This window comes from Streptomyces silaceus (assembly GCF_001419745.1).
GTDB classification, from domain to species: domain Bacteria; phylum Actinomycetota; class Actinomycetes; order Streptomycetales; family Streptomycetaceae; genus Streptomyces; species Streptomyces silaceus.
The window spans coordinates 1-85135 of the sequence record NZ_LIRJ01000025.1; the positions used below are offsets into that span (position 1 = coordinate 1).

The following is an 85135-nucleotide window of genomic DNA, read 5'->3' on the forward strand; positions in this document are numbered from 1 at the left end:
CGCGGGGACGAGCCGGGCCGCCCCGGCCCGCAGCGCCCGGTCCAGCGCCCGCATCCCCTCCGCTCCCGTGAACTCCCGCATGCCGGTGCGCCGTTGGTATCCGGCACGCTCGTCCTCGCCCATCAGGGCGTCCACGCCGCCGACCCGCCACAGCGGCCAGGCCAGCGAGAGGGTGCGGCCGAAGGCCCGGCCGTCCCGCACGCGGGCGTCACGCCACTGCGCGTAGGAGTCGAGGAAGCGGTTGGCCGCCGCGTACGCGCAGGCGCCGAAGTCGCCGACGACCGAGGCGATGGAGGAGAACACGACGAACAGGTCCAGCGGCTCGTCGGCCGTCAGGGCGTCCAGGAGCCGCACGCCGTGCGCCTTCGCCGACAGGAGTTCCGTGAAGCGCGCGAGGTCCGTGTCGAGCAGGGTGCCCTGGTCGGCGGCGCCCGCGAGGTGGAAGACGCCGTCGAGGCCGCCGAAGCGCTCCTTCGCCCGGGTCACCGCCGCGCGCAGGGCCACGGCGTCCGCGGTGTCGGCGGTGACGAGCAGCACCTCCGCTCCGGACTCGGCGAGTTCGTCGGCGGCCGTCCGCGCCTCGGGAGCCCCGGCCGAGCGGCTGACCAGCACGAGGCGGGCCTGGTACGCCGACGCGAGGTGACGGGCCAGCTCCAGGCCGATGCCGCCGGTTCCCCCGGTCACGAGGTACGTGCCGTGCGGCTTCAGCGGGTCGGAGCCGCCGTCGGCCGGAGCGAGGACCTCCGCACCGCGCAGGGCGCGGACCTGGCGGCCCGCCGCCGAGTGGCGCACCTCCGCGCCGGCGAGCCTGCCGCCCTGGGCCAGTTCGGCGGCGAGCAGACCGGGCAGCTCGCGCCCGTCGGCCAGGCCGTCCGCACAGGTCACGGTGAACACTTCGAGGTGCGGCAGCACGCCGGTGGTGGAGAGCGCGAAGCCCGCCGCGGCCTCCTGGTCGGGGCGCGGCCCGTCCGCCGTCTCGGACAGGACGTAGGCGCAGCGCACCCGCCCGGCGGGCCGGACCGCGTCGACGGCGCGGGCCAGCGCCCGCAGCGAGCCGAGGCCGCGCGCGAAGGCCGCGTCCAGCGCCTGCCCCGCCGCGTCGGCCGCGCCCTCGCGGCCGTAGGGGACGGGCGCGGTCGTCAGACCCCACAGGTGGACGACGTCGAGGGAGCGGACGCCGTCACGCGTCAGTTCCGTCAGGAGCCGCTCGAAGTCGGCGGTACGTGTCGGGTCGACGGTGTACCGGTCGGTTCCGGTGCGGGCGAAGGACGTCGCGGCCCGCACCTCGACGACACGCCGTCCGCCGGGCAACGCGGCAAGGCCACGGGCCACGGAGTCGGCGCCCGCGTCGGTACCGGTCGTGGCGTCGCCCAGGACCAGGAGCGCGTCCGTGTGGGCGGGTGCGGCCGGGGCGAGGTCCCGGTCCTGCCAGGCCTGCCGGTAGAAGAACGGTTCGGTGGCACCGCCCGCGGAGACGGCACCCTCCCGCGGCTGTGCCGGGGCGGCGTCCAGGCGACGGCCACCGAAGTCGTCGATGCGGACGAGTTCGGCACCTGACTCGTCGAGGATGCGGACGTCGAAGCGCCGCAGGTCGGACGGGGACGACGCATCGCCGCGCGCCGGGGTGGCGTACGCGTAGCAGGTACGGGGCAGCCGTGCGGCGGGCGTACGGATCTCCAGGGCGCCGAGGCTGAACGGCACGGCGAGGCCGCGGCTCTCCTCCGGTGAGGGCAGGTCCGCCCAGTGGCAGGCGCGCAGGGCGCCGTCGAGCAGGGCCGGGGGCAGCAGCTCCGCCGCGCCGGCCGGGCCCGCGTCCCGGTCCATGCCCGGGTCCGTGTCCGGCAGGGCGAGGGCGACGAGTGCGCCGCCGTCGCCGTAGTGGACCTCTTCGATGACGTCGAAGGCCGGTCCATAGCCGAAGTGGGCGGCACGGTAGGCACGTTGGACGTCGGCGTCGTCACGGTGGTGCGGGCGGGCCGCGCGCAGCGCGTCGAGGTCGACGGGCGCCGCGGATTCGGCGCGCCGTCCGGCTGTCGGCGCGGACACCGTGCCCCGCACGTGCACGGTGCGTTCGGTGCCGTCCGACGTCCAGACGGTGAAGGCCAGTTCGGCGGGGTCACCGGCGCGCGCGAGGCTCACGTGGACGTCGCGCGGCGCGTCCCCGATGACCACCGGGCGTCCCCAGAGGACGTCCCGCAGGGCGGAGGCGCCGTCGAGTCCGGCGAGCCGGGCCGCGCCGCGCGCCATCTCCAGGCAGACCGTGCCGGCCAGCAGCCCGCGCCCCTCGATGACGTGGTCGCGCACCAGGGGCTCGTCGGGCCGGAAGGTCCTGCGGAAACGGATCTCGTCGACGGTGGATTCGTTGGCGTCGACCAGCGGGTGGAGGCGGGCCGCCACCGCCGCGCCGAGCCCGTCCGCGCCCGACCGGTCACCGGCGGGCACCCAGTGGCGCTCGCGGGCGAACGGGTACAGCGGCGCGGAGACGCGGCGCGCGGGCGTTCCCTCGGCGGGGACGAACGTGTCCCAGTCCGCCGTGCCGTTCCGCGTCCAGCGCGCGGCGAGCGCGAAGGCCGGACCGTCCTGCTCCGGCCGCGCGGTCCCGGCCGTGTCGGCCGAGAGGAGCAGGCCGGGGCACGGCGCGCCGTTCTCGTGGGCGCGCAGGGCGCGGACGAGCGCGGCGCCGTCCTCGGCGACCACGGCGAGGCGTTCCTCCATCACCTCACGCCCGCGCTGGAGCGTGTGGGCGAGGTCCAGGGCGCGGACGTGGTCGCGTTCGGCGAAGTCGGCGAGGCGGCCCGCGTACACGCGCAGCCGTTCCGCGTCGCGTGCCGAGAGCGGGAAGACGAGCGGCTGTCCGAAGCGCTGCCCGGCGACGGGCTCGGCGGCACGCTCGGGGCCGCCCAGGTGCTCCTCGATCACCAGGTGGGCGTTGGAGCCGCCCGCGCCGAAGGAGCTGAGCCCGGCGCGGCGGGGCTCTGGGCCGAACGCGCCCTGGGGCCGGGGCCATGCGGCCGCCTCCCGCTGCACCCGGAAGGGGGCTCGGCCGAAGTCGATGTTGGGGTTGAGCTCCTCGGAGTGCAACGAGGGCACCAGGCGCCCGTGCTTGAACTGGAGCAGCACCTTGGTGAGCCCGGCGATCCCGGCGGCCGATTCGAGGTGCCCGATGTTCGACTTGACCGAGCCGATGGGCCGGCGCTCCTCCCGCCCCGCGGCGGTGCCGAAGACCTTGGCGAGTCCGGCGATCTCGATCGGGTCGCCCAGGGAGGTGCCGGTGCCGTGGGCCTCCACGTAACCGATGTCGGCCGGGCCGAGGCCCGCGCCGTCCAGTGCGCGGCGCACGGTGTCGGCCTGCGCGTGCGGGCTGGGCACGGTGTAACCGTTCGTACGGCCGCCGTGGTTGACCGCGTGGCCGCGGATCACGCCGTAGATGTGGTCGCCGTCGCGCTCGGCGGCGGCCAGCGGCTTCAGCAGCACCGCGCCGACGCCCTCGCCCGGCACGTACCCGGTTCCTCCGGCGCCGAAGGCACGGCACCGGCCGTCGGCGGAGACGAAGCGGCCCTGGCTGAGGAAGACGTACTTGTACGGGTGCACGGAGAGGTTCACGCCGCCCGCGACGGCCATCTCGCTCTCCCCCGCGCGCAGGCTCTCGCAGGCCAGGTGGATCGCCGTCAGGGACGACGAGCACATGGTGTCGAGCGCGAGGCTCGGCCCGGTCAGGCCCAGGGTGTAGGAGACGCGGTTGGCGATCGAGGCGAACGACGAGCCGGTGACGCGGATGCCGCCGCGCTCCGCGTCGGCGGCGCCGTACAGCTGGTACTCGCCGTACATCACGCCGACGAAGACGCCGACGCCGCGCCCGGACAGCTCGTCCCTGCGGTATCCGGCGTCCTCCAGGACGTGCCAGGAGTTCTGGAGGAAGAGGCGCTCCTGCGGGTCCATCAGCTCGGCCTCGCGGGGCGAGATGCCGAAGAAGAGCGGGTCGAAGCGGTCGACGTCGTTCAGGAAACCGCCCCACTTGGACGAGGCGCGGCCCGGCGCCGCGGGGTCCGGGTCGAAGTAGCGGTCGTGGTCCCAGCGGTCCGCGGGGATCTCCGTGACGCAGTCGCGGCCCGCGGCGAGGTTCTCCCAGAACGCTTCGAGGTCGTCGGCCATGGGGTAGCGCCCGGTGAGCCCGATGACGGCCACGGCACCGTCGTCGCCGGGAGCCGGGGCGGGCGACGAGGTGTCCGCGGGCGTCGGCCGGGGCGCCCGCACCACGGTGGTGGTGGCACGCGGGGCCACGGGTGCGGCAGCGGCCTCCCGCGCGCCCGCCAGTTCGCCGAGGCGTGCGGCGTGCTCCGCCGTGAAGTAGCCCGCGAGCTCCGCCAGCGTCGCGTACTCGAAGAACAGCGTCTTGGGCAGGTCGTCGAAGTGCCGTTCCAGCTCGGCGTTGAGCTGGGTGATGACCAGCGAGTCGATGCCGTAGCGGTCGAAGGGCGCCTTCAGGTCGATCTCGGCCGGGTCGAGCTTGGTGCGCCCGGCGAGCAGTTCACGCAGGAAGGTGCTCGTCCATTCCGTCAGGTCCGCGTCGGACGGCTCCGCGCCGGCCGCTCCCCCGGCCGCGGCGGGCCGCGGGTCCCTCGGCACGGGAGCGGGTGCGAGCGCCGCGGCCACGCGGTCGGGGTCGCCGTGGCCGACGAGGACCGCGCCGTCGTGCCGGCTCAGTGCCTCGTCGAGGGCGGCGAGGCCCGTGGCGGTGGGCATGGGGGCCAGGCCGAGGCGGTGCCGCATGGCCCGTACGGCGTTCTCGTCCTGGCGCATCCCGCCGTCCCGCCACAGCGGCCAGGCCAGGGACAGGGTGCGGCCGGAGCGCAGGCCCGCGTCGGCCAGGGACCGGCGGCGCTCGGCGAAGGCGTCGAGGAAGGCGTTGGCGTACGCGTAGTCGCTCTGTCCGGCGTTGCCGAAGACACCGGCGATGGACGAGAAGCAGACGAAGAAGTCCAGCGGGTCGTCGGCGGTGAGCCGGTCCAGGTGGACGGTTCCCCGCGTCTTGGCGGCGACGACCTCGGTGAACTCCTGCCAGGTCTTGTGGAGGAGGTAGGAGTCGCGCAAGGTGCCCGCCGCGTGGACCACCCCGCGCAGCGCCCCGTGGTCGGCGCGGACGGCGTCGAGCAGGGCGCGCAGCTCGTCCTCGTCGGCCACGTCCGCGCGCCGGAAGGTGACGTCGTGTCCGGCCGCGCGGAGCGCCTCGACGCGCCGCTCGGCCTCGGGCCCCGGGTCGGTCCTGCCGGTCAGGACGAGGGTCGCGGCCTCGGTGCCGCTCGCGAGGTGCTCGGCGACGGACAGCCCGAGACGCCCGGCGCCACCGGTGATCAGGCAGGCGCCGCGCCCGATGGGCACGGTGCCGCGCTCTCCGTCGGCGGGCGCGTCCAGGCGCCGGAACCGGCGTACGTGGCGGACGCCGCCGGTGTGCCGCGTCTCGGACTCGCCGTCGCCCGGCGCGGCCAGTTCGGCCACGAGGGCGCCCGGCGTCGGGGTCGCGGCGTCCAGGCCGACGAGGCGGAGGGTCAGGCGCGGGTTCTCCAGCGCGGTGGTGCGGGCGAAGCCCGCGAGGGCGGCCGTGGTGGGGTTCGCGCCGTGCGCGTCGGTGCGGTGGGCGATCAGCAGGGCCGTGCGCGGGCCGCCCCGGCGCGCGAGGAGGGCCTTGGTCAGCGCGAAGACGCCGTGCGGGCCGTGGTCGAGCAGGGTGGGCGCGAGCGCGTCCGCGGGGTCGCTCGCGGAGCACCAGGTGTGGAGCACGGCGGCGGGTGTGCGGTCCGTCGCGGCGAGGCGGTCGAGGAGCGCGGCGAAGTCGGCCTGGCTGCCCGGGTCCACGGTGAAGTGCCCGCCGTCGGCCTCGGTGAACTCCGTGCCGGGGGTGACCAGGACGACCTCGGGGTCCGTGTCACCGGCGGTGCGCAGGGCGTCGACGAGTTCGGCGCGGGACGCGGGGCCGTGCGCGAGCAGGAGGTACGGGCCGGGGGTGGCCGCGGGAGGCTCCCCTGTCGCGGCCACGGGCTGCCACTCGCTGCCGAACAGCGCGGTCCCGGGCTGTCCGTGTTCGGCTCGCAGCGTACGTACGGACAGGTCACGCAGCCGGACGAGCGGCGTTCCCCCGGGGTCGAGGACGTCGACGTCGGCCTTGGTCTGCTTCTCCCCCGCGCCGTGCGCGGGCAGCGTGACGTGGACGAGGCAGCGCGGGGTCAGCGGCCCGAACACCTCCACCTGGCCGACCGCCAGCGGCAGATACGTGGTGCCGTCGTCCTCACGGGCGGCGAGCAGACCGACCACGGCGTGCAGGGCTCCGTCGAGCAGCGCGGGGTGCAGGGTGAAGCCCCCGATGGCGTCGTCCGGGCCAGGCCCTTCACAGGACTCGGCGTGCGCGTCGGGGAGTTCGAGGACGCCGAAGGCCTCCGCGTCGCCTCGGCGCAGCTCGCGCAGGGCCCGCATCGCCGGGCCGTAGTCGAGCCCGCGCTCCCGCAGCAGGGCGTACAGCTCGGGCGCGTCGAGCAGGTCCGGACAGCGCCCGGCGAGTACGGCCGGGTCGACGGGGGCAGGGCTGTCGCCCTGGCCGCGCGGCGCGAGTTCGCCTCGCGCGAAGACGTCGGGTCCGCCCGTGCCGTCGCCCGCGCCACCGGTGACGGCGAACCGCGCGCCGTCGCCGTGCGGGGTGAGCCGGATGTCGACCGTGCGCGGCCCGCCCGCGAAGGACAGGGGCCGCTCGAAGGAGACCCTGCTCAGCGAGACACCGCCCGCGCCCACCCGTGAGAGCGCGAGGTGAGCGGCGGCGCGGGCCATCTCCAGGTGGCCGACGGCGGGCATGATGGGCTCGCCGTTGACGCGGTGGTCGGCCAGGTAGAACTCGTCGCCGGTCAGCGAGGTCGTGTAGCGGTGCTCGGCAAGGGTGGAGACGTTGGCGCCCAGCAGCGGGTGCAGCGCCCGCGGTGCGCGCTCGGCGGCCTGCACGGACGCCGGTCCGTCCGGGGAGGGGGTCTCGGGGTCGAGCCAGATCCGCCGGCCCTCGAAGGGGTAGGTGGGCAGCGGGACACGACGGCGGCGCTCGTCGCCGTAGAAGGCCGGCCAGTCGACGTCCGCGCCGCGCAGCCAGGCGGTGCGCACGGCGTCCAGGAGCGCCCGCCCCGCGAGCTCCGCGCCGGGCGTGAACGTCCGCTGTTCTCCCGGGACTTCGCCGTCGCCGGTCATGCAGCCGGGTGCGGAGCGCTCGCGCAGGGCGCGTACGGCGTCGGCGCGGTCGGCGCACACGACGGCCCGGCGGTAGCGGTGGGCCTGACGGCCGAGGGCAAGGGTGTACGCGGTGTCGGCGAGGTCCGTGTCGGGGTGCCGGTCGAGGTGGTCGGCGAGGGCGTCGGTCAGGGTCTCCAGGGCCGTCGCGGTCTTCGCGGACAGCACGAGCAGCTGCTCGTCGCGCGGCGAGGGGTCGGTGGGCAGCGGTCGCGGGGCCTCTTCGAGGACGGCGTGCGCGTTGGTGCCGCCGATGCCGAAAGAGCTGACGCCCGCCCGCAGGGGTCCCTCGGCGGTCCAGGGCGCGGTCTCGGTGCTGACGTAGAACGGGGTCGCCGCGAAGTCGATGGCGGGGTTGGGACGTTCGAAGTTCAGGGTCGGCACCAGGGAGCGGTGGCGCAGCATGAGCGCGGTCTTGATCACGCCGGCCACGCCGGCGGCGGCGTCGAGGTGGCCGACGTTCGACTTGAGCGAGCCGATGGCGCAGAAGCCGGTGTCCGGGGTGCCGCGGCGGAAGGCGTCGGTGAGCGCGGAGACCTCCACCGGGTCGCCGAGGCGGGTGGCGGTGCCGTGCGCCTCTACGTAGGAGATGCTGTCCGGGTCGGTGCCGGAGACGGCGTGTGCCTCGGCGACGACGGCCGCCTGTCCCTCCTTGCCGGGGGCGGCGTAACTCACCTTCAGGGAGCCGTCGTTGTTGGTCGCGGTGCCCTTGATGACGGCGTGGATCGTGTCCCCGGCGTCGAGGGCGTCCTCCAGGAGCTTGAGGACGACGATGCCGACGCCGTTGCCGAGCACGGTGCCGCTCGCGTCCGCGTCGAAGGTGCGGACGCGGCCGTCGGCGGAGAGGATCGCCCCCTCCTCGTACAGATAACCGCGCGTCTGCGGGAACTTGACGGTCACGCCGCCCGCGAGCGCCATGTCGCACTCGCCGTTGATGAGCCCCTGGCAGGCGAGGTGGATGGCGACCAGGGAGGTCGAGCAGGCCGTCTGGACGCTGTAGCTCGGGCCGCGCAGGTCGAGCTTGTAGCTGACGCGGGTGGCCAGGAAGTCCTTGTCGTTGCCGACCATGACCTTGAAGTGGTCGGAGGTCGTGGTCTGGTCGATGCGGGGCAGGACGTTCTGCTGGAGGTAGGTGTTGATGGCCGCGCCGCCGTAGACGCTGATGAGTCCGTCGTAGCGGCGCGGGTCGTAGCCCGCGTCCTCCAGCGCCGTGTGGCAGCTCTGCAGGAACAGGCGCTGCTGCGGATCGACGACCTCCGCCTCGGCGGGGGTGAACTCGAAGAACCCGGTGTCGAAGAGGTCGGCGCCGGGCAGGACGCCGTGCGCCCGGACGTAGGCGGGGTCCCGGCGCAGCGCCGCGGGGATGCCGGCCGCGGCGAGCTCGTCGTCGTCGAACCGCGAGATGCCCTCGCGGCCCTCGCTGAGCAGCTCCCAGAACTCCCCCACGCTGTCGGCGCCCGGGAAGCGCCCGGCCATGCCGACGATGGCGATGTCGTTCCCGGACACTTCGGTGCCGTCGTGCGAACTCACGGTCGTTCCCTCTTCCCTTGCTGCTCGGCTCCGGGGGCGGTGGTCGGTCGGCTCAGAGCGCGGCGAACCGGGCCGCGCGCTCGCGCAGCAGCGCGGTGGTCTCGGACATCAGCTGTTCGGCGATCGCGTCGACGTGGCGCGACTGCCAGGACTCCAGGACGGTGCCGCGCACCCAGGAGTTGAAGGCGCCCAAGGCGGGCCCGCAGTAGATCAGGTAGTCGACGGTCCGGCCCTCCTCGCCGCGCAGCGCCAGCTCGAAGCCGCGGTCGAGGTAGGTGCGGAAGGCGTCGGCCATGTGCCGCTTGGGGTCTCCCCCGGTGGCGGCGGGCGCCTCGGGGAGCGGTCCGCGCAGGAACTTCTCCTCGATCTGCCGCCGGGTGGGCCCGTCGATGTCGTCGAGGCGGTCGTGGCGGCGCCACAGCTCGTGCAGCTTCCCGGCGCGCGCGGGCAGGAAGACGCCGCGCTTGACGACCTGGGCGCGTACGCCGAGTTCGAACATCTCGGCGGCGGGGGCGAGGGCCACGTCGTGGACGTCGAGTTCCTGGAGCAGGTCCTTGACGGCCGGGCTGGTGGCCGCCTCGGGCGTGCACTGGTTGATGGAGCCGGTGAGCAGGAAGTCGGCGCCGAGCAGGAACGCGGCGGCGGCGGCCTCGGGGGTGCCGATGCCGCCGGCCGCGCCGACGTGCACCCGCGGGCCGGTGCCGGCGGCGGCGTCGCGCAGCCGGACGACGGCGGGCAGCAGCGTGGCGAGGCTCCCGGCGGCGTCGTACCAGCCGGAGCCCACCTCGACGCACAGGTCGTCGGCCAGCGGCACGTCCGCGTACCGGGCGGCGTCGTCCTCGGACACCTGCCCCGCGTCGACCAGGCCCCGGACGAGGGGGCGCGGGGCGGGCGCGAGGAAGGCGGCCGCCATGTCGGTGCTGGACACCTTGGCGAGCACCCGGCCGCCGCGCAGCCGGTACTTGACGAGGGCGGGCGTGATCCGCAGGAAGCCGGACGCCTCGACGGTGCGGACGCCCTTGCGCAGCAGGAGGTCGACCAGCGCCGACTCGCGCTCCGGGGCGGCGTGCTGGTGCGACAGGTTGGCACCGTGGGCACCGTCGGCGCCGAGGCGGGCGCGCACCGCGTCGAGGCCCGCCTCGATCTCCGGCTGGGAGAGTCCGCCGGTTCCGAAGAAGCCCATGCCGCCGGCCTTGGCGAGGCGTACGAGGAGGTCGGCGCCGGAGATCCCTCCGTACATGGAGCCCGCCAGGTAGGCGTACCGCAGGCCGTAGCGCTCGCGGAAGGAGGCGGCGCCCAGTGCGGAGGGGCCGGACTCCGTGGGGCCCATCGGGGCGGCGGGCACCACGGGTTCGGTCTTGACGGCGGGCGCGGGCTGCTCCGTGGCGGGCGCGGGCTGCTCCGTCACCGGTGCGGTCACGGTGACATCCGCGTCGTCCCCGGTCAGCGGCTCCGCCTCCGCCTTGATCTTCGTGACGAGCTTGCGCAGCACCGCGCCGGGTCCGAGCTCCCGGAACTCGAAGTCGCCGTGGGCCATGAGCCGGCGGACGGTGTCGGTCCACCGGACCGGCGAGGCGATCTGCCGGGCGAGGAGTTCCTTGACCTGGCCCGGTCCGTACGGCCGGGCGTGCGCGTTGGCGATGACGGGGATCGCCGGGTCGCGCAGCGCGAAGCCGTCGAGGTAGCGGCCGAACTCCTCGGCCGTGTCCCGCAAATAGCGGGAGTGGAAGGGCGCGCTGACGTTGAGGGTGACGTAGTGCGCGCCGATCCCCTCGAACGCGGGCTTGGCCCGGTCGATCTCGTCGGCGGGTCCGGCGAGGACGAACTGGGCGGGGGCGTTGTGGTTGGCGATGTCCAGGCCGGTCAGGCCGTGCTCCGCCAGCGTCCGCTCCACGGTGGCGAGATCGCGGCCGAGGACGGCGGCCATCCGGCCGCCCGCGGCCCGGCTCATCAGCTCGCCGCGGCGCGCGACGAGCCGCAGCCCGGTCCCGAAGTCGAAGGCACCGGCGGCGAACAGGGCGACGTACTCGCCGAGGCTGTGCCCGACCAGGTAGTCCGGCGGGGTGGGGTCCTCGCGTCGCGTGCGCAGCCAGGTGAGCGCGCTGACCACGTACAGCGCGGGCTGGGTGAACTGCGTGAGCTTCAGCTCGCGGCGCGGGTCCTCGACGCACAGCTCACGGATCGAGTACCCGAGTACCGCGTCCGCGAGCGCGGTCTCCTCGGGGAACTCGTCGAAGAGGTCCTTGCCCATGCCCTTGGCCTGGCTGCCCTGGCCCGGGAATCCGTACACCTTCATGACGCCGTCCTTGGGCTCGGGGGATGCGGGGGGCGTGGCAGGTCCGGAGGGCCGCGCGCGCGGCGGCAGTGCGGCGCGCACCGCGGCCAACGACCGCACGTCGTCGCCCAGCGGGCCGAGCAGCGGCAGCGACCGTGAACCGGAGCCCGCCGGCAGGCCGTTCCTGGTGAAGTTGTGCAGGGTGCCGGACGGCCCGAGGTCCACGTACTGGAAGGGTCCGCGCCGTTCGAGTCCGGCGAGGGTCTCCTGGTACGCGATGGGTTCCCTGGTCGCCCGCCACAGGTGGTCGACCGTCATCCGGTCGACCTGGCCCGCGGTGGCGCAGGACACGACGGGGATCCGCGGCGGCCGCAGCTCCGTCCCCGCCATGACGGAGCGCAGCAGCGGCTCGCCGGCGTCCATGTGGCGCGAGTGGAACGCGTACCCCACCGGGACGCGATGACACACGACCTTGCGGGCCCGCAGGAGGTCCTCGGCCGCGACCAGGTCGTCGTGGGTGCCCGAGAGCACGAAGTGCCCGGGGTAGTTGCGGGCGGCGACCTCGGTGCGTGCGCCCAGGAGCGGGATCTCGTGGTGCAGCGCCACGTCGTCGAGGACGGCGAGCATGCCGCCGCGCGGCGCGTCGCGCAGCACGGCGGCCTGGCGGACCAGGAGCCGTACGCACTCCTCGGCGTCGAGGACACCGGCGACGACGGCCGCGGTGAACTCGCCGAGGCTCGCGCCGAGCAGCAGGTCGGGGTGGATGCCGTGGTGGGCGAGGGTGTCGGCGAGGGCGAGTTCGACCATGACGATCGCCGGGTGGGTGAACCGGATGTCGTCGAACGGTTCGGCGCGGCCCCGCCCGGGTGCGTACAGCGTCGCGAGGACCGACTCGCCGAGCTCGGCGGCGGCCGCCGCGTCGAGCCGGTCCAGGGCGTCGCGGAACACCGGCTCCGCCTGGTACAGGGACCAGCCCATCCGGCTGTACTGGGAGCCCTGGCCGGAGAACTGGAAGACGACGGGCCGGTTCAAGCGCGTTCACCGCTCTGCTGTTCGCGTATCTCCTCGACGCGGAACTCGCCCTCGTGGAAGACCCCGAGACCGGCCGGGAGCGGCCTCTCCGGGAGCGCCGCGTCGGCGAGTTCGCCGACCGGCTGGTCGAGGCCGGCGAGCATGGCCTCCAGGACGGACTGGAGGCCGAGCAGGAGCCGGGTCGCGCCGGCGTCGGTGACCTGGTCGCGGTGGTAGGAGAGGTGGACGGTGACGACGTTGGTGGGGAAGACGTCCAGGCGCAGCGGGAAGCCCATCTTGGAGACGAAGAACGCGGTGCCCGAGCGCTCCATGGTGTCCACGCCGACGTTCTGGAACACGATGTAGCTCTCGCACGGCAGCGTGCCCTCGGGCAGGTCGCTCCAGCCGAGCACGGCGTCCAGAGGTGTCGTCTCGTGGGTGCCCATCTCGACGAGGGCGCCGAAGACGTCCTTGAGGAACTCCCCCGCGTCGCGGTCCCGGTCGAGGCGGGTGCGCAGCGGCAGGATGTTGAAGGCGGGGCCCACCATGGTGGAGAGCGCCTCGGGGTCGGCGACCGGCGAGGACCGTCCGGCGAGGAGCACGCCGTGCACCACGTCGTCGGTGTCGGTGTAGGCGGCGTTCACCAGCGCCCAGGCGCCCTGGAAGAGTGCGTTGAGCGGGAGGTGGCCGCGCTGGGAGAGGCGGCGCAGGCCGAGAGTGGTGTCCCGGTCGAGGGTGATGATCTGGCGGGCGCAGCCCTCCTCGGCCGGGGCGGCGGGCAGCTTCCGGCGGAGCCCCTCGGAGAGGGCGGTGGGGCGGGTGAGGCCCGCGAGGGCACGCCGCCAGTACGTCTGGGCGGGCGCGTCCGGCAGGGCGCGGACGCCTTCGACGAACTCCTTGAACGGCAGCCGGTCGAGGGCGGGGCTCGGGGCACGGCCCGTGGCCGCCGCGTCGAGGAGTTCCTGGAGCCGGTCGGTGACGATCTCGAAGCTCCAGCCGTCCAGGCAGAAGTAGTTGAGGCTGACCACGACCAGCGCGGTGTCCGCGTCGAGGAGGGCGACCAGGTAGCGGAGCCCGGAGGCGGTGCCGAGGTCGACGCCGCGTTCCCGGTCCGTGGCGAGGTAGGCCTCCAGGTGCGCGTCCTGTGCGGCGCCGGGCAGCCCGCGCCAGTCGGCGAACGTCGTCTCGGGGGCGGCCTCCTCGTGCACCACCTGCACCGGCTCGGCGAGGCCGTCCCAGGCGAAGGTGGTGCGCAGCAGCGGGTGCTCGGCGATCAGCCGGCGGAAGCAGTCGACGAAGACGTCCTCGCTGAACTCGGAGACGCGCAGCAGCTGCATGCGGTGCACGAGGAACAGGCCGGGCTCGGGGTGCTCTCGCCATTCCTTGAGGGCCCACCGCTGGAACGGCGAGAGCGGATAGACGTCGACGACGCCCGGCGCCCGGGACAGCTCGCGCAGTGCGGCGTCGGCGTCCTCGCCGGCGACCGCGGCCGGTGCGGGCGTGGCGGTGGTGGCCGCAACGGCGGCGGCCTGTTCGTCCAGGGCGGCGGCCAGCGCGGCGACCGTGCTGTGCCGGAAGATCAGCTGCGGTGCGAACTCCAGGTCGTGCAGCCGGGCCTTGGCGACGACGTGGATGGTGTGGATCGAGTCGCCGCCGAGCTCGAAGAAGTTGGTGTGCACGCCGACCTCGTCCAGGCCGAGCACCTCCGCCCACAGCTCGGCGAGGACGCGTTCGGTGGGCGTGGTGGGCTCGGCGGGTGCGCCGTCGGCGACGCCCTGGTCGAGGACCGGCGGCAGCGCGTCGCGGTCGAGCTTGCCGTTGACGCCGACGGGCAGGGCACGCAGCGGCAGGAACGCGGACGGGATCATGTAGTCCGGCACGCGGTCCTTGAGGAAGCGGTGCAGTGCGCGCACCAGTTCGGCGCCCGCGCGGTTGAAGGCGGGGTCGTTCGTCAGGGCGTCGGCGCCGCGCGGTCCCTGGGGCAGGGTGTGCGCCAGGTCCAGGCGGTGGGTGCCGGTGCGGCTGAGCAGGACGGCGTAACTGCCGTCGGCCGCGTCCGGCATCCAGGTGACGGTGACCGTGCGGCCGGTGTCCTCGCCGAGCAGCCACCACTGCTCGGGGTCGACGTGGCCCGCCGGGTCGGGCGCGGTGTCGCGGACGAGCTCGCCGACGATCTCCTCGCCGTCCCGCTCGCGGAGCCGGTCGAGTTTGTCGTTGACGTCGGCGAGGCGGGCGTTGGGCACGCCGAGCACCGCGAGCGCCTCGGGCCCCTCGTCGGCGAGGCGGCGGCGCACCGCTTCGATGCCTCCGCTGTCCGTCCAGTCGAGCGTGACCACCTCGGTGCCGTGGTCCGCCGCGGGCTCGTCGACGTGGAGGACGGCGTCGTAGCGGTAGCGGGTCATCTCGTTGTCGTGAGTGCCCCGACGCAGCTGTACGTCGACGCCGGTCAGCGTCGGATGCTCCGCGCGCAGCGCCGTGAACAGGGCGGGGTGGACGAGGAGTTCCTGCTCCTGGCGGGTCTGGCGAGCGATCCGTGCGCGCAGGCGCTCGACGGGGAGCTTCGCGGTCGCGCGGCTCAGTTCGACGTCGGTGTGGAAGGTGTCGAGCAGGGCGAGGTTGCGCACGTCGCCGACGAAGACCGCGCCGCCGGGGGCCACGCTCTCCAGGGCCTGGCCCAGGACGGTGCGCAGATAGGCGGCGTCGGGGAAGTACTGCACGACGGAGTTCAGGATCACGACGTCGAAGGGCCCGTCACCGGCGCCCGCGACCTCGTCGGCGGCGTGGTGCGAGAGGGTGACGCCGGCGAGTTCGGGGCGCTCGTCGATCAGCCGGGTGCGGACGAAGTCCAGGGCCGCTCGGGAGATGTCGGTGCCGTGGTAGCTCTCGCAGTGCGGGGCGATGCGGGAGAGCAGCAGCCCGGTGCCGCAGCCGATCTCCAGGACGCGCCGGGGCTTGAGGGCGAGGATGCGGGCGACGGTGCCGTCGACCCACTCCTTCATCTCCTCGGGAGCCAGCGCCTCGCCGGTGTAGCTGCTGTTCCAGCTGATGATGTTGAAGTCCGCGTCGCGCGGGTCGGTGCCCTCGGCGTAGGCCTGGTCGAAGACCTCAGCCCACTGGCCGACCCGCTCGGTCATCGGGTCCTCGTCGGTGGTCTCCGCGGCGGGTGCGGCGGCGGGCACGACGTAGGCGACGAGCTGCTTGTGGTCGGGGTCGCGGCTGTCGTCGCGGGTGACGACGGCCGCCTCCAGGACGTCCGGGTGCTGGGTGAGCGCGGCCTCGACCTCGCCGGGCTCGATGCGGATGCCGCGGACCTTGACCTGGAAGTCGGCGCGGCCGCGGTACTCGACCGCGCCGTCGGGCAGCAGCCTGGCCAGGTCGCCCGTCTTGTAGAGCCGCTCGCCCTCGGCGCCGAACGGGTCGGGGATGAACCGTTCCTCGGTGAGGTCGGGCCGGTTGTGGTAGCCGCGGGCGACCTGCACGCCGCCGATGTGCAGTTCGCCGACGACGCCGACGGGCACGGGGTCGAGCCGCTCGTCGAGGACGAGGACGCGGGTGTTGGCGATGGGGCGGCCGATGGGGACGATGCCGCGCTCGTCGCCGGGCACGCACTGCCAGGCGGTGACGTCGACGGCCGCCTCGGTCGGGCCGTAGAGGTTGTGCAGTTCGGTCCGCGGCAGCCGGGCGAAGAACCGCTCCTGCAGGGCGAAGGGCAGGGCCTCGCCGCTGCACACGACGCGGCGCAGGTCCGCGCAGTGCTCGGCGAGGCCGTCCTGGGCGAGGAAGACCTGGAGCATCGACGGCACGAAGTGGCAGGTGGTGACACGCTCCTTGTGGATCACTTCGGCGAGCCGCGCCGGGTCCTTGTGCTCGTCGGGGCCCGCGACGACCAGCGTGGCGCCGGTCAGCAGCGGCCAGAAGAACTCCCAGACGGAGACGTCGAAGCTGAACGGCGTCTTCTGGAGCACCCGGTCGGTGCCGTCCAGCCGGTACCGGTCCTGCATCCACAGCAGCCGGTTGACGATGCCCCGGTGGGTGTTGAGGACTCCCTTGGGCTGCCCGGTGGAACCGGAGGTGTAGATCATGTACGCGAGGTCGTCCGGGCCCGCTCCGTGCGCGACAGGCCCCTCGGGCCCCTCGGTGATCTCCGCCCAGCGCGTGTCGAGGGCGACCACCTCCGCGTCCGTCGGCGGCAGGTCGGCGACCAGCCGCTCCTGGGTGAGGACGATTCCCGGGGCGGTGTCGGCGAGCATGAACGCGCGGCGGCGGGCCGGGTAGTCCGGGTCGACGGGCACGTAGGCGGCGCCCGACTTGAGGACGCCGAGCAGCGCGACGACCAGCTCGACGGAGCGTTCCGCGCAGACGGCGACGAAGGTGCCGGGGCCCGCGCCGCGCCGGCGCAGCCAGTGGGCGAGCAGGTCGGCGCGGCGGTCCAGTTCGGCGTAGTCGACGCTCTCGCCGTCGAAGACGAGCGCGGGCGCGTGGGGCGTGCGGCGCGCCTGGTCGGCGATCAGGTCGTGCAGCGGGCGGTCCGCGCCGTCGAAGTCGACGGCGGTGTCGTTCCACTCCTCGACGATCCGGTGGCGCTCGGCCTCCGGAAGCACCGGGAGCCGCGAGACGGCGAGCTCCGGCCGGGCGGCCGCGGCCTCGGCCACCGCGCGGAAGGCGTCCATGAAGCGGCGTACGGTGTCCGGATCGAAGACGTCCCGGTTGTACTCCACCTCGACCAGGAGTTCGTCGGCGCAGTCGACGACGCTGATCCACAGGTCGAACTTGGACGTGTCGATGCGTACGCCCTCGATCGCCTCGATGACCAGCTCGTCGCCGGGCTTGAGCTCCCGTGCGGGCAGGAAGCTGAAGCAGACCTGGAAGAGCGGGTTCTGCGAGAGGTAGCGCTCGGGCTGGAGCGCGTCGACGAGGACCTCGAAGGGCACCTCCTGGTGCTGCTGGGCGCCGTTGACGACCTCCTGCACCCGGCGCAGCACCTCGCGGAAGTCCGGGTCCCCGGACATGTCCGTCTTATAGACGAGGGTGTTGACGAACATGCCGATGAGCGGCTCGATGTCGACGTGCGTGCGGTTGGTGACCGGGGAGCCGACCGGGATGCCGCTCTGCCCGGTGTAGCGGTGCAGCAGGACGTTGAGCGCGCCGAGCAGGACGACGAACAGGCTGACGCCCTCGCGGCGGCAGAGCGCCTGGAGGTCGTCGCGCAGGGAGCCGGGGTAGATGTCCCTGAGGTCCCCGCCCTCGAAGGTCTGGACGGGCGGCCGGGGCCGGTCCAGGGGCAGTTCCAGGTTCTCCGTGCCCTCGCCCAGCTGGTTGCGCCAGTAGTCGAGCTGGGTCTCCAGGTGGTCGCCCGAGAGGCGCTCCCGCTGCCATGCGGCGAAGTCCGCGTACTGCACGCGCAGGTCGGGCAGCGGGGAGGGCCGGTCGGCCGCGAACGCCTCGTACAGGGTGAAGAGTTCCTGCCAGAACAGGCCGAGCGACCAGCCGTCGACCACGACGTGGTGGGCGTTGAGCAGCACCACGTGCAGTTCGGGTTCCAGCCGGTAGAGGGTGATGCGCAGCAGCGGTCCGGTGGCCAGGTCGAACGGCCTGCGCCCCTCGTCGAAGACCAGCGCGTCCAGGCGGGCCGGGTCGTCGGCGACGTCGACCAGGTCGACGGGCACGCGGACGTCGTCCAGGACCTCCTGCCACGGCTCGCCGTTCTCGCTGGGCAGCCGGGTGCGGAGCGACTCGTGCCGGCGCACCACCTCCTCGGCGGCGCGCTCCAGGACCTCGCGGCGCAGCGGCCCGCGGAGCCGGAAGCTCATCGGGACGTTGTACGCGGGGCTGTCCGGCACCATCTGGTCGAGGAACCAGAGGCGGCGCTGGGCGAAGGAGAGCGCGGGCCGGTCACCGGCCGGACGGCGCGGGATGCCGGTGGTCCCCGACAACCGGGCGGCGCCGCTCAGCTTCTCGAGGAGCGCCCGCTTCTGCGGGGACAGTTGCGACTTGCGTGAAGTGGCGAGGTCTTCGGGGGACATGGGGCGGGGAACTCCTCTGTGTCGACGGCGGCGTCCTGGCCTGGCCGGTTCACGCGAGCAGGGTGCTGACGGTCTCTTCGGGCAGCTCGTCGATGCGCTCGATCAGCTCGGCTTCGAGCAGCTGCACCATGTCGCCCAGGGTGCGGGCCTGGAACAGCTCGCCGAGGTCGAGCTCGAAGGGGAAGCCGCTCTTGAGCCGCGAGATGATCTGGGTCGCCAGGATCGAGTCGCCGCCGACCTCCTGGAAGTCGTCGTCGGGGCGGGCCGAGGTGACCCCGAGGACTTCCCGCCAGGCGTCGACGACCAGCGCCTCCAGGGGGCTCCCGGCGGTCTCGCCGGCCCCTGCGGCCGCCTCGGCGGCGGGGGCCGCCACGGCCGCGACGGCGGCCGTCTTGACCTGGGTCTTCGCGGCGGCCGCGACCGACGCCGGGCGCGTGGCGTCGACCGGGCCCTCCAGCGCGCCCTCCTTCTCCGCGAGGACGACGGCCTGGTACGCCTGGTCCTCGCGCACGGGCGCCGGGGACAGCCCGCGCACGGCCCGGAACCCGCCGCGCTCCAGGGCCTGGCGCCACAGGGAGACGCTGAGCAGCGGGGATCCGGGCAGCCTGCAGTCGTCCTCGAAGGACCACCAGCCGCCCATCAGGCCGAACGTGAGCGTGAAGAAGTCCTGGGCGCGGGTGGTCTCCAGGAGGATCAGCACACCGCCGGGGCGCAGGAGTTGCCGGGCGTGGGCGAGGGTGGCGTCGATGTTGCGGGTGGCGTGCAGGACGTTGCAGGCGAGGACGAGGTCCTGGCTGCCCGGCTCGAAGCCCTGCTCGGTGGGCGGGGCCTCGATGTCCAGCGGCGCGAAGGTGACGAAGGGGTGGTCCTTGCCGTACTGGTTGCGCCCGTACTGGGTGAAGCCGCGGGAGATGTCGGTGTACACATAGCTCAGCGGGCCGTCCGTGTCGTCGAGCGCGGGCAGCACCTTCGCGGAGGTGCCGCCGGTGCCCGCGCCGATCTCCAGGACGGAGACCGCGGCCCCGGGGTCGCGCTCGCGGCGTGCCGTCACGTACCGCGCGACGAGCCCGGCCACCAGGCCGTTGGTGTCGCCGTCGCTGTGGTAGACGGCCTCCACCGCGTCGAACGAGCCGCCGGGGAAGAGTACTTCGTGTGCCTTCCTGCTGCCGGTGAGGACCTCGGGGAACTCCTGGAGGCAGATCGTCAGGAGGTGGAAGTACCCGTCCATCTCCGGGTAGTCGGCGGTCACCTCGCGCTTGAGGGCGGCGAGTTCGTCCTCGTTCCAGGTCAACGCCTCGGGGTCGGTGACGAGTTCGGTGGTGACCAGCTCCTCGCCCTCGGCGCGCAGATAGCCGCCCTCGGTGAGGACGCCGAGCAGTCCGTGGAAGAGCGGCGCGTGCTCGTCGACGACGCCCAGTCGGCGTACGAGGTCGGCCTCGGTGTGGCGTTCGTCCGCCTGCGCGAAGACGTCCATGCGGCGCAGCGAGGCGAACAGCATGCGGCGGCAGACCTGGGTCAGCTCGCGCACCATCACGTCGGAGCGCAGCGCGGCCTCCAGGTCGCCGGCCGCCGGGTCGGAGCGCAGGTGCGCGTCGGCGGCGGCGTCGAGGTCGGCGAGGACGGACGGCACGGCGCCGGCCTGCGCCTCCTCGCGGGGCGCGCCGGGCGCGGTGCCCTCGGCCCAGACGTGCGGGAACACCTCGCGCACGAAGGGGTGGCCCGGCAGGCCGATGCGGCGCGGGGCACCGCCGGTGTGCAGGCGGGGCCAGTCGACCGTGGAGCCCGCCGTCCAGGCCGCCGCCAGTTCGTCGGCGTCACGGCCGGTGGCCGTACCGGCCGCCTGGCGGCGCTCGGCGACCTGCCCGTGGTGGACGCCGGTCACGTCGGTGACGCCGCCCGCGAACGCGTCGAGGCGCTCCAGGAGTTCGGCGACGGAGTCGGCGGTGACGGCGAGCCGCTCGGCGAACGCCTCACGGCCGACCTGGAGCGTGTACGCCACGTCGGCGAGCGCGTCGTCACCGAGCCCGGCGGTCCGCAGATGCGCGGCCAACTCGCCCGCCTTCTGGCGCAGTTGCTCCTCCGACTTGGCGGAGAGCGGTACGAGCTGACGGCGCCGGGGCCCCTTGCGGGCGGCGGCCGGGGCCGCGTACTCCTCGATGATCACGTGGGCGTTGGTGCCGCTGTAGCCGAAGGAGCTGACGCCGCCGACGCGCGGGGCGTCGCCGTCGGCGGTCCAGTCGGCCAGCTCGCGGCTGACGTAGACCGGGCTGTCCTCGAAGTCGGCGTGCTTGTTCTCCGTACGGAAGTTCGCGGCCGGGGGGAGCTTCCCGTGCCGCAGGCACAGCAGCACCTTGATGGCGCCGAGGACGCCCGCGGCGCCCATCGTGTGCCCGATGTTGGCCTTGACCGAGCCGATCGCGCAGAACTGCCTGCGGTCGGTGAACTCGGCGAACGCCTCGGTCAGGCCGAGCACCTCGATCGGGTCGCCGAGGCTGGTGCCGGTGCCGTGCGCCTCGACGTACCGCAGCCGGGACATGTCGACGCCGCCGCGGCGGTAGACGTCCCGCAGCAGGGTGCTCTGCGCGGTGGAACTGGGCGAGGTGATGCCGGAGGTGCGGCCGTCCTGGTTGGTGGCGCTGCCCCGGATGACGCCGAGGATCCGGTCGCGGTCGCGGACCGCGTCGGACAGCCGCTTGAGGACGAGAACGCCGACGCCCTCGCCGACCAGCATGCCGTCGGCGTCCGCGTCGAAGGGGCGGCAGGCACGGCCCGGCGAGACGGTGCCCAGGGCCTCCATCGTGACGAACGTGCCGGGGTGGTTGGCCACGTACACACCGGCGGCCAGCGCGAGGTCCGACTCGCCGTCCAGCAGCAGGCGGCGCGCGACGTCGACGGCGACGAGCGAGGACGAGCAGGCGGTGTCGACGGTCATCGCCGGGCCCGCGAGGTCGAGCTGGTAGGCGAGGCGGGCCGCCATGATGCTGGTGTCGGAGCCCATCAGCGCGTGCGCCGAGTACTCCGCCTGGGGCGCGAGGCCGGTGCTGCCGACGATCGTGGCGACGGCGCGCCCGCGCAGCGCCGAGGCGTCCTGGCCCGCGTCCTCCAGGGCGTGGTAGCAGGATTCGAGCAGGACGCGCTGGGCGGCGTCCATCGCGGCGGCCTCGCGCGGGGCGATGCGGAAGAAGGCCGGGTCGAACTCCTCGCTGCCGGCCATGGCGCCGTAGCGGGGCGGCGCGACGTCCGGGAAGTGCTCGGCGAGCAGCGAGAGCGCGACCGGGTCGTCGACCTCGGTGGTGCGGTCCTCGCCCGAGCTGATCACCTCCCACAGCTCGTCGGGGTTGCGCGCGCCCGCGGTGCGGCAGTGCATGCCGATGACCGCGATCGCCTCGGGCGGCGCCGCCCGGTCGAGGAGGGCGGCGACGCGCTCGGCGAGCGTGTCGAGGTCACCCGCCTCGGACACCGCGCCGGTCGGGAGGGCCGTGCCGAAGCGGGCGTTGACCTCTTCGGTCAGCGCGACGGCCGTGGTCAGGTTCAGGCCGAGGTCCTGGAAGGAGGCCTCGGCGGCTCGCTCGGGAGTGACGTCGAGGACCCGGGCCGCGAGCTCCGACAGCGCCTGCTTGACGTGGGGCGACATTGACTCTGCTTCTCCTTCAGCTCCGCGGGGCGCGCGGCTGCGCGGTGGTCTCGGCCAGGTGTGCCCGGTTGGTCCGCAGGCGGTCCTCCTCGGTGGCGGAGGCGAGCTTGCGCAGCCGGAACAGGCGGTGCGTGATCCAGCCGTGCCGCAGCGGCTCGGCCAGGGCGGGATCGATGTCGGTCCCGGTGTCGGTGCCCGCGTCCGTCGCGTCGTACGGGCGCAGTTCCTCGATCACGAACCGGTTCCGCGCGAACACCTGTGCCCAGGTACGTGCGGTGGGCACGTCGACCCCGGCGGCGGGGTCGACCAGATCGCCGCTGAGCGTGCACAGGTAGTCGGCGAGGTGCACCTCGCCCCCGTCCACGACCGCCGCGTCCAGGTGGGCGAAGAGGGCCTGCTTGTCCTCGACGCGCCAGCAGGCGTCGACGCCGTACGCGAGGTCGTACAGCCCCGGGAACGGTTCGAGCGGGCCGCCCCGGTGGACCAGGGCGACGCGGTCGTCCAGACCGCGCTCGGCGATGCGCCGCCCGGCCGACTCGGCCAGCTCCTTGTCGCCGGTCGCGCCATGCACGACCAGCGCCGGGTGCCCGTCCGCGAGGTCGGCCAGGGCGTCACCGTCACGGCAGCCGAACTCCAGTACGGCACCGAGCTGTTCGAGGCCGGCGTCGGCGAGAAGGCGACGATGTGCGGGCTCGGCGGGGGCGGCGGCCTGAGCCGTCGCCTTCACCGGTGGGGCCTCACCATGCGGGGTGGACCGCACCGCCACCGCCGGGGCGTCCTGCGCGGTCGCCCCCTGGACGGTCTGCGCGGTCTCCGCCGAGGCAGTCCGCGTCTTCGCCGTGGGCCTGCCTCCCTTGCCCCGGCGTGCCGTGGCCATCCGTCGGAGCAGATAGTCCGCCAGCGGCCCCGGCGCCGGGTGGTCGAAGACCAGGGTGACGGGGAGCCGCAGCGCGGTGGCGCGGCTCAGCCGGTTGCGGAGTTCGACCGCGGTCAGGGAGTCCAGGCCCAGCTCCACGAACCCGGTGTCGGCGCCGATGGTCGACGGATCGGTGACCAGGACCGATCCGACCTGCGCGCAGACCAGCTCCAGGAGCGCGGCCCGCTGTTCGGGCTCGGGGAGATCGGCGAGGTCGTCGGGCAGCGCGGCGCCGGACGGCGCGGCGACCGCCGTCGACGACCGCGCCACGGCCCGGATCAGCCCCCGGTGCAGGGGGTGCCCGGCGCCCGCCTCGGCCTGGGTGCGCAGCGCGTCGAGGTCGAGGCGCATGGGCACCTGGAGCGGCTCGTCGGCGCCGCGCGCCACGTCGAACAGCGCGAGCCCGTCCGCGGAGGGCAGCGGCAGCAGCCCGCCGCGCGCCATCCGGCCGGTGTCGCCCTCGCTGAGGTGCTGGGTGAGGCCGGTGGCCTGCTCCCAGTAGCCCCAGGCGAGGGAGGTGCCCGGCAGCCCCAGCGCCCTGCGGTGCTGGGCGAGCGCGTCCAGGAAGGAGCTGGCGGCCGCGTAGTTGGACTGGCCGGGGTTGCCGAGGACGCCGGCTGCGCCGGAGAACAGCACGAACTCGGCGAGGTCCGTGTCCCGCGTCAGCTCGTGCAGGTTCCAGGCGCCCTCGGCCTTGGGCCGCAGCACGCGGGCGAGGCGCTCGGGGGTCAGCGCGTCGAACACGCCGTCGTCGAGGTCGCCCGCCGTGTGCACGACGGTGCCGAGCGGGTGCGCGGCGGGCACGGCGTCGAGGACCTCGGCGAGCCGCGCGCGGTCGGCGACGTCGCAGGCGGCCACGGTCACCCGGGCGCCGGCGGCGGTGAGTTCGGCGGTCAGCTCGGCCGCGCCGGGGGCGTCCGGACCGCGCCGGCTGAGCAGCAGCAGGTGCCGGGCGCCGCGTGCGGTCACCAGGTGGCGGGCGAGCAGGCCGCCGAGGATGCCGGTGCCGCCGGTGATCAGGACGGTGTGCTCGGGGTCGGGCCGCCGCGGCACGGTCAGGACGATCTTCCCGACGTGCCGGGCCTGGCTCATGAAGCGGAAGGCATCCGGCGCGCGCCGCAGGTCCCAGGTGCGCCGCGGCAGATGGCTGAGGACACCGCGCGCGAAGAGGTCCACGATCTCGTGGAGGATCTCGCCGATGCGCCGCGGTCCGGCGTCCACGATGTCGAACGCGCGGTAGCGCACGGCGAAGTGCTCGGTCGCGACCTGTCCGGCGTCGCGGATGTCGGTCTTGCCCATCTCCACGAACCGGCCGCCGCGGGGCAACAGGCGCAGCGAGGCGTCGACGAACTCGCGGGCGAGCGAGTCGAGCACGACGTCGACGCCCTGCCCGCCGGTGACGGTGCGGAACTTCTCCTCGAAGTCGAGGTCGCGCGAGGAGGCGAGGTGGTCGTCGGGCACGCCGAGGTCGCGCACCGCGTCCCACTTGCCCTCGCTCGCCGTGGCGAAGACCTCGGCGCCCAGGTGCCGGGCGAGCTGGACGGCGGCCATGCCGACGCCACCCGCCGCGGCGTGCACGAGGACGGACTCGCCGGAGCTCAGGCCGCCCATGTCGACGAGGCCGTAGTAGGCGGTGGCGAAGGCGACCGGGACGGCGGCGGCCTGTTCATAGGACCAGCCGTCGGGCATCCGGACGACCGTGTGCGCGTCGGCCACGCAGACGGGGCCGAGCCCGCTCGGGAACAGGCCCATCACGCGGTCGCCGACGGCGAGGTGGGCCACGTCGGTGCCGACCTCGGTGACCACGCCCGCGCCCTCGGCGCCGAGGGTCAGCTCGCCCGGGTACATGCCGAGCGCGCCCAGCACGTCACGGAAGTTGAGCCCCGCGGCGCGCACCTCGACGCGGACCTGGCCGGGGGTGAGCGGCGCCTCGGCGGCGGGCCAGGGCAGCAGGGCGAGGTTCTCCAGGGTGCCCGCGCCGCTGGTGTCCAGGCGCCAGGCGGCACCGTCGCCCGGCGGCACGAGCGCGCCGTCCGAGGCGAGCGGGGCGAGCCGGGCCACAGTGGGCTCTCCCCCACGCAGCGCGACCTGCGACTCGCCGGCGGCGGTGGCGGCCGTGACGGCGGCGGGCAGCGCGGCGGCCGACGCCGGGTCCTCGTCGACGTCGACGAGGAGCAGCCGGTCGGGGTTCTCCGCCTGCGCGGCCCGCAGCAGGCCCCACACGGGGGCGTGCGTCAGGTCCTCGATGTCGTCGCCGACGCGCGTGGAGACGGCGCGGCGGGTCACGACGACCAGACGGGCGGCGCCGCGCGTCTCGTCGGCGAGCAGGCCGCGCACCAGGTCGAGGGCCCGCGCGGTGGCGGCCCTGACGGCGGCGGGCAGGTCGTCGGGCCGTTCGGCGTGCAGGGACAGGAGCGCGAGGTCGGCGGTGCCGTCGTCGGACACGTCGGTGCCCGCGCGGCGCAGGGCGTCGGCGAGGCCGAGGTCGTCGGGGCCCGCCGCGCTCCAGGTCCCACCAGGTGCCTCGGCCGGGGTCAGCGGGACCCAGTCGAGGCGCAGGAGTTCGTCGGGCAGAGCGGCCGTCGGCGCGGCGCCGGGCCGGGCGCCGCCGAACGGGCGCAGGACGAGCGAGTCCAGGGCGGCCACGGCCTGTCCCGTGGCGTCGGCGACCAGGGCGGAGACCGCGTCGGTGCCCGCGCCGGCGAGGCGCACCCGCACCGTGGCGGCTCCCCCGCCGAACAGCCGCATGCCCGACCAGGAGAACGGCAGCAGTCCGCCGCCGTCGCGGACGAACCCGCCGAAGCCCATGGCGTGCAGGGCCGAGTCGAGCAGCGCGGGGTGCACGCCGTAGCGGGCGGCGTCCGCCGCGTCGTCGAGCGCGGCCTCGGCGAACACCTCGTCGCCGCGCCGCCACACGGCACGCAGCCCGCTGAACGCCGGGCCGTACGCGTAACCGGCGTCGGCCATCACCTGGTAGTAGTCGTCGACCGGTACGGCCCGTGCGCCCTCCGGCGGCCACACCGCGAGGTCGAAGCCCGCCTCGGCGTCGTCGGGCGCGAGCAGTCCGGTGGCGTGCCGCGTCCACGGCTGCTCGCCCTGACCATCCTGCCGGTCGGCACCGCTGGTGGCGGTCGCCTCCCCGTCCGTCGTCCCGGCCCGCGAGTACACCTCCACCGGCCTGCCGCCCGTGGCGTCGGGCGCCTGGACGACGAGCTGGAGGCGGGCACCGCCCTGCTCGGTGAGGGTGAGCGGCGCCTCCAGGGTGAGCTCTTCCAGTCGTGCGCAGCCCAGGGTCCGCCCGGCGTGCAGAGCCATCTCCACGAAGCCCGTGCCCGGGAAGAGCACGGTGCCGGACACGGCGTGGTCGGCGATCCAGGGGTGGGTGGCGAGCGACACGTCGCCGGTGAAGACCGTCGCGCCGTCGGCGAGTTGCACGACGGAGCCGATCAGCGGATGACCGGCCGCAGGCTGCGCGGAGGTCCGCGCGGCCACGGCGGGCGCGGGAGCGGTGGCGTCGATCCAGCAGACCTTGCGCTCGAACGGGTACGTCGGGAGCCCCGGCTGCCGCCTGGGCGCGTCCTCGCCCTCCCCGTACAGCCCGGTCCAGTCGACCGTCGCGCCGCGCGCCCACAGATCGGCGAGCCCGGCGAGGTCCCGCTCGCGCACGGCCGCGCCGACCCCGCTGCCGTCGACGCGGGCCGCGGTCGCCGCGAACACGGCGTCGGAGGGGCGGCCCCGGCGCCAGCGCGTGAGGTGCCCGCGCAGCTCCTCGGCCCCGGAGGCGACGACCGCCAGACGGTGCGTCAGGTCCGTGCGGCCGACCTGGAGCGTGTACGCGATGTCCGTGAGGTCGGCCGAGGGCCGCAGGGCGAGGAAGTCGAGCCAGGCGTCGACGTACGCGCCGAGCCGCTCCTCGGTGTGCGCGGACAGCGTGAAGACGACCGGGGCGCGGACCGCCGACGGGGTGCGCGGCGCCGGCTCGGGGGCCTCCTCGACCACGACGTGCGCGTTGGTCCCGCCGCCGCCGAGGCCGGTGATGCCCGCGCGGCGCGGCACGGGCTCGCCGTCCACGACGACCCGCTCCCACGGGACGGGCTCGGCGGACAGCTCGAAGGGCAGCCGCTCGATGTCGATGGCCGGGTTGAACTCGTCGGGCAGCCGGGTCGGCGGCAGGGTGCGGTGCTGGAGGGCGAGGACGACCTTGAACAGCTGCGCCATGCCCGCGGACGCCTCGCCGTGCCCGATGTTGGGCTTCAGCGAGCCGATGCGGAACCGTCCGCTCGTGCCGGACCGGTCCTCGTAGGCCTGGGTGAGGGCCGTCATCTCGACGGCGTCGCCGATCTCGGAGCCGTTCGCGGTGGCCTCCACGTAGCCGACCGTCCGCGGGTCGACCCCGGCGTCGCGCAGCGCCGTCCGGATCACCTCGGCCTGCCGCTGCGCGCTGGGGCTGGTGAAGCCGATGGTCCGGCCGTTGTGGTTCACGGCGCTGCCCCGGATGACCGCGCGCACGGGGTCGCCGTCGCGCAGCGCCTGCCGCAGCGGCTTGAGCAGCACCGCGCCGACGCCCTCGCCGGGCACGATCCCGGCGGCCTCCGCGCCGAACGACGCGCAGTCGGAGCGGTCGGAGAGCAGTCCCACGGTGGCCAGTTCGACGTACGTGGACGGGTGCAGGTAGAGGTTCACGGCACCGGCGAGCGCGAGGTCGCAGCGGCCCGAGCGCAGGCTCTCGACCGCCTCGTGCAGGGCGACATGCGCGGAGGAACAGGCGGTGTCCACGGCCTTGCTGGGGCCGCCGAGGTCGAACTGGAAGGAGACGCGGTTGACCATGTCGCCGAAGGAGGTGCGGGGCATCTCCAGGCGGCCCTCGGAGCCCAGCTGGGTGAAGCCGTGCTTCGCGCCGCCCGCGTACACGCCGATGCGGCCGCGTACGTCGGCGGGCAGCTTCGAGGGGGCGTACCCCGCGTCCTCCAGGGCCCTCCAGCACTCCTGGAGGAAGAGCCGCACCTGCGGGTCGGTGTTGCGGGCCTCCTGCTCGGTGAAGCCGAACAGCGCGGGGTCGAACCGGTCGAACCCGTCGAGGAAGGCGCCCCACTTGGAGTGGCTCTTGCGCACCAGGTCCGCGCCCTCGGGGTGCGGGTCGTAGTGGTCCCGCCAGTCCCAGCGGCGGCCGGGGATCTCGGTGACGGCGGAGCGGCCCTCCATCAGGAGCCGCCAGTAGCTGTCCTGGTCGGGGGCCTCGGGGAAGGTCCCGCTCATGCCGATGACGGCGACGGCGCCGTCGAGTTCGTCGGCTTCCGGGGCGTCTTCGGAGGCGTCCTCGGACACGCTGTCGGCGGTGGTCCCGGTGGCCGTTTCGGGCCGGGGCTCGACGGCCGGCTCCGGTTCCGGCTCCCGCGCCGGGGCCTCGACGACCGCGACGGACTCGGCGGCAGGGGCCGCGGCAGGCGTCGCCACCGCCGTCCCGTCCCACCCGAGGAACGTCCTGCACGCGTCGGGGAACTGCTCGACCAGCAGCCCGGCCACGCCCTCGACCTTCGCGAAGTCGAAGAACAGCGTGCGCGAGGCCGCCGGGAAAGCCTCGCTCAGGAGCTGGTTCAGCCGGGTGCGGGTGATCGAGTCGATGCCGAAGCGGTCCAGCTGGTCCTTGGGGTCGACCCCGGCACCGCCGTCACGGTCCGCGGCGCCGGTCAGCTCCGTGGCCATCAGCGCGATCCGGTCCTCCACCGCCGCGAGCAGCCGCTCGGGACGCTGCTCGGCGGCGGGCTCGACAGCGACCGGCACGGAGGCCACCGCGGGCGCCGGCACAGGCGTCGGCGCGGGCTTCGGCACGACCGGCGTCGGCGTGGACGCGGGTGCGGTCACCGCGATGCCGTGCCGCGTCCTGGCGAACGGATAGCCCGGCAGCGGCACCCGGTACGGCGTGGCGCCGCGGTGCAGTCGGGCCCAGTCGACGGGCCCGCCCCGCACCCACAGCTCCGCGACCCGGGCGAGCTTGCCGCGCTCCAGCCACTTGCCGACGGCCTCGCCCAGCTCCTCGTCGTCCGCGAAGAGCCGGACGACGTCGCCCCGCGTGTCGACCTCGCCCGCCCAGCCGTTCTCGGGCAGTTCCCGGCCCGCGGCCAACGCCCGCAGCCCGGCGACGAGTTCGGCCCGGTCGCGGACGACGAGCGCGGCGCGCGCCGGGAGTTCCGCCCTGCCGAGCTGCAGGGTGCGCGCCACGTCGTCGAGCGACGGCGCTCCCCCGTGCCGGTCCCCGGCCCCGTCGCCCTCGACGGCGGCGTGCTCCGCGTCCTGCGCCAGCCGCGCCAACTCGCCCGCGGTACGCCCCCCGTGGAGCGCGTCGGCGTCCAGGCGCGGCCCGAACGCGGTGTCCAGGGCCTCCCCGATGCGGGCGAACTGTTCCGGACGTACGCCGTAGGAGTCCAGGCGCTCGTCCGCGTCGATCTCGTCGGCGGCGACGCCGAGCACGTCCGCCACGAGCGCGCACACCCGGGCGGCGTCCACCGGCCGCGGGGCCGTCTGCCGGGGCGCCTCGGGGGCGGGGTTCTCCAGGTGGTCCGCGAGCACGGCCGCGTAGGCGCGCAGCCGCTCGGGGGTACGGGCGGACAGCGGGACGAGTCGCGGTGTGCCGTCGTCCGTGCCGCGGTCCGCGGGGTCCGCGGCGGGCACGTACTGCTCGACCACGACGTGTGCGTTGGTGCCGCTGTGCCCGAAGGAGTTGACCGCCGCCATCAGGGGGGCGCCGGTGGGGCTCTGCCAGGGTCCTGCCGTCTCGTCGGGGACGAAGGCCGAGTCCTGGAAGCCGATGAGCGGGTTGAGGCGGCGCAGGGTCGGCATGCCGACGTGCCGGCCGTGCCGCATGGACAGCAGGACCTTGATCAGGCCGACGACGCCCGCGGGGGCACCGGTGTGGCCGATGTGCGACTTGGCGCTGCCGATCGTGCAGAACTCCCGCTCACCGGTGAGCCGGCGGAAGGCCCGCACCAGCGCGTTGGCCTCCACGGGGTCGCCGAGCGCGGTGCCGGTGCCGTGGGCCTCGACGTAGCCGACGCGCTCGGCGGGGATGCCGAAGCGCCGGTAGGTGTCGAGGACGAGTTCCTCCTGCGCGGCGCCGTTCGGCGCGGTGATGCCGTTGCTGGCGCCGTCCTGGTTCATGCCGGTCGCGCGCACCACGCCGTGGATGTGGTCGCCGTCGGCCACGGCGTCGGACAGCCGCTTCAGCACGAGGACGGCGACGGCCTCGGAGTAGACGGTGCCGTCGGCGTCGGCGTCGAAGGTGCGGCACTGTCCGCTGGGCGACATCGCGCCGCTGTCCACGAGGAGGTCGAGCCCCCGCGCGTCCAGGCCCGCGTTGACGCCGCCGACCAGCGCGAGCGTCGACTCGCCCGAGCGCAGGCTCTGGCAGGCCAGGTGCACGGCGGCCAGGGACGACGAGCACGCCGTGTTGACGACGAGCGCGGCGCCGCGCAGATCGAGGAAGTACGACAGCCGGGAGGCGACCAGCGCGTCGGAGGCGCCGGTGAACGACTCGTGGGGGTAGCCGGTGGGCTCGGCGCCGATGAACAGTCCCGTGCGGGAGCCCGCGAGGGACGTCGGGTCGAGGGAGGCGTCCTCCAGGGCGTGCCAGCTCTCCTCCAGGAGGAGCCGCTGGTTGTGGCTCATCAGGTCCGCCTCGTGCGGACGGATGCCGAAGAACTCGGCGTCGAAGCTGTCCCGTTCGGCCAGCGCGCCGCCCCAGCGGTAGCCGCCGGGGTCGTCCGCGGCGACGTAGTGGCCGGGCAGCTCGCCGTAGCCGACCCGGCCCTCGGTGAGGTTCCGCCAGAACGCGCGCACGTCGGACGCTCCCGGGAACTGCCCGGACATGCCGACCACGGCGATGTCCAGCATCCGCGGGTCGTCCCGGCGTGGTGCCGTCGGCGCCGGCGCCGGGGTCTCGTCCGGTGCGGCACCGGTCCGGCGGGCCGCGTCCAGCAGACCGCGCGCCTGGTCCGCGCCGACCGCGCCGCGCGCGTATCCGTCGAGGATGTCGCGGAAGTCCGCGCTGCTCATCGTTGCTCCCTCGTGGCCAGTTCGGCGTCGAGCAGGTCGAGCACGTCCGCGGCGGAGAGCTCTCCGGCGGCGAAACGCGCCTCCAGCTTCACGATCAGGTCGTCCGGTGGTGCGGGCGCCACGGGTTCCGGCACGGTCGCCGGGGGCGCGGCCGGTTCCGGTTGTGGCTCGGTCAGGTGCGACACGGGCGGTTCCGGTGCCGGCGGGGCGAGCAGGCCTGCCAGGTGGTCGGCGAGCCGCTCGACGGAGGAGTACTCGTACAGGGCGGCGCCGTTCAGTTCGATGTCGAGTTCCTCGGCGAGCTGCGCGACGAACGTCGAGCCGGTGATCGAGTCGACGCCCAGGTCGGCGAACGCCGTCGACGGCGACAGCTCCTCCTTCGGCACGCGCAGCGTCTTGGCGAGCCGCTCCACGAGGAGCCGCCGCAGTTCGGGGCGCCGGTCGCCCCGGCCCGCGGTGCTCGGCCGCGGGGCGGGCGCACCGCTCTCAGGGCGCTGCGGTGCCACCGCGCGGGCCGCCGAGGGCGCCGCCGCCCGCATGCCGACGACCTGGCGGTACCGGTCCGCGCGCAGCAGCCGCACCGCGGTGTCGAAGCAGGCGGCTCCCTCGGCGTCGTCCAGGAAGCCGAGCGTCGGGTAGTCCCGCGCGGCGTCGCCGAACGAGGCGCGCCAGGCGCCCCAGTTGACGATGCCGACCGGGAACGCCGCGCCGGGCGCGACGGAGCGGGCGAAGGCGTCGGCGTGGGTGATGCCGGCCGCGTAGGCGGCGTGGGTGCCCGCCCCGCCGAAGGAGAAGGCCTGCGCCGAGGAGAAGTAGCAGAGGAAGTCGAGCGGTTCGTCCGCCACGGCCTCGTACACATGGCGGGCGCCCGCGGCCTTCACCTCGTAGTGGTCGCGGAACTCGTCCTCGCCGAGGTCGGCGAGGGCGCCGGGCGCGCCGGTGATCCGGGTGGCGCCGGCGAAGAGCACGCCGTTGATCCGGCCGAGCAGCGCCTTCGCCTCGGCGATCGCCCGCCGCGCCTGTGCCGGGTCGGTGATGTCGCCCTGGACGTAGCCGACGCGGTCCCCGTACAGCGCCTCGCGCACGGCGGGGTCGTCCTGCGGCCGGCGGCCGACGCAGACCACCTTGGCGTCGTAGCGGTCGACGAGGTGGCGGCTGACGACGCGTCCGACGAATCCGCTGCCGCCGACCACGACGTAGGTGCCGCCGGGCCGGATGCCGGGCAGTCCGGGCCGGGCCGCCTCGGACGGCTCCACCGGACGGACCTCCTGCCGGTACCTGCGTCCGGCGCGCAGCGCGACGAGGTCACCGGCCGGGGTCGCCGGTTCGGCGGCCACGGCGGCGGCGAGGGCCGCGCGGCCCTCGGGCGTGCGCAGGTCGGCGCTCGCCACGTCGAGGTTGCGCACGGCGAAGCGCCGGGAGTCGCGGGCCACGAAGTAGCTGAGCCCCGCGAGGCCCGCGCCGTGCGCGACGCTCTGCTCGCCCGCGACCGACTGGGTGTCCTGGGTGACGACGCCGAGGTCCGTCGTCGTCCCGGCGGGCGCCTGCCGCTGGACGGCCTTGACCAGTCGCAGCAGGGCGAGTTCGGGCCCGGCCGTGGCGCCGGTGGTGTCCGGGGCCGGGCCGGTGACGACGTGGACGCGGTCGGGGGCGGAGGCGTCGAGGTCGAGCGGCCCGTCGAGGGGACGCCGGGTGACCCGGGCGCCGCCGCGTCGGTAGTGCTCGGCCAGGGCGTCGGCGAGCGGGGTGCCCGTCCGGTCGGCGGCGATCAGCACGGCGCGCGGGGCGCGGCCGCTCTCGGGGACGGCGGCCGACTCCACCCAGCGGGGCACGGTCAGGAGCCCGTTGGGCGGGACGACGGGAGCCTCCGCGGCGGCGGTGGCGGGGCCGGACTTCGGGAGCGGGGTGCCGCCCTCGGTGGGAACCCAGTGCCGGTCCCCCGCGAAGGGGTACGTCGGCAGGGCCACCCGGCGCGGCCGGTCGGCGCCCGGGAACACGGCCCCGAGGTGGGCCTGCCAGTCCACGGTCTCGCCGTCGGTCCAGCGCCGTGCCGTCTCGTGCAGCCCGGTGGCGCCCGCGGCCGGGCGTGTGCGGTGGACGACGAACTCGTCGAGCTGCCGCGCCAGTTCGGTGAGGTCCCCGACGACGAAGGCGACGCGTACGGGCCACTCGACCCGGCCGACCTGAAGGGTGTACGCGATGTCGCGCAGCGTCCGCTCCGTGCCGGGCCCGGCGGGCGAGGACGCCGACGCGGTGAGCGCGTCGCGCAGCCGTGCCGCGCTGTGCCGCAGCTGCTCCTCGGTGCGGGCGGACAGCGGCACCAGGGCGGGCTGCGCGGCGGCGGGCGCGTACGCGGCGGCGGGCGCGTACGCGGCGGCGGACGGCTGCGGCGCGGCCGGCACGTACTCCTCCAGGACGATGTGCGCGTTGGCCCCGGTGGCCCCGAAGGAGCTGAGGCCCGCGCGGCGCGGTCCCTCCGGCGGCGCGGTCCACGCCGTGGTCTCGCGCTGGATCCGGAACGGCGTGTCGTCCAGGCCGAGCAGCGGGTTCACGGTCTGCGCGTGCAGCGAGGGCACCAGCGTGCGGTGGTGGAGCTGGAGGACCGCCTTGGTCAGGCCCGCGACGCCGGCCGCGGACTCCGCGTGCCCGATGTTGGACTTCACCGAGCCGAGCGCGCAGAAGCCGGTGTCGTCGGTGTCCCGGGAGAAGGCGGTGGTCAGGCCGCGGATCTCGATCGGGTCGCCGAGCGAGGTGCCGGTGCCGTGGGCCTCCAGGTAGCCGATCGAGCGCGCGTCGACGTCGGCCGCGGCGAGCGCGGCGGAGACGACGGCGGCCTGGCCGACCGGGCTCGGCACGCTGAACCCGCTGGCGGAGCCGACGTGGTTGACGGCGGTCGCGGCGACGACGGCGTAGATGTGGTCGCCCGCGGCCTCGGCGGCGGCGAGCGGCTTGAGGACCACCGCGCCGACGCCCTCCGCCGACACGTAGCCGTCCCCGCCCTCGCCGAAGGAGCGGCAGCGGCCGTCCGAGGAGTGCATGCCGACCTGGCCGTAGGTGCGGTACTTGCCGGGGTGCAGCGAGAGGTTGACGCCGCCCGCGACGGCGACCTCGCACTCGTGGCGGCGCAGGCTCTCCACCGCCAGGTGCAGCGCGGTGAGCGAGGACGAGCACAGGGTGTCGACCGTCATGCTCGGGCCGTGGAAGTCGCAGACGAAGGAGACCCGGTTGGCGATCTGCCCCTGGTTGAGGCTGAGCGGCACCGGCGCGGCGGCCTCCGCGGCCACCAGCGTGTAGTCCTTGTGCATGGCCCCGGCGAAGACGCCGACCGCGCGGCGGCGGTCGGGGCCCTTGGCCTCGGCGAGGGTGGCCGGGGTGTATCCGGCGTCCTCGATCGCCTCCCAGCAGGTGCGCAGGAACCAGCGCTCCTGCGGGTCGGTGATCTCCGCCTCGGGGCGGGAGATGCGGAAGAAGTCGGCGTCGAACCGGTCGACGTCGTCGAGGAATCCGCCCCAGCGCGAACCGGTGCCCTCCTGCGGCGTCCAGCGGTCGGCCGGCACCTCGGTCACGCTGTCGCGGCCCGCCTTGAGGTTCTCCCAGAAGGCCGCGAGGTCGCTCGCGCCGGGGTAGTGCCCGGCCATGCCGACGATCGCGAACCGCTCGGTGCGGGCGGTCGGCAGCCGGCGCCGCTTGAGACGCGGCCGGGCCAGCGGCTGCCGCGTGCGACGGCCTTCGCCTCCCGCGCCCTCCTGCCGTCCCGCGAGGATCGCGTGGGCGTTGGTGCCGCCGTCCGCGAAGCTGGACACGGCGGCCACCAGCGGCGCGTCGGGCCAGGGGACGAGGGTGCGCGCGAAGCGGAGCGGCACCGCGCCGAAGTCGAAGTGTTCCAGCGGCTGCTGCCCGCTGAGGAACGGGACGATGCTGCGGTGGCGGAGCATGAGGACGGTCTTGATGACGCCCGCGATGCCCTCGGCGCACTGCGGGTGCCCGATGTTGGGCTTGACCGAGCCGAGGGAGCAGGGGGTGTCGGACCCCGCGCGGTAGACGGCCGCGATGGCCTTGAGCTCGATGAGGTCGGGAACCGGGGAGCCCGCCGCGTTGGTCTCGATGTACGTGACGTCGTCCGCGGCGACCCCGGCGCGGGCCAGCGCGCGGGCCATGACGCCCTGCTGGGCGGCCGGGTTGGGCGTGGCGGGGCCCGCGGTCCTGCCGTCGTTGTTGACCGCCACCGACTTGATCACGGCGTGCACCCGGTCGCCGTCGGCCTCGGCGGCGGCGAGGGGCTTGAGCAACAGCACACCCACGCCCTCGGCGGGAGTGAAGCCGCGGGCCCGCCGGTCGAAGACGTGGAACTCCGGCTCGGTGTTGAGCAGTCCGCGCCGGTCGAACAGACGGTGTCCGCCGGCGTCCGGCAGCAGCGTGATCCCGGCGACGACGGCCGCCTCCGCGTCGCCCGCGCGCATCGCCTGGACGGCGTGGTGCATCGCGACGAGCGCCGAGGAGCAGGCGGTGTCGACGACCGTGGCGGGGCCGCGCAGGTCGAAGTAGTGGGACAGGTTGGCGGCCAGGTAGTTCTGTCCGACGGCGACGACCGGGTTGCGGCTGCGGCCGAGGGTGGCGTCGTCGGGGGCGTGCCGGGTGCGGCCGCCGACGTAGACGCCGATCTCGCGCCCCTTCACCTCGTCGGGTGTGTAGCCCGCGTCGCAGAGGGCGAAGAGCGTCTCCTCCAGGAGCAGCAGCGCCTGGGGGTCCATCGCGGCGGCATCGGCGTCGGAGAGGTGGAAGTGGCCGGGGTCGAACCCGTCGAGGTCGACCAGGCCTGCGGTGTAGCCGGTCTCGCTGCCCCAGCGGCGGGCGGGCACGGGCGCGATGGCCGAGCGTCCCTCGCTGAGCAGCTTCCAGTAGCCGTCGAGGTCCGGGGCGCCGGGGAAACGGCCGGCCATGCCGACGACGGCGATGTCGAACGGGGCGTCGGCGGGCGGCTGTCGGTGCCCGGCGGGAGCCGCGGCCGGAGCGTGCGGAGCCGTGTGCACGGCCGGGTGTCCGGGGCCCGTCGTGTCGGCAGCCCGGGCGCCAGTGGCGGCCGGCTCGTCGGCGACGGTCGCCGGCGGCTCCGCGCCGAACCTCCCCACCAGCGCCTCGTGGTGCTCCTCCGTCAGCCATCCGACGAACGACTCCACGGTCGGGTGGTCCACCAGGACCGACGGGTCGAGCTCGGTCCCCAGCTCGCCGCCGACCTTCCGCAGGATCTGCACCATCATGATCGAGTCGGTGCCGTAGTCGGCGATGGGCACGTCGGCCGCGAGGCGGGCCCGGTCGAAGCCCAACTGCTCGGCCAGCAGGCCGAGAAGCCACTCCTCGGCCTCCGCCGCCGCGCTCCCGGCACCCGCCGAGCCGCCGTCCGTGCCGGTGGGGACGGGCCGTGCCGGGGCCACGGGGCGGGCCCGGGTCACCGTCGGGGCCGCCGGCCGCCGCACCCCCAGCGCGTCCGGCGTCCAGTCCGCGCCGACGATCGCGGGGAGGACCACGGGCCCCGCCCCGGTGGACAGCACGTGGTCGAGCAGCCGCAGCCCCTCCGCTTCGGAGAGGTCACCGAGGCCGGTGGCCTCGTAGCCGGGGCCGGGCCGTTCGCTGCCCATGCCGACGCCGCGCCAGCTCGGCCAGGCCACGCTCACCAGGGGCAGCCCGTAGGGGGCACGGCGGGCGACGGCGTCGAGGTGGGCGTTGGCCATCGCGTAGTCGCTCTGCCCGACGGCGGCGGCGGGTACCTGCGAGGCGACCGACGAGAACAGCACGCCGAACCGCAGCGGGTCGCCCGCGAGGCACTCCACCAGGGCGTCGAGACCGGTCGTCTTCGGGGCGAGCACCGCACGGACCGCGTCGGCCGGCTTGCTCACGAAGGCGAGGTTGTCCCGGTCGACGAGACCGGCCGCGTGCAGCAGGCCGCCGATCGGGCCGAACGCGTCGCGGACCCCGGCGAGCGCGCCGCGGACGGCGTCAGGGTCCTCACCCAGGGGCAGCGAGAGGACCCTCAGCCGGACGCCGTCGCGCTCCAGGGCGCGCAGTCCGTCGAGCTTGCGGCCCAGCGCGGTGTCGATGCCGTGGCGGTCCCACTCGTGGCGCGGCGGCAGCTGGTCGCGTCCGGTGAGGACGAGGGTGCGCGCACCCCACTGGTCGACGGCGTGCCGGGCGAGCGCGAGGCCGATGCCGCGGGTGCCGCCCGTGATGAGCAGGGGTTCGTCGGCCGGGAAGCGGACGGGGGCGCCGGTCGCGGCGGGCAGCTCGGCGAGCGCGGCCCGGTGCCGTACGCCGTCGCGGTAGGTGACCTCGACGTCGTCGCCGCCGTCGGCCAGTTCGCGGGCCACGCGTGCGGGCAGGCCCGGGTCGACCGGGTCCGCCTCCAGGTAGCGGGAGCGTACGCGTCCGTACTCGCTCTGCAGCATGCGGTAGAGCCCGGCGCGCGCGTCGCCCGTGCCGACGCCGAGGAGCAGCGCCTCGCGGCCGGCCATGCGCTGCACCACGGGAAGCCAGTCGGCGAGCGGGACACCGCCCAGGTCGACGAGCGCGTCGAACCGGTCGTGGAGCTGCTCGACGGAGGCGACGGGCTCGGCGTCTGGCAGGGCGGCGGCGAGGCGTCGGGCGTCGGGCCCGCTCCCGAGGACGGCCACGGCGCCGGGGCGACGGCCCTCGGTGGCCGGGGCGGGCTGCCACTGGCGGGTCAGCAGGCGGGTTCCCTCGGGCGCGGGGACGTCCGCGGGGCGGCGCGCCGCCACGAACACCTCGCCGAAGGCGTCCGGTTCGGCGACCGGCCGCCACACCTCGTCGTATCCGCACTCCTGGAGGACCTCCTGCCAGCGGGGCCCGGACAGGAGGGGCGCGCCGGGGATGCGGACGTCCTCGTCGTCGTAGAGCCACCAGCCGTCGAGCAGGCCGAAGGTCAGGGTGAGCACCGCGGACTTGCGGGTGACCTCGTTGACGACGAGGACGCCGCCGGGGCGCAGGGCCGCCGCCAGGTTGCGCAGGACGAGGCGGATGTCCTGGGTGGCGTGCAGGACGTTGGTCGCGACGACGACGTCGCAGTCGCCGCCGGTCAGGCGCTCGCCCGCGCCGGGCTTCGTCACGTCCCAGCGCCCGTAGCGCAGGTGGTCGCGGCCGGGTCCGAAGCGGCGTTCGGCCTGGTCGAGGAAGGCCGGGGACAGGTCGGTGTACCAGTACTCGACGCGGTCTGCGTACGCGTCGACGCGGGGCAGGACGACGGCGGTGGTGCCGCCGGTCCCCGCGCCGACCTCCGCGATGCGGACGGTGGCGGACGCGTCGGCGGCGAGGCGGGTGCGCACGGCGGTCGCGGTCACCTCGGCGACCACGTCGTTGAGCCGGTCCGCGACGGCGTTGCCCTGGTAGACGGCGGTGAGCTTGGCCATGGAGCCGCCGGGGAACAGCACGTCGGTCGCGGGCACGGCGCCGGAGAGGATCTCGGGCAGCCGGTCGACGCACTCCTCGACGAGGGAGAGCTGCGCGTTCCAGTAGGGGTCGGCGGCGAACCGCGCCCGCAGCTCGGGCCAGGCGGTGTCGTCCGCCGGGGGCCGCGCGCCGGTGAGTTCCAGGGTGTCGCCGTCGAGGCGCGTCAGACCGGTGGCGGTGAGCAGCCGGGCGGCCTCGTCGAGCCAGCGGCGGTACTTGGACACGACGGACAGCCGACGCGCCAGGCCGTCCACGGATGCGACGGATCCCTCGGCGAAGGCGCCGCACGCGTGGAGCCGCGCCAGGACCCGCCCGGCGATGAGCCGGTCGAGTTCGTCGGCGGACAGGGCGGCCGGGGCGGGCGCGGGCGGGATGACGCTGTCGGCCCTGAGCCGCGCGAGGGCGTCGCCCGTCGGCGGAACGCGCTGAGGCACGACGCTGGTCGGTGCGACGCTCTGCGGTACGCCACGCTCACCGCCGTCGGCCGCGTCGAGCACGTCACGCGCTCCGAACGCGTCCGGGAACTGCTCGGCGAGATGCGCCGCCAGGTCGGCGATCGTCGTGTACTCGAAGAGCAGCGTGGGCGCGAGTTCCGTGCCGACGACGTTCTGGAGCGTCTCGACCAGGCCGAGGACCTGCACCGACTCAAGGCCGAGCTCGTAGTAGCCGGCGGTCGGCGGGATGGACCGCGGGTCGCGGCCCAGGCGTTCGCCGAGGAGGCGGCGCAGGAGGTCGGCCGCACGCCCGGCCGCGGCGGCGCCAGCACCGCGCGCCTCGCCCGTCGGGGCGGAGACCGCCGGGGCGGAGACCGTCGTCGTGGAGACCGCCGGGGCGGAGACCGTCGTCGTGGAGACCGCCGGGGCGGAGACCGTCGAAGGGCCCGCCAGCGCCTTGCTGGACAGCTCCGACAGCTCGGCCACCTGCCGGCCGGCCGCGTCGAAGAAGTCCACGGAGAACCGCACGACTTCACCGCGCCGGTGCACCGACGTGCGGCGCACGCGGGCCGTGCAGGCCCCGGTCAGCGGACCCGTCGTACGGAACGAGCCCAGGTGCAGCGGCAGGAACGCCTGGCCGCCGGTGTCGAGCAGCGAGCCCGCCGCGACCGCCCCGCCGAGCAGCAGGGCCGGGTGGACGAGGAAGTCGCCCTGGGGCGCGGCGAGTTCAACGGTGAGCCGGTTCCGGTCGGTGCGGACCTGCCCGTCCGCGCGCGCGGCTCCGCTGTACCGCTGGCCGCCGGCGGCGTCCCTGTCGTACGTCTCGGACAGCGGCCGGGGCGTGGCGTCCGGGCGGCCGTCGAGGCGCTCGCGGAAGTCGGGCGTCTCCCCCACGGCGACCTCGGCCGTCGCGTAGGGCTCGCCGTCGGTGACGGTGACCTGCCAGTGGCCGTCGCCCGCCGGAGTGCAGCGGATCTCGGCGGCGACCGGTCCGTCGGTCACGTCGAGGGGGCGCAGCGCGGTGAGGTTGCGGACGGTGAGCCGCTCGACGGGGTGGCCGTGGTCGTGGAACACCCGGGCGATGAGGTCGACGTGGGCCACGGCGGGCAGCAGCGACCGGCCCTGGACGCGGTGCCCTGCGATGACCGGGGTCTCGGTGGAGAGCAGGACGGTGCCGTGCGGGTGACCGCTCCGCGCGGGGGCCGCCACCTCACCGACGGGACGTCCACGGACCGCGTCACGGACAGCCCCTGCGCGCACCGCGTCCGCCGCGGGCAGCCAGCACCGCTCCTGGGCGAACGGGTAACCGGGCAGCGAGACCAGCGGACCGCCGGCCGGCCAGTCCACGTGCGCGCCGCGCACCCAGGCCGCCGCCAGCTCGCGCGGAGTCCCGTCGGCCGCGGGAGCGGCGGAGCGCGCGGCGGTGCCGGTCAGGACGTGCGGCGCCTGCCCGCCCGACAGGTGCAGGTCGAGGGCCGCCACGAGGTCGTCCACGCCGTCGAAGAGCACGGCGAGGCGGTGCGCCATCGGCTCCCGGGTCCGCAGTGTCGCGGCGAGGGCGGCGGGCCGTGTGTCGCGGCCCTCGCCGCGCAGGAACTCCGCCATCCGCCGGGTGTGTTCGGTGAGCCGCTCCGCGTCGCGTGCGGAGAGCACGCACACGTACGGCGCGTCCTGGGTCAGGGAGTGCGCGGGGGGCTGCGTGGGTGACACGAACTCCTCCAGGATCACGTGGGCGTTGCTGCCGCCCGCTCCGAACGCGCTGATTCCGGCGGTACGGGGCAGGGGGCGGCCCGCGGCGTCGACGCGTGCCGGCCACGGGGCGAGGTCGCGCTGCAGCCGGAAGGGGGTGGCGTCCAGGTCGAGGTGGGGGTTCAGGCGTTCGGCGTGCAGCGAGGGCACCAGTTCGCGGTGGCGCAGCTGCAGCAGGACCTTGGTGAGCGCGGCCATGCCCGCGGCCGACTCGGCGTGCCCGATGTTCGACTTCACGGAGCCGATGGGGATGGTCACCCCGTCCAGGTCGTGGCCCTGGAAGGCGCGGACGAGGCCGGTGATCTCCACGGGGTCGCCGAGCGAGGTGCCGGTGCCGTGCGCCTCCAGGTAGTCGAGCTCCGCGGGGGTCATGCCGGCGCGGTCGAGCGCCTCGCCGATCATCACGCCCTGGGACTTGGGGTTGGGGACGCTGAAGCCCTTGCCCGCACCGCCGTGGTTGACGGCGGTCGACCTGACCACGGCCAGGATGCGGTCGCCTGCCGCCTCGGCGGCCGAGCGCCGCTTGAGCAGCACCGCGCCCGCGCCCTCGGCGGGCACGTATCCGTCGCCGCCCTCGCCGAAGCTGCGGCACCTGCCGTCGGTGGACAGGAAGCCGCCCTTGGCGAGCTGGAGGTACTTCAGCGGGTGGCTCGACACGTTGACGCCACCGGCCACGGCCACCTCGCAGTCGCCGTCCCTGATCGCCCGGCAGGCGAGGTGGAGGGCGGTCAGCGAGGACGAGCACATGGTGTCCAGGGCGATGCTCGGGCCGTCGAAGTCGAAGAAGTACGAGACCCGGTTGGCGACCGAGGCGTACGACGACGAGGTGGCCGCGCCGACACCGCGCAGGGCCTCGTCGACCCCGTACAGCTGGTAGTGGCCGTACATCAGGCCGACGAACACCCCGGTGCGCACCCGGGAGAGGGCCGCGCGGGACGTGCCGGCGTCCTCCAGGAGGTGCCACACCGTCTGCAGGAAGATCCGCTCCTGCGGGTCGATGTGCTCGGCCTCGACCTGGGACATGCGGAAGAACATGGGGTCGAAGCAGGCCACGTCGGAGAGCCAGCCGCCCCACTTGGCGTACGTCTTGCCGGGTACGTCGCGGTCGGCGTCGTAGAACCGGTCGTGGTCCCAGCGGTCCTCGGGGACCTCCTCGACGCAGTCCTTGCCGTCGCGGAGATTCCGCCAGAACGCCCCCAGGTCGTCGGCCTGCGGGTAGCGGCCCGCGACGCCGACGATGACGATGTCGTCGTCCCGGGCGGGTTCCCGGCCGGACTCCCGCGCGGGTGCGGCGGGGTGTGAGACCTGGGCGGGCACGACGGCGTGCACGGCCGGGGCGGGAGCGGTGAGCGCCGCGGGCACCGCCGTGGCGGGCTCGGCGGGGAGCAGCAGGTCCCGCAGCGCGTCCGCGTACTGGTCGACGAGGAAGTCGGCGAGTTCACCGACCGTCAGGTACTCGAAGAACAGCGTCTTCGACAGCGGCCCGAACCGCTCCTCCAGTGCCCGCGTGAGGCTGAGCACCAGCAGCGAGTCGACGCCGTAGTGGTCGAACGCCTCGTCCTCCGCGACGTCCTCCAGGGACATCTTCAGCTCGTCGGCGAGCAGTTCGCGCAGGAACGCGACGGTCGGCGCCCGCAGTGCACCGCCGTCCGCCTCCGGCCGGGCCGGAGCGGCTGCCCCGGTCGTCGGCCGCTCCGGGGCCTCGGCGGTGCGTCGGTGCAGTGCCGCCTCGATCCGCGCGCGGTCGCCCGCCGTGAGCAGGACGCGGGAGCGCCCGGTCCGCAGCGCGGCCTCCAGCGCGTCCAGCGCAGCCTCGGTCGGCAGCGGCTCCATGCCGAACTCGCGCGCCATGGCCTGCCGCACCTCGGCGGTCAGGGTCATGCCGCCGTCGCGCCACAGCGACCAGTCGACGGTGAGGCCGCCGCCGGGGCGCCGCGCCAGGTAGTGGCCGAGGAAGCTGTTGGCGTACGCGTAGTCGGTCTGCCCGACGTTGCCGAAGACGGCGGCGGTCGAGCCGAACGCCACGAAATAGTCGAGGTCGTCGGCGCGCGTCGCCTCGTCCAGGTGGACCAGGCCGCGCACCTTGGGCGCGAGCACCGCGTCGGCGTCCGCGCCGCTCTTGTGCAGCGCGAGCGCGTCGCGCAGCGCGCCGGCCGCGTGGACGACGCCGGCGATGCGGCCGAACCGGCGCCGGGCCTCGGCCACCGCCCGCTCGACGTCGGCCCGCACGCCGGTGTCGGCCTGCACGTGCAGCCAGCCGTCCGGGAGCCGGCCCTCGGGCCGGGTGCGGCTGACCAGGACGATGCCCGCGCCGGGGTGCCGGGCGATCCGTTCGGCGACGAGCCGTCCGAGCGCGCCGGAGCCTCCGGTGACGATGTGGGCGCCGTCGCGGGCCAGCGGCGACGGTTCCGCTCCCGCGTCGGGCAGGTCCAGGGGCCGCCAGGCACCGACCGTGCGGCGTCCTCCGTCGCTGCGCACCTCGGCGTCGGCGCCCGCGAGTTCGGCGAGCACCAGCTCGGCGAGGTCGCGCGGGGAGGCCTCAGAGGCCGGTCCGGCGTCCGCGCGGGCGACCACGCTCAGCCGGATCCCGGGGTTCTCCTGGGCGATCGTGCGGGCGAACCCGTCGAGTGCGGCGTGCGCGGCACCGGCGGCGCCGGGCCGGTCGTCGTGGACGTACAGGTAGCGCAGCGGTCCGCCGTGTGCGGCGATGCGGGTCCGGCACACGTCCAGGACGGTGTGGAAGCCGTCGCGCAGCGCCGCGTCGAGATCGTCGCCGGAGGCCAGGTGGACGAGGTGCGAGGCACCTTCCGCGCCACCGACCCGCACCGACAACTCCGGCGCGATCACCGCGAGTTCGTCGCACAGTTCCTGGGCGCGGCCATCACCGGTGTCGCGTACGGACAGCAGCTCGACGCCGTCGGCACGGTGCGCGCGCGGCGCGGCCATCGCGTCCTGCCGGACGGGTTCGAAGGCGTGCACGGCGGGCTCGGCCCCCGGCACGGCACGTCCGGCCCCCGGAACGGCTCGCCCCGCCCCCGGCACGGCCCGCAGCGTGAACCGCTCGATCCGGGCCACCACCGTGCCGTCGGCGGCGGCCAGTTCGATGTCGAAGACCTGCGCGTCGGCGCGGCTCTCCACCACGACGACGTGCACGAGGCACTCGGCGGGCAGCTCGTCGAGGACCCGCACGGACCCGATCGAGTACGGCAGATGCGGTGTCGAGCCCGGCACCAGCCAGCCGGCGGTCTGCAGCGCCCCGTCGAGGAGCGAGGGGTCGAAGCGGTAGGGGCCGGAGCCGGGGCGGCGCAGCCGCGCCAGGGCCTCGCCCTGCCCCAGGGCCAGGTCCTCGATGACCTGGAAGGTCGGCCCGTACCGGAAGCCGAGGCGGCGGAAGTAGTCGTAGGCCTCCTGCCGGGTCCTGCTGTCGTGGCAGCGGGCCCGCACCGAGGTCTCGTCGATCCGCGCAGGCGTCGGCGCGGCGTCCGGGACAGGCCCGTCTGCCGCGTCGGTGCCCTGCCCGTCGAGGACGAGACGGCCGCGGGCGTGCGGACGCTCGCCCTCGATCTCGAACGCGCCGGAGGGCGCCACGACGACCCGCAGGTCCTGCCGCTGTCCCGGCGCGAGCGCGACCGGCGCGGCCCACACGACCTCGTCGATCCGCAGCACCCGGGCGGTGCCGTGCGCCCGCTCGCCGGCGAGGCGCGCCATCTCCAGGTAGACGACGCCCGGCAGGACGAGCTCCTCGCCGACCCGGTGGTCGGCCAGGTAGGACTCCGCGCCCGTGAGGTGCTTGACGAAGGCGGCCTCGCCGAAGGTGGAGACGTTCTCGTCGAGCAGGTCGGCGCGTACGGCGCCGCTGCGCGCGGGGTCGGCGACCGGGCCGTCGGCCTCGCGCGCGTCCGGCACGTCGACCCAGTGGCGGGTCGGTTCGAACGGGTACGTCGGGAGCGCGATCCTGCGCCCGCCCGGCAGCCCGGACCAGTCCACGTCCGCGCCGTCGATCCAGAGCCCCGCAAGGGACTCCAGGTCCCCCTCGGCCGACAGCGCGCGCACGAAGTCCTGCCAGGCGGCGCCGCGCGAGGCGGCGGCGCGACGCCGGGCGGAGCCGACCCGCCCGCGCAGCACGCCGGTCTCCGGGCGCCCCTCCGCGCAGGCGTCCAGCCGGGCCAGGAGTCCGGCGCGGCCCCGGGCGACGAAGGCGAGCCGCTCGTCCATGGCCTCGCGGCCCACGCGCAGGGTGTGCGCCACGTCGGCGGGCGCGGGCTCGTCGGCGCGGACGCGGGCGGCCAGGCGCCGGGCCTGCTCGCGCAGCGCCCGCTCGGACCGGGCCGACAGGACGTACAGCTCCTCGTCGTCCGTATCGGCGGCCGGACCGTGCGCCGCGTCGGCGGTCTCGACCGCCTCCTCGACGACGACGTGCGCGTTGGCGCCGCCGAAGCCGAAGGAGCTGACACCCGCCCTGCGGGGCAGCTCGGTGCCGTCCTCGGCGCGGGGCGCGGGCCAGGGCCGTGTGGAGTCGACGACCTCGAAGGGGCCGCCGTCGAGGTCGAGGTAGGGGTTGCGGTCGCGGAAGTGGAGGCTGGCGGGCAGGGTGCGGTGGCGCAGCGCCAGGACGACCTTGAGCAGTCCGGCGATGCCCGCCGCGGCCTCCAGGTGCCCGATGTTGGTCTTCACGGAGCCGATGCCGCAGACCTCCGCGCCGGTACCGGTGGTGCCCGCGTCCGCGCGCAGCCGCCCGAACGCCTCGGTCAGGCCGGTGGTCTCGATCGGGTCGCCCAGCGCCGTGCCGGTGCCGTGCGCCTCGATGTAGCCGACGGTGCGCGGGTCGACGCCCGCCGCGCGGTACGCCTCGACCAGCAGGTCGGCCTGTGCGCCGGGGTTGGGCGAGGTCAGGGAGGTGGTACGGCCGCCGTGGCCGACCACGGCGGCCTTGACGAGCGCGTCGACCCGGTCGCCGTCCCTGCGCGCCGCCGCGTGGTCGCGCAGCACGACGACGCCCACGCCCTCGCCGCGCACATAGCCGTTGGCGGAGGCGTCGAACGCCTTGCACCGGCCGTCCTCGCTGAGCATTTCGTTGCGGCTGAGGGCTTCGTAGAGACCGGGGTCGAGGATGAGGCTGACCCCGCCGGCGATGGCCAGGTCGCAGGTGCCGTCGCGCAGCGCGGTGACCGCCTGCTGCACGGCGGTGAGCGAACTGGAGCAGGCCGTGTCGACGGCGACGCTGGGGCCGCGCAGGTCGAGGAGGTACGAGATGCGGTTCGGGATGATCGACAGCGCGGCACCGGTGAGCGTGTGCGCGTCGGCCTTCCGGCCCGCGGCGCGCTGCACCTCCGCGTAGTCGGAGTTGGTGGTGCCGATGAAGACGCCGACGCGGCGGCCCGCGAGGTCGGACGCGCGGTATCCGGCGTCCTCGATCGCCGACCAGACGACCTCGAGGAGGAGGCGCTGCTGGGGGTCCATCAGCTCGGCCTCGCGGGGCGAGACGGCGAAGAAGGCGGCGTCGAAACGGTCCACGCCGGACAGGAACCCGCCCCAACGGGACCGGGAGTTGTCCGCGTGCTCCCGCCAGTCCCACCGGTCGGCGGGGATCTCGGTGACCAGGTCCCTGCCCTGCTCCAGGTGGTCCCAGAACTCGGTGAGATCCGCGGAGCCGGGCAGCCGGGCGGCCATGCCGATGACGGCGATGTCGCCGGAAGCGGGGGCGGAGGCGGAGGCGGGGCCCGGAGTGGGAGCGAGGACGGCGCCGGGACCCTCCTCGACCGCCTCCGCGGCCTCTACCGTCTCGCCCTCGTACTCACCGGCAGGTGCCTCGCCCGCCAGATGCGCGGCGACCGCGGCCACCGTCGGGTGGCGGTAGAACAGCGTCGGCAGCACCTCGCGCCCGTACCGCTCGCTGATCCTCGTGCTCAGCAGGGTGAAGCTGATCGAGTTCATCCCGAGCCGCCCGAGCGGCGCGTCCTCGGGGATGTCCTGGGGCTCCAGCTCCAGGATGTCGCCGATCATCGCACGCAACTCGGCTGCGAACGCGGCCAGTTGCGCACCGTCTCCCGCCGTGCGCCGTGCCCTCCCACGGCCCGGCGTCACGTCACCGCCCGTCCCGCGCAGCTCGGCCAGCGGAGCCTCCGTCAGTCTGGTGCGGTCGACCTTGCCGTTGAGGGTCTGGGGCAGTGCGGGCAGCGGGACCAGCACGTCCGGGACCATGTGCGCGGGCAGCCACCGGGCCAGCGCCTCGCGGCGCGGGACCTCGGCGCCCTCGGCGAGGTCGAGGAAGGCGTGCAGGACGTTGTCGCCACCGACCCGCCGCGCGACGACGACGGCCTCGCGGACGCCGTCCTGCCCGCGCAGGACCGTCTCGATCTCCTCCGGTTCGATGCGGAAACCGCGGACCTTCACCTGGGAGTCGAGCCTGCTCAGATACTCGATACGGCCGTCGGGCAGGGTGCGCACCAGGTCGCCGGTGCGGTAGCGGCGCTCGCCGTCCATGGTGACGAACCGCTCGGCGGTCAGCTCGGGGCGGCCGAGATAGCCGGTGGCCAGGCCCGCGCCGCCGATGTACAGCTCGCCGGGCACGCCCGCCGGGACCTTCCGTCCGCGCGCGTCGAGCACATACAGACGGGTGTTGGCGACGGGACGGCCGATGGTGACGCGCTCGCCGGGCGCGAGGCGGCACACCGCCGACCAGATCGTCGTCTCGGTCGGCCCGAACATGTTCCACACCTGACCGGCGCGGGCCAGCAGCCGCTCGGCGGTGTCCTGGTCGAGGGCCTCTCCCCCGCACAGCACCTTCAGCCCCGCAGTCCCCGTCCATCCCGCCGCGAGCAGCATCTTCCAGGTGGCGGGCGTGGCCTGGACGACGGTGGCCGGGCTGGACTCGATCAGGCGGCGCAGCAGGACGCCGTCGCGGGCGACCTCGGTGGGCACGATCTCCACCCGGCCGCCGGTGACCAGCGGCAGGAAGAGTTCGAGCGCGGCGATGTCGAAGCAGACGGTGGTGAGCGCCAGGAGGTGGTCACCCGCCGTGCATCCGGGTTCCTCGGCCATCGACAGGAGCAGGTTGGCCAGCGCCTCGTGCGGCACCTGGACGCCCTTGGGGCGGCCGGTCGATCCGGAGGTGTAGATCACGTACGCGGGGTCGTGCGGGGCCGGCGCGGCACCGGAGCCCGACGGGAGCCCCCGCTCCTCCCCGTCGTGGTCCGCGTCGACGGCCAGCAACGGCGTGCCGAGGTCGGCGCCCGTGCCGTCGCGCGTCAGCAGCAGGTGGAGCCGGGCGTCCTCGGCCATGTAGCGGAGCCGGTCGAGCGGGTAGTCGGGGTCGAGCGGTACATAGGCGCCGCCGGCCGCGAGGACGCCGAGCAGGGCGACGAGCATGTCCGCGGACCGGTCGACCAGGACACCGACGGTGCGTCCCGGGGCGACTCCCCGGCGGCGCAGGCGCGCGGCCAACGCGTCGACCCGCGCGGTGAGTTCGCGGTACGTCAGCGTGGTGTCCCGGTCAAGGACAGCGATCGCCTCGGGGGTGCGGCGGGCCTGCTCGGCGAGGAGCGCGGGCAGGACGCGGTCGGCGGCGTAGTCCCGCCGGGCGAGGCGGTGCCGCTCGTCTTCCGCGCTGCGCTCGCGGGCGCTCTGCAGGGACAGCAGACCGATGCCGAGGCCCGGTTCGGCGAGGGCCGCGTCCAGCAGGACGCCGAAGTGCTCGCCGAGCCTGCGGACGGTGTCCTCGTCGAACAGGTCCGGGTTGTACTTGAGGCAGTACCGAGCGCCCTCGGCCTCCTCCACGACCTCCAGGGTGACGTCGAACTCGCCCTCTTGGTGGACACCGGGGAACACCTCGGCCACGGGGGTGGTGTCGGTGGCGTCCTCGACCCAGTTCTGGAAATAGAAGGCCGTGTCGAACAGCCGGGACGCCCGCAGTTCCTGAGCGAGCGTCAGCAACGGGTAGTCGCTGTGCTCCAGGGCGTCCAGCACGGTGTCCCGCACCCCACGCAGCAGAGTGCGGAAGTCCTGGTCCTCGTCGATGTCGTGCTTGAGGACGACCATGTTCATGAAGTAGCCGAGGACGTCGGCGTACTTCGGCTCGGGGCGGCCGGCGACCGGCGTGCCGATGAGGATGCGGTCCTGCTGGGTGTAGCGGTGCAGGAGCGTCGCGTACGTGGCGAGCAGCACCGCGAAGAGCGACGTGCCCTCCTCGGCGGCGAGCCGGCGGGCGGCCTCGATCCGCCGCCCGTCGAGTCGGCCCTCGACCGAGGCGCCCCGGTAGCTGGGCACGGCGGGGCGCGGGCGGTCCAACGGCAGCTGGAGCGCGGGCAGTTCGCCGTCGAGCTGCCGCAGCCAGTACGCGCGCAGACGGGCGCCGCGCTCCGAGCCCAGCAGCTCCGTCTGCCAGTCCACGAAGTCGGCGAAGGTCGCCGGGGGTTCGGCCGTGGGCGGCGCCTGCCGGTAGAACGCGGACAGTTCGCGCAGGAAGACGGCGATGGACAGGCCGTCGAAGACGATGTGGTGGAAGGTGAGGAGCAGTACCTCACGGCCGTCCGCCAGGGCGAACAGCGTGACCCGCAGGAGCGGTCCGCGTGCCAGGTCGAAGGGCTGACGGACGCTTTCCCTCGCGGCCTCGCGCACCTCGGTCACGTCGCTGGTGTCCAGCCGCACTCGGCTGAAGGCGAGATCCTGGTCCGGGTCGACGGTCTGCCGGTCGCCGCTGACGCGGGCGCGGAGCTGGGGGTGCCGGGCGACCATGGACCGGAGTGCCGCGCGCAGGGCGGTCTCGTCCGTGTCCGGCTCCAGCCAGAAGGCCAGCGGCAGGTTGTACGCGTAGTTGCCGGGCGCGGTCTGTTCGATCACGCTCAGCGCCCGCTGGCCCGCCGAGAGCGGGAACTCCACGGATGCGCGTACGGCGCCGGGCGCGGTGTCGCCCGTCCCCGGCCGTTCCGTCTCCGGCCCGGTCACGCCCGACTCGGCCAACGCGGCGGAGAGTTCGCGCAGGGTGGGGTGTTGCAGCAGGTCGCTCAGGCGGAGCCGGACGCCGAGGTCCTCCTCGATGACCGTGGCGATCTTCATGCCGCTGAGCGAGTCGAAGCCGTAGTCGGACAGGAGCCGGTCGGGGTCGACGGGCTCGTCCAGCTTGAGGGTGGCCGCGACGATGTCGCCGAGCCGGTCCAGCGGGCCCTGCCCCGCCGCGGGGGCCCCGGCGGTCCCGGTGGTCCCGGCGGCGCGCGCGGACTCGGCCGACGCGGACCGGGCGGGCTCCGCGGCGTCCGTGCCCGCGTTCTGGCCGATGATCACATGCTGGCCGAGGGCCGGGCCGCGGTCCAGGACGAGCGCGTCGGCGAAGCCCTCCTCGATCAGGAGCCGCTGCCAGGTCGAGGCGGTGGCGAGCGGGGCGTCCTTGATGCGCAGCTCCGGGTCGGTGAACGCCCACCAGCCGTCCAGGACACCGCCGGTGACCGTGATGCTGCTGCGGATCGCCGTGAGTTCGTTGAGCACGAGCCGTCCGCCGGGGCGGAGCAGTTCGCGTGCGGTGCGCAGGGTGCGGCGCAGGTCGCCGGTGGCGTGCACGACGTTGGTGGCGACGACGATGTCGACTCCGCCGGGCGCGAATCCCTGCTCGGCGAGGTCCCGTTCGAGGTTGAGCGTACGGAACCGGGTGAACGGGTAGCGCCCGGCGAAGCGCTGTTCGGCGCTCTCCAGGAACTGGGGCGAGATGTCGGTGAAGACGTACTCGGCGCGGTCGGCCCACGCGGACAGGACGGGCAGCACCCGGTCCGTGGTCGCTCCGGTGCCCGCGCCGAACTCGACGACGCACAGCCGCTCGCCCGCGCCGAGCGCGGGCACCCGCCGCCGGGCGTGCTCGGCGACGGCCTCCGCGGCGAGTTCGTTGAGCGAGTCGGTGAGCGGGTTGCCCCGGTAGAAGTCCTGGACCAGGTCCATGGACGCGTTCGGGAACATGACCTCGGTGGCGCCGATCTCGCCGCGCAGCACCTGCGGGTAGCTCCGCAGGAAGAGCCGGGTCAGCTCGACGGTGGCCGTGATGTCCGGGTGGTCGGCGGCGATGCGGTCGAGCTCGCGCTCGGCGTGGTCGAGGCCGGTGGCGCCCGCGGCGGAGAGCACCTCGACCGTGTCGCCCCGCACCGTCAGGTGCCCGGCCTCGGCGAGGATGTTCACGAGGGCCGCGTGGAGGCGGTGGTACTTCGGCACGATGCCGAGCCGGTCGGCGAGGGCGCCGACGCCGACGCGCTCGCCGGACCTGGTGAGCGCGCCCATGCTCTGGTAGACGCCGAGCAGCGCGGTGTCGCAGAGCGCGGAGAGCCGGTCGTAGCCCACGAGGACGTCGTCGGCGCCGGGTCCCGCGGGGGCGGGCGCGGCGAAGCGGGCGGACAGGGCGCAGGCGCGGTGCCCGAGCGCTTCGAGGGCGCGGCGGTCGGCGCGGATCGGCATGACCTGGACCGGCCCGTGGGCCAGCACGCGCTCCAGCGCGTCGAGCCCTTCGTCCACCGTGAACTCGGCGACGCCGGACCTGCGGAAGATCTCCTGGAGTCCGGGCTGCGCACCGGAGCCCACCTGGCCCCAGTACCCCCAGTTGATCACCCTGACGGGGTGCGGGAGCCGGGTGGCGAGCTGGCGGCCGTACGCGTCCTGGAAGGAACTGGCCGCCACATAGGCGGCGTTGCCCGCGGCGCTCACGAAGGAGCCCACGGAGCTGAAGAAGGCGAGGAAGTCGAGCGGTTCGTCCGCCAGCGCGGCGGTCAGCGCGAGCGAACCGTCGACCTTCGCGGCGAGCGCGGTGCGCAGCTCCGCCTCGGTGAGTTCGGCGATGGTGCTGGCGTTGAACGTCATGGCGGCGTGGAACACGCCGTGGAGCGCGCCGAAGCGGCGCCTGGCCTCGGCGACGGCCTCGCGCAGCGCGGCCGGGTCGGCCGCGTCGGCGCGCAGGTGCAGCAGCTGTCCGCCCGCCTCCCGGATCCGCTCGGCGGTGGCCCGCTGCCGCGGGCCGAGTGCGCCGCGGCTGATCCAGACGACGTTGGCCCGGTGGCGCTCGGCGAGCCGCTCGGACAGGGCACGGCCGATGCCGCCGCTGCCGCCGACCATCAGGTAGGTGCCGCCGGTGCGGTACGGGGGGCGGACGGGCGCCGGGACGGGCGTGCGGACGAGCTCGCGGACGTGCCGCCGGCCGCCGCGCAGGAGGACCGCGCGTCCCGCCGGGTGCGGGGGCTCGGCGAGCACCGCGGGCAGCGCGCCGCCGGGTTCGGTGTCGGCCAGGTCGACGCAGGTGATGTCGAGTTCGGGGCATTCGGCGGCCAGGACCTGCGCGTAGCCGAGGATGCCGGCCGCGTGGGGGTTGTCGCCGTGCGCGCCGTCGGTCACGACGGTCAGGCGCGGGCCGGTGCCGTGGGCGCGGAACAGGGCGAGGACGCCGTCGCGCAGCGCGCTGTCGAGGCCGTCCGGGCGGTGGAGCCCGCCGAGGTGGAAGAGGTGCCGCACCGGTTCGGTGAGCAGGGCCGCCGGATCGTCGCGGTCCAGGCGGAGGTGCCGGGCGCCGGGGTGGTGGCGGAGGAGGGCCTCGGCGAGGGCGTCGGGGGCGCCCGCGGTGAGCACGGCCACGTCGCCGGGGGCGGCGGGCGCGGTCAGCGTCTCGGTCGGTAGCTCTTCGGGACGCCAGACCGGCTGGAAGAAGCCGAGTTCGGGGGCGTCACCACCTGAGCGGTGCGGTTCGGGAGCACGTACGGAGTGGAGGGAGTCCGGCTCGGATCTGTCGCGTGGGTCCGCGCCGGACGCCGGTATGAGGTCCTTCGCGGGGCCGCTCACCGGAGTGCGGTCGGGCCGCGGGATCCAGTACCGCTTGCGGGCGAAGGGGTAGGTGGGCAGGCCGATCCGGCGGGCCCCGGTGTCGGGCCACCGTGCCTCGGTGCCCCGGGTCCACAGCCGGGCGGCGGTCGCGAGGTCGCCCTCGGCCAGCGCGCGCTCCAGGTGGTCCGCGGCGTCCCGGTCCAGCGAACGCCGGGTACGGGAGGCGTCGTTCACCTCGACGGCCGGGTCGCTGTCGGACGAGCCGGCGGTGCCCGCTCCGGCCGCGAAGCGCCTCAGCACCTCGCGCGCCTGGGCGAGTCCGGTCGCCGGGAAGGCGAGCCGCACGTCCAGCTGCTCCCTGCCGACGCGCAGCGTGTGCGCCACGTCGGCGAGGGAGAGGGCGGGCGCGACCTCGGCGGGCGAGGAGAGTGCGGGCCCGGCGTCGGCGCGGGCCAGGTCGCGCAGCGAGGTCATCCCGGAGACGGTCCGCTGCAGGCCGAGCCGCTCGCTCAGCCCGGCCAGTTCGGCCGCGCCCAGGCCGTACTCGGCGAGCTCCAGGTCGGGGTCGAGGTCGGCGGGCCGTACGCGCAGCACGTCGGCGGCCACCCGCAGGCACTCCTCCAGGGAGCCCTCGGCGGCCGGTGCCGTGTCGAGGAAGTCGGCGAGTGCGCCCGCGCCGGCCCGCAGCCGCTCCTCGCTCAGCGCGGAGAGCACGACCAGTTCGGGTGCACCGCGGTCCGGCGTGGGTGTCCTGCTCCCCCGGTACTCCTCGACGATCAGGTGGGCGTTGGCCCCTCCCCCGCCGAAGGAGCTGATGCCCGCGCGACGGGGCAGCTCCCGTGCCGTGCCGCCCTCGTCGCGTACGACCAGGCGCTCCCAGGGTGCGGCGTGCTGCTGGATGTGGAAGGGGGTGCCGGTGAGGTCGATGTCGGGGTTCAGCTCGGCCGAGTGCAGGGACGGCGGGAGCACGCCGTGCTTGAGCTGCATCAGCACCTTGGTGAGGCCCGCGATGCCGGCCGCGGACTCCAGGTGCCCGATGTTGGACTTGAGCGAGCCGACGGCGCAGCCGCCCTGCAGAACCGCCGTCCGCCCGGCCGCGTCGGGTTCGGTGCGGAAGGCCTCACGGAGTCCGGCGATCTCGATGGGGTCGCCGAGCGGGGTGCCCGTGCCGTGGGCCTCCACGTACGTGACGGTGCGCGGGTCGACGCCGGCGCGGCGCAGTGCCGCGCCGATCACCTCGGCCTGGGCGGAGGGGTTCGGGACGGTGTAACCGCTGGTCCTGCCGCCCGCGTTGATCGCGGATCCCTTCAGGACGGCGTACACGCGGTCGCCGTCGGCCTCCGCCGCGTGCAGCGGCTTGAGCAGGACGGTGCCCACGCCCTCGCCGTCCACGAAGCCGTCGGCGTGCGCGCCGAAGCTGCGGCACCGGTCGCCGCGCGAGATCATCTGACGGTCCGCCAGCATGCCCAGGTGCGCGGGGTGCAGGATCAGGTTGACGCCGCCGGCGATGGCCGTCGCGCACTCGCCGCGCCGCAGGCTCTCGCAGGCCAGGTGGATGGCGGTGAGCGAGGCCGAGCAGGCGCTGTCCACGGTGAGGCTGGGTCCGCGCAGATCGAGGACGTAGGAGACGCGGTTGGCGATGGACCAGTGGGCGGAGCGGGCGTGGGTGGGCACGCCGAGCGCGCTGCTCTGCCCCGCGAGCCATTCGTAGTCGTTGTTCATGACGCCGGCGAAGACACCCACCGCGCCGTGCGCTCCGAGCCCGCGGGGCCGGTACCCGGCGTCCTCGACGGCCGTCCACGCGGACTCCAGGAAGAGCCGCTCCTGGGGGTCCATCTCCTCGGCGTCGGAGGGCGATATCTGGAAGAGCAGCGGGTCGAACTTGTCGACGTCGTCGAGCCAGCCGGCCCACTTGCTGTAGCCGCGCCCGTCCTTGGAGTCGGGGTGGTAGTGCTCGTCCGCGTCCCAGCGGTCGCCGGGCACCTCGCTCACGCAGTTGCGGCCCTCGACGACGTTGCGCCACAGCTCGTCCGGTGTCCGCGCCGCGGGGAAGCGGCCCGCGAGGCCGATCACCGCGATGTCCTCGCCCTCGCGTACGGGCGGTGCGGCGGGCGCGGCCTGCTGCTGCACGGAGGCCAGCAGTTTCAGGAGAAGAGCACGCTTGTCGTCCATGGACCTTCGTCTCATCCGGATGCCTTGAGGCTCGAATTGCGGCAGACCCGCAGCACTGCACCACAAACGGGCGCAGCGCAGGGTGAACAATTCCTCAAATCAAACTGAAGGGAATCGGCACAACACAACGTAACGACCCGCGACTTATGGCACGACTGGGCGGATCGAAACTCACATGAGCACGCGAATAGGGCTCAGCCTCGCGTCACCATCGCGGCGGGGCGGTGGGAACGGGCGGGCCCGTAGCAGGAAGGACGGGAATGCCACGCCTGACGACTCGACTTATGTCACTGTCTGTAAGCACGTTCAGAGTCGCCCCCCGTCAGCTTCACCCGTCAACCGGAATCTAACACTTGTTATCCGGCAGCGGCAAGCACTCGATCTTCTTCACCGCATCCATTCGTACTACATTCAACAACAAGCATCCACACCCCCGTTGACCACGTAACTCGCAGCCCCAAAGGCCCCGAGTCCGCCTGCGCGAGGGTGCGCACCGGGTGCCCACCACCGGTCGGCCATGGCACGCCGGGGCCCCAAACAGGGCCCAGAACAGGCCAGTTGAGGCGCCTACCGTCGGTAGCACCCACCCGTCCCGCACACGGAGCGCGAGATGGATCCGGAACGGCATTCCCCACCTGCACCCGTGTTATTCCTGTGAAGAAGAAGAAAAGTGCAAGCCGTCGCCAAAAACAGCAAACGCGCAGGCCATTCGGCATTCAGGGCGTTCTCCGGATAGCCAAGTGAAAGACACCCGGCCACCTCCTAGAACAATCATGCTACGGTCATGCGGCGTCGGTTCAAGGGTGTACGACGGGGAGGATCATGGCATCGCATTGCGGGCCGCGGGACATCGCATTGGCCTAGGCCTGATGCCCCTGGAACGACCTATTCCGCCGCGTTCCATCAGGTCCATATCTCGGCGCACCAGGCAAAAGTCACTGCCTGCGGCCGCCCTGTCTTCCCGAGCGAACGAATCATTGATGTCCACCGCCAGGTAGGGGAGGTATGCGGTGACAGAGGAAGTACCCGGCCCTCGGCTGGCCGTTCTGGGTGCCGGTGTCATGGGTGTCAGCATCACGACGCTGGCTCTCGGACGCGGCGTCCCGGTCGTCCTGGTCGAGACCGATCCGGCGAAGCGGGCGGACGCTCCCGCCCGGATCGCGCGCGAACTGCGCACGGCCCAGCTGATGGGCGTACGCATGGAGGAGCCGCGCGGGGAGCTGGTCACCACCGCGTCGGCCGCCGACTGCGCGGGCGCGGACGTGGTCATCGAGGCGATCACCGAGGAGGCCGGGCTCAAGGCCGCGGTACTCACCGAGGTCGCCGCGGCGGTCGGCACGGGCACCGCGCTCGTCACCAACACCTCGTCCATCCCGGTCGACGAACTCGCCGAGAAGCTCCCGCACCCCGAGAACCTCCTCGGCGTCCACTTCATGAACCCCACCTACCTGATCGGTACGGTCGAGGTGATCCGTGGCTCGCGCACGGCGCAGACCGCGGTGGACTCGGTGCGGCGGCTGCTCACGGCCCTCGACCGCAGGGGCGTCCTCGTGGGCGACGGCCCCGGCTTCGTCACCAGCCGCGTACTGCACCGCATGATCAACGACGCGGCGCGCGTCGTCGAAGAGGGGCGGGCCTGCGCGGAGGACGTCGACACGCTGATGCAGGAGTGCCTCGGCCACCGCACCGGACCGCTGCGCACCGCCGACCTGATCGGCATCGACAACCTCGTGGACTCCCTGTGGGTGCTCCACCAGCGCACCGGTGACGAGGGCTGCCGCCCCTGCGACCTGCTGCTCCAGAAGGTGCGCGACGGCGAGCACGGCCGCAAGACCGGCCAAGGCTTCTACACCTATACGGGAGTGGTGTCCTGATGGCCGGTCAGCTCACCGCCGACGAGCGACTCCTCGACTACGTGCGCGCGATGTCGCTGCGCGACGACGACGTGCTCAGCGAGCTGCGCGCCGAGACCGCCGGCATGCCGATGCTGCGGGCCATGCTGGTCCTGCCGGAGGAGGCGCAGCTCCTCGCGCTCCTGGTGCGGGTGACCGGCGCCTCGAACGTCCTGGAGGTCGGCACCTTCACCGGCTACAGCAGCCTCACCATGGCGCGCGCCCTGCCGCCCGGGGGCCAGGTCGTCACCTGTGACATCAGCGAACGCTGGACCGGCATCGCCCGGCGCTACTGGGAACGCGCCGGCGTCGCCGACCGGATCGACCTCCGGCTCGGGGACGCTGCCAAGACGCTCGACGAGCTGCTCGAACAACGCGGCCCCGGCAGCTTCGACCTGGCCTTCGTCGACGCCGACAAGGCCAACTACCACCGCTACTACGAGCAGTCACTCGCCCTGGTGCGCCCCGGCGGACTGCTCGCCCTCGACAACACCCTCTTCTTCGGCAAGGTCGTCGATCCGGCCGCGCAGGACCCGGACACCCTCGCCATTCGCGAACTGAACACCCTGCTGCGTGACGACGACCGCGTGGACATCTCCATGCTCGCCGTCGCCGACGGCCTCACCCTCGTCCACAAGAAGCCCTGAGAGGAAGCGCGGAGATGAGCGATCCCACCACGACCAGCCCGCTGTCGGCGCAGGACGTCCAGACCGAGCTGAAGCGGTTCCTGACCGAGCGCACGAAGACCGACTGGGCGGCGGACACCGACCTGTTCGCCACCGGCGGGGTGTCCTCGCTGTTCGCGATGGAGCTGGTGGTCCACGTCGAGAACACCTTCGGCATCGCCGTCGAGGGCCCCGACCTCAAGATCGACAACTTCCGTACGGTGAACGCCATGACCGAGCTCGTGCTCCGGCTCGCCGGGAACGACGCCGGTGAGTGACGAACTCCGGGACCTGATCACCGCGGAGATCGGCGACCGGGCCGCCGGCTGGGACCTGGCCGGCGCCATCCCGCCGGAGATCCTGCGGGGCCTGGGCGCCAAGGGCGCGCTGTGCGCGGAGGTCCCCGCCGAGTACGGCGGCCGAGGCCTGACGGGGCTTCAGAACGGTGAACTCACCGCCCACGCGGGCGCGTTGTGCAGCTCGCTGCGGAGCGTGATGACCTCACAGGGCATGGCCGCGTGGACGATCCAGCGCTTCGGCACCCGCCGGCAGCGCACCGAGGAGCTCGCCCGGCTCACCCAGGGCGGTCTCGCCGCCGTGGCGTTCAGCGAGCCGCAGGCCGGCAGCGACCTCTCGGCGATCGCCACCACCATCGTGGACGACGGCGACGAGGTGGTCCTCAACGGCCACAAGGTGTGGTCGACCGCGGCCGCGTACGCCGACGTCGTGGTGGTCTTCGGCCGCTACCGTGACGAGGCCGCGGCCGTGGTGGTGCCCACCGACGCCCCCGGTGTCATCGTCGAGCCCGTCCCCCAGCCCCTCGGCTGCCGCGCGGCCGGGCACGCGGACGTGCTCCTCCAGGACGTACGGCTGCCCGCGTCCCGCGTCCTTTCGGGCGCGAGCCAGTCCCTCGCCCTGCTCACCACGATCGCCCTCACCTACGGCCGGCTCTCGGTGGCCTGGGGCTGCGTCGGCATCATCCGCTCCTGTCTGCGGGCCGCCGCCTCCCACGCCCGTACCCGCGAGCAGTTCGGCAAGCCGCTGGCGCAGCACCAGCTGATCGCCCGTCATCTGTCGGAGCTGGTGGTCGCCGAGCAGACCGCGACCCGCGTGTGCGAGCACGCGGCGGGCTGCTGGGACACCCGGTCCCCCGAGCTGTCCGGTGCGGCGGTGCTCGCCAAGCACGTCTCCGCGGGGCAGGCGGCACACGCCGCGTCCACCGCGGTGCAGGTCCTCGCCTCCGCGGGGTCGGTGGACGGCGAGGCGGTGGCCCGCGCCTACCGCGACGCCAAGCTCATGCAGATCATCGAGGGCAGCGAGGAGATCTGTCAGCTGATCCTCGCCGAACGCGCGCTGGAGGGTGTGGCATGACGACCGAGACCGCCGCCGTGGGCATCGGCGCGATCCACTGCCTGCTGCCGGACGAGCGCACCGCCGTCGCGGACCTGCCCGAACTGGCCCGGCTGACCGACGAGGAGCTCGCGTTCGCCGAGCAGGCCGGCATCAAGTCCGTCGGCGTCTTCCCCGACACCGAGCCGACCGAACTCGCCGCGCGCGCCTGCGAGGCCCTCCTCGCCGGGCAGGACGGCACCCCCGACCTGCTGCTGCACATCGGCTCCCGGGCACCGGACGTGCTCATCGGGTCCGACTCGGGGAAGATCGCGCACCTCGCGGGCCTGACCGGCACCTTCCCCTTCACCATCGACGGCCTGGGCTGCGCCGGATCGTCGGCCGCCTGGGGCCTCGGGCGCGACCTCCTGCTCGGCGATCCGTCGCGCGAGAGCGTCCTGATCACCTACGGCAGCCGTCCCACCGCTGCCGACCGGGTGCGCCGGCCCGTCACCGTGGTCGGCGACGGCGCCTTCGCGATGACGCTGGTCAAGGGCGGGCGCCCGGTCCTCAAGGCGCACCGCATGGAGGCCGACAGCTCCTTCCACGACCTGTTCAAGGTCGACTACAAGCACCACCCCTGGTCCCAGTGGCGCGAGGTCTGCGCGGACAGCGACCGCTACTCCTTCGAGCTCGCCATGCACAGCCGTACGCGACTGGGCAAGCTCGTCGACCAGGTCCTGGCCGACGCGGGGCTCGGCAAGGACGACGTGGCCGCGACCCTCATGCAGAACGTCACCTCCAGCGCCTTCCAGTTCTACCGGGCCACGCTCGGCCTGGAGATCCACCCGGTCTGCGCCACCCATCTCGCGGAGCTCGGCCACCTCGGCCCGATGGACGTGGTCCTCAACCTGGACCGCCTCCTCGCCTCCGGTGAGCTGACGAGCGGCCGGCACGTGCTGGTGCTCAGCAACAGCCCCGTCGCCGCCTGGACCGTGACGCTGTGGGAAGTGTGAGCCATGGAAGGAATGAGCCGGTGACGGAACCTCAGCCGACCGTCAAGTGCCTGGTCTGGGACCTGGACAACACCCTGTGGCGCGGCACGCTCGTGGAGGACGGCGAGGTCGTCCTCCACGAGGGGATCCGCGACGTGATCGTCGCGCTCGACGAGCGGGGCATCCTCCAGGCGGTCGCCAGCCGCAACGACCACGAGCACGCCTGGGGGCAGCTGGAGAAGCTCGGCCTCGCCGAGTACTTCGTGCTGCCGCGGATCAACTGGGGCGCCAAGTCGGCGTCCATCCGGTCGATCGCCGAGGAACTGAACTTCGCGATGAAGACCATCGCCTTCATCGACGACCAGCCGGCCGAGCGCGCCGAGGTCGCGTTCCACCACGCGGAGGTCCGCTGCTACACGGCGGAGCAGGCCCTCGACCTGCCCGGACTGCCGGAGTTCACGCCTCCCGTGGTGACCGGCGACGCGCGCCGCCGCCGGCAGATGTACCAGGCCGGGGTCCGCAGGGAGGCCGAGCGCACCGAGCACGCCGGGTCCGACGAGGAGTTCCTGCGCTCGCTCGGCCTGGAGCTGCGGATCGAGCGCGCGGGCGACGAGGCGATCTCCCGGGTCGAGGAACTGACCCTGCGCACCAGCCAGATGAACGCGACGGGGGTGCACTACTCCGACGAGGCGCTGCGCGCCCTGGTCGCGGACGAGGAGCACGAGGTGCTCGTCGCCTCGCTCACCGACCGCTTCGGCCCGCACGGAGCGATCGGCGTGATCCTGCTGGAGCGGCGCCCGGACACCTGGCACATCAAGCTCCTGGCCACCTCCTGCCGCGTGGTGTCCTTCGGCGTGGGGGCGGCGCTGCTGCGCTGGCTCTCCGACGAGACGGCGCGGGCCGGTGTGCCGCTGACGGCCGGGTTCCGGCGCACCGAGCGCAACCGCATGATGGAGGTCGCCTACCGCTTCGCGGGCTTCCGCGAGGCCGCCGACGCCGAGGCGCCCCGGAGCGCGGACGGGGTGCAGACCCTCGTCCTCGACCCCACCCGGCAGGATCCGCCCGGCCACCTCAAGGTGATGGCGCCCCGCCTGTTCGGCTCGCCGTACGAGCCCGTCGAGTGGGTGCCCGCCGCCGGCTGACCCGCCGGTCCGCGCCACGGGTCTGCCGTGGCGCGGACCGGGACGGCGGGGTCAGTCCGTGGCTTCCGCCTCCACGGGCTTCGGGATGAGGAAGGACGTCGCGAAGGCCGCCGCGATGAGGGCGACTCCGGCGATCATGCCGGCCGTGTACCCGGCGGGCGACGTCTTGTCGGCCGGTGCCGCGGCGGTCTGCACGGCGTACAGGACGGCGAAGCTGAGTCCCGCGCCGAGGTTGAACGCGCCCGCGTTCAGGCCGGGCAGGAAGCCCGGGTTCTCCTTCGGGGAGAGCACGATGCCGAGGCCGTTGAGGACGATGTTGCCCACACCCGCGTAGGTGACGCCGATGAGGACCGACGCGACGAGCAGGAGCGGCCGCGAGTCGGCGTGCAGCGTGAACAGCATCAGGGCGACGGTCACGGCGGAGCCGACGAGACCGAGGCGCAGGATGCGGCCGTAGCCGTACGTGGCGGCCAGGCGCCCGGCGAGCGGGCCCATGGCGAGGCCCGCGAGCGCGTACGGCGTCAGGGTCCACCAGGCGGACTGCTCGGCGGTCATGCCGAAGCCCGCCTGCGCGTCCTGGGCGAACGCCGGGATCATGCCGTTCATCACGGCGAACACACCGGTCATGGTGAGGACCGTGGTGAGCAGCAGCGCCCAGGTGGAGCGCCGGCGCAGATGCCGTGTGGCGACCAGCGGGTGGCTGCTGCGGTCCTCGGTGCGCCAGAACAGGGCGAAGGCGAGGGCGGTGACGACGAACAGGCCCGCGACCAGCGGCCAGTTGGCGTCGCCGAGCTTGCCGGCCTCGTTCAGGGCGATGAGGGCCGCGCCGACCGAGACGACCAGGAGCGTGACGCCGGGCCAGTCCATGCGGCGGTCGTCGGTGTCGGCGGCCCGGGACTCCGGGGTGAGGGTGGCGACGAGGAGCGCGGCGACGGCCGCGACGGCGGCCATCACCCAGAACACCGACTGGAAGCCGTAGTGGTCGGCGAGGAAGCCGCCGGCGAGGGAGTCGACGCCCGCGATGCCGCCGTTGACGGCGGTGATGACGCCGAGCAGGGTGCCGTACTTCTTCGGCTCGTGCACCTCGTTGCGGAGCATGATCAGGCAGAGCGGCACGGTGGGTCCGGAGACGCCCTGGACGACGCGGCCCGCGAAGAGCATCGGGATGTTCTCGGCGAGCGCGGCGACGACGCAGCCGACGACCATCAGCGCGAGCATGCCGGCGAGCACCTTGCGGCGTCCGACGAGGTCGCCGAGGCGCGGAAGGAAGAGCGAGAAGAGCGCGGCCGAGGTGAAGAACGCGGTCTGGGTCAGGCCGACCTCGGCGGAGGTCGCCCCGAGCGAGTCCTCGATGTTCTTCAGGGCGGGGCTGAGCATGCTCGCGTTGAGCTGGAAGGCGAAGCACGCGGCGAGCAGCGCGGCGACCAGGACGCCGATGCGGACCGGGCGCGAGCTGTGCGGGCCGCCGGACGCGGCGGCCGGTTCGGTGAAGGAGGCGTTCATGCGCGGACGTCACCGATCCGTTCGAGGGCGTCCACGACGAGGTCCCAGAAGCGCTGGTGGTCCAGGTCGACGGCGACCTGGGTGTGGCAGTCGTCGGGGGCGGGCGCGCGGAAGTCGGTGACGGTCATGCCGAGGGTGAGCGTGCCGGTGAGCTCGATGTCCACGGGGGCCTTGCGGACGGTCATGACGGAGGGGTCGATGACGTACGCGACCGCGCACGGGTCGTGCACCGGCGGCGCCTCGAAGCCCTGGGCCTCCAGGTACATGGCGCCGAAGAAGTCGAGGAGTTCGTTGACGAAGACGGCGGGCTTCGTGCCGACGGCGGCGATGCGCTCGACGACCTCGGGGGTGGCGAGGGCCTGGTGGGTGAGGTCGAGGCCGACCATGGTGACCGGCCAGCTCTCGTTGAAGACGATGTGCGCGGCCTCGGGGTCGATCTTGATGTTGAACTCGGCGACCGGGCTCCAGTTGCCCGTGTGGTAGCCGCCGCCCATGAGGACGACCTCGCGGACGCGCTCGACGATGCGGGGCTCCTTGCGGGCGGCCAGCGCGATGTTGGTCAGGCCCGCGGTGGGGACGAGGGTGATCTCTCCGGGCTCGTGGGCCATGACGGTGTCGATGATGAGGTCGACGGCGTGGCGCTCGTCCAGGGCCAGGGTCGGCTCGGGCATGACGGGGCCGTCGATGCCGCTCTCGCCGTGGATGTCCGGGGCGGTCTCGACCTCGCGGACGAGGGGGCGGGGGCAGCCCGCGGCGAAGGGGACGCCGGTGATGTTCGCGATGCGGGCCACCGACAGGGCGTTGCGGGTGACCTTCTCCAGGGTCTGGTTGCCCACCACGGTGGTGACGGCGACCAGCTCGACATCCGGGTTGCCGTGCGCCAGGAGCATGGCGATCGCGTCGTCGTGCCCGGGGTCGCAGTCCAGGATGATCTTTCGGGGCATCGCGGAACCTCTTTGTTCGGCTGAGCCCGCGCCGCGGGGCGCGGGCTCGGGAAAACGTTCTCCCAAGACTGTGTGCACGGGTGCGAATTATGTCAATGGCCGACGACACACCCCGGCAAACGCGCCCGGAACGGACACGGTTCGGAGCAGGGGCAGCTCTGCGCGGAAAACGGAACAGAACCGGACGATAGTTTCCCGGATCAGGCTAAAGGTCTCGCCGATCCAGGGTCTGGTGAGGTGAAAGGGCCGCTGATAACGTTTGCCGAAACGTACCGAAGGGTGGGCGCGGCGTGGCCGACGTAACGCTAAGGGATGTGGCCCGGGTCTCCGGCTGCTCCGTCGCCACGGTCTCCCGGGTCCTTGCCGGTACGCGGCCCGTCGGCGCGGAGACCGCGCGGCGCGTCCGTGAGGCCGCCGACGCGCTCGGCTACCGCCCCAACCAGGCGGCGCGCGCCCTGCGCGGCCGCTCCACCGGCACGGTCGGGCTCGTCCTGCCGCAGATCACGAACCCCTTCTACCCCGCCCTTGTGCGCGCGTTGACGCACGCCCTGCACGCCGACGGGCGCGCCGTGCTCCTCGCCGACTGCGACGACGACCCGGCGGCCGAGGCGGAGCACATCGCCGACCTGCTGAGCCGGCAGGTGGACGCCCTCCTGGTGATCCCGGCGCACGAGGACCGCAGCAGGGACGCGGTGGCCGCGGCGGCGGCCCGGGTGCCCCTCGTCCTGATGGACCGGGGCTGCGGACCGGGCATCGCCGACTCCGTGGCGGTCGACAACACCGCGGGCACGGCCCTCGTCCTCGACCATCTGGCGGCCACCGGCCGGCGCCGCGTCTGCTTCCTCGGGGCGAAGGGCACGGCCTCGGCCGCGGCCGAGCGGCGCGCCGCCTACGCCGCCGGGGCCGGTGCGCTCGACCCAAAGGCGCCGGACCGCGTGTTCCTCGGCGACTTCTCCGTGGCGTGGGGGCGGGCCGCGGTCGACGAGGCGTGGACCGCCCGGCCCGACGCCCTGGTCTGCGCCAACGACCTCATCGCCATCGGTGCGCTGCAGCGGCTGCAGCAGCTCGGCGCGGCCGTGCCGGACGAGGTCGCCGTGACCGGGTTCGACGACATCCCGATGGCGGCGCTCTCCGCGCCGGGCGTCACCACGGTCCGCCAGCCGGTGGCCGAGCTGGCCGCCGAGGCCGCCCGCCTCCTCGACGCCCGCCTCTCGGGCGCCTCCGACGGCCCGCAGCGCGCGATACGACTCGCGCCCGAGCTGGTCGTACGCGAGTCGAGCGCGGTCGCCGGCCCGCCGGAGGGCACGGCCGGGCCGACGGCCTCTCAGGAGGTCAGCGCGTCACGCGCCAGGTGAGCGTGTCCGTGAGGAGCGCGCGCAGCCGAGGGTCGCGGACCTTCTTCGTCGGGTCCGTGGCGCGGACCGACACCGTGTGCGCGCGGCCGTCGGCCGGTACCCCGAGGGCGCGCGGCGTCACGGCGCTCCGGTCCTCGGCCCGCCGGACCTGGCGCCCGTCGACGCTCCAGCGCAGCCGGACGCCGTCCGCCGCCCGCACACCGATCTCGGCGCCGCGCCGCACGGCGCGGTCCGTGGGCGTGACCGCCGTGACGACGGACGCGTGCCGGTGGAAGCCCGCGATCATGGCCTCGCGACCCGGCAGATTGAACTCACGGCCGAGCGTGCGCATGATCGAGTCCGCGGTGGGCCGGTAGAGCCCGCGCGGGTAGTAGCCGCCGCCCTCGTACGCCCCGACCGTGCCGCCGTCCGGCGAAGGCCGGCCGACCCAGCGGTACCACTTCTTCTGCTGTGCGACGAGCTGGTCGGCCGTGAGCTTGCTGGTGTTGGCCTCCCACGGCTCGGCGCCCGTGTAGGTGCCGTACTCGTCGTACCAGTACTCGTCGGCCAGCTTGCCCAGCGAGTGGCCGGTCTCGTGGACGGCGACCTGGTCGGACTGGGCGTGGTCGGAGGACGCGGTGGCGATGCCGTCGTAGCCGGACGGCGAGGTGATGTCGTTGTAGCCCGCGCCGCCGTACTTGGTCGAGTTCGACAGGACGATGACGAGGTCGGGGTCCGCGGCCTTCGACGCGTACGACTCGACCTTGTTGGTGTCGACGCACAGCAGACGCTCGATGCCGTCGCAGAAGAACGCCGAGCCGAGGGCGGTGTCCTTGACGGTGCCGCTCGTCGGGTCGCCGGAGACGCCGGACTCGCGCGAGACCGCGTCGACGGCCCAGACGTTGAAGAGGTCCTTGTACGAGGCGTACGGCTCGACGGCGGAGATCTTGCCCCACTTCGCGCGCACGTCGGCGTGGAAGTCCTCCTGCTGGGACGCGGTGTAGCCGTCACCGATGAAGACCACGTCGAGCTTGCTCGCGGTCGGGCCCGCCTCCACGATCGGGACGACGTCGCCGTCGCCCTTGATCTTCGCCTGCTCCTTCGGGGCGAGCGGCTTCGGGGCCGGGACCTCGGTGTGCCGGGGATGGCCGCCGGGGCCGGTGAAGTACTCGACGCGCTGCGTCCCTTCGGCGTCCGGCGCCGGATCCGCCGTGGCGGCCGGCGCGGTGGCGGCGAGCGCCGCGGTGAGCGCGATGCCGGTGGCGAGGGCGATGCGCAGCGGAGTGCGTCTGGCACGGCCGGGTATGTGCTGCGTGGGGGGCATGGGCTTCCTTCCGAAGTCCGCGATATAAATGGCGGATTAAGCAGGGTTAAGGCGCGGCTCAACGTAGGGGTTCCTGGGACTTCAGGCAATGGGTGTGCGTCAAGTCACCTCTGGGGCAGGCGAGTTCACGCCGTCCCCGGCGGGCGGCAGCGGCATGGCACGGCGTGGTGGGACGTACGGAGGGGCAGCAGTGACGCAGAACGTTTCCGGAGACGGCGTACGCCCCGACGACCCGGCCGAGATCGGCCGCCGTGTCCTGCGGTTGCGCGGCGAACGGGGCCTCACCCAGCGCCAGCTGGCCGAACCCGCCTACACGCCCGCCTATGTCTCCACGCTGGAGTCGGGCAAGGTACGCCCCTCGGAGGCCGCGCTCCGACACCTCGCCGAACGCCTCGACGTCACCTACGAAGAGCTGGTCACGGGCCGCCCCGCGCATCTGGCGGCCGGGCTGCGCCTGCGGCTCACCGACGCCCGGCGCGCCCTGGCCACCGGCGCGCCCGAGGACGCGGCGGCGCTCTTCCGCGCGCTCCACGAGGAGGCGGTCCGCCACGACCTCGCCGAAGAGGAGGCCGCCGCGCTCCTCGGCCTCGGCGACTGCCTGCTGGAGTCCGGCGACCTGACAGGCGCCCGCGACTGCTTCGCCTCCGTCGAGCGGCTCCTGGCCGACGAGCCGCTGCCGCGCCGGGTCCCCGCGATCCGCGGCCGCGCCACCGCCCATCTGCTCACCGGCGAACTCCGTTACGCCTGCTACCTGCTGGAGAGCGCCCTCGACGAGCTCAACGCGTCGGGGCTGCACGACCCCGAGGCCCTGCTGCTCCTCTACACCGCGTCCATCGCGCCGTACATGGACATGGGCGCGCACGCGCGGGCAGCGCACGCCGCCGAGCTGGCGCTCGCGCTCGCGCCGGGCGTCGGCGATCCGGCGCTGGTCGCGGGCATGCACCGCGGGGTGGCCCGCACGCTCATCGCCGAGGGCCGCATCGCCGAGGCCGACGCGTCGCTCGCCAAGGCGCAGGACCTCTACCGCCAGCTGCACATCCGCACCGAACTCGCGCACTGCCACTGGATGCGGGGGTACGTGCACGCCCAGGACGGCGACCTGGAGCAGGCCGAGAGCGAGCTGCGCACCGCCCGCGACATCCTCGCCTCCAAGCGGGCCGCCCTCTTCACCGAACAGGTCGAGGTCGAGCTCGCGGACGTGCTGCGGCGGCGCGGCAAGACCGACGAGGCCCAGGCGCTGCTGCGGCCGCTGCTCGCGCAGGGCACCGATCAGGGCACCGGGCCCCTCGGCGCCGGGCGCGGCGCGGTGCACGCGGGCGGGGCGCACCGGCTGCTCGGTCTCATCGCGGAGGAACGGGGCGACACCGAGCAGGCCGAGGAACACTACTGCGCCGCGCTGTCCCTGCTCGAACGCTCCAGCGCGGCCGGCGACTTGGCGGACCTGTGCCGTCTGCTGGGCGACCTCCTGCGCCGCACCGGGCGGGTGGAGGCCGCGATGGACGCGTACCGCACGGGCCTCGGGCACCGGGCCGCACCCGGCACGACCACCCTGGGTCCGGCGCCCGCCACTCCCCCGATGTGAGCCGGGTCCCCTGCCGGGCGGATTCCTCTCGGGTGCCGTTGCCGGGCATGCACCCGTCCCGCCGTCCCCGTGCCGGCGCACCTGCATCGAAAGATGTACCGGCATCTCCTCCACGGCTACGACTCCCCTGATCGTGCCGGCGCCGAGGATGGTGAACAGGGCCCTTGCCGCGGCCCTCGACACCGAGGAGTGACACATGACCGGCCCGCAGACCATCCATCCGCCCACGGCCTTCGGTGCCCTGGGCCGGGCCCTGTTCGGCGGTCTCGTCATGGGGGTGGCGCTCGGTGCGGGCACGGCGCTGGGGCCCGTGATCGCCGACGCCGTGGGCGTGAGCGGGTTCGCGGCCCGGCTGATCCCGGCCGCGCTCGTCAGTGTGCTGGCCGTGCCGCTCGTCGTGCTCGCGCTGCGCCGCCGGGGCGGCTCCCTGAAGGACCTCGGGTTCGGGGGCGCGGGCGAGAACCTGCGGTCCCTGCTCGTCGGGGCGGGCGTGACGACGGCCGCCGCGGCGCTGGTGCTCGGCGCGGGCACGGCGGCGGGACTGCTGCGCTGGTCGCGCCCCGATCTGCCCGCGCTCGCCGGGTTCCTGGTGGCCAACGGCGTGGTCGCGCTGCTCCTGGAGGCCCTGCCCGAGGAGACGACGCTGCGCGGCTGCACCTGGTCGGCGCTGCGGGGCCGGTTCGGCGGTCTCGTCTCGGCGCTCGGCACGACGGCGGTGTTCCTGGTCGTCCCGGGACTCTCGACGGTGGTGGGGGCCGCTGTCTCGCGGCTCGTGGGCGAGAAGGCCGACCCGGTGGGTCTCGCGCCGGGCGGCGGGAACCCCGTCGACTACCTGATCCTGCTGACCGTTTTCGGCCTGATGCTCGTCTCGGCCCGCACCGCGCTGCGTCGCGCGCCGCTGTGCGCGGGCATCGGCGCCCACCTGGCCTTCCTGACCGTCAACCGCATCGCGTTCGACGGCAGGACGCGGGACACGGGCTGGGCCGTGGCGACGTCGTCGCCGGACGTGGAGCTGCTCGTACCGGTGTATCTGCTCGTCGCGATCGCCGGGTTCGCCGTGCTGCGGTGGGCGGGGAAGCGACGGCGCCGTGGCGGGATCGCCGAGGGTGCGGGCGGTGCGGATCGGACGCCCGTGGCGGTCCCCTCGCCCGCCGCCCCGGCACCGCGCTGATCCGGCCGGGCCGGGATCGTCGCAGGTGCCGGCACATGGACGCCGGAGGGCGGGGTGCTGCACCATGGCGGACGGACAGCTGTTCGCGTTCTCCGTCACGCCCTTGACAGCCGGGCCGACGCCTGGAAGGGAGCGGCCACTTGGCCCCCGCACCGTCGCCGCCGCAGCCGAACGCCTCCGTGTACAGCGCCCTCCCCGCCACCGCCGACGTCGTGATCATCGGCGGCGGGGTGATGGGCACGAGCATCGCCTTCCACCTCGCCGAGGCGGGCGTGCGCGACATCGTCGTCGTCGAGCGCGGCGAGCTGGGCGGCGGCAGCTCCGGAAAGCCGATCGGCGGAGTGCGGGCACAGTTCTCCGATCCGCTCAACATCGAACTCGGCCTGCGGAGTCTGCGCGCCTTCGAGGACTTCCCGGTCCGCCCCGGCGCGGACATCGGGCTCGACACCGTCGGCTATCTCTTCCTGCTGACCGGCGCCCGGCAGGCGGCGGAGTTCGAGGAGAGCGTCCGGACGCAGAACCGTCTCGGTGTCCCCAGCCGCATGATCGGCCCCCGCGAGGCCCGTGCCCTGTGCCCCTACCTCGACACCGACGGGCTGGTGGCCGCCGCCCACTGCCCCGCCGACGGCCATGCGCGCCCCGCCCTCGTCGTCCACGGCTACGCGCGCGCCGCCGCGCGAGCCGGCGTCGTGTTCGCCCCGCGCACCGCGGTCACCGGCATGGACACCGCCGGCGACCGCGTCACCGTCGTCCACACCGACCGCGGGCCGATCGCCTGCTCGACGGTCGTCTGCGCCGCCGGGGCGTGGTCGGCGCGGATCGGCGCCCTGGCCGGCGTCGACCTGCCGGTGCGTCCGCTGCGGCGCCAACTCGCCTTCACCGTCCCGCTGGTGCCCGCCGCGCCGCGCATCCCCTTCACCATCGACTTCGCCTCGTCGGCGTACTTCCACAACAGCGACGACGGGCTGCTGTTCGGCCTCGCCGACCCCGCCGAGGCCGAGGGCTTCGACACCACGTGGACGCCCCACTGGCTGGACCTGTTCCGCGCGGTCGCCCGGCAACGGGCCCCCGCCCTGGCCGACATGGAGACGTCCGGCGGCTGGGCCGGTCTCTACGAGGTCACGCCGGACCACAACGCGCTCATCGGCCGTGCCGCCACCGCGGTCAACTTCCTCTACGCGACGGGATTCTCCGGGCACGGGTTCCTCCAGGCACCCGCGGTCGGCGAGATCGTGCGCGATCTGCACCTGGGGCGGCGGCCGTGCGTCGACGTCGCCCCGCTCGGCGCGGACCGCTTCCGCGCCGGGTCGGCGAAGCGCCCGGAAGCCCATGTGGTCTGACCTGTAGGCGAGTTCATCCCGCACCGAAAGGACGGCGTGCCGATGATCGGGCAGTGGCGGCTGCGGGCCGCGTTCGCCGCGCGGCTCTCCCGGATGTACGGGCGCGAGGTCCCCGCGTACACCACGCTGGTGGACGTCGCGCACGAGGTCAACGAGGACGTGCTGCGCAAGCGGGGCGCCGACGCCGAACGCCTCGGCTCCATCGGCCGTGTCACCGCCGAGCGGCACGGCGCCATCAGGGTCGGCACGCCGGAGGAACTCCGGCAGACGGCACGGGTGTTCGGTGCCCTCGGCATGCGCCCGGTCGGCTTCTACGACCTGCGCGACACCCCTTCCAGCGCGCTGCCCGTCGTGTCGACGGCGTTCAGGCCCGTGGCCGAGGACGAGCTGGCCCGCAATCCGTTCCGCGTCTTCACCTCCCTGCTGACCGTCGACGACCGCCGCTTCTTCGACGCGGACCTGCGCGCGCGGCTGACCGCGTTCCTCGCCGGGCGCGAGCTGTACCCGCCGGAGCTGCTCGCCCTGGCCGACCGCGCCGAGGCGGAGGGGGAGCTGCCCGACGCGGACGCCGAGCGCTTCCTCGACCTGGCCGTGCGGTCCTTCGCGTTGTCCACCGCGCCCATCGACCGGGAGTGGTACGCCGCCCTGGAGCGGGTCTCCGCCGTCGCCGCGGACGTCGGCGGCGTACGCGGCACCCACATCAACCACCTCACGCCGCGCGTCCTGGACATCGACGAGCTGTACCGGCGGATGACCGAGCGCGGCATCGAGATGATCGACACCATTCAGGGGCCGCCCCGCTGGCCGGGCCCCGACGTCCTGCTGCGCCAGACCTCCTTCCGCGCGCTCGCCGAGCCCCGGGCCCTGCGCGACGCGGACGGCACCGTCACCCGTGGCACGCTGCGGGTCCGCTTCGGCGAGGTCGAGGCCCGCGGCATCGCGCTGACCCGCGAGGGCCGCGCCCTCTACGACCTCATGCTCGGCCTCGTCGACGAGCGGACCGCGCACCTCACGGCGGCCCGGCGCGCCGACGTCGCGCGGGAGGTGTGGGCCGAGCATCTGCCGCCGACCGAGCGCGATCTCGCCGTGCGGGGACTCGGGTTCTTCACCTACCACGCCGTGCCCGGCCGTCCCCGCGACGGCGCGCGTCCGCCCGCCGACCTCGGCGGGCTGCTCGACGGGGGCTGGGTGCGGGCCGAGCCGATCGTGTACGAGGACTTCCTGCCCCGGTCCGCCGCCGGCATCTTCCGGTCCAACCTCGGCGACGCCGGCTCCAGGAACGGTGCCCAGGAGGGCGGCTCGTACGACGCCGACCGGCTCTCCGGAGCGCTGGACCGTCAGGTGCTCGACCCCTTCACGCTGTACGAGCGGCAGCGGGACCGCTCACTCGCACTGGTCCCCCGCGCACTACGCCCCCAGGGAGTGTCATGACCGGCATCGTCCTGCCCACCACCGACGCGCTGCGCACCCGCGCCCGCGCCGCGCTCGACCGCGTCGGCGCCGCCGTCCCCGAGGGCGGCGGCCTGTCGGCGCGCACGCCGGTCACCGGCGAGTACCTCTTCGGCCTGGCCGCGGCGGGCCACGCCGAGACGGAGGAGGCACTGGCCGCCGCCCGCGCGGCCTTCCTCGACTGGCGCACCACCCCGGCGCCGCGCCGCGGTGAACTCGTGCGGCGCCTCGGCGAGTTGCTGCGCGTGCACCAGGAGGACCTGGCCGACCTGATCACCATCGAGGCGGGCAAGATCCGCTCCGAGGCGCTCGGCGAGGTCCAGGAGATGATCGACATCTGCGACTTCGCCGTCGGTCTCTCCCGCCAGCTGTACGGACGCACCATCGCCTCGGAGCGCCCCGGGCACCGGCTCGCGGAGACCTGGCATCCGCTCGGCGTCGTCGGCGTCATCTCCGCGTTCAACTTCCCCGCGGCCGTCTGGTCGTGGAACACCGCCGTCGCCCTGGTCTGCGGCGACACCGTCGTGTGGAAGCCGTCCGAGCTGACCCCGCTCGTCTCGCTGGCCTGCGACCGGCTGCTGGCCAGGGCCGTCGACGACGTGGGCGCGCCCCGCGACGTGCACCGGCTGCTGCTCGGCGGCCGCGCCGTCGGGGAACGTCTGGTCGACGACCCGCGCATCGCGCTGGTCAGCGCCACCGGGTCGACCCGGATGGGGCGCGAGGTGGGCCCGCGCGTCGCCGCCCGCTTCGGGCGCTCCCTGCTGGAGCTGGGCGGCAACAACGCCGCGGTCATCGCCCCCTCCGCCGACCTGGACCTCGCCGTGCAGGGGATCGTGTTCTCCGCGGTCGGCACGGCCGGGCAGCGCTGCACGACGCTGCGGCGCCTCATCGTGCACCGGGACGTCGCCGACACGCTCGTCGAGCGGCTCACCGCCGCCTACCAGAAGCTGCCCATCGGCGACCCCTTCGACCGGGCCACGCTCGTCGGGCCGCTGATCTCCGCCCAGGCCCTGGAGCGCATGCGCGGCGCGCTGTCCCGCGTGCGCGACGAGGGCGGCACGCTGCTCGCGGGAGGCGCCCGCCGCGCGGTCGAGACGGCACCGCACGCCGCGTACGTCGAACCGGCCGTGGTCCGCGTCGACCAGCAGACCGACGTGGTGCGCGAGGAGACGTTCGCGCCCCTCCTGTACGTCCTGACGTACGACACCTTCGACGAGGCGATCGCCCTCCACAACGACGTGCCCCAGGGCCTGTCGTCGAGCATCTTCACGCGCGACCAGCAGGAGGCGGAACGGTTCCTGTCCACCGAGGGCTCCGACTGCGGCATCGCCAACGTGAACATCGGCACGTCGGGCGCGGAGATCGGCGGCGCGTTCGGCGGCGAGAAGGACACGGGCGGCGGCCGGGAGTCCGGCTCGGACGCATGGCGGTCCTACATGCGATCGGCCACGAACACCATCAACTATGCGAGCCGCCTCTCCCTGGCGCAGAACGTCAGCTTTCTCTGAGGCGGGCGGGCTCCGGCTCCCCTGATACGGGGCTCCGCTGGGGCAGGCGGGGGCCGGTTCCTCGGAGCAGGTGGGGTCCGGTGCGGTGGCGAGGCCGAGGAACGCTGCCTAGCGTGGTGGGGTCAGCCGGACACGGTCCCTGTTCAGGAAGGCCCTCCCATGGCCGACAAGCCCGCCATCGTCCTGGTCCACGGCTTCTGGGGCGGAGCCGCCCACTGGTCGAAGGTCGTCGTCGAACTGCACCGCCGCGGCTACGGCGACCTGCACGCCGTCGAGAACCCGCTGACCTCGCTCGCGGACGACGCCGAACGCACCCGCAAGATGATCGGCCAGATCGACGGCCCGGTCGTGCTGGTCGGGCACTCCTACGGTGGCGCGGTCATCACCGAGGCGGGCGGCCTGCCGAACGTGGCGGCCCTGGTCTACGTCGCGGCGTTCGCTCCGGACGCGGGCGAGAGTCCGGGGGCGCTCAGTCAGGAGCTGCCGCCGGCGGCCTTCGAGAACATCGCGCCCGACTCGGACGGCTATCTGTGGGTCCGGCAGGACCTCTTCCACGAGAGCTTCGCGCAGGACCTGACGGCCGACGAGGCCCTGGTCATGGCCGTGACGCAGAAGGCGCCGCTCGCCTCCACCTTCGGCGACGCCGTCACCGCCCCGGCCTGGCGCGGCAAGCCGTCCTGGTACCAGGTCTCCACCGAGGACCGCATGATCCACCCGGACAACGAACGCCGGATGGCCGAGCGGATCGGCCCGCGCAAGACGATCGAGCTGAACGCCTCGCACGCCTCCCTGGCCTCGCAGCCCGGCGCGGTGACCGACCTGATCGAAGCCGCCGCCGTCGACGTGGCCGGCCGCTAGGGAGCCGGCCGCTGGGGAGCCGCCGCTCGGGAGGAGGCCGGTCCCGTCCCGGGGTCAGCCCTCCGTCAGGCGGCGTACGGCCGCCAGGGCGCGGTCGGCGTGGGCGCTCATGCGGAGCTCGCTGCGGACGACCTCGGCGACCGTGCGGTCACGGGCGATGACGAACGTCACGCGCTTGGTGGGCGCCAGGGAGAAGCCGCGCGTCACCCCGAACCGGTCGCGCACCGCGCCCTCGGGGTCCGACAGGAGCGGGAACCCGAGGGTGTGCCGCTCCGTGAACTCCCGCTGGCGCTCCACGCCGTCGCCGCTGACCCCCACGGGCCGCGCGCCCGCGGCGCCGAACTCGGCGGCCAGGTCGCGGAAGTGACAGGCCTCGGCCGTGCACCCGGGAGTGAGGGCCGCCGGGTAGAAGAACAGCACCACGGGCCCGTCGGCGAGCAGTTCGGAGAGCTGCCTCGGCGTGCCGGTCTCGTCCGGCAGCGTGAAGTCCTCGACGGTGTCCCCCACCGCCACGCGCGCCGTCATGCCCGGCTTCCCTGCGACGTACGGTCCATGGACGGTGCCTCCTCAAGTGACGGGAGCGAAACCCTACTCCAGCCATGATCCCCTCGGCCGCCCACGTGCGATGCTGGGGCACACTCGACCCGTGACAGGGCCGGTGACCAGGGAACATGGCAGGAGCAAGGGAGTGTTCGGCATCGTGACGGCAGCGGCGCGACGGACGGCGAAACGGGTCTGGGACCGTTTCTCGGCATCCGACCCGGGACTTCTGCGGCTCATGGCGGGGCTGCGCACGGTCGGGGCGATCCTCCTCACCCTCGCCGTGCTCGCGCTGCTCGGCACCTCCGTGACGCATCTCGTCGCGGGGGCGATGACGGCGATGGTCGCCACGTTCGCGATCCAGGAGAAGGAGGTGCGCGGCCAGGCGATCACGCTGGCGCTCGGCCTGCCGGTGGCGCTCGCGGCGATATCCCTGGGGGCCCTGCTCAACGACCGGGTCGTGGCGGGCGACGTCTTCTTCATCCTGCTGATCTTCGGCGCGGTCTACTCCCGCCGGTTCGGCGACCGGGGCACCGCCCTCGGCCTGATCGGCTTCCAGGTCTACTTCGTCTCGCTGTTCGTGAGCGCGACCGCCTCGACGCTGCCGGGGCTCTTCCTGACGCTGACCGTGGCGTTCGGCTGCAGCGCGGTCGTGCGGTTCGCCGTGGTGCCGGAGACTCCGGAGCGCACGCTGGCACGGCTGCGCGAGGCGTTCCGCGCCCGGCTCGCCCAGCTCGTCGCCCACCAGATCGAACTGCTCGACGCAGAGACCGAGGACGTACCGAAGGTCCTGGACGATCTGCGGCGCAGCACCGCCCGGCTCCACGAGGCCGCGCTGATGATCCAGGGCCGCCTGGAGGAGGGCACCCGCGACGCGTCGGCCGCGGCGCTGCTCCAGCGCAGGGTCGCCGACGCGGAGATCGCCGCGGAGCGCCTCGGCGTCCTGCTCCTCAACGCCCGCAGCGCCGAACGCGTCGAGACCATCACGCTGCACCTGCCGAACGCGCCCGCGCCCAAGCCGCGCCGCGCACGGTTCGGCCAGGACGCGGGCACGGCGCTGCGCAGGGACCTGCGGGCCCTCCACCTCCTGGTGGTCCGCCTGGTGCCCGACGACCGCGGCACGGCCCTGCCCTACGTACGCAACCGGCTGCTCGGCTACCGCGAGGAGAAGGGCCTTCCGCAGGGCTCGCCGGCCCTCCAGGACTGCTTCCGCGCGGTCGGTGAGTCGGCCCGCGCCATCCTGGGTCTGCGCCTGGCGGTGGACGGGTCGCGCGACGAGGGGGACGAGGAGTACGACAGCCCGGAAGCCGCGCGTTCCCGCGAGGAGTTCGAGGCGGAGGAGATCTCGCTCGCCGGGGAGGCGAAGGAGGACGAGGAGGAGCAGACCGGGCTGCGGCGGCCCACGACCAGGGCGGCCGTGCAGGTGTCGGTGGGCTCGGCGCTGGCGATCGTCGGCGGCGAGTTCCTGTCCACGCAGCGGTGGTACTGGGCGGTCCTGACCTGCTGGGTCGTCTTCCTCAACACCGCGTCCACCGGCGAGATCCTGGTCAAGGGCTACCGTCGCCTCGTCGGTACGGTGCTCGGCGTGGTCGCCGGAGTGGCGCTGGCCGGAGCCGTCGGCAACCACACGTGGCTCGCGTTCGCGCTGGTCCTGCTCTGCATCTTCGGGATGTTCTTCACGGCCCCGCTGTCCTACGCGCTGATGTCCTTCTTCGTCACCGCGATGCTCGGCCTGCTCTACACGCTCCTGAACACCTACAGCCTCGACGTGCTCGTGCTGCGCATCGAGGAGACGGCGCTCGGCGCGGCCTGCGGGATCATCGCGGCGGTCCTGGTGCTTCCGATCCGCACCTCGCACCGCACGGACGAGGAGCTCGGCACCGTCCTGGCGCGGCTGCGGGACGTGGTGTCGGCGTCGGTGGCCCAGCTCAGCGGCGGGGCCGCCGCCGACCTCGTGGACCTCGCGCGCGACCTGGACACCGCGCTGGACGATCTGCGCAGTTCCACCAAGCCGTTGACGCATCCGATCGCCCCGCTGCGGGCCCGCCGCCAGACCGCCCGCTACATCGTCGCGCTCCTGGAGACGTGCGCGTACCACGCCCGCTCGCTCGCGGCGACGGCCGAGTTGGTGCCCTCCAGCAAGAGCGTCGCGGCCGACGCGCGCCTCGCGCTCGCCGGGCGGCGCATCACGCACAACATCGACCTGATCGCCGCGCAGGTGCGCGACGAGGAGCCGGACGGCGCCATCGAGTCGGGGGCCAGCATCGCCTCGATGCTGGACAGCGGCGGTCACGAGGTGCTGCCGAACGGCTCGGTGGCGTTCCGCGTGCTGCGTCACCTCCAGCGCCTGGACGAGGGTGTCGTCGGCCTGGCCCGGCCGCTCGGGGTGCCCCTCACGGGGCGGGACGTCGGGGTTTCCCCACCCGCGTGACGGGGGTTTGTCGCATGGTGCGACCCCCGTCCAGGCCATGAGGGTGGTGCCCATGACAGCACTCAGGAGAACTCCACGTCGTCGTGCGGCCGCTGCGGCGGCCCTGGCCGCGCTGCTGGCACCGGTCCTCGTGACCGGCCCGGCACGCGCCGACGCCGCCCCCGCGCACGGCGCCGACGCACCGCTCAGCCGGACGGAGTTACAGCGCGAGGTGGACCGCACGCTCAAGGACGCCGGGTACATCGGCCTGTCCGTGCAGGTGCGCGACGGGCGCCGCCGTACGCACGCCGTCGCCGGCGAGGCCGAGCTGGGCACGGGGCGTCCGGTGGTCCACGGCGCGGAGTTCCGCGCGGCCAGCGTCACCAAGGCCTTCGTGGCCACCGTGGTCCTCCAGCTGGAGGCCGAGGGGCGGCTCTCGCTCGACGACACCGTGGAGCGCTGGCTGCCGGGCGTGGTGCGCGGCAACGGAAACGACGGCTCCCGCATCACCCTGCGCCATCTGCTCCAGCACACCAGCGGCATCTACAACTACGACTACACCGAGGACACGGGCGACACCGCGGCCGACTTCGAGCGCACGAGGTTCGACCACCGCGACCCCGAGGACGGCGTGGCCGGGGCGATGCGGCACAAGCCCGACTTCCCGCCGGCCGACCCCGACGACCCCACGCCCGACTGGAAGTACTCCAACCCCGGATACCTCCTCATCGGCATGGTGATCGAGAAGGTCACGGGCTCCTCGTGGGACAAGGAGGTCAGGGACCGCGTCATCCGCCCGCTGGACCTGCGCCAGACCTACGCTCCCGGCGACAACCCCCGCCTGCGCGGCCCCTATACACACACGTATCAGCGGTTCCCCGGGTCGAACGGCTGGACCGACACCAGCCTGCGGAACCTGACGTGGGGCGACGCGGCCGGTGAACTGGTCAGCAGCGAACGCGATCTGGACCGTTTCCTCACCGCCCTGTACGGCGGCCGGCTGCTGCCCGCCGCGCAGCTCGCGAAGATGCGGGACACCGTGCCCGTCAGCCCCGACTTCCAACAGGTCTTCCCCGGCCTGGAGTACGGCCTGGCGGCGATGCGCCAGCCGCTGAGCTGCGGCGGATTCCGCTGGGGGCACGGCGGCGACGCCGCGGGGCTGACCGTCAGGACGGCCGTCAGCGGCGACGGGCGCCGGACCGTGGTGCTCAACGCCTCCGGCAAACGGTCCGACGAGGCCTCGCTGATGGCCGCCGAGAAGGCGGTGCAGGGACTGCTGGACCGGACGATGTGCGGCAAGCGGGGCTGACGCCACCCGGGCGGCCGCTGCGCGGGGCCCTCGTCACGCCCCGCGCAGCTCCCGCACCACTTCGCCCAGCACCGGCTCGGGCAGGTCCGGCAGCATCATCGCGAAGGCCAGCACGAACTTGCCCAGCAGGAACGTGGTGTCCGGCGTCCTGCGCACGATCTCCTGGACGGACGCCACGTCCTCGGCGGCGACGGCCTCCAAGAGGTCCGCCGCGTCCGGCCCGGCTCCGTCCTCCGTGAGGACGTCCCGGTCGCCGAAGTCGGCCCGGCGCACCATGTGCCGCAGCACCCGGTCCGCCGCCTCCGGCAGATACGCCTTGCGCACGCCTTCGTTGGCGATCCAGCACAGCGCCGAGACGAGGTCGGTGGTCCGCTCGTCCGCGCCGCACTCCGCCACCAGGGAGTCGTAGGCGAGCTGATTCCCGTGCCGGAACGCGAGCAGCAGCCGTGCCGCCCGCGCCTTGGCCTCGGCCACCTGTTCCTCGGACACGGCGGATTCCGCCGCCGCGGACCCGTCGGCTTGCGCGGGCACTTCGGCCCGTACGCCCGATTCCTGCTTGTTTACGCCCATCTGGCACATGGTAACGATCACCGTGCGGGGGTCTTCAAGCACCCGGGGGCCCGTGGCGGCGGGTTCAGCGCATCCAGGCGCTGTACGACATGACGTCCCCGGCCTCCACTTCGTACGTGCGGTCGTTCCTCGTGACCGTCTCCTCCAGGCCGAGCACGGTGCCGCGTGCCGGGTCCAGGATCAGCATCCGCCGCAGTCCGCCGGACTCGTGGACGTACGCCTGACCGACGCGGCCGAGCCGGTCGGTGACCGCGCCGGCCGGGCGCAGCCCCTCGGTCCCGGCGAGGATCCGCGTCAGCGCCGCCGTCTCACGGGCTCCCGGTGTCCAGTGGCGCAGGAACATCGCCACGGCGTCCAGGAGTTCACCGGTGCCGGTCAGCGGGGCGGGGTCGCTCGGGCGGCTGAGCTCGGCCAGGTAGGTGCGCAGCGCGCCGGGCGTGTGCGGGGGCCGCGACCGCGGAGGGGCGGTACCGAAGCTCGGCGGGTAGGCACGGTCGCTGAGGACCTTGCCGTCACGAACGGTGCGGGGGCCCGCGGCGCTGTCGGCGATGACCGGCTTGCCCGGGTGGCGGGGGTCGGTGGCCACGACGAGCTCCGTGTGGCTGCCGTCCGGCCGCCAGTGCGTGACGCGCTCCTCGGGCAGCGTGATCGGGGCGGCACCCGCCCCGGACTTCACGGCCAGGCTCCAGGTCTGCACATGGGTGCCCCGGCGCAACCGCGCCGCCCCGTCGGCGGACGCGGCGACCGCGGCACGGTCGGCGAGCCGGTCGAGGGGCAGCGGGGTGGAACCGGACCGCGGTGTGAGGGGGTGCGGCGCCGCGGCGGCGGGCGCGCTGCCCGACCCCGCGAGGACGAGGGCCAGCGCGGCCGCGACGGCGAGCGAGACCATCTCGATGCCCCAGACCAGGCGCCGCACTTGGCGTGCCGGGCGGGGACGCGCGGTGGGCGCGCTGTGCAGGAGCAGGTTCAACTGGCGTTCGGCGTGGGCGGGCAGGGCCCGGTCGCGGAACCGGACGTCGTCGACGGGCACGGGATCGGCGCCGCGCAGCGCGGCGAGTTCGTCGTCATGAGCCATGGCCGTGATCCTCCGGAACGGTGGCGCGGGTCGCTTCAGGGACGGGCCAACTGGCCGGTGCGGGGTGGGAGGTGCGGTCGGGGCGGGTGTCACGCGCGGGCCCGGTGGTGGGTGCGGGTCCGGCGTCGCGCACGAGCCCCGGGGCAGGCTCGGGATCCGTCCGCGCGGGACGCATACGGTCTATCTCCGTTCTCAGGCGGCGCCGCGCCCGGTGCAGACGCATCGCCGCCGCCCGCGTCCCGCAGCCCAGCGCGGTCGCGAGTTCCTCGGTGTCCAGGCCCTCCCACGCCGTCAGGCGCAGGACCTCCTGGTCGGCGAAGGACAGCAGCCGCAGGGCGTCGTGGACCCAGTCCCCCGGCCGCTCGGCCTCCGGACCGGCCACGACGTCCCTGCGGTGGCGGGTCGCGTCGTTGCCGATCCGCTCCAACAGGCGTCTGCGGCGCCCGTATCCGCGTACCGCGTTCGCAAGGCAGCGCCGCGCTATCCCGTACAGCCAGGGCAAGGGGGCCGGCGGCAGATCGGCGCGCCGTCGCCAGGCGACGGCGAACACGTCGGCCACCACCTCCTCGGTGTCACTCGTCGGGCCGCCGAGCCGCCGTGCAACGTAGCGGCTGACCGCCCAGTAGTGCTCGCGATAGGCAGCGGCGAAGGTTTCGTCGTCGCTCACGGTTACGAAGTGTCCGGCACGGCCCCGGTCGTCACACCATCGGGGTGTGATCCATGTCGCTCCGCGTACCTGTCACGCATGCGCGGGCGCCGGACACAGGCGGGACATGGACAGCAACACCGTGATGCCGCCACCCGCGCGCGCCGCAGACCCCGATTCCGTCGCCGTCGCCACGCCGCCCCGGCCCCGTCGCCCCGGGAACGCCGCCGTGAAGTGGCTGACCAGCACCGACCACAAGACGATCGGCACGCTCTATCTGGCGACGTCGTTCGCGTTCTTCTGCATCGGCGGTGTCCTCGCCCTGCTGATGCGCGCCGAACTCGCGCGTCCCGGCACGCAGCTGATGTCGAACGAGCAGTTCAACCAGGCGTTCACGATGCACGGCACGATCATGCTGCTGATGTTCGCGACGCCGCTGTTCGCGGGCTTCGCGAACTGGCTGATGCCGCTGCAGATCGGCGCGCCCGACGTCGCCTTCCCGCGGCTCAACATGTTCGCCTATTGGCTGTACCTGTTCGGCTCGCTCATCGCGGTCGGCGGCTTCCTGACGCCGAACGGCGCGGCCGACTTCGGGTGGTTCGCCTACAGCCCGCTGTCCGGCGCGATCCGCAGCCCCGGCGCCGGCGCGGACATGTGGATCATGGGCCTGGCGCTCTCCGGCTTCGGCACGATCCTCGGCTCGGTCAACTTCATCACCACGATCATCTGCATGCGTGCTCCGGGCATGACGATGTTCCGCATGCCGATCTTCGTGTGGAACGTGCTGCTCACCGGTGTGCTGGTGCTGCTGGCCTTCCCGGTGCTCGCCGCGGCGCTGTTCGCCCTGGAGGCGGACCGGAAGTTCGGCGCGCAGATCTTCGACGCGGCCAACGGCGGCGCCCTGTTGTGGCAGCACCTGTTCTGGTTCTTCGGCCATCCGGAGGTGTATATCATCGCGCTGCCGTTCTTCGGCATCATCTCCGAGGTCATCCCGGTCTTCTCGCGCAAGCCGATGTTCGGTTACATGGGCCTGGTCGGCGCCACGATCGCGATCGCGGGCCTGTCCGTGACGGTGTGGGCGCACCACATGTACGTCACCGGTGGTGTCCTCCTGCCGTTCTTCTCCTTCATGACGTTCCTGATCGCCGTCCCCACGGGCGTGAAGTTCTTCAACTGGATCGGAACGATGTGGAAGGGGTCCTTGTCCTTCGAGACCCCGATGCTCTGGGCGGTCGGCTTCCTGATCACGTTCGTCTTCGGCGGTCTGACGGGTGTCATCCTGGCCTCGCCGCCCATGGACATGCACGTCTCGGACTCGTACTTCGTGGTGGCGCACTTCCACTACGTGATCTTCGGGACCGTGGTCTTCGCGATGTTCTCCGGCTTCCACTTCTGGTGGCCGAAGTTCACCGGCAAGATGCTCGACGAGCGCCTGGGAAAGATCACCTTCTGGACGCTGTTCATCGGCTTCCACGGCACGTTCCTCGTGCAGCACTGGCTCGGCACGAACGGCATGCTCCGCCGGGTGCCGGACTATCTGGCCGCCGACGGCTTCACCACGCTCAACACCGTGTCGACCATCTTCTCCTTCCTGCTGGGCCTGTCGATCCTGCCGTTCCTCTACAACGTCTGGAAGACCGCCAAGTACGGCAAGAAGATCGAGGTCGACGACCCGTGGGGCTGGGGCCGCTCCCTTGAGTGGGCCACGTCCTGCCCGCCGCCGCGGCACAACTTCCTCACCCTGCCGCGCATCCGCTCCGAATCGCCGGCGTTCGACCTGCACCATCCCGAGATCGCGGCGGCCGGGCAGAGGGCGCTGCGATGACGGCGATGGACGACCGCGCCCTGGACGTCCGTGCCCTGATCAACGAGGTCGAGGGCCATCTGCTCGTCGAGTCCGCCCGCGCCGAGGGCCGGGCGGCGGCCCGGCAGTTCACCGGGCGGCTCCCCTGGCTGACGGAGACCCAGCGCGCGGAGGTGGAGGACCTCTACACCGAGGAGCATCTGTCGCGCACGCGCCACGGCTGGCAGCAGGTCGCGCGCCGCAGCACCCAGTTGCGCGCCGAGTACGAGGAGACGTACCGCTCGCTGCGCCGGCGGCTCGTGGCCTGGGGCGTGATGGGCGCCGCGGTCGTGCTCACGCTGCTCATGGCGTGCGGGCTCTCCTGAACCGGTCACCGGGGGCGGCTCAGTTGGCGCCCGGCCGCACCGCCAGGGACCGGAACCACGCGATCGTGGCCGTGGTGGCGGCCACGGACGAGCCGAGGTGGCGGGACTTCTCGTAGTCCACCGCGCCGAGGTCGACGACCGGCACCTCGGCCCCGTTGGCGCGCAGCTCCGCCCGGCACCACGCGGTGTTCTCCACGACGGCCTGCTCGTCGCCCGTCGCCATGTAGAGCCGCGTGGGCATGCGCGGCGCCCAGTCCGTGCACACGGAGCCCGCCGCGCCGAACGCCTCGGCGAGGGTTCCGGTCGGCGCGGTCAGGAGCCGGCGTCCCCGGTCGGTCAGCAGCGCGTCGGCCGACCCGGGGAGACCGGCCATCATCTCCTGGCCGGTGTGCGTGCCGTCGAACAACTCCTCGACGGTGCGGGCGTAGGGCGCCCGGAACACCTCGGCCGGGTCGTCGTACACACCGCCGTGCAGCCGCTGGACCGCGACCAGCGCGTACGCCGCGTAGACCGCACCGTACTTCGGAGTGACCCGCCGCGCGTCGAACAGCGACGGCACGGACGTGCCGAGGAAGTCGTAGGCCCCGCTGACCGGCGCCAGCGCGCCCGCGCGGAACCACCGGTCCCCGCCGGCCTGCAGGGTCCGGCCGAGGCCCAGCGCGGCCGACGCGCCCTGCGAGAAGCCCGTGAGGAAGACGTCCCGCCGCAGCGTGTGGCCGGTGCGCGGCACGAAGGCGCGTGCCGCGCGCAGCATGTCGAGGGAGGCGGTCGTCTCCGACGGGACGTCCATCCACGGATGCGGGCCGGGCCCGCGCCCCATCCCGAGGTAGTCCGGTGCGACACCGGCGAACCCGGCCGACGCGTGGCTGATCGTCGCGGCGCTCACGAAGTCGCCGCGCACCATCGACGGCGAGTCGTTCTTGTGGACGCCGGTGCCATGGGCGAACGACACCGCGTGCAGCGCGCCCGGGCGGGTGCGGGGCAGCGCGAGCAGTCCGCTCGCGGTGGTCGGGCGGCCGGTCGCGTCGACGGTCCGGTAGACCAGCCGGTAGGCGTCCACGCCGTACCGGGCCACGCTCCCGTCGAAGCCCGCCCCCGCGAGCTCGGCCGCGGCGGCGGCGCGGTCGTCCAGGGTGTAGAGCCGTTCGGCGGAGACGAGGGTGCCGCGCCCGCCTCTCACCTGGTCGTCGGTGGCGTGCGTGGCCGCGGTCGGGGGTGTGGCGGCGACCGCTGTCGCGGGGGCACCGGCGAGCAGCAGCAGGGCGCAGGAGGCGGCAATCACCTTGGTACGCATGGGATGAGGGCTCCCTCTTCGGTCGGCGTGGGCCCGGGACCTCAGCCTGCGCCGTCGGGCGGGTCCCGCGCAGTGGGCCCACCACCCGATGCGGGGTGGTGGCAGCGCCACCGCCCGGTCACGCCGCGAGCGCGCCCCTGCGGCGGAGCATCGGCACCACGTGGTCCCGGACGGCGGGCGCCAGCAGCAGGTCGTCCTCGTCGCCCGACACCCAGCGCAGGTGGGCCAGTTCGGCCGCGGGGGCCGGGGCGCGGTCGATGCGGGCCTCGAAGACCGTCATCCGCATGGGGACGCGCTCCAGGGCCGCCACGGCGTCGACGTCGGCCAGGAAGGCCGGCTCCACGGGGGCCACGCCGAGTTCCTCGTCCAGTTCCCGTGCCAGTGCCTCCAGCGCGGACTCACCCGCGTCGGGCTTGCCGCCGGGCAGATAGAAGACCTCGGGGGCCGCCTGCTTGCTGACCACCAGGAGGCGGCCTTCCTGGACGACGGCGGCCGCCACGACGATCAGCGGAGCCGAGCCGTCCGCCATGCTCTGTTGGTTCATGCACGCGATTCTCTCAGCCGGACCGCCCGGCCGGTTCCGCAGGTCAGGGGGCCACGACGGCCTTGTCGTACGCATGCGTCACGATCGCGTCGGCCGTCTGGTCCGGTGTGCGGTCGGCGTTGTCCAGCCACCAGCCCACCTCGCCCAGTTCGTCGAGCATGGCGCGGCGCAGCGGGCCGGCGTCGATGCCGACGCGCTCTCGCGGGTCGCGCTCGGCGTCCCGGCGGTGGCACACGTCGAGCGGCGGCGCGAGGACCACGAAGAGGACGGGCCGTGGGCGGAGCCGGTCCACCATGAAGTCCAGCATGGCCCGGTCGGCGACGACGGTGTCCACGACGGGCACGATCCCCTCGTCGGCGAAGTTGCTCGCGAGGTCGCACACGTTGCGGACGCAGAGCCGCGCCTGCCGGTCCGCCTCCGGACCCGGTCGGCTCACCGGACCCGCCCTGCCGCTGACGACCATGTACGAAAGGACGTCGCCGTCGATGCGGGCGGCGCGCGGGTGGCGCCGGGCGACGAGCAGCGAGGCGGTCGACTTGCCCGCCGCCGGCACACCGGTGATGATCACGCAGCCCGGTGTCCGGGCCTGGGAACCGTCCACGTCGCCTCCTTCGGCCGTCCGCCGGATTCTCCCCGTCCGTACCGCGCGACGCACCCGCTTTTCCCCGTCACCGTACCCGTCACCGGCCCTCGGGCATCACCGCCGCCAGGCGTCCGCCCATGCCGCGGCGAAGTCGGCGAACGAGCGGGGCGCACGGCCCGTGACGCGCTCGACCGCCCCGCTCGTGCGGTCCTCCGCGCCCGCCGCGATCGCCTCGTNNCCGTCACGCGGGAGATCACGGCGGCGACGTCGGCGTAACTCAGCGTCTCGGGGCCGGTGATGAGGTGCGCCGTGTTGTGCGGCCGCTCGTCGGTGAGGGCCCGCGCGCCGACCGCGGCGATGTCGTCGGCGTCGACGAAGGCGACCCGGCCGTGGCCGGTGGCCGTCACGATCTCGTCCGCCGTGCGGACCGCGTGGGCGTGGGGGTGGTCGCCGGTGAAGTTCTGCATGAACCAGGAGGGTTGGAGCACCGCCCACTCCTCGAACCGCTCACGGATCGCGCGGTACACCTCCCCGAGGCCGTCGTCCGTCTCCGCGATGGCCGAGGATCCGAGCAGCACCACCCGCTCGACTCCCCCGCGTCGCGCCCGGTCCAGGAAGGGGAGCAGGTGCGCGGCGGGGTCGGGGGCCGCGGTGGGCGGGACGAGGT

At 74.1% G+C, this 85135-nt stretch carries 31 protein-coding genes and 2 pseudogenes; 17 read left to right on the top strand and 16 right to left on the bottom strand.

Annotation, left to right across the window (positions count from 1 at the left end):
* The 6 genes from AOK22_RS02305 to AOK22_RS40650 all read right to left on the bottom strand — a co-directional run.
* Nucleotides 1–8790, bottom strand: an 8790-nt coding sequence (locus tag AOK22_RS02305) for an SDR family NAD(P)-dependent oxidoreductase (RefSeq protein ID WP_157872162.1), incomplete at its 3' end; no start/stop codon positions are given.
* Between the two features lie 52 nt (nt 8791–8842).
* Nucleotides 8843–12097 (bottom strand): ACP S-malonyltransferase, encoded by a 3255-nt coding sequence (fabD, locus tag AOK22_RS02310; protein WP_055696829.1) that lies wholly within the window; start codon nt 12095–12097, stop codon nt 8843–8845.
* Nucleotides 12094–18099, bottom strand: a complete 6006-nt coding sequence (locus AOK22_RS02315; RefSeq protein WP_055696830.1) for a non-ribosomal peptide synthetase — start codon at nt 18097–18099, stop codon at nt 12094–12096. The genes fabD and AOK22_RS02315 overlap by 4 nt, the downstream gene beginning before the upstream one ends.
* A 49-nt stretch (nt 18100–18148) precedes the next feature.
* Nucleotides 18149–21733: a beta-ketoacyl synthase N-terminal-like domain-containing protein gene (locus AOK22_RS02320; protein ID WP_055696831.1), complete on the bottom strand. Its 3585-nt coding sequence runs from the start codon at nt 21731–21733 to the stop codon at nt 18149–18151.
* 16 nt (nt 21734–21749) lie between these two features.
* On the bottom strand, nt 21750–30698 hold the full coding sequence (locus AOK22_RS02325; RefSeq protein ID WP_055696832.1) for an SDR family NAD(P)-dependent oxidoreductase: 8949 nt from the start codon (nt 30696–30698) through the stop codon (nt 21750–21752).
* Complete coding sequence (locus tag AOK22_RS40650) at nt 30695–54292, bottom strand: non-ribosomal peptide synthetase (protein WP_055696833.1); 23598 nt, start codon at nt 54290–54292, stop codon at nt 30695–30697. The genes AOK22_RS02325 and AOK22_RS40650 overlap by 4 nt, the downstream gene beginning before the upstream one ends.
* Before the next feature lie 1010 nt (nt 54293–55302).
* Here AOK22_RS40650 and AOK22_RS02335 point away from each other — a divergent pair.
* The 6 genes from AOK22_RS02335 to AOK22_RS02360 are packed head-to-tail and all read left to right on the top strand — an operon-like array spanning nt 55303 to nt 60315.
* Nucleotides 55303–56166 (top strand): 3-hydroxyacyl-CoA dehydrogenase family protein, encoded by an 864-nt coding sequence (locus AOK22_RS02335; RefSeq protein ID WP_055696834.1) that lies wholly within the window; start codon nt 55303–55305, stop codon nt 56164–56166.
* Nucleotides 56166–56831 (top strand): O-methyltransferase, encoded by a 666-nt coding sequence (locus AOK22_RS02340; protein WP_055696835.1) that lies wholly within the window; start codon nt 56166–56168, stop codon nt 56829–56831. Before AOK22_RS02335 ends, AOK22_RS02340 begins: the two co-directional genes overlap by 1 nt.
* Nucleotides 56832–56845: 14 nt before the next feature.
* The gene (locus AOK22_RS02345) at nt 56846–57127 is read left to right on the top strand and encodes an acyl carrier protein (protein ID WP_055696836.1); all 282 of its coding nucleotides are present in this window, start codon (nt 56846–56848) and stop codon (nt 57125–57127) included.
* Entirely contained in the window at nt 57120–58220 is a 1101-nt protein-coding gene (locus tag AOK22_RS02350) for an acyl-CoA dehydrogenase family protein (protein WP_055696837.1), read from the top strand. Before AOK22_RS02345 ends, AOK22_RS02350 begins: the two co-directional genes overlap by 8 nt.
* A complete protein-coding gene (locus AOK22_RS02355; protein WP_055696838.1) occupies nt 58217–59194 on the top strand; it encodes a 3-oxoacyl-[acyl-carrier-protein] synthase III C-terminal domain-containing protein in 978 nt (325 codons plus the stop codon). The genes AOK22_RS02350 and AOK22_RS02355 overlap by 4 nt, the downstream gene beginning before the upstream one ends.
* A gap of 20 nt (nt 59195–59214) precedes the next feature.
* Nucleotides 59215–60315, top strand: a complete 1101-nt coding sequence (locus AOK22_RS02360; protein ID WP_055696839.1) for an HAD-IIIC family phosphatase — start codon at nt 59215–59217, stop codon at nt 60313–60315.
* A 51-nt stretch (nt 60316–60366) separates the two neighbouring features.
* On the opposite strand, the gene uriT is transcribed toward AOK22_RS02360, so the two are convergent.
* Both uriT and uriH read right to left on the bottom strand, forming a co-directional pair.
* Nucleotides 60367–61818: a uridine transporter UriT gene (gene uriT, locus AOK22_RS02365; protein WP_055696840.1), complete on the bottom strand. Its 1452-nt coding sequence runs from the start codon at nt 61816–61818 to the stop codon at nt 60367–60369.
* On the bottom strand, nt 61815–62762 hold the full coding sequence (gene uriH / locus AOK22_RS02370; RefSeq protein ID WP_055696841.1) for a uridine-preferring nucleoside hydrolase UriH: 948 nt from the start codon (nt 62760–62762) through the stop codon (nt 61815–61817). The genes uriT and uriH overlap by 4 nt, the downstream gene beginning before the upstream one ends.
* A gap of 314 nt (nt 62763–63076) precedes the next feature.
* On the opposite strand from uriH, the gene AOK22_RS02375 reads away from it, so the two are divergent.
* Nucleotides 63077–64117, top strand: a complete 1041-nt coding sequence (locus AOK22_RS02375) for a LacI family DNA-binding transcriptional regulator (protein WP_244164672.1) — start codon at nt 63077–63079, stop codon at nt 64115–64117.
* Here AOK22_RS02375 and AOK22_RS02380 read toward each other — a convergent pair.
* Nucleotides 64095–65420, bottom strand: a complete 1326-nt coding sequence (locus AOK22_RS02380) for a M64 family metallopeptidase (RefSeq protein WP_079036279.1) — start codon at nt 65418–65420, stop codon at nt 64095–64097. The two genes, AOK22_RS02375 and AOK22_RS02380, sit on opposite strands and share 23 nt — an antisense overlap.
* Nucleotides 65421–65574: 154 nt before the next feature.
* On the opposite strand from AOK22_RS02380, the gene AOK22_RS02385 reads away from it, so the two are divergent.
* From AOK22_RS02385 to AOK22_RS02410, 6 genes are all read left to right on the top strand, one after another.
* Nucleotides 65575–67002: a helix-turn-helix domain-containing protein gene (locus tag AOK22_RS02385; RefSeq protein ID WP_079036280.1), complete on the top strand. Its 1428-nt coding sequence runs from the start codon at nt 65575–65577 to the stop codon at nt 67000–67002.
* Between the two features lie 196 nt (nt 67003–67198).
* Complete coding sequence (locus AOK22_RS02390; protein ID WP_055696844.1) at nt 67199–68173, top strand: hypothetical protein; 975 nt, start codon at nt 67199–67201, stop codon at nt 68171–68173.
* A gap of 140 nt (nt 68174–68313) precedes the next feature.
* Complete coding sequence (locus tag AOK22_RS02395) at nt 68314–69513, top strand: NAD(P)/FAD-dependent oxidoreductase (protein ID WP_079036281.1); 1200 nt, start codon at nt 68314–68316, stop codon at nt 69511–69513.
* 42 nt (nt 69514–69555) lie between these two features.
* Nucleotides 69556–70944: a 2-oxoadipate dioxygenase/decarboxylase gene (hglS, locus tag AOK22_RS02400; protein ID WP_055696845.1), complete on the top strand. Its 1389-nt coding sequence runs from the start codon at nt 69556–69558 to the stop codon at nt 70942–70944.
* Complete coding sequence (amaB, locus tag AOK22_RS02405) at nt 70941–72470, top strand: L-piperidine-6-carboxylate dehydrogenase (protein ID WP_055696846.1); 1530 nt, start codon at nt 70941–70943, stop codon at nt 72468–72470. The genes hglS and amaB overlap by 4 nt, the downstream gene beginning before the upstream one ends.
* Nucleotides 72471–72629: 159 nt before the next feature.
* Nucleotides 72630–73328: an alpha/beta hydrolase gene (locus tag AOK22_RS02410; protein ID WP_055696847.1), complete on the top strand. Its 699-nt coding sequence runs from the start codon at nt 72630–72632 to the stop codon at nt 73326–73328.
* A gap of 54 nt (nt 73329–73382) precedes the next feature.
* Here AOK22_RS02410 and AOK22_RS02415 read toward each other — a convergent pair whose 3' ends face one another.
* The gene (locus tag AOK22_RS02415; RefSeq protein WP_055696848.1) at nt 73383–73853 is read right to left on the bottom strand and encodes a peroxiredoxin; all 471 of its coding nucleotides are present in this window, start codon (nt 73851–73853) and stop codon (nt 73383–73385) included.
* Between the two features lie 175 nt (nt 73854–74028).
* On the opposite strand from AOK22_RS02415, the gene AOK22_RS02420 reads away from it, so the two are divergent.
* A complete protein-coding gene (locus tag AOK22_RS02420; protein WP_425263991.1) occupies nt 74029–76299 on the top strand; it encodes an FUSC family protein in 2271 nt (756 codons plus the stop codon).
* A gap of 52 nt (nt 76300–76351) precedes the next feature.
* On the top strand, nt 76352–77587 hold the full coding sequence (locus AOK22_RS02425) for a serine hydrolase domain-containing protein (RefSeq protein ID WP_244164673.1): 1236 nt from the start codon (nt 76352–76354) through the stop codon (nt 77585–77587).
* A 33-nt stretch (nt 77588–77620) separates the two neighbouring features.
* Here AOK22_RS02425 and AOK22_RS02430 read toward each other — a convergent pair whose 3' ends face one another.
* The 3 genes and pseudogenes from AOK22_RS02430 to AOK22_RS02440 form a co-directional block, all read right to left on the bottom strand.
* The gene (locus AOK22_RS02430) at nt 77621–78157 is read right to left on the bottom strand and encodes a hypothetical protein (protein WP_141753688.1); all 537 of its coding nucleotides are present in this window, start codon (nt 78155–78157) and stop codon (nt 77621–77623) included.
* A 64-nt stretch (nt 78158–78221) separates the two neighbouring features.
* The gene (locus AOK22_RS02435; protein ID WP_055696851.1) at nt 78222–79232 is read right to left on the bottom strand and encodes a CU044_5270 family protein; all 1011 of its coding nucleotides are present in this window, start codon (nt 79230–79232) and stop codon (nt 78222–78224) included.
* A gap of 166 nt (nt 79233–79398) precedes the next feature.
* Nucleotides 79399–79899: pseudogene (locus AOK22_RS02440) on the bottom strand (RNA polymerase sigma factor); the annotation flags it as partial.
* A gap of 181 nt (nt 79900–80080) precedes the next feature.
* Between AOK22_RS02440 and ctaD the strand changes: the two are divergent.
* Both ctaD and AOK22_RS02450 read left to right on the top strand, forming a co-directional pair.
* Nucleotides 80081–81703, top strand: a pseudogene (ctaD, locus tag AOK22_RS02445) (aa3-type cytochrome oxidase subunit I); the annotation flags it as partial.
* Nucleotides 81700–82047: a hypothetical protein gene (locus AOK22_RS02450; protein ID WP_055696852.1), complete on the top strand. Its 348-nt coding sequence runs from the start codon at nt 81700–81702 to the stop codon at nt 82045–82047. The pseudogene ctaD and the gene AOK22_RS02450, both read left to right, overlap by 4 nt.
* Before the next feature lie 19 nt (nt 82048–82066).
* Here AOK22_RS02450 and AOK22_RS02455 read toward each other — a convergent pair whose 3' ends face one another.
* The 3 genes from AOK22_RS02455 to AOK22_RS02465 all read right to left on the bottom strand — a co-directional run bounded on the left by AOK22_RS02455 (nt 82067) and on the right by AOK22_RS02465 (nt 84486).
* Complete coding sequence (locus AOK22_RS02455; RefSeq protein WP_063795183.1) at nt 82067–83341, bottom strand: alpha/beta hydrolase family protein; 1275 nt, start codon at nt 83339–83341, stop codon at nt 82067–82069.
* A 118-nt stretch (nt 83342–83459) separates the two neighbouring features.
* Nucleotides 83460–83885: an NUDIX hydrolase gene (locus AOK22_RS02460; RefSeq protein WP_244164674.1), complete on the bottom strand. Its 426-nt coding sequence runs from the start codon at nt 83883–83885 to the stop codon at nt 83460–83462.
* A gap of 43 nt (nt 83886–83928) precedes the next feature.
* Nucleotides 83929–84486: an AAA family ATPase gene (locus AOK22_RS02465; protein WP_055696854.1), complete on the bottom strand. Its 558-nt coding sequence runs from the start codon at nt 84484–84486 to the stop codon at nt 83929–83931.
* Nucleotides 84487–85135: the final 649 nt, after the last annotated feature.

Coding starts and splice junctions, on each gene's coding strand:
- AOK22_RS02345 (WP_055696836.1), top strand. CDS start 56,846: ATGAGCGATCCCACCACGACCAGCCCGCTGTCGGCGCAGGACGTCCAG.
- AOK22_RS02385 (WP_079036280.1), top strand. CDS start 65,575: ATGGCACGGCGTGGTGGGACGTACGGAGGGGCAGCAGTGACGCAGAAC.
- AOK22_RS02450 (WP_055696852.1), top strand. CDS start 81,700: ATGACGGCGATGGACGACCGCGCCCTGGACGTCCGTGCCCTGATCAAC.
- AOK22_RS02315 (WP_055696830.1), bottom strand. CDS start 18,099: ATGTCCCCCGAAGACCTCGCCACTTCACGCAAGTCGCAACTGTCCCCG.
- AOK22_RS02380 (WP_079036279.1), bottom strand. CDS start 65,420: ATGCCCCCCACGCAGCACATACCCGGCCGTGCCAGACGCACTCCGCTG.
- AOK22_RS02410 (WP_055696847.1), top strand. CDS start 72,630: ATGGCCGACAAGCCCGCCATCGTCCTGGTCCACGGCTTCTGGGGCGGA.
- AOK22_RS02430 (WP_141753688.1), bottom strand. CDS start 78,157: ATGGGCGTAAACAAGCAGGAATCGGGCGTACGGGCCGAAGTGCCCGCG.
- AOK22_RS02415 (WP_055696848.1), bottom strand. CDS start 73,853: ATGACGGCGCGCGTGGCGGTGGGGGACACCGTCGAGGACTTCACGCTG.
- uriT (WP_055696840.1), bottom strand. CDS start 61,818: ATGAACGCCTCCTTCACCGAACCGGCCGCCGCGTCCGGCGGCCCGCAC.
- AOK22_RS02340 (WP_055696835.1), top strand. CDS start 56,166: ATGGCCGGTCAGCTCACCGCCGACGAGCGACTCCTCGACTACGTGCGC.
- AOK22_RS02325 (WP_055696832.1), bottom strand. CDS start 30,698: ATGAGCAGCGCGGACTTCCGCGACATCCTCGACGGATACGCGCGCGGC.
- AOK22_RS02390 (WP_055696844.1), top strand. CDS start 67,199: ATGACCGGCCCGCAGACCATCCATCCGCCCACGGCCTTCGGTGCCCTG.
- AOK22_RS02425 (WP_244164673.1), top strand. CDS start 76,352: ATGACAGCACTCAGGAGAACTCCACGTCGTCGTGCGGCCGCTGCGGCG.
- AOK22_RS02455 (WP_063795183.1), bottom strand. CDS start 83,341: ATGCGTACCAAGGTGATTGCCGCCTCCTGCGCCCTGCTGCTGCTCGCC.
- AOK22_RS40650 (WP_055696833.1), bottom strand. CDS start 54,292: ATGGACGACAAGCGTGCTCTTCTCCTGAAACTGCTGGCCTCCGTGCAG.
- AOK22_RS02460 (WP_244164674.1), bottom strand. CDS start 83,885: ATGAACCAACAGAGCATGGCGGACGGCTCGGCTCCGCTGATCGTCGTG.
- amaB (WP_055696846.1), top strand. CDS start 70,941: ATGACCGGCATCGTCCTGCCCACCACCGACGCGCTGCGCACCCGCGCC.
- AOK22_RS02320 (WP_055696831.1), bottom strand. CDS start 21,733: ATGTCGCCCCACGTCAAGCAGGCGCTGTCGGAGCTCGCGGCCCGGGTC.
- AOK22_RS02435 (WP_055696851.1), bottom strand. CDS start 79,232: ATGGCTCATGACGACGAACTCGCCGCGCTGCGCGGCGCCGATCCCGTG.
- hglS (WP_055696845.1), top strand. CDS start 69,556: ATGATCGGGCAGTGGCGGCTGCGGGCCGCGTTCGCCGCGCGGCTCTCC.
- uriH (WP_055696841.1), bottom strand. CDS start 62,762: ATGCCCCGAAAGATCATCCTGGACTGCGACCCCGGGCACGACGACGCG.
- AOK22_RS02355 (WP_055696838.1), top strand. CDS start 58,217: ATGACGACCGAGACCGCCGCCGTGGGCATCGGCGCGATCCACTGCCTG.